Below are 113,867 nucleotides of genomic sequence, written 5' to 3'. Positions count from 1 at the left end.
GCCGCACGCTGGTGTGGAACGGCCCGCTCGGCGCGTTCGAGACGCCGCCGTTCGACGCGGCGACGGTCTCGCTCGCGAAGACCGCAGCTGCGCTGACGCGTGAGGGATCGCTGATCTCCGTCGCGGGCGGTGGCGATACCGTGGCGGCGCTCAACCAGGCGGGCGTGGGCGACGACTTCACCTTCGTCTCGACGGCGGGCGGCGCCTTCCTCGAGTGGATGGAAGGCAAGGAGCTTCCCGGCGTCGCCGCGCTGGCGCGCTGATTATTTCGCCGAAGCGAGTTTCTGCGCCGGGGTCGGCTCGTTGAGGAGAGGCACGAGGATGCGGTTGAGCGCTTCGAGGTTGAACGCGCCCGACTGCGCATAGCGGAGCCGGCCGGCGCGATCGATGACGAAGTTGGTGGGAACGCCGGTCAGGGGCCCATAGGGGCCCTTGATCCGCGAGACCGAGGGCATGTTCATCTTCGCGAACAGCTTGCGCAGCTGGCGGAGCGGCACCGAATCCTGCGTGGTGATCGCGAAGACGCGCAGGCCGTGGGGCTGGTGGATCTTGTAATAGGTGTCGAGCAGCGGCAGCTCGGCGCGGCAGGGCACGCACCAGGTCGCCCAGAAATTGAGCACGACCACCTGGCCGCGCAGCGACTCCAGATCGATCTTCGATCCGTCGACAAGGGTAAGTTCGAACCCCGGCGCGGCTTCTCCGATTTTGGGCGCCTCCGATTCCGCCGCTAGCGCGCCGGTGCCCGCTAACAACAGGCAGGCGCCGATGAAGCTGAAAAACCGCATGATAGTGCTCCCCGCGCCAGAAGTGCTCGGGGCTTCCACGCGCGTCAAGCGCCGATCATCGTTACCGCCGTTGTCGGCGGGCGAGCGCATGGCTATGAGGCGCGCAAATAAAAACGATGACCATATGGGGACCGATATGACGCCGACCGTGAAGGCCATTCTCGACAAATATGAATCCGATAATCCGGGCGTGAAGGCGAATCTCGCCCGCATCCTGATGCAGGGGCGGCTGGGCGGCACCGGCAAGCTCGTCATCCTGCCCGTCGACCAGGGATTCGAGCATGGCCCGGCGCGCAGCTTCGCGGTCAACCCGGCGGCCTATGACCCCCATTACCATTATCAGCTTGCGATCGACGCCGGGCTTTCGGCCTATGCCGCGCCGCTCGGCATGCTCGAGGCGGGGGCCGATACGTTCGCCGGGCAGATCCCGACGATCCTGAAGCTCAACAGCTCGAACAGCTGGGCGACGGCGATCAACCAGGCAGTGACCGGCGGCATCGACGATGCGCTGCGCCTCGGCTGCTCGGCGATCGGCTTCACCATCTATCCGGGCGCCGACGACATCTTCGAGATGATCGAGGAGATCAAGGAACTGCGCGCCGAGGCCGCCTCGGTCGGCATCGCGACGGTGATCTGGTCCTACCCGCGCGGCGGCATGCTGTCGAAGGAAGGCGAACTGGCGCTCGACGTCGGCGCCTATGCCGCGCACATCGCGGCGCTGATCGGCGCGCACATCATCAAGGTGAAGCTGCCGACCGCGCATATCGAGCAGAAGGATGCGCAGAAGGCCTATGAAGGCACCGACTGGTCGAAGCAGTCGGACCGCGTGAAGCATGTCGTGCAGAGCTGCTTCGCGGGTCGCCGCATCGTCGTCTTCTCGGGCGGCGCTGCCAAGGGTGCCGACGCCGTCTATCAGGATGCGCGCGACATTCGCGACGGCGGCGGCAACGGATCGATCATCGGCCGCAACACTTTCCAGCGCCCGCGCGACGAAGCGCTGGCGATGCTCGACAAGATCGTCGCCATCTACAAGGGCGAGGCCTGATCGTGGTGGATCGGGCCTGGGACGCGGTCGACGCCTATATCGTCGACCGGCTGATCGGGCCCGATCCGGCACTTGAGGCGGCGCTTGCCGCCAATGCCGATGCCGGGTTGCCCGCGATCGACGTGTCGCCGGCGCAAGGCAAGCTGCTCGAACTGCTGGCGCGGATGAACGGCGCGCGGCGCGTGCTTGAAGTGGGCACGCTCGGCGGTTATTCGACGATCTGTCTGGCGCGGGCGGTGGGCGAGGGCGGCCGCGTCGTCTCGCTCGAGATCGATCCGCATCACGCAGCCGTGGCGCGTGCCAATCTCGATCATGCGGGCGTCGGCGAGCGCGTCGATATCCGCGTCGGGCCGGCGGTGGACAGCCTGGCGGCGCTGGTCGCGGCTGGGGAGCCTGCTTTCGACTTCGCCTTCATCGACGCCGACAAGCCGAGTAATCCCGTCTATCTGCGCCATGCTCTGGCACTGGCGCGTGTCGGCACGGTCATCGTCTGCGACAATGTCGTGCGCGAGGGGCGCGTGACCGATGCGGCCAGCAAGGACGCCAGCGTCGTCGGCACGCGCGCTCTGTTCGACGCGATCGCCGCCGAGCCGCGCCTTTCGGCGACGGCCATCCAGACAGTTGGCGCGAAGGGTTGGGACGGCTTCGCGATCATGATCGTCGGCGCCTAGCCGGACATGGACTTCGCCTATCATCGCAGCCTTGCCCCGATGATGTGGGTGCTCTTCGCGCTCGCCTGCGTGGAGATGATCGTTCTCCATCTGCTTCTCGCCTTATGGAAGCCATGGGTGGCGGCGATCGTCTCGCTCGTCAGCCTTGCCGGCATCATCTGGATCGTGCTGCTCATCCGCTCCTTTCCGCGCCTGCCGGTGCGGATTGCGGATGGGGTGCTGATCATGCGCGCCGGGCGGTTGCGGTCGGCGACCATACCGTTCGCGCAGATCGACGGGTTGCGCGTCAACTGGGATGCTGCGGCGATCAAGGATCGGTCGGTACTCAATCTGGCGCTGATCGCCTGGCCCAATATCGTCGTCGATCTTGCGGCTCCCATGACGATCGGGCGGCGCAGCGTGGCGGCCGTCGCCCACCGGCTCGATGATCCGGCGGCTTTCGCGGCAGCCATCGAACGGCTAGAGCGCGGACATGATTGACGACGATGATGAACTGGGTCCGCTCGACCCCGATTTCGCGGCGCGCTTCGAGAGCGATGATCGGCGGCCGCCCTGCCAGCTTTACCTGATCTCGCCGCTCGACGTGGACGGCGCCTTTCCGGAGCGGCTGGCGCGCGCGCTCGATGCCGGGCCGATCGCGGCGTTCCAGTTGCGCGTGAAGGATGTCGACCAGCATCAGGCGGCGCGGCTGGCCGCGCCGTTGCAGCGCATCTGCGCCGACCGCGAAGTCGCCTTCATCGTCAATGACAGCGTCGCGCTGGCCAAGCGGCTGGGCGCCGACGGCGTGCATCTGGGGCAGGAGGACGGCGATCCGCGCGATGCGCGTGCCGTGCTCGGCCCATCGGCGCAGATCGGCGTCACCTGCCACGACAGCCGGCACCTGGCGATGGAAGCGGGGGAAGCAGGGGCCGACTATGTCGCGTTCGGCAGCTTCTACCCGACGACGACCAAGGTGGTGAAGCATCACCCCGAGCCGTCGATCCTGTCTTGGTGGACGACGCTGTTCGAGATTCCCTGCGTGGCTATCGGGGGGATCACGCCGTTGAACGCGCGGCCGCTGATCGATGCGGGGGCGGACTTCATCGCGGTTTCGGGAGCGGTGTGGAACGGGCCTGACGGAGAGGCCGCGGCGATCAAGGCGTTCGGGGCGGTGCTTGCCGGAAACGCCGCTGCGCGCTAAGGGCCGCGCCTGCTCTTTTAATCAGCGAGACTCCCATGAAGATCAGCGGCGTGGACATTCGTCCCGGCAACATCATCGAATATGAAGGCGGCCTGTGGCGCGCCGTGAAGATCCAGCACACCCAGCCCGGCAAGGGCGGCGCCTACATGCAGGTCGAGATGAAGAACCTCATCGACGGCCGCAAGACCAACGTCCGCTTCCGTTCAGCCGAGACCGTGGAGCGCGTGCGCCTCGACACCAAGGATTTCCAGTTCCTGTTCCGCGACGGCGATGCGCTGACCTTCATGGACAAGGACACGTACGACCAGATCACGCTGCCCGCCGACATGCTGGGCGACGAAGTCGCTTTCCTGCAGGACGGCATGGAAGTAGTGCTCGAACTCTATGAGGAAAAGCCGATCTCGGTGCAACTGCCCGACCAGATCGAGGCGACCATCGTCGAGGCCGATGCCGTGGTGAAGGGGCAGACCGCCTCGTCCAGCTACAAGCCCGCCGTGCTCGACAATGGCGTGCGCGTGATGGTGCCGCCGCACATTGCGAGCGGGACGCGCATCGTCGTCGACGTCTACGAAAAGACCTACGTCAAGCGCGCCGACTGATCCGACTGCCCTCCCGCACGGAGCGGGAGGGACTGGCGCGGCCCGGGAATCCGTCCCGCTCCGCGCCGACTGCCCACCCCCGTCCCCTCCTGCATGCGGGAGGGGGGAGTTGCTGATATGGTTGCCCATTCTGGCCTTCTGACCGTCATGGAGCGCGCCGCGCGCAAGGCCGCGCCGCGCCTGCGCCGCGATTTCAACGAAGTCGCGCACCTGCAGGTCAGCCGCAAGGGGCCGGCCGACTTCGTCTCGATGGCCGACAAGCGCGCCGAGGAGTCGATCTTCGAGGAACTGCGCAAGGCGCGGCCCGACTGGGGCTTCGTGATGGAAGAGCGCGGCGAGGTCGAAGGCGATCCCACCAAGCCGCGCTGGATCGTCGATCCGCTCGACGGCACCAGCAACTTCCTCCACGGCATCCCGCATTTCGCGATCTCGATCGCGGTCGAGGAGCCGCGCCCGAACGGCCGTGGCGAGATCACCACCGCGCTCGTCTACCAGCCGCTGACCGACGAGAGCTTCTGGGCCGAGAAGGGGCGGGGGGCCTGGCTGCAGGATGCGCGGCTGCGCGTGTCGGCGCGGCGCGATCTGGCCGATTCGCTGATCGCGACGGGCATCCCCTTCATGGGGCACGGCAATTTCGCCCAGTGGTCGCGCATTTTCGGCGCGGTCGCGCCCGAGGTCGCGGGCATCCGCCGGCTCGGCTCGGCGGCGCTCGACCTTGCCTGGGTCGCGGCGGGGCGCTTCGACGGTTTCTGGGAAGCCGATCTCTCGCCGTGGGATGTCGCGGCGGGCCTGCTGCTCGTCCGCGAGGCGGGCGGCTTCGTCACCGATTTCCGCGGCGGCGACCGGGTGATGGAGCGCAACGAGTTCCTCGCCGCGAACGACGCGCTCCATTCGAAGCTGCACAAGCTGGTCGCAGGCGCGTTGCGCAACTGAGGTTGTGATACTAGACAAGTGTCTAGCATTATGATCTGATCGGACCTCCATCGTCATGGGGGTCCGATGCGCGCTCTTTGTCTTCGTCTGCTGACGCTGGCCCTTGCGGGAGCGGCGATGCCCGCCGGAGCGGAGCAGCCGGCTACAGCGCCGGCCTATAACGATCCCGGCGCGCGCGAATGCTTTTTCGATCCGCGCCGTCCGCTCGCCGCCGAGGCGAAGATGACGATCGCCGACGGTTTCACGCTGGCGGTCGCGGGCGACCTGATCATCACGCGTCCGCTCAGCCAGGCGGCGAAGCCCAAGGGCTTCGATGCGCTGATCGGGGTGATCGGCGGCAGCGATGCGGCCTTCGGCAATCTCGAGACGCCGCTGCTCGACATCCGCTATTTCAAGGGCGCGCCATTCCCCTTCGAAGGCGACTGGGCGAATCTGGGCGAGCCGGCCGTGGCTGCGGACCTGAAGGCGATGGGTTTCGACCTTGTCGGCCGCGCCAACAACCATGTGCTCGACTGGGGCGTCGAAGGGATGCGCGAGACGAGCGGGTTGCTCGACGCGCAGGGGCTGGTGTTCGCCGGCGTCGGCGAGGATGCGGCGCTGGCGCGCGCGCCGCGTTACCTGGAGACGCCCAAGGGCCGGGTGGCGCTGGTCTCCTTCGCGACGACATTCCGCCCGACGAGCGAAGCGATGCCGCCGCGCGGGCTGGCGCCCGGCCGGCCGGGGCTGAGTGCGCTGCATCTAACGCGCACCGTCCATGTCACGGCGGCGGCGATGGACGCGCTGGCGCGCGCCGACTGCACGCTCAACAAGCTGAACTGCGAAGGCGCGCCCGATGCGCTGACCTTCGAAGGCATGAGCTATCGCCGCGATACGCGCGCCTATGACGATTATGCGATCGATCCCGAGGACCGCGCCGAGATCGGCCGCGCGATCCGCGAGGCGCGCCAGCATGCCGATCTGGTGATCGTCGCCATCCACGCGCACCAGTGCGCGCGCAATTGCGGCGACACGAGCGCGCCGCAGGTTCCAGCCGAAATCCTCAAGACCATCGCGCATGACACGATCGATGCCGGCGGCGACGTGTTCGCGGCGAGCGGCATCCACAATCTGGGGCCGATCGAAATCTATCGCGAGCGGCCGATCTTCTACGGTCTCGGCAATTTCTTCTGGAGCGATATCATCGAGCCCGTTCCGCACGAGCTGTTCCAGATCAACCGCACGCTGATGGAGCAAGGCTATGCCCATCCCGAACGCGCGACCGACTATGACCTGACCGCGCCGCTCAACGCGACGAGCTTCAACAACGATTTCACTTTCCAGTCGGTGCTGGCGCAACTGCGCTTCGCCGGAGGGCGGCTGGCGGAAATCAGGCTGAACCCGGTCTGGCTGGGCTATGGCGAGACGCTGCGGACGAGCGGGACGCCGCGCCTGGAAACCGATCCGGCGCGGGCGAGGGCGATCTTCGACGCCATTGCGGAGCGCACCCGGGCCTATGGTCTGCCCCCGCTCCGGATGCGGATCGAGAAGGGTATCGCGATCGTCACGCCCTGAGCCGCAGGCGGTGGTTGGCGGCTTTGCGCGGCCGATTGTTTCATCTCTGATAATTGCGATTCATTCTCACTTCTTGCAGCCTTGCTTCGCAGGTGCGGCACGCTTAAAGCCGCCTGCAAGGCCGGGTTGCCGGCATCCAATCGGAGCATGAACATGGCGTCGGTCGCCGCCGGATATCTCCCGATCCTCTTGTTTCTCGCGGTAGCGCTCGCGCTGTCCACAGCCTTCGTCGTCCTGCCGATGATCGCGGCGCGCTTCACCGGGGCGCACAAGCCGAATCCCGAAAAGCTGAGCGAATATGAATGCGGTTTCCCCGCCTTCGAGGATTCGCGCAGCCAGTTCGACGTGCGCTTCTACCTGATCGCGATCCTCTTCATCATCTTCGATCTCGAGGCGGCGTTCCTCTTTCCCTGGGCGGTGTCGCTCAAGGAAATCGGGTGGGCCGGCTGGACCGCGATGATGATCTTCCTTGCCGAACTGGTGCTCGGCTTCATCTATGCCTGGAAGAAGGGAGCTCTCGAATGGGAGTAGAACTCGCGCCGGCCCCGGGCACGCAGCCCGATGCCGCCTTCTTCAACGATCTCAACGCCGAACTGGGCGACAAGGGCTTTCTGGTCACCTCGACCGAAGAGTTGTTCCAGTGGGCGCGGACGGGGTCGCTGTGGTGGATGACCTTCGGCCTCGCCTGCTGCGCGGTCGAGATGATCCATGTGAACATGCCGCGTTACGACATGGAGCGCTTCGGCGCCGCGCCGCGCGCTTCGCCGCGCCAGTCGGACGTGATGATCGTCGCCGGCACGCTGTGCAACAAGATGGCCCCGGCGCTCCGCAAGGTCTACGACCAGATGTCGGAGCCCAAATACGTCATCTCGATGGGCAGCTGCGCCAACGGCGGCGGTTACTATCACTATAGCTACAGCGTCGTGCGCGGGTGCGACCGGATCGTGCCGGTGGACATCTATGTTCCCGGCTGTCCGCCGACCGCCGAGGCGCTGCTCTATGGCATCATGCAGCTGCAGCGGAAGATCCGCCGCGTGGGGACGATCGAACGGTGAGTCTTAGCCCTGCACCCCGTTATGCGCCGAACGACGGCGTGATCGAGGCCGCGCAGGCCGCGATCGGCGATGCGCTGCTCGAAGCCTGGGACAAGGTCGGCGAAGTGACGCTGATCGTCCGCCGCGACGCGATCGTGGCGGCGATGATTGCGCTGCGCGACGATCCCGCTCTGCAATATCAGCAGCTGATGGAAATCGCGGGCGTCGACTATCCCGAGCGGCCCGAGCGTTTCGATGTCGTCTATCATCTGCTGTCGCTGACGCGGAACCACCGCATCCGCGTGACCGTGCGCACCGACGAGGTCGCGCCGGTGCCGAGCGTGACCGCGATCTGGCCGGTCGCCGGCTGGCTCGAGCGCGAAGTTTACGACATGTATGGCGTGCTCTTCGAGGGCAATGCCGACCTGCGCCGCATCCTGACCGACTATGGCTTCCGCGGTCATCCGCAGCGCAAGGACTTCCCGCTGAGCGGCTATGTCGAGCTGCGCTATTCGGAAGAGCATAAGCGCGTCGTCTATGAGCCGGTGAAGCTGGCGCAGGATTTCCGCACCTTCGACTATACCTCGCCGTGGGAAGGCACCGAATATGTGCTGCCCGGCGACGAGAAGGCCGCGCTGCCGGAAGCCAAGGGCGCGCCGACGCCGCTGACCGCCGACAAGATCGTCAAGGCCGATGCCGAGAAGACTCCCGCCGCGCCGCCGCCGGCCACCCCCAAGGTGACCGAGAGCACGGCGCAGACGGGTGCGGGCGAGCCGCATCCGGGCAACAAGGCCGAGAGCAAGCCCAAGCGCAAGGCGCCGGCCAAGAAGGTAGTCGCCCCCGAGGCTGCTGCCGCCGAGGACAAGCCCAAGCGCGCGCCGCGTACGCGCAAGCCCAAGAGTGAGGGCTGACCATGTCTGACTATCTGGAAAAGCTGGAAGGCATCGAAGACGCCGCCGACCCGACCGTCGGCGACATCGCGATCGAGAATTACACGATCAACTTCGGCCCGCAGCATCCGGCGGCGCACGGCGTGCTACGCCTGGTGATGGAGCTGGACGGCGAGATCGTCGAGCGCGTCGATCCGCATATCGGCCTGCTTCACCGCGGCACCGAGAAGCTGATCGAATATAAGACCTATCTGCAGGCGCTGCCCTATTTCGATCGGCTCGACTATTGCTCGCCGCTCGGCATGGAGCACAGCTATGTGCTGGCGGTCGAGAAGCTGCTCGACCTCGAAGTGCCGCTGCGCGCGCAATATCTGCGCGTGCTGTTCGCCGAGCTGACGCGCATCTCGAACCACATGCTGAACCTGGGTTCGCACATCATGGACGTGGGCGCGATGACGCCCAACCTGTGGCTGTTCGAGGTTCGCGAGGACTGTCTCCAGTTCTTCGAGCGCGTTTCGGGCGCGCGCATGCATTCGGCCTGGTTCCGCCCGGGCGGCGTCCATCAGGACGCGCCGCTCAAGCTGCTGACCGACATTGCCGACTGGCTCGACGATCGCATGCCGCGCCTGTTCGAGGATGCGATCAGCCTCGTCGCCGACAACCGCATCTTCAAGCAGCGCAACGTCGATATCGGCACGGTTTCGAAGGAAGACGCGATCAAGTGGGGCTTCTCCGGCCCGATGATCCGCGCCGCCGGCATTCCGTGGGATCTCCGCAAGGCGCAGCCCTACGACGTCTATGACCGGATGCAGTTCGACGTGCCGGTTGGCACCAAGGGCGACTGCTATGACCGCTTCATGGTGCGCGTCGAGGAGGTGCGCCAGTCGATGCGGATCATGAAGCAGTGCCTGGCCGAGATGCCCGAGGGGCCGATCGCCAGTTCCGACCGCAAGGTGGTGCCGCCCAAGCGCGGCGAGATGAAGCGCTCGATGGAAGCGCTCATCCATCACTTCAAGCTCTATACCGAAGGCTTCCACGTTCCGGCGGGTGAAGTCTATGTCGCGACCGAAAGCCCCAAGGGCGAGTTCGGCGTGTATCTGGTGTCCGACGGCACCAACAAGCCCTATCGCTGCAAGATCCGCATCACCGGATTCTCGCACCTGCAGGCGATGGACATGATGATGAAGGGCCACATGCTGGCCGACACCACCGCGATCCTCTCGGCGATCGATATCGTGTTCGGGGAGGTGGATCGGTGAAGGTGAAGACGAATGGCTGACGCACCGCATATTCCCGACGAAGCGGAGACCCGCGCGCGCTGGGGCAATTTCGCCTGGACCAAGGACAACGCGGCCAAGGCGAAGGAGATCATCGCGCGCTATCCGCCAGGCCGGCAGGCTTCGGCGACGCTGCCGCTGCTCGATCTCGCCCAGCGCCAGGTGGGCGCCGAGATCAATACGCAGGGCTGGCTGCCCGTGCCGGTCATCGAATATGTCGCGGCCCAGCTCGACATGCCGTACATCCGCGTGTTCGAGGTCGTGACCTTCTACACCATGTACAATCTGGCGCCGGTGGGCCGTTTCCACGTGCAGGTCTGCGGCACGACGCCGTGCATGCTGCGCGGATCGGACGACGTGATGCGTGCGTGCAGGGAGCGCGGCCTGAAGAAGGGCGCGACGACGGCCGACGGGCTGTTCACGCTGACCGAGGTCGAGTGCATGGGCAATTGCTCGTCGGCGCCGATGGTGCAGATCAACGACGACAATTACGAAGATCTCGATTTCGATCGCACGCTCGCGATCCTCGATGCGCTGGCCAAGGGCGAAAGCCCCAAGACCGGCACGCAGGAGCCGGGCCGCCACACCGTCGAGCCGGTCGGCGGGCCGACGACGCTGACCGCGATGGTCAACGAGAACCACGACTATCGCGGGGAATGGGCATGAGCGCGCTGATCGCCATCATCCTCGGCCTCATCGTCATCGTCCTTCTGCTGAAGACGATGTTCTGGCTGATCGCGGTCGCGATCGGGCTGGTGCTGGCCGTGGCCGCCTATTTCCTCGCCGAAAAGCTGATCGGGAGCGGCCGCTGATGCTTGCCGACAAGGACCGTATCTTCACCAATCTCTACGGCTACCAGCCGTGGAACCTCGACGCCGCGCGCAAGCGGGGCGACTGGGACAATACCAAGGCGCTGATTGCGCGCGGCCAGGATGCGATCATCGAGGAGATGAAGGCATCGGGCCTGCGCGGTCGCGGCGGCGCGGGTTTCCCGACCGGCATGAAGTGGAGCTTCATGCCCAAGGAACCGAAACCCGGCAAACCCAGCTTCCTCGTCATCAACGCCGACGAATCCGAGCCCGGTTCGTGCAAGGACCGCGAGATCATCCGCCACGATCCGCACAAGCTGATCGAAGGCGCGCTGATCGCCGGTTATGCGATGCGCGCGCGGGCGGCCTATATCTATATCCGCGGCGAGTATATCCGCGAGGCCGAGACGCTCTTCGCGGCCGTGAAGGAAGCCTATGACGCCGGGCTGATCGGCAAGAACGCCAGCGGATCGGGCTATGATTTCGACGTCTTCGTCCACCGCGGCGCGGGCGCCTATATCTGCGGCGAAGAGACGGCGATGCTCGAGAGCATCGAGGGCAAGAAGGGCCAGCCGCGTCTGAAGCCGCCCTTCCCGGCGGGCGCCGGCCTTTATGGCTGCCCGACTACGGTGAACAACGTCGAATCGATCGCTGTCGCGCCGACGATCCTGCGTCGCGGCGCGGCGTGGTTCGCGGGTATCGGCAACGAGAATAACCGCGGTACCAAGCTGTTCCAGATCAGCGGGCATGTGAACAAGCCCTGCGTGGTCGAGGAAGCGATGAGCATCCCGTTCCGCGAGTTGATCGAGAAGCATTGCGGCGGCATTCGCGGCGGCTGGGACAATCTGCTCGCGGTGATCCCCGGCGGTTCCTCGGTTCCGCTGGTGCCGGCGGCGCAGATCATGGACGCCCCGATGGACTTCGACGGGCTGCGTGCGCTCGGCTCCGGCCTCGGCACCGCCGCCGTGATCGTGATGGACAAGTCGACCGACATCGTCCGCGCGATCAGCCGGATCAGCTATTTCTACCGCCACGAGAGCTGCGGCCAGTGCACGCCGTGCCGCGAGGGCACGGGCTGGATGTGGCGCGTGATGGAGCGGCTGCGCGAAGGCAATGCCGACATTTCCGAGATCGATACGCTCCAGGAAGTGACCAAGCAGATCGAAGGCCACACCATCTGCGCGCTCGGCGATGCTGCGGCGTGGCCGATCCAGGGCCTCATCCGCCACTTCCGCCCGGAACTCGAACGCCGCATCCACGAGCATAAGGCTCAGACCGTCGCGGTCGCGGCAGAATGAGGGGGCAGGGGATGATGAAAACCGCATTTCTGACCATGCTGTGCCTGGCTGGGGTCGGCGCGCCGGCAATCGCCGCGACGCTGAGCAAGGATGCCGAGGTCGATATCTACAATATCGCCCGCTGCGCGGTTGCGAAGGATCATGACTCGGCCGCCGCCACCGTGCGCCGCCTGCCGCTGACCGGCGACGAAGCGACCGTACAGCCGGGATGGCTCGGCGGCGGCGCGGAGTGCGTCAAGTCGGGTGCGCTGGTCGGCCTGTCGGTGGTGCTGCGCGGCGCGCTGGCGCAGGCGCTCTACTTCCGCGATTTCAAGGAATTCGGCATGCGCCCACGCATGGCGCCGGCGCTGCTCGCCGATATGGGGCTGCCGCCGGTCAATGACGGCGTCGATACCAGCAAGCCCGAAGTCGCGCTGGCGCGCTTCGGCGACTGTCTGGCGCGCAACGTGCCGGAAGACACCGACAAGGTGCTGCAGTCGCCGGTCGACTCGCCGCTGGAGCGCACGGCGATCGCGCGCATCCAGCCCTATTTCGCGGGCTGCTATCCCAAGAACGCCCGTTTCAACGTCAATCGTTCGACATTGCGCGGTTTGCTGGCGCTCAGCGCCTATTCCGCATCGACGCGCTATTGGCGCGGCGAAATCGTCGCCAACGGCACCCGTTAACGCACGACTGGATCGTCATTCGCCATGCCCAAGTTGAAAGTAGACGGCATCGAGGTCGAAGTCCCCCAGGGGGCGACCGTGCTCCAGGCCTGCGAGGCTGCGGGGAAGGAAATCCCGCGCTTCTGCTACCATGAGCGGCTGTCTATCGCCGGCAACTGCCGGATGTGCCTCGTCGAGGTGAAGCCCGGGCCGCCGAAGCCGCAGGCTTCGTGCGCGCTGCCCGCCGCCGACAACCAGGAAGTCTTCACCACCACGCCGATGGTCAAGAAGGCGCGCGAGGGGGTGATGGAGTTCCTGCTCATCAACCACCCGCTCGATTGCCCGATCTGCGATCAGGGCGGCGAATGCGACCTGCAGGACCAGTCGGTCGCTTACGGCAAGGGCCAGTCGCGCTTCCTCGAGAACAAGCGCGCGGTCACCGAGAAATATATGGGTCCCATCGTCAAGACGATGATGACGCGCTGCATCCAGTGCACGCGCTGCGTGCGTTTTGCCGAAGAAGTCGCGGGCGTCGAGGAAATCGGCGCGATCTATCGCGGCGAGGACATGCAGATCACCTCCTACCTCGAAAAGGCGGTGACCAGCGAGCTTTCGGGCAATGTCGTCGATCTTTGCCCGGTCGGCGCGCTGACCAGCAAGCCCTACGCCTTCGAGGCGCGTCCGTGGGAGCTGAAGAAGACTCCGACGATCGACGTGATGGACGCCGTCGGCACCAACATCCGCCTCGACAGCCGCGGTCGTCAGGTGCTGCGCGCGCTGCCGCGCATCAACGAGGATGTCAACGAGGAGTGGGCGAGCGACAAGACCCGCCATGCGGTCGACGGCCTCGTCCGCCGTCGCCTCGATCGTCCGTTCGTCCGCCGCGACGGCAAGCTCGTCGAAGCGACGTGGGAAGAGGCTTTCGCGGCCGTGGCGAGCGTCGCGGCAAAAGCTGGCGATAGCGTCGCCGCGATCGCGGGCGACCTCGTCGACTGCGAGACCATGTATGCCGCCAAGGCGCTGCTGGCTGTTGCGGGATCGTCGCTGCTCGAGGGGCGGCAGACGGGTATGGACTATGACGTGTCGAGCCTGGCTGCGGTCAATTTCAACACCACCATCGCGGGCATCGAGCGCGCGGACGTGATCCTGCTCGTCGGCACCAACCCGCGCTGGGAAGCGCCGCTGATCAACACGCGCATCCGTAAGGCGATCCGCAAGGGCGGGGCGAAGGTCTTCGCGATCGGGCCCGAGACCGACCTGACCTACAAGGTCGAGTGGCTGGGCAACGATCTGGGCCTGCTGGGCAAGCTGCCCAAGGCAGCGGCCGAAGCGTTCGCCAGCGCAGAGCGTCCGGCGATGATCGTCGGCGGGGCAGGGCTTAAGGCGCTGGGCGCCGCGCTCAAGCTCGCCGACACGCTGAAGCTCGTCCGCGAGGGCTGGAACGGCTTCAACGTCCTCCACATGGCGGCATCGCGCATGGGCGGCCTGATGCTGGGCTATGCGCAGAAGGGCGGCATTGCCGACATCGTCGCGGCCGCGCCCAAGCTGGTTTTCTTCCTCGGCGCCGACGAAGTCGATTTCGCCAAGTTCGACAAGAGCTTCAAAGTCTATGTCGGCCATCATGGCGACAAGGGCGCGCATCATGCCGATGTGATCCTGCCGGGTGCGACCTATGCCGAGAAATCGGGAACCTGGGTCAATACCGAGGGCCGCGTCCAGATCGGCGAGCGTGCTGTCTTCGCGCCGGGCGATGCCCGCGAGGACTGGACGATCTTCCGCGCGCTTTCGGCCGTGATCGGCAAGCCGCTGCCCTTCGACACGCTCGGCGCGCTGCGCGGTGCGATGGCTGCCGAGGTGCCCGCGCTGGGCGTCGAGGGTCTGGCCGGCTACGCCTGGTCAGCGCCCAAGCTCGATGCCAGGGCGGCAGGCGAGATCGCCTATCCGATCAAGGATTTCTACCTGACCAACGCCATCTGCCGCGCCTCGCCGACGATGCAGCGTTGCTCGGCCGAACTCATCCACGGCGAAAGCTTTGCGGAGGCCGCGGAATGACCGCCTTCTTCCAATCCTTCCTCGGCTACGGCTTCGGCTGGTTTGTCGCGACGCTGATCTTCATCCTGCTGATCGCGCTGCCGCTGATGCTGGCCGTCGCGATGATCATCTACGCCGATCGCAAGATCTGGGCGGCGATGGCGCTGCGTCGCGGCCCCAACGTCGTCGGCCCCTTCGGCCTGCTGCAGAGCTTCGCCGACGGCCTGAAGGTGTTCCTGCAGGAAACGATCATCCCGTCCGCCGCCAATCGCGGGCTGTTCCTGATCGCGCCGATCATCACCTTCACCGTGGCGCTGATGGCGTGGGCGGTGCTGCCTTTTGCCGATGGCTGGGTGCTCGCCGACATCAATGTCGGCCTGCTCTACATCCTCGCAATCTCGTCGCTGGGCGTTTACGGCGTGATCGTCTCGGGCTGGGCATCCAACTCCAAATATCCCTTCTACTCGGCGTTGCGCGCTTCGGCGCAGATGGTGAGCTACGAAGTCTCGATCGGCTTCGTGCTGATCTCGGTCGTGCTGTGGGCGGGAAGCTTCAACCTCTCGACCATCGTGCTGTCGCAGAAGGCCTATTATGGCTTCCTCAACGGCCATGGCTTCAACCCGCTGCTCTTCCCGATGGCGGTGGTGTTCTTCATCTCGGCGCTGGCGGAGACGGCGCGCGCGCCCTTCGACCTGACGGAGGCGGAGTCGGAACTCGTCGCGGGCTACCAGACCGAATATTCGTCGATGGCCTTCGCGCTCTTCTGGCTCGGCGAATATGCCAACGTCCTCCTGATGTGCGCGCTCAACGCGACGCTCTTCTGGGGCGGGTGGCTGCCGCCGATCGACTGGGCGCCGCTCTATCTGGTGCCGGGCATCATCTGGGTCTTCCTCAAGATCCTCGTCTTCTTCTTCATCTTCTCGTGGGTGAAGGCGACGGTGCCGCGCTATCGCTATGACCAGCTGATGCGGCTGGGCTGGAAGATCTTCCTGCCACTCTCGCTGTTCTGGGTGTTCCTCGTCTCCGGATTCCTCATGCTGACCCGTTACGGAGGCATTCAATGAGCCTCGGCCAATATGTGAAGGCGTTCACCCTCTGGGAGTTCGTCAAGGCGCACTGGTTGACCTTGAAGTATTTCTTCAAGCCCAAGGCGACGATCAACTATCCGTTCGAGAAGGCGCCGCTTTCGCCGCGCTTCCGTGGCGAGCATGCGCTGCGCCGCTACCCGAACGGCGAGGAGCGCTGCATCGCGTGCAAGCTGTGCGAGGCGGTGTGCCCGGCGCAGGCGATCACGATCGAGGCGGAGCCGCGTGACGACGGCAGCCGCCGCACCACGCGCTACGACATCGACATGACCAAGTGCATCTATTGCGGCCTGTGCCAGGAGGCCTGCCCGGTGGATGCGATCGTCGAGGGTCCGAACTTCGAATATGCGACCGAAACGCGCGAGGAACTGATCTACGACAAGTCCAAATTGTTGGCCAACGGAGACAAGTGGGAGCGCGCGATCGCCGCGAACCTTGCCGCCGATGCGCCCTATCGTTAAGGCGGCGACATTGCTTCCGGCCATCCATTTCACGTTCGTGTCGAGCGAAGTCGAGACACGTATCCCGCGAGACAAAACGTCCCTCGACTTCGCTCGGGACGAACGGAGGTTGAACATCTAACGTGATGCAGATCTTCGCCTTCTATCTCTTCGCGACGCTCGTGATAGCCGGTGGGCTGTTCACGATCACTGCGCGCAATCCGGTGCACAGCGTGCTCTGGCTGATCTTCGCCTTCTTCAACGCGGCGGGGCTGATGCTGCTCGTCGGCGCCGAGTTCATCGCGATGCTGCTCGTCATCGTCTATGTCGGCGCGGTCGCGGTGCTGTTCCTCTTCGTCGTCATGATGCTCGATATCGACTTTGCCGAGCTGCGCGCGGGCTTCGTCGAATATCTGCCTTTCGGCGTGCTGCTCGCCCTCGCGCTCGCGGCGGAGATCGTCTTCGGCGTGCTTGCCCGCAAGGGCGGCGCGATCGACATCAGCGCGGCGCGCATCGCGCCGACGCCCGATCCCGCCCAGGTCTCGAACATCGAGGCGATCGGGACGCTGCTCTATTCGCGCTATCTCTACATCTTCGAGGGCGCCGGGCTGGTGCTGCTGGTCGCGATGATCGGCGCCATCGTCCTGACCCACCGCAAGCGCGGCGGGGTGCGTCCGCAGAATGTTTCGCATCAGGTCGCGCGCCGGCCTGAAGAGGCTGTCCGCAACGTCGATCAGCCGGTCGGACAGGGGGTCGAGCTGTGATCGGGCTTTCTCACTATCTTATCGTCAGCGCGATCCTGTTCGTGCTCGGCGTGTTCGGGATCGTGCTCAACCGCAAGAACATCATCATCATCCTGATGGCGATCGAGCTCATCCTGCTTTCGGTGAACATCAACCTCGTCGCCTTCAGCGCCTATCTGGGCGATCTGGTGGGGCAGATCTTCGCGATGTTCGTGCTGACCGTCGCCGCAGGCGAGGCCGCGATCGGCCTGGCCATTCTGATCATCTACTTCCGAGGCCGCGGCACGATCGCGGTCGACGACGCCAACCGGATGAAGGGCTGAACGCGCCGTGATCCAGCTCATCGTCTTCCTGCCGCTGCTCGCTGCGATCGTCGCGGGCCTGGGCAACCGGATGCTCGGCAACACCATCGCCAAGTCGATCACGACGGGCGCGCTGTTCGTCTCGTGCGCGCTCAGCTGGCCGATCTTCATCGGCTTCCTCAAGGGCTCGGCAGTCGCCGGCGTCACCCCGGTGCTCGACTTCATCCACTCGGGCGACCTCAGCGTCGCCTGGGCGCTGCGCGTCGATACGCTGACGGCGGTGATGCTGGTGGTGATCACCAGCGTCTCGGCGCTCGTCCACCTCTATAGCTGGGGCTATATGGCGGAGGATCCGTCGCAGCCCCGCTTCTTCGCCTATCTGTCGCTGTTCACCTTCGCGATGCTGATGCTCGTGACCGCCGACAATCTGGTGCAGATGTTCTTCGGCTGGGAAGGGGTGGGCCTCGCATCCTACCTGCTGATCGGCTTCTGGTACACCAAGCCCTCGGCCAACGCCGCCGCCATCAAGGCCTTCGTGGTCAACCGCGTCGGCGACCTCGGCTTCATGATGGGCATCTTCGCGACCTTCCTGGTCTTCGGCACCATCTCGATCCCCGCGATCCTCGATGCCGCGCCGGGCATGGCCGGCACCACGATCGGCTTCCTCGGCGGCCGGTTCGAGGTGATGACGGTGATCTGCCTGCTGCTGTTCGTCGGCGCGTGCGGCAAGTCAGCGCAGCTTGGCCTCCACACCTGGCTTCCCGACGCGATGGAAGGCCCGACCCCGGTGTCGGCGCTGATCCACGCCGCGACGATGGTCACCGCCGGCGTGTTCATGGTCTGCCGCCTGTCGCCGATGTTCGAGGTGAGCCACACCGCGCTGACCGTCGTCACCTATGTCGGCGCCGCGACGGCGCTGTTCGCCGCGACCGTCGGCACGGTGCAGACCGACATCAAGCGCGTCATCGCCTATTCGACCTGTTCGCAGCTGGGCTACATGTTCTTCGCGGCGGGCGTCGGCGCCTACGGCGCGGCGATGTTCCACCTCTTCACCCACGCCTTCTTCAAGGCGCTGCTGTTCCTCGGTGCCGGTTCGGTGATCCACGCCATGCACCATGAGCAGGACATGCGCTATTATGGCGGCCTGTGGCGGAAGATTCCCTGGACTTTCGCGGCGATGACGGCGGGCACGCTGGCCATTACCGGCGTCGGCATTGCCGGCGTGTTCGGCTTCGCGGGCTTCTATTCGAAGGACGCGATCATCGAGGCGGCCTTCGCCAGCAACACGCAGGCGGGCGGCGTGGCTTTCGCGATCGGCGTGTTCGCGGCGCTGCTCACCAGCTTCTATTCGTGGCGTCTCGTTTTCCTGACCTTCTTCGGCAAGCCGCGCTGGTCGGGCAGCGAGCATATTCAGCATGCCGCGCACGACGCGCATGGGCATGACGATCATGCGCATCACGCGCACGACCATGGCCATGGCCATGGCGATCATGACGACGGCACGGCGGGCTATCACCCGCATGAAAGCCCGCTCAACATGCTGGTGCCGCTCATCCTGCTGAGTGTCGGCGCGATCTTCGCCGGCTTTGCCTTCGCCGGGCACTTCATCGATCCCGAACATGGCGGCGAGTTCTGGAAGGGCAGCCTCGCGTTCAACGAGCATCTGATGCACCACATGCATGAGATCCCCGAATGGGCGAAACTGTCGGCGACGGCGGCGATGCTGATCGGCTTCGTGATCGCCTGGGGCGCCTATATTCGCGCACCCGATTTTCCGGCCAAGTTCGCCGCGCAGTTCCACGCGCTGTACCGCTTCCTGCTCAACAAGTGGTATTTCGACGAGTTGTACAACGCGATCTTCGTCAAACCCGCCTTCGCCATCGGCCGCTTCCTGTGGCAGCGTGGCGACCAGGGCACGATCGACCGCTTCGGGCCTGACGGCGCTTCGGCAGCCGTCGCCTTCGCTAGCCGGCTGAGCGTGCGCCTGCAGAGCGGATACATCTACACCTATGCGCTGGTCATGCTGCTCGGCCTTGCCGGCGTGGCAACCTGGGCGATCGTTGGATAATGGGCATGAGCGGCTTTCCAATCCTGACCGTCATGCTGCTGGTGCCGACGCTCGGCGCCCTGGCATGTCTTTTCTCCTCCGCGCAGAATGCGCGCTGGATCGCGCTGGCGGCGACGCTGGTCGACCTGGTGCTGGGCATCCTGCTCTGGTCGAACTTCGACATCAGCGCCGGCGCGCCGCAGTGGCAGTTCGTCGAAAATCACGACCTGTTCGGTCGCTTCGCCTGGGCGCTGGGCATCGATGGCATCGCACTGATGCTGATCATGCTCTCGGTCTTCCTGATGCCGATCTGCATCGGCGCATCGTGGGAGTCGGTGAAGAAGCGCGTGCCCGAATATATGGCGCTGTTCTTGATCGTCGAAGTGCTGATGATCGGCACTTTCGCGGCGCAGGACCTGTTCCTCTTCTACATCTTCTTCGAAGCCGGCCTGATCCCGATGTATCTGATCATCGGCATCTGGGGCGGCGCACGGCGCATCTACGCGAGCTACAAGTTCTTCCTCTACACGCTGCTCGGATCGGTGCTGATGCTGATCGCGATGCTGTGGATGGCGCGCGAGGCGGGGACGACGTCGATCCCGGTGCTGCTCAACTATGACTTCCCGGTCGGGGCGCAGACCTGGCTGTGGCTGGCCTTCTTCGCGTCCTTCGCGGTCAAGACGCCAATGTGGCCGGTCCACACCTGGCTTCCCGACGCGCACGTCGAGGCGCCGACTGCGGGCTCAGTGATCCTGGCTGGCGTGCTGCTGAAGCTCGGCGGCTACGGCTTCATTCGCTTCTCGGTTCCGATGTTCCCCGAAGCCTCGCAACTGCTCGTCTGGGTCATCCTCGGGCTGTCGATGGTCGCGGTGGTCTACACCTCGCTCGTCGCGCTGGTACAGGCCGACATGAAGAAGCTGATCGCCTATTCGTCGGTCGCGCACATGGCGATCGTGACGATCGGCCTGTTCGCCTTCAACCGCCAGGGCCTCGAAGGCGCGATGATCGTGATGCTGAGCCACGGCGTGGTCTCCGGCGCGCTCTTCCTGTGTGTCGGCATCATCTATGATCGCCTGCACACCCGCGAGATTGCGCGCTACGGCGGGCTGGCGGAGAACATGCCGCGCTATGCGCTGTTCTTCATGCTCTTCACCATGGCCTCGATCGGCTTGCCGGGGACGAGCGGGTTCGTGGGCGAGCTTCTGTCGCTGATGGGCACCTATCAGGTGAGCAGTGTCGCGGCGATCGTCTGCACCACGGGCATCATTCTGGGCGCGGCCTACATGCTCTACCTTTACCGCCGCGTCGTTTTCGGCGCGCTGGTCAACGACGACGTGAAGGCGATGCCCGATCTGTCGGCGCGCGAAATCGCGCTGCTCGTGCCGCTCGCTGCCGCCGTGCTGTGGATGGGTGTCTATCCCGAGAGCTTCCTGAAGCCGATGCGTGGCGATATCGGGACGCTTGTCGCCCGCGTCGAGCGCGCGCGGCCCGAAGGCGATGCGCAGCTCGCCAAATCCGCTACCCAGCCCACTGTACAGGCGCATGAGGGGGCGCACTGATGAACTACGTCACCTCGCTTAGCCTCACCCTGCCCGAACTGATCCTGTCGATCGGTTCGCTGGCGCTGCTGATGGTCGCCGCCTATGCCGGGGATCGCGCCACGCGCGTGATCAACTGGCTTGCCGTCCTGCTTTTCGCCGGTGCCGCAGCCGCGCTGCTCGGCCCCGCCGGCAATGGCGGCGATGCCTTTGGCGGTCTGTACCGCGCGGATGCCTTCGCGGCCTTCGCCAAGCTGCTCATCTATATCGCCGCTGCCGTCTCCATCATCATGTCGCCCGATTTCTTCGCGCGTGACGTGCTGGGTGGGCGCAGCGGCCAATTGCGCGCCGAATATCCGATCCTCATCCTGCTCTCGGGCGTTGGCATGGGGATGATGGTGTCGGCGATCGACACGCTGACGCTTTATGTCGGGCTCGAGCTGCTCAGCCTTGCCTCCTACGTGCTGGCCAGCTTCATGCGGCGCGACGCGCGTTCGGCCGAGGCGGGGCTCAAATATTTCGTGCTCGGTTCGCTGGCGAGCGGCATCCTGCTCTACGGCATCTCGCTGCTCTACGGCTTCACCGCGACGACCTCGTTCGACGGCATCGCGGCGTCGATCGCCGCGCAGTCTGCGGCGGGGGGGATCAGCGGTGGCGTGATCTTCGGTCTCGTCTTCGTGCTCGCGGGCCTGGCCTTCAAGATCTCGGCGGTGCCGTTCCACATGTGGGCGCCCGACGTGTACGAAGGTTCGCCGACGCCGGTGACCGGTTTCTTCGCGACCGCGCCCAAGGTGGCGGCGATGGCGCTGTTCGTCCGCGTCTCGCTCGAGGCGCTCGGGCCGGCGACCGACGCATGGCGCCAGATCATCGTCTTCGTCGCGCTCGCCTCGATCCTGCTCGGCGCGTTCGGCGCGATCGGGCAGGCGAACATCAAGCGCCTGCTCGCCTATTCGTCGATCAACAATGTCGGCTTCGCGCTGGTCGGCCTCGCCGCCGGCACCCCCGAGGGTGCGGCTGCGACGATGACCTATATGGCGATCTACGTCGCGATGACGCTGGGCAGCTTCCTCGTCGTGCTCCAGATGCGCGACGCCGAGGGACGCCCGATCGAGACGATCGCCAGCCTGTCGGGCCTGTCGCAGTCGCGGCCGGGGCTGGCGCTTGCGCTCGCGATCTTCATGTTCTCGCTTGCGGGCATTCCGCCGCTGCTCGGCTTCTATGCCAAGTTCGTGGTGTTCGACGCGGCGGTGGCGGCCGGTTACTGGCCGCTGGCGGCGATCGGTATCGCGGCATCGGTGATCGGCGCCTTCTATTATCTGAAGGTCGTGAAGACGATGTATTTCGACGATGCGGCGGCGCCCTATGCGGCGTCGGAAAGCAAGATCGAATATGCGCTGCTCGCCATCTGCGCGCTCATCGTGTCGCCGCTCGGCTACTTCCTGATCCCGACGCTCGGTGGCGTGTCGCAGCTTGCCGCGAAGGCGCTCTTCTGATCAGCATCCGGACGGTCGCCGAGACCGCTTCGACCAACCAGGACATGATTGCCCTCGCCGCCGATGGGGCCGGCGAGGGCATGTGGCTTCGCGCCGAGCGCCAGACGGCGGGCCGGGGGCGGCTGGGACGCGACTGGGCGTCGCCGCCGGGCAATCTTTACGCCAGCACGCTGGTGCGCCTGCGGCCCGGCGATCCGTCCGCCGCGACGCTGGCCTTCGTGGCAGCGGTGGCGCTGGACGAGGTGGTCTCGGCCTATGCCGATCCCGCTTCGCTCGTGCTCAAATGGCCCAACGACCTGATGCTCGATGGCGCCAAGCTGTCGGGCATATTGCTGGAGCGCAGCGGCGAGGCCGTGGTCATCGGCATCGGTGTCAATCTGGCGACGCACCCGACGCTTGCCGATCGCAAGACCAGCAGCCTGGCGGGTGCCGGTTTCGGCGCGCCCGATCCGGGGCTGTTCCTTGCCGATCTGGCCGAGGCCGTCGAGCGCTGGCTGGCGATCTGGCGGCGCGGGCTGGGCGCCGTGCTGGCACGCTGGCAGGATCGCGCGCATCCGCGCGGCACTGCGCTTACCGTGCGCCTGCCCGGCGGATGCGAACGCGAAGGATTGTTCGACGGGCTTGACGCCGACGGCGCGCTGAGGCTCCGTCTGGCTGGCGGTGAGATCGAGACGGTCCACGCCGGCGACGTTTTCATGGTTTGAGGGGACCGCCGATGCTGCTCGTGATCGACGCAGGGAATACCAACGTCGTCTTCGCGCTTTTCGACGGCGATGCGATCAAGGCGCGCTGGCGCATCGCGACCGACCCGCGCCGCACGGCCGACGAATATGCGGTGTGGCTGCACCAGCTGCTGCTGCTCGAAGGCCTGTCGCGCGACGTGGTGAAGGCGGTGGTGATAGGCACGGTGGTGCCGCGCGCGCTCCACAATCTCGAGGTGCTGGCGAGCAAATATTTCGGCGTCGAGGCCGAGGTGGCGGGGCGCGGCGCGCTCGGCTGGGGGATCAAGCTCGACGTGGTCGAGCCCGACACGGTGGGTGCGGACCGCGTGCTCAATGCGATCTCCGCCCATGCCCAGCACAAGGGCGACCTGATCGTCATCGATTTCGGCACCGCGACGACCTTCGACGTGGTGGATTATGACGGGGCCTACAAGGGCGGGGTGATCGCGCCGGGGCTCAACCTGTCGCTCGACGCGCTGGTTGCCGCCGCCGCGAAGCTGCCGCGCATCGCGATCGAGGCGCCGGCCGACAATTCGGTGATCGGCCGCACCACCGAGGATCAGATGCTGATCGGTATCTACTGGGGCTATGTGGCGATGATGGAAGGCATGACCCAGCGGATCAAGGCCGAGATCGGCCGCCCCGCGAAGGTCGTCGCCACCGGCGGTCTCGCCGTGCTGTTCGACGATCACACCGATCTGTTCGACGCGGTCGACCCCGACCTGACGATCAGGGGGCTGGCGATGCTTTACGCCCGCGCCCATATGAAGGCTTGAATCCGCGCGTCCTGACTAGCGCGCCGCAATATGAAAGTTTGGGATGAAACCCGGTAAAGAACTGATTTTTCTTGCCCTTGGCGGCTCGGGCGAGATTGGCATGAACGTCAATCTCTATGGCTGCGAAGGCAAATGGGTGATGGTCGACTGCGGCCTCACCTTCGCCGACCCCGGCTATCCGGGCGTCGAGCTGATCCTGCCCGATCTGGCCTTCATCGAGGAGCGCGCCGACGATCTGCTCGGCATCGTGCTGACCCACGGCCATGAAGACCATATCGGCGCGCTGCCCTATCTCGCCGCCGACCTCGGCGTGCCGCTCTATGCAACGCCCTTCACCGCGGGGCTGATCCGCGGCAAGCTGGAGGAAGAGGGGATTGCCGACAAGGTGACGCTCAACGTCATCGAGAATGAAGGCAGCTTCGCGCTCGGCCCCTTCGGCTTCCGCTACGTGCCGCTGGCGCACTCGATCCCCGAGGGCAATGCGGTGCTGATCGACACGCCCTATGGTCGCATCTTCCACACCGGCGACTGGAAGCTGGACGAGGAGCCGCTGCTCGGCACCCCCTCGACCGCCGCCGAGCTGGAAGCGATCGGCGACGAAGGCGTGCTCGCGCTGGTCGGCGATTCGACCAACGTGTTCAACGAAGAGGCTTCGGGATCCGAAGCCGCGGTCCGCGAGGGGCTGGACGGGGTGATCGCGGGTGCCAAGGGGCGCGTGCTCGTCACCACCTTCGCGTCGAACGCGGCGCGGCTGCAGACGCTGGGCGAAGTCGCGCGTGACACCGGGCGGCGCATCTGCGTCGCGGGGCGCTCGCTCGACCGCATCCTGCGCGTCGCCAAGAGCGTCGGCTATCTGAAGGATTTTCCGGCGCCCGTCGATTTCGACGAGGCGATGCGCCTGCCGCCGCATGAGGTGATGATCGTCGCGACGGGCGGGCAGGGCGAGGCGCGCGCCGCGCTGTCGCGGATCGCGATGGGCCAGCACCAGATCAAGCTTTCGACCGGCGACCTCGTCGTCTTCTCGTCGAAGCAGATACCGGGCAACGAGATCGCCATCGGGCGCATCCAGAATGCGCTGGCGAGCGCCGGCATCCAGATGATCACCGATCGTCAGGCGCACGTCCACGTCTCCGGCCATCCGGGGCGACCCGAACTGGCGCTGATGTACAGGTGGATCCGGCCGCACATCGTGCTGCCCGTGCATGGCGAGATGCGCCACATGGTCGAACAGGCACGCTTCGCGCTGTCGCAGGGTGTGCCCGAGGCGGTGGTGCAGGAAAACGGCATGATGATCCGCCTCGCGCCCGGCGAGCCCAAGGTGATCGGGCGCGAGCGCGTCGGTCGTCTCGTCCTCGATGGCGACGTGATCCTGCCGGCCGACGGTACGACGATCAACGAGCGGCGGCGCATCTCGGCCTATGGCCAGATCTCGGTCGCGGTTGCGCTCGACGCGAAGGGGCGGCTCGCGGCCGAACCCGAGGTGCGCATTCAGGGCGTGCCGGTGGAGGAAGACCGCGAGGATTTCCTCGACGAGGCACGCGATGCCGCAGGCGAGGCGGCCGGATCGGGCGAGCGCGACGAAGCCCGGCTGCGTGAGGCGATCCGCCTTGCCGTCCGACGCAAGGCGGCCGAATGGACGGGCAAGAAGCCGATCGTCGATGTGCTGCTGCTGAGAGTGAAGTGAACGCCTATTCGATCTTCGCCATCTATGCGCTGTTCTGGACGCTCGCGGCCTTCGTAGTGATGCCCTTCGGCGTCCGCACCTATGACGAGGCGGGCGCCGAGCGCGTGCCGGGGCAGGCGGACAGCGCGCCGCACGATTTCAAATGGGGCCGGATGCTGGCCGCGACGACCCTCCTCGCCGCGATCGCCTTCGGCCTCTTCTACGCCAATTATGTCTATGGCTGGATCGGGGTCGAGGACATCAACCCGTTCAAGTGGAAAGGCTGAACGGCCGATCCGCCTGAGCGGACCGGGCCGGCACCTCAGGTCCGCAGCCGCTCGATCGCCTGCGCGAGTGCGACGTAAAGCTTGCCCATGTCCGACGAGAGGATCGTCACGCCGAGCGGCGAACCCTCGCGCGAATTGAGGACGGTGCGCAGCATCGCCTCGAAATCATGGACGTAGCGGTTCACCTGCTCGCGGAAATCCGGCTCTTCCTCATAATGACGGAGCAGTTCGCGCGCCTCGGCCGCGTCGAGCAGGCGGACCGCGCGGCGCGTGAAGACGCCGCGATCGCCCTTCAGATAGGCGGCCCACGCGCTGTCGGTGACTTCGTTCGACAGCAGCTTGGTCACGTCGATCGCGGTCGAGTTGAGCGATTCGATGAGCAGCGAGACGCGGCGCGCGAAGGTTTCGCGCGTGGCTTCGTCAGCGGCGGTGCGCGCGACTTCGAAATGGCTATCGATCTCGGCGCTGGTCGCCGACATGATCTGCATCTGCTCGGTCAGGCGCTGCGAGGCGTTGCTGGCGGATTCGACGGCCTGCTTCGCTGCGCCGGTGATCGCTGCGATCTGCGCCTCGAGCCGGTTGGTGACGGCGGACTCAAGCGCTTCGGCGCTGGCTTCGGACAGCGCGCGCGTCGAATCGGGGATGATCCGCGTCATCGCCTCGCGTGCCTGCTCGGCCGCCTGCTCGGCGCTTTCGCGGACGCGGCCCATCACCGCGATGAGCTGCGGACCCGAATGATCGCTGAAGCTGCGCGCCTGCGCATCGGCATCGGCGAGGAGCGAGGCGAGCGACTGCGCGCCTTCGCGGCCGGCGGCGAGCTGGCCAGTGGCAGCTTCGGTCAGGAGCGCAATGGCCTGGCGTTGCTGGTCGAGCAGCTTTTCGGCCTGCGCCAGCCGGTCGATTGTCTCGCCGGCTGCGGCTTCGAGCTGGGCAATGCCGGGGGCAATGCCGGCAATGCGATCGCGACTCGAGCCAGTGAGCGCGTCGAGCCGGGCAAGCGCGCCGGGCAGCGTCTCGTCGATCTCGCGCGCGCTGGCGTCGAGCGCAGTGAGCAGCGTCTCGGCGCGCCCGATGAGCGATTCGGCCGAGGTCGCGCCGGTGGACAGCGCGCCCGAAAGCCGGTCGGCATGGCCCGAAAGCGCGGCGATCGCCTCGCCCAGCCGCTCGGTGCGCTGGGCGCTGTCGCTGTCGAGCGCGGCGAGCCGCGCTTCGATGTCGCCGAGCCCGTTGGTAAGCCAGGAGATCATAGCATGGCCGCTATGGTCATGCGCGGTCAGTGCCTTGCCGATCGCATCGACCTCGGCCGTGACCTGCGTGATCCGCTGCGCGAGCGACTGGGCATCCTCGGCATTGGCGCTGGCGATCAGCGCGCGCGTCTGCTCGACCGAGGCGCGCATGGCTTCCGTCTGGACCTCGATCCCGCGCCGCGTCTCTTCAAGCGCGTCGGAGGTGCGGGCGAGTGCGGAATCGACGAGCGTATTCATGCGCGCCGCGCCGTCCTCGAGCTTCTGGCCCGCCGTCGCATGCGTCGTCTCGATCAACCCCAGATGCTCGGCCAGCCGGCGTGCGGCGCCATCGGCGATCGATTGTGCTTCGCGCCCCTGCTCGCCAAGCGCGGCAAGCTGCGCGGCGAGGGCGTCGGCCTGCTCGACAGCGCCGGCGCCGGCTTCCTGCAGCGCGGCGGCCGTCTGGCGTGCCTGAACCTGCGCCTTGGGCAGGTTGGCGAGCAAGGCGGCCATGTCGGCGCGCGCGGCTTCCGCAGACTTGGTCAGCGTTTCGGCGTGGCGGTCAATTGCGGCGGCCTCGTCGCGCATCGCGCCGTTGATCGCGGCAAGGCGTTCGGTTGAGCGTTCGCCGGTCGTCAGCAGATCCTCGGCCTGTCCGGCGAGCGCGGCGCGGCCTTCGGCGAGGCGGGCGTTGAGGTTTGCGACGCGCGCCTCGAGGGCGGCGGCCTCGTTGCGCATCGCGGCAGCGGTGGCGGCGAAGCGCTGCGCTTCGCGCCGGCTGTTGCGCATCGCGAGCAGATAGATGACGCCGATCAGCGCCAAGGGTGCGCTGGCGACGGCGATCGCCAGCCCGATCTGCGGCGCGGCGGGGCGCGCATAGTCGAAGCCGGTCAGCGTCGCCCAGATCGCGAAGCAGACCCAGCTGACCGCAAGCAGCGCACATAAAATCGCGGCGACCGGGCGCTCGGGCTCGGGCGCTTCCGGCTCCTCATAATCCACAAGGCCAGTGTCCGCGAAATCGCTGTCCGCGCGTTCGGCCTGAAAACTTGCCTGGGGCGGAGGGGCATCGCCCCAGAGCCCGACGATCTTCGATCCCCCGGTCATGACGACGATCTTACCAGTTTTTGACAGCATGAGAACGGGGGGTGACAAGACATTGTTAACCCTGTCGCCCTTAAGACACGCTTCATGGCCTATGATCCCGGAGCCCTCGAAACCGCGCTTGCCGCCGCCGTCGGCGACGATCCGGCGCTGATCCTTGAGCTTCGCCGTGCTTTTCTCGAAAGCGCACGCCAGCATCTCGATTCGCTGCGCGGCGCTGCGACGGCGACCGAATGGCAGGAAGCGGCCTATCGTCTGAAGGGGCTTGCCGCGAGCTTCGGCGCGACCACGCTAATGGACGCGGCCGATGCCGCCGCCGAGGAACCCGCCGGCACGCAGGCGGCGCTTCGCCTTGTCGAGCGCGCGTTGGCCCGTTTCGGGCGCTGAGACGCGCTCTTTGCAACTGACACGCTAAGTGCTTAACGCTGCCGCTCCATTGGGGCGGGAGTGTTTCTGAAGTGCTGGCTGGACTGATCGTCGCATGCGCGGAGGCGGAAGGCGAAACGGCCTTGCGCGCCGAACTGCCGATCGCGGGCCAGACGCTGATCGAGCATCAGGCCCGCCTGCTTGCCGCCGCCGGTGCGGCGCACATCATCATTCTTGTCGAAAGGCTGCCCGCGCCGCTGCTGGCCGCGATCGACCGGCTGAAGCGCGATGGGCTGGGCGTCGACATCGCACGCAGCGTTGCTGATGCCGCCGACCGTATCCACCCGGAGGAGCGCCTGCTGCTCGTCGCCGACGGGCTGGTGACGGGGGCGGCGACGCTCGATCATCTGCTGACGCATGAAGGATCGGCGATCCTGACGCTGCCCGATCGGCCCGAGACGGCGGACTGGGAGCTGATCGACGCGCAGACGCGCTGGGGTGGGCTGCTGCTGCTCGACGGCGAACTCATGCGGTCGACGGCGGCGATGCTGGGCGACTGGGACCTGCAATCGACCTTGCTGCGCCGCGCCGTGCAGGCCGGCGCGCGTTTCGTCGAGGCGCCGGGCGGGACGCTCGTCATCCTCGATTCGCGCGCGCTGTCCGAACCGATCCAGGATGCGTTGGGGCGCGAAGCGGCCGAGCAGCCGCGCGGGCTGGTCGATCGCTTCATCTTCGCGCCGCTGGCGCGGCTTGCGGCGCCGCGAGCGATGCGCGCGATGCTGGCGCCGATCTGGTTCGACTGGGCGGCGATCGGGCTGACCGTGCTGGCGGCGATGATTTTCGCGGCGGGCTGGGCCTGGCCGGGGCTGGTCCTGCTCCTGCTCGCCGGGCCGGTCGAGGCGGTCGGGCGTTGGCTGGCGACATTGGCGTGGCGTCACAATGCCCCGGAAAACTGGCGCATCGCCGCGACGGGCGGGGCCTGGCTGACGCTGGGCTGGCGGCTGTTTCGCGACGGGGCGGGCTGGGGGGCGCTGCTGCTCGCCGCGACCGCAATCGCGCTGTGGATCGCGATCCGCGATCATCACCGTTTCGTCGGACGCCCCGCGCGTCCGCCGCTGTGGCTTGCCTCGCTCGACGAGCTGATCTGGTTGCAATTGCCCTTCGCGCTGCTCGGCTTCTGGACCGTCGGGCTGGGGGTTGCGGCGCTCTATCTTTTCGCCACGCTGCTGATGACCCAGCGCCTTACCGCCCGCAAGGGTAACGAACGGCCTTAACGGCCTTTTCACGACAGGGCGGCTAAGGGGGCGTCATGTCTGTTGCGATCAGAGACGGGGGAGCGGAAGCCGCGCCCGGAGCCGGGCGGCTGCTTGCGGCTGCGGCGCGGGCGGCGCTGAGTGCCGCCGATCGCGACGCCAACCTTGCCGTCGACTTCTTCCTACCCGCGGGCGGCCGCCCTTCCGACGCCGCGCGCGCCGGGATGTCGCGGCTGTTCGACCAGCTTGTCGGCGGGATCGAGGCCGACCTGCGCGCGGCGCTGGGCCCGCGAATCGAGGAGCAGTGGCCGGCGGCGGCGGCGGCGCTTGCCAGCCCGCGCGTGCCGATCGCATTGCCGATTCTCGATCGTGCCGGGTTGTTGCGCGACGCAGAACTGATCGCCTTTCTTGCCGGGCGCGCCGCCACGTGCCGGATGGTCGCCGGCCTGCGTCCCGTCGCCGAGATGGGCAATGATCCCGTCGCCGGCACCGGGCAGGCTGCGGACCTGCTTGCGGCTGACCGTGCGCTCATGCTTGCCGAGGCGCGGCGCACCGATGCGGCCTATGAGCCCGCGATCGATCAGCGCGACGTACCTGCGGAGCTTTTCCATCGTCTCGTCTGGCGAATCGCGGCAGCGCTGCGCGACTATCTCGTCCGCCTGCACGATATGCCGGCGGCGCTGGCCGATCGCCTGATTTCCGACATCGGGCGCGCGATCGCCGACGCGCATGACGAAGGCGAGACGATCGATGCCGTTGCCATCCGCCTTGCGCGTGCCTTTGCCGAGGGGGGTGGGATCGACGATCGCCGGCTGCTCGACGCCTGGACGCGCGGGCGAGTCGAACTGGTGGCGGCCTTGCTCGCGCCGCTTGGTGGGATTCCCTACGATCATGCGCTGGCGGCGTTGCGCGATGCCGCGCCCGACCGGCTGGCTTTGCTGTTGAAGGCGTCGGGCGTGGGGCGCGACGTGGCGCTGGCCATTCTCGTCCAGCATGCGGCGATCAACGGGGTCGGCGAGCCCCGCCTCATCGACTGCGTCGACGATTTCTCCGTGCTCGAACCCGCTGCAGCGCGCGAGGCGGTCGAGGCGTGGAGGCTCGACGAGGGCTATCGGCAGGCGCTGGCCGCGCTTGCGGAACGGAGCGCGGCATGACCGGGGCCGATCTGGTGCATGCGCGCGTCGACGCCGACGGGCGGCTGATCGAGGCCGATGCGGCTTTCGCTGCGCTCAACGCCAAGGCCGGGGGCGCCAATGGCGCGCCGATCGCGATCGCATCGGTCGCGGCGCTGGTGCGGCTGGCGCGGCGGCTGGGCATCCTCGTGTCGCGCGCGGTGGTCGTCCCCGATGGCGACCGCGATCTCGACCTGTGGGTGCGCGCCAAGCCCGATGCGGAGGGCGTTGCGCTCGCGATCGCCGGATGGAGCCCTCGACCTGCCGCGCAGCCGGCGCCGGCCTCGCCCGTCGAGCGCCAGCATGACTATATGCGCTCGCGCGCCGACTGGCTGTGGGAGACCGATGCCGCGCTCAACCTGATCCTGCTCCAGCCGGAGGATGCCGGCGTCGAGGTGGCGGCGTTGATCGGCCAGCCTTTGACGCGGCTGTTCAGCGTGCGCGAGGAAAGCGACGGGGCCATGCCGCTGCTGGCGGCGCTCGCGGCGCACCGGCCGTTCAGCGGGCAGCCCGCGCTGCTGCGCCCCACCGGTGCGCAGATTCGCCTGGCGGCCGTACCGCTGATCGACGGCAACGGGCAGTTTGCGGGTTATCGCGGCAGCGCGCTGCTCGATCTCGATCCGCCCGCGCCCCCGGCGGCGACGCCGGTGGACGATGCGTTCGGCGAGCGGCTCGACGCTGCGCTGCGCACCCCGCTGGGCCGGATCGTCGCGAGCGCCGAAGGACTGAGTTCGCGCGCCAGCGGACCGCTGCGCCGCGACTATGCCGAATATGCGCACGACATCGCGAGCGCCGGGCGTCATCTGCTCGCGCTGGTCGACGATCTGGTCGACCTGCAGGCGATCGAGCGCCCCGATTTCCGCCCGATCAGCGAGCCCGTCGATCTCGCCGAGCTGGCGCGCAACGCATCGGGGCTGCTCAACGTCCGCGCGGCGGGGCGCGGTATCCGCATCGATGCGCCGCCGCGCGACGAGACCTTGTGGGCGGTGGGCGATTATCGCCGCGCGCTCCAGATCATGGTCAATCTGATCGGCAATGCAGTGCGCCATTCGCCCGCCGACGCGATGATCTGGGTGCGGTGCGAGCAGGAAGGCGGCCGTGCGGTGGCGATCGTCGCCGATCAGGGGCGTGGCATCGATCCTGCCGACCATGAACGCATTTTCGAGAAGTTCGTCCGCGTCGCGCCCGAGGAAGGCAGCGGCAGCGGGCTGGGGCTCTATATCGCGCGCCGCCTTGCCTGTGCGATGGGCGGCGACATCGTGGTCGACAGCGCGCCGGGGCAAGGCGCGCGCTTTCATTTCAGCCTGCCGCTGGGGGATTGAGGCGGAGGGGCGTTCGGCTTGCCGCCCCATATCGTCATTGCGAGGCCGCAGGCCGAAGCAATCCAGTTTCGCGCCGGGCATCGTCTGGATTGCTTCGCTGCGCTCGCAATGACGATGTAGTCAGCGTGACGATGGTTGCTGTAGGGAATGGCGGAAAATCGCGATTCCGGTCTCTGGAAGTTGACAAAGTTGAGAGGCTGGAGCGCTTTTCTCAACTTCGAATCTCGGGCGATGTCAAAGAACCGGGCGGGCCGCCCGGCCATCGGCATAGCATCGCCGCGGGGCTGTAGGACAGGTTGATCGCAGGAAGCGTCGCCCCGGAACGAGTCCGGGGCAACGCCATGATCGCCCGGGCCCGGCGGGCGCCGGACCTAGTTTCTGAAGCTCGGGTCGATCCGGTCGAGCTTGCGAAGCAGGGCGGGCCAGGCGAGCGCCTGCGCGAGCATGCCGAGGCCCTTGGGATTGGCCTGCCCGGCGACCTTGTCTTCCACGCCCTGCGGCGGATTGTTGAGATTCTCGCGGCCCGCCGAGAGCATCATCACCTGCGCTTCGCACGCGCGCTCGAGGAAATAGAGGCGGACGAAGCAGGAGCCGACCGTTTCGCCGACCGCGAGTGTGCCGTGGTTGCGCAGGATCATCGCGTTCTTGGTGCCGAGATCCTCGACGAGGCGCTCGCGCTCGTCGAGGTCAGTCGCGATGCCTTCATAGTCATGATAGGCGACATCGTGCTGCGCGATCATCGCGGTCTGGGTGTGCGGCAGCAGGCCGAATTCCATTGCCGACACCGCCTGGCCGTGCGGCGTGTGAAGATGCATCACGGCATGGGCGTCGTCGCGCGCCATGTGGATCGCCGAGTGGATGGTGAAGCCCGCCGGGTTCACCGGCGCCGTCGCCTCGCCCACCGGATTGCCGTCGATATCGATCTTGACCAGCGACGATGCGGTGATCTCCTCGAACATCATATTATAGGGGTTGATGAGGAAATGATGCTCCGGCCCCGGCACGCGCGCCGAGAGGTGAGTGAAGATCAGATCGTCCCAGCCGTAAAGCGCGACCAGCCGGTATGCGGCGGCGAGATCGACGCGCGCCTGCCATTCCTCGGCCGAATATTGGGTCTGATTGTCCTTGATCGCCGTCGCCATCGTCTCTCTCCTTTTCAGGCACGATAACATGAGGCGCGGCGCAAGATTGTAAGCATCTTTACAATTGAGGTGTGGAGGCGGATGGTTCCGCCATGGCCGACGCCGATCCCCATGCCGTCCTCGACCGCGACCCCTGGTTCGCGTCGCTCGATCGCGCGATCGCCGAAGCGATGAAGGCGGCGGGGCGCGTGCGCCGGCACGCGGCGGGCGCCGCCGTCTATCATCTGGGCGACGATCCCAACGGGCTGCATCTGGTGATCGCGGGCGAGGTGCGGCTGCTCAGCTATTCGGAAGCGGGCGCGCAGATGGTCGCGCTGGTGGCGCGCGCGGGCGACTGGTTCGGCGAGCTGTCGACGATCGACGGGCGCGAACGGCCGCAGGATGCGATCGCGGCGGGCGAAGTCAGCCTCTTCTCGCTCGACCAGCCGGCGGTCGAGCGCATCGCGGCGGGCCATCCCGCGATCTGGCGCGCGATCGGCGTGCTGTCCTGCCGACATCAGCGGCAGGCGCTGGCCTATATCGATACGCTCGTCTCGCTGCCGCCGCGCGCGCGGATCGCGGCGATGCTGGCGGGGCGGCTGATGCGCGAGAGCGACGGCGCCGTGCTCGTCTCGCAGGAGCAGATCGCGGCAGGGGTGGGGTTGTCGCGGCAGACGGTCAACGCGACGCTGCGCGATTTCGAGCGGCGGGGGCTGGTCAGGCGCGGCTACGGCCGGATCGAGATTGTCGATCCGGCCGCGTTGCGCCGCATCAGGGCCGGTTCAATGAGCGCTCAGGCGGCCGCCTGACGACGCTCCTTGATTTCCTGATTGAGCATTTCGGCCAGCAGGAAAGCGAGTTCGAGCGACTGGCCGGCGTTGAGGCGCGGATCGCAGTGCGTGTGGTAGCGATCGGCCAGGCTCTGCTCGGTCACGTCGACCGCGCCGCCGGTGCATTCGGTGACGTTCTGGCCCGTCATCTCGGCATGGATGCCGCCCGCGAACGTTCCTTCGGCGCGGTGGACGGCGAAGAAGCCGCGCACCTCGGCGAGGATGCGGTCGAAGGGCCGCGTCTTGTAGCCGTTCGCCGCCTTGATGACGTTACCGTGCATCGGATCGCATGACCAGACCACCGGATGCCCCTCGCGCTTCACCGCGCGGACGAGGCGGGGGAGGCCCGATTCGATCTTGTCGTAGCCGTAGCGCGTGATCAGCGTCATGCGGCCCGGCTGGCGGCCGGGGTTGAGCGTGTCGAGCATGCGCAGCAACGCATCGGGCTCGAGGCTCGGCCCGCACTTCATGCCGATCGGATTGCCGATGCCGCGCAGGTATTCGACGTGCGCGCTGCCCTCGAACCGGGTGCGGTCGCCGATCCACAGGAAGTGGGCCGAGGTATCGTACCAGTCGCCGGTCAGCGAATCCTGCCGCGTCATTGCCTGCTCATAGGGGAGCAGCAGCGCTTCGTGGCTGGTGTAGAAGCTGGTGGCCTTGAGCTGAGGCACCGTTTCCGGATTGATCCCGCACGCCGCCATGAAGTCGAGCGCTTCGCTGATCCGGTCCGCCGTCTCGGCATATTTCTTGGCCCAGGGGCTGCGGCCCATGAAATCATGGGTCCAGCGATGGACCTGCAGCAGATTGGCATAGCCGCCCTGCGCGAAGGCGCGCAGCAGATTGAGCGTCGCCGCCGACTGGCTGTAGGCGCGGATCATTCGCTGCGGATCGGGCAGGCGGCCTTCGGGGGTGAAGGCGATGTCGTTGACATTGTCGCCGCGATAGGAGGGCAGGACGACGCCGTTCTGTTCCTCGGTATCGGCCGAGCGCGGCTTGGCGAACTGCCCCGCCATGCGGCCGACCTTCACCGTCGGCAGCTTCGACGCATAGGTCAGCACCACCGCCATCTGGAGGATGACGCGGAACGTGTCGCGGATATTGTTCGGATGGAACTCGGCGAAGCTCTCGGCGCAGTCGCCGCCCTGGAGCAGGAAAGCCTTGCCCTGCGCAACCTCGGCCAGCTCGCTCGTCAGCGCACGCGCCTCGCCCGCAAAGACCAGCGGGGGAAACGAGCCAAGCTCGGTCGTCGCCGCGTCGAGACGCGCCGCATCAGGGTAGGTCGGGAGCTGGCGCGCCTCATGGCGAGTCCAGCTGTCGGGCGTCCACTTCGCCGCCATATTTCGTTCCTTTCGTCGCGCCGCATTGATGGAAACGGGCGCAAATTGCAACGAAGGCGTGATTGGGTGCGCGAAAGCCGACCTGAAGAGCCGGGGTTTCCCGTTCGGGAATGCGGCTTTCGCGCGTGTGCGACGCCGGCCCGCTCTCGCGTCGAGGCGATTCCTAGCCCCGTCGGATCACGAGGTTCCGAATTTCGGTCATGTCCTCCATGGCAAAGCGTATGCCTTCGCGGCCGAGGCCCGATTCCTTCACGCCGCCATAGGGCATGTTGTCGACACGGTAGCTGGGCACGTCGTTGACGACGACGCCGCCGACGTCGAGCCTGTCCCACGCATCCATGATCTTGAAGAAATCGCGGGTGAAGATGCCGGCCTGCAGGCCGAACTTGCTGTCGTTGACGATGGCCAGCGCTTCGTCCCACGTCGTGAACTTCTCGAAGAAGGCGACGGGGCCGAAGGCTTCCTCGCGGTTGAGATTGCTGTCGCGCGGGACATTTTCGAGCAGCGTCGCTTCGAGCAGCGTGCCTGCGCGGTTGCCGCCGCACAGCAAGGTAGCGCCAGCCGCGATCGCTTCCAGTATCCAGCGATCGCAGCGCGCCGCTTCCTTCTCGTCGATCATCGGGCCGACGAAGGTGTTGCGATCCTTGGGGTCGCCGGCGACCAGCTTTTTCGTGGCGGCGACGAGGCGATCGCGAAAATCGTCATAGACGTCGGCATGGACGACGATGCGCTGGACGCCGATGCAGCTCTGGCCCGACTGGTAGAAGGCGCCGAAGATGGTGCGCTGGACGGCATCGTCGAGATTGGCGTCGTGATCGATCACCACCGCCGCGTTGCCGCCCAGTTCGAGGATGACCTTCTTCTTGCCCGCGCGCGCCTTCAGATCCCAGCCGACCGCGGGCGAGCCGGTGAAGCTGAGCAGCTTGAAGCGCTCGTCGATGGTGAACAGGTCTGCGCCGTCGCGGTGTGCGGGCAGGATCGAGAAGGCGCCCTTGGGCAGATCGGTCTCGGCCAGAACCTCGCCCATGATGATTGCGCCCAGCGGCGTGCGGCTGGCGGGCTTCATCACGAAGGGGCAGCCGACCGCGATGGCCGGCGCGACCTTGTGCGCCGCAAGGTTGAGCGGGAAGTTGAAGGGCGCGATGAAGGAGCAGGGGCCGATCGGCACGCGCTTCCATATGCCCTGATAGCCCTTGGCGCGTGGGGAAATGTCGAGCGGCTGGACCTCGCCGTAGAGGCGCACCGATTCCTCGGCGGCGATGCGGAAGGTGTCGATCAGGCGGCCGACCTCGCCCTCGCTGTCCTTGATCGGCTTGCCCGCCTCGACGCACAGCGCATAGGCGAGCTCGTCGAACCGTTCGGTGAAGCGCGCGACGCAGTGCTGGAGCACGGCCTGCCGCTCATAGGACGCCATGCGCGCCATCGGCTCGACCGCCTCGACCGCTGCGGCAATGCCGGCATCGATCGTCGCTGCGTCGGCCTGCGCGACGCGGAAGGCGAGCTTTCCGGTGAACTTGTCGGTCACCTCTAGGTCTGCATTGGGCTGCTGCGCCTCGTTGGCGAGGTAGAGCGGATAGATATCCTTGAGCTGGTTCGTCATAAAGCCTCGCTCAACTCCTTGATTTCGCGATTCAATATGCGGTCGTTCATCGAATAGTCGACGGGGCAGTCGATGAGATGGACGCCGCTTGCGCCGAGGCAGCGGTGGAGCAGATCGGGCAGCATCTCGCTGCTTTCGACGCGGTGGCCGTGCGCGCCGTAGCTTTCGGCATATTTGACGAAATCGGGATTGCCATAGGTCAGCCCGAAATCCTTGAAGCCCATATTGGCCTGCTTCCAGCGGATCATGCCGTAGCTGCCGTCGTTGAGGATCAGCACGGTGAGGTTGAGGCCGAGGCGGACGGCGGTCTCCATTTCCTGGCTGTTCATCATGAAGCCGCCGTCGCCGCATACCGCCAGCACCTTGCGCCTCGGGTGGAGCATCGCCGCCATCATCGCGCTGGGCAGGCCCGCGCCCATCGAGGCGAGCGCATTGTCGAGCAGCACGGTGTTGGGTTTGTGCGCCGGATAGTCGCGCGCGAACCAGATCTTGTACACGCCATTGTCGAGCGCGATGATCCCGTCCTTGGGCATTGCCGCGCGCACGTCGCGGACGAGGCGGCTGGGGGTGACGGGGAAGCGCGCGTCGGCGGCCAGCGCATTGTTGTGCTCGACCTGCGCGGCGCGGGCACGGCGCATCAGCGGGCAGCCCCAATCCTGCCGCGTGATCGCTTCCTTGATCTGCCAGATGGCGTTGGCGATGTCGCCGATCACCTCGATCTGCGGGAAATAAACGGGATCGACCTCGGCCGTCTTGGTCGAGATATGGATCACCTCGGTGCCGCCCTGCGTCATGAAGAAGGGCGGCTTTTCGATCACGTCATGGCCGACATTGATGATGAGGTCCGCCGATCCGATCGCGCGGTGGACGAAATCGCCCGCCGACAGCGCGGCGCAGCCGATGAACTGATCGCTGCCCTCGTCGACCACGCCCTTGCCGAGCTGGGTGGTGACGAAGGCGATGCCGGTCTTGTCGATGAACTCGCCGAGCATCTTGCCCGCAAGCCGGCGGTTGGCGCCACCGCCGAGCACGAGCACCGGGCGCTTCGCAGCCTCGATACGGTCGACCGCAGCGCGCACCGATTTCTCGTCGGCGGTCGGGCGGCGGACGAAGCTGGGCGTGAAGGGCGCCGAATGGGCGTCCTCGTCCGCGACATCCTCGGGAAATTCGAGATGCGATGCGCCGGGCTTCTCCTCCTCGGCGACGCGGAAGGCCTCGCGCACACGGCTGGGGATATTGTCGGCGCTGGCGAGCTGATGGGTGAACTTGGTGATCGGGCGCATCATCTCGACCACGTCGATGATCTGGAAGCGACCCTGCTTGGATCGCTTGATCGGCTTCTGCCCGGTGATCGCGACGATCGGCATCCCGCCGAGCGTGGCATAGGCGGCGGCGGTGACGAGGTTGGTCGCGCCAGGACCGAGCGTGGCGAGGCAGACGCCGGCCTTGCCGGTCAATCGGCCATAGGTCGCCGCCATGAAGCCCGCGCCCTGTTCGTGCCGCGTCAGGATCAGCCGGATCTGCGTGGAGCGCGACAGGCTGTCGAGCAGGTCGAGATTCTCCTCGCCGGGCACGCCGAAGACATGATCGACGCCTTCGGCTTCCAGGCACTGGACGAAGAGATCGGAGGCCTTGGTCATGACGTTCAATATCCCCGTTGCAGGTCGACCTCGTTACGCAGCGCCTCGCCCTTCAGGTAGCGGCCGAGATTTTCGACGAAGAGCGCGGCCGAGCGCATGAACATCCGGGTCTGCGCGCGCCCCGACAGATGCATGGTGAGATAGGTGTTGGGCAGCGACCAGAGCGGGCTATCGGCCAGCAGCGGCTCGGGGGTCACCACGTCGAGGAAGGCCCCGCCGATCTTGCGGCCCCTGAGCGTCTCGATCAGCGCATCCTGATCGACGACGGTGCCGCGCGCGATGTTGATCAGCCAGGCGTCGCGCTTCATCGCCGCCAGCTCTTCCAAACCGAACATCGCCTTGGTCTCGTCGGTCGACGGCATGGCGAGAATGATCCAGTCGAATTCGCCGATCCGCGCCTGCCACTCGTCGGCCCCGACGATGCCGGGCTCGCCATGCGGGCTGCGCTTCACGCCGGTGACCGCGACGCCGAACGCCTTCAGCCGGTCGCCGATCAGCCGGCCGATCGTGCCATAGCCGATCACCAGCGCGCTCGTGCCTTCGAGCTCGGTCTTGCCCGGTGCATCGAACAGCCATTCGCGCCGGCCCTGCGCCTCGACCACCTCGGGATAGCGCTTGGCGGCGACGAGGACGCCCATCACCGCATATTCGGCGACGGCCACGCTATTCACGCCCGCGCCGTTGGTGAGCTTCGCGCCGCGATCGATGAGCAGATCGAGCGGGAAGGCGTCGAGCCCGGCATAGATGGTCGAGACCCATTTGAGCTTGTCGCCGCGCCGGATCGCCTCGCCCGTCGCGCCCGGCTTCTGCATGTCGAGCCAGCCTATCTCCGCCTCAGGAGCGAGCGCATAGGCCTCCTCCTCGGTCATGAACCAGCGGGCATCGATCCCTTCGGGCATGTGCGGCTCGACGAGAGGACGGGCGAGGGCGGGGAGCACCGCGACGATCGACTGAGTCATGGGCTGGGGTTGTAACCCTCTGAACGGAGGGGTCCAGATATCTTGGCATGCCAGATATCTTGGTATGACGGTGCGACCGTAACGCCGCTCGATCGTTCACCTTCCATAACGGTCGAGGAGATACGCCGTGAAAAGACTGTTCGTCGCGATGTGCGTTGCCCTGCCGCTCGCCGGCTGCGCGGGGACCTATGGCTATGGCGGGGGCGTCTATGCGGGCGGGCCTTATGCCTATGACGGCTTCTACGACGGCTATTACGGGCCGATCTATGACGGCTACTGGGGTACTGACGGCGCCTTCTATTTCCGCGGCGGCGGGGGCGACCGCCATTTCCGGCGCGGCGACCCCGGCCATTTCCATCGTGGCGGGCCGCCGCCTTCGTCGAGCTTCCAGCCGATGCGCGGCCAGACGACGCCGAGCCCCGGCGTGCGGATGCCGCGCTTCCCCGACGGGCAGCATGGCGGGCGGCCGGGACGGCATTGAGGCGCGTTCTCCGCCGATCGACTCAGCGAGCGGCGGGCCCTATGTTCGCGACCACGCAAACCTTGGGTCGGAGGTGGACGATGACGCAGCTTCAGCTTGAGAGAGTCACTTCATTTCTGTTCGGCGCGGGCGCCGTGATCGTCATGCTCGGCGCGATCACGGCGATCGTCGGCTGGTCGCATCGTCCCGTCGCGGGGCTGCTGATGGCCTTCATGATCCTGACGGGGCTGTTCGCCGTCGCAGGCGCAGCGTTCGGCCTCATCGCCGGCATGACCGCGAGCGACAGGCGCGCAAAGCCGCTGCGCTAGACGCGGCGCCCGGCGTTAGAGGCGCTTGGCGAAAACGTGCGAGACGGTTTCGAAGCCGTGGCGCTCGAAGAAGGCATGGGCGCGTTCGTTGTCCTTGCCGCTTTCGAGGAAGAACCAGCCCATATCGCGCTGCTTCGCCTCGGCCTCGATCGCGGCGACCATCGCGGCGCCGATGCCGTGCGAACGCGCGGCGGGGTCGACCGACAGATCCTCGATGACCGCATAGCGGATGCGCGGCGTTTCGACCCACAATATGATCGACGCAGCGACCATCGCGCCGTCCGCATCGCGCGCGACGAGCACGCTGCGTTCAGGCCCGATATCCTCCATGTCCTCGACGAGCAGCGCATCGAGATCGCCCGCCCAGGCCTTGCCGTCGGGGCTCAGCCCGCACTGGACCTCGCCATGGCTTATGTAGCGGGGATCGCCTCCGATGGTTCGGGCGAAGAAATGGGCGGCTTCGGCAAGCTCTCCGGCCGATTGAGCCCAATATGGCGCGCCCAACGCTTCATGCGGGCGATCCCCCCCTCCTTGGGTCCCTGATCCGGATATAACTCGCTTTTCCACTTTTTTATTTCCTTGCATCTCATGATCCGGGCAACACCCACATAGAATGCGGCGCGCCGTTCAGTATCGTTAAGTTTGCATTCGCCGTATGCCTTTTCGCCGAAAAGCCCGATGCCGTGATCGAAGATATCCCGAACATCGCGCGTGTAGTTTCGCCTCAGATCGCTCCATTCATGGCGAAAATACCAGTCGTCCAGTGTATCATAAAACCACGCGACCCAGCTTGCGAAAATCTCAGAGTTTATGATTTTCTGTCTGCGAAACCGAGCGCAAACCTCGAAAAGGTTGAGAGTCTGGAAGTATAAATTATAGGTGTGCAATCGATTTTCGGTGAAATCATTTATAATTTCATCCTTATTTGCTGGCGTTTCGGGTTTCCTGAAGGCATCGATCTTCCTAGAGTGCTCGGCTTCATATTTGAATATGGTGCTCGATGCCATTTCAAGGTTGAAATAGGCGTTCGATCGTTCCACGCGCAGACTGCTTCGACGCGTAAGCCAGTTGAAGAAGAGGGTGACGAGGAAGGCCGCGAGGGCGATGAACGGCGCCCAGTTGGATATTTCTACGCCGAAGAGAGCAATGTCTCCATCGGGATGCACCGAGCATATAGGCAGTCTGTCGCAAAGGTCGGCGACGAGCGATTTCAAGGCCATATGAGACATTTGCGTCCTTCCCCCAAAGAACAGGCAGGGAAAGGTCACATGGGCGGCAGCGCCATGGCAATATGATTCGGGATGCGGCGCGCATACTCGCGCAATCGTGGTTCCTGGTCGCGATCAGTCCAGCGTGACCCGCCATTCCCAGCCGAGGGGATCGCCGTCCATGATCTCGATCCCGGCCGCCGTCAGCTCGTCGCGGATGCGATCGGACGTGGCGAAATCCCTGGCGACGCGCGCGGCCTTGCGTTCGGCGAGGCGGGCCTCGACATCGGCCTCGTCGATCAGCGCGTCGAGCGGGCGGACGCGGAGCGAAGCGCGGGTGATCGTCGCGAGCTCGAGCCCGAAAACCTCATCCATGCGCAGCGCGATCGCCATGCGCGCCTCGGGCGCGACCGGCTTGGCGGCAATCGCCTCGTCGAGCAGCGGCAGCGCCTGCGGGATCATGAGATCGGCGCTGATCGCCGCATCGAAGCGATCGAGCAGGGCCTGTGCGGCGGGGGGCAGCGTGTCGACCTGCTTGCCGGCGGCCTGATCGCGCAGCTTTTCCACCGCCATCACCAGCCGCTTGAGCCTGGTGAGCGCCGCCGCCATCGTCTCGACCGAGAATTCCAGCTCGCTGCGATAATGGGCGCTGATGCACAGCAGCCGATAGGCGAGAGGATGGACGCCGCGATCGACGAGCGACTGGAGCGTGGCGAAGCCGCCCTTCGACTTGGACATCTTGCCGCCGCGATCGACGACGAAATTATTGTGCATCCACCAGTTGGCGCCGGTCGCGGAGGTGCAGGTATAGGCTTGGTTCTGCGCGATCTCGTTCACATGATGGATTTCGCGGTGATCGATCCCGCCGGTGTGGATGTCGAACTGCGGCCCCAGATATTTGAGGCTCATCACCGAGCATTCGAGGTGCCAGCCCGGCGCGCCGGGGCCCCAGGGCGAGGGCCATTCCATCTGGCGATGCTCGTCGGGCGCCGAGGTGCGCCAGATCGCGAAGTCCGACGGGTGGCGCTTGCCCTCGACCTCGGCGATGCGGCCTTCGCGATCGTCGGGGCGCGTGCCGGCGAGGCGGCCGTAATCGGGCACCGTCGTCACGTCGAAATAAAGGCCGCTGTCGAGGCGGTAGCAATGCTTGCTCTCGATGCGCTCGGCAAAGGCGATCATGTCGCCGACATGCTCGGTCGCGACCGACCAGCGCGCGGGCTGGCGGATGTTAAGGCGGGCGACGTCGCGCTTGAAGGCGTCGGTATAAAAAGCCGCGATGTCCCAGATCGACTTGTTGTCGCGCTTTGCCGCCGCTTCCATCTTGTCGTCGCCGGCATCGGCGTCGGAGGTCAGGTGGCCGACATCGGTGATGTTGATGACGTGGTCGACCCGGTAGCCCTTCCAGCTCAGCACGCGGCTCAAAGTGTCGGTGAAGACATAGGCACGCAGATTGCCGAGATGCGCGAAGTGATAGACGGTCGGGCCGCAGGAATAGAGGCGCACCTTGCCGGGCTCGATCGGCTGGAAGCTCTCGATCGAGCGGGTAAAGCTGTTGAAGAGCTGGAGATGTGCACCGGTCGTCATGATGCCGGGCGTTTCCACCGCCGCGCCGCGTGCGTCAATGCCGATGTGAGCCGGACGCCGGGAACGGGCCGCGGCCGCACAATGCGGAGGCCCATATTTTCGCGCCGGCGCTAAGCACATCTTAATGTCGAAATGTAAAATGATGCCCATCTTTCCATCAGGGGCAGGCGATGGGCAGCAGGGGCGGGATGGATGTCGAGGGGCTGCGCCGGCAGCACGACGATATCGCGGCGATCGCGGCGGATCTTATGCGGCTGGTGGAGACGGCGGACGAACCGCGCCCGGTCGCCGCGCTGCGCTGGGGGCTGACACGGGCCCTGCTGACGCATCTGGCGGTCGAGGATCGCTATCTCTACCCCGGCATGATCGCGCAGGGCGGCACGCAGGGCGCGCTCGTCGCCTCGCGCTTCCAGACCGAGATGGGCGATCTCGCCGAGCGCTTCACCGCCTATATGACCGAATGGAAGGATGACCGGATCGCGCAGGACTGGGCGGGGTTCCGCGCCGCGACCCGGCTGATCCTCGGTGCGCTCTCGCGGCGCATCGCGCACGAGAATGAAACGCTCTATCCGCTGGCGCGCGGGATGCACCTGCCTGTCGCGCCGATGCCGGAGAGGATGGCGATTCGCGGTTGACAGCCCGCTTCGCGTTGCGCACATGCGCTGGCCTTCCGGCCCGATGGCGGAGTGGTTACGCAGAGGACTGCAAATCCTTGCACGCCGGTTCGATTCCGGCTCGGGCCTCCATCCTTCCTTTCCCGGCGCTACCAGCGGTTGCGCACTTCCTCGGCAAAGCCGGGCAGGTCGCGGATCGCGAGCACCGTCCCGTCGTCGAGGCGGACTTCGCCCGAGAAGAGCCCGAACAGCTGATCCTGCGCCGTCCTGAACAGGCCGAGATTGGTTATGTGGTGGCGATTGACGATCGGCTGCATCGTCATGGTGAAGCGGCCGTCATTGCTCGAAAAATGCCAGGCGCCCGAATCCGGCGCGCCGGGCGGCATGTGGAAGGTCACGCGATCGAGCTTGTGCGCGATGCCGTCGACGAACAACATATTCTCGGTCGCCGCCGACGTGTCGCCAAAGCCATAGCCGATGTTGAAGCCGACGCGGTGGCCATCGACGAGGCCCGAGGCCGAGCCCCAGTACCAGCTGTTGCGATAGGTCCAGACCCCGCGCCCCCAATCGAGTACCCCGAACGCGCTGTCGGGATCGAAGCGGACATTCCGGTCCCCGATTCGGATTTCGCCCGAGGCGGCGAGGCAGTTGATCTTCTGGTTATAGTAGAAGGCCTTCGGCGCGCCCGCGAAGGGCGTCGCGATGACCATGCGGTCCATCGGCGGCTGATCGAGCCATAGTTCGCCCGAAAGCCCACCGCGAAAGCGCGGTGCGTCGATGGTCAGCCTGCGGCCGCCCGCTTCGTGGCGAAAGGCCAGCGACAGTCCGTCACGGCTTTGCACGATATCGCCGCTGTCGGCGCTTTCCGGCATCGCCATGCGTCCCATCGGCCATGGGATCACGGCGCCGCCATTGCTGGCCTTGCGCTGGCGGAAATCCATCCAGGAAATGCCGAGAAAACCCAGATAGCCGTTATCGGCGACGGTCAGCGCGATGCCGTGATCGGGGGTGAGGATGCAGTAATAGTCCCACTCCTTGATGCGCAGTGGGTGCGCTGCGATCGCCGAGCGATCATATTGGCGTATTTCGGATTTCGCCCAGCCGGGCTCGACCAGCCGGCCGCGGCTGTCCAGCAGGGCGCCCGGCCCCATTTCGCGCTGCACCGTTCTTTTCCTCCCCCGTTCGAGGCGCGCGCCTTGGTTCAGGGATGCGTGCTGCCCGGCAGCCTTTTTGTGGCGGCGGACCCGGCCTGTCCAGCGCGACGGGCGGGGGCAGGGCGGCAACGCTTCTGCAAGCGGCTTTCCTCCTTCGACGAACCGCGCTTGGCGTGGCGCTAATGACTGGATAGAAGCGGGTTTCGACAATAGTGTATTGCATAGCTAAGACAGTTGTGCGACGAGGGGTTCGTGATGACCGAGCAAAACTTTGAAACAATGCGCCGCGCGATGGTCGCCAGCCAGCTTCGGACCAATGCGGTCAGCGACCAGCGAGTCGTTGTCGCGATGAACGAAGTGGCGCGCGAGACCTTCGTGCCGTCGGATCGCGCCTCGATCGCCTATGTCGATACGCCGCAGCCGCTGGGCCAGGGCCGGGCGCTCAACGCGCCGATGGTCGTCGGCCGCCTGCTGAGCGAAGCCGAGGTCGTGCCGACCGATAAGGTGCTGCTGATTGGCGCCGCCACGGGCTACACCGCCGCGCTGCTCGCGCGCCTTGCCGGCCATGTCGTCGCTGTCGAGGCCGATGCGGCGCTCGCCGCGCAGGCCAAGGCCGCGCTGTCGGACCTGAGCAATGTCGAAGTGATCGAGGGCGCCTTCGCCGACGGCCATGCCGCTAGCGCGCCCTACGACCTGATCTTTATCGACGGTGCCGTCGAACAGATCCCCGAGTCGCTGACCGGGCAGCTTGCCGGTGGTGGTCGCATCGTCGGCGCGATCGCCGACAATGGCGTGACCCGGCTGGTGATCGGCCGGCGCGCGGGCGCCGTGCTGGGGCTCGATGCCTTCGCCGACATCGAAGTGACGGCGCTGCCGGGCTTCGAGCGGCCGAAGCCGTTCATATTCTGAAAAGGGGCGAAATGATCCGTTGCGTTTCCCTGGCCGCCGCGATGTCGAGCGCGGCGATGGCGTTGCTCGCCCAGCCGGCTTCGGCCGAGACGCTGCGCGATGCGCTCGCCAAGGCCTACAACAAGAACCCGACGCTCACCGCCGCGCGCGCCGGACAGCGCGCGAACGACGAGAATGTGCCGCTCGCCAAGGCGAACGGGCTGCCCAACGCCAATCTTCAGGGATCGTACCAGGAATATAAGGTACGCCCGTCCAACGACTTCACCTCGCCGCGCCGGTCGGTCGGCGGGCAGCTGAACCTCAACGTGCCCATCTATCAGGGCGGTTCGGTGCGCAACGCGGTGAAGGCCGCCGAGACGCGCGTCGCGGCAGGCGTCGAGACGCTGCGCGATACCGAGCAGACCGTCTTCAGCCAGACCGTCGCCGCCTATATGGACGTGATCCGCGACGAGGCGATCGTCCGCCTCAACCGCGAGAATGTGAACGTGCTGGAGGTCAACCTCCAGGCCACCAAGGACCGCTTCGAGGTCGGCGACCTGACACGCACCGACGTGGCGCAGTCCGAAGCGCGACTGGCCGGTGCGCGGGGCGACCTGCAGACCGCCGAAGCCAATCTGACGGGCAGCCGCGAGACCTATATCCAGCTGGTCGGCGACGTGCCGGTCAATCTGGAAGTGCCGCCCGAACTGCCCGGCCTGCCCGGCGACCCCGATTCGGCGGTCGATATCGCGGTGAAGGACAATCCCGACCTGCGCGCCGCCGCCAAGCAGCGCGAAGCTGCGAAGCAGGATGTCGCCGCCGCCTATGGCGCGCGCCTGCCGACGCTCTCGCTGGGCGCGACCGGCGGCTATCAGAACTTCCTCAACACGCTGGGCAGCGGCGTGCCCGGGGTTTCGGTCTCGCAGACCAACAAATCGGTGACGCTCGGCGTGTCGGCGACGTTGCCGCTCTATCAGGGCGGCATGTCCAGTGCGCGCGTCCGCCAGGCGCAGGCGCAATCGGGGCAGGCGATCGAGAATGAAATTGCCGCCGAGCGCAGCGTCGTCGCGCAGACCAGGGCTGCCTTCGCCAGCTGGCGCTCCTCGCTCGAGGTGATCGATTCGGCGAAGGTCGCGGTTCAGGCCAATACGCTGTCGCTCGAAGGCGTCCGCGCCGAGAACAGTGTGGGCAACCGCACGATCCTCGACATCCTCAACGCCGAGCAGGAACTGCTCAATTCGCAGGTCGAGCTCGTCTCGGCGCAGCGCAACGCCTATGTCGCTGGTTTCACGCTGCTTGCGGCAATGGGCCATGCCGGCGCGCAGGAGCTGAGCCTCGATACCGGCGGGCCGCTCTACGACCCGTCGATCAACTACAAGCGCGTGCGCAGCCATATCTGGGACTGGGGAGACAGCCCTCGGCCACAGCCTGTCGCCACGCGCACCGTTGACACGTCTTCGCAAAATCCGGCAACAAGCGCGACACCTGCAAAATAGGGTAAACGCGCGGATGGGGCACATCAGCCACGAGCCTTCGATGGAGGAGATACTTTCCTCGATCAAGCGCATCATTGCCGAGGATGATGCGCCGCCTGCGCGCGCCAGGAAGGCGTCGGCGAAGGCGGCGAAGCTCGTCCAGCCCTCGCCCGAGCCAGAGATTCTCGAACTCACCGAAACCGTCGAGCCGGCACCCGCAGAGGAAGCGCCGGCCGAAACCGCGTCCGCCAAGCCCGAAGCCACCCCCACTGCAGAGGTGCCGCCGATGATCGTGCCCGACGACGAGATACTGTCGATCGCGACCGCCACGGCGACGCGCAGCGCGCTGTCGACACTATCGCGGCTCAAGGTGCGGCCCGAGGACGGCGCGCCCGAGAACAGCCTCGAAGGGCTGGTGCGAGAGATGCTGCGCCCGATGCTCAAGGAATGGCTCGACGCCAACCTGCCCGCCATCGTCGAATCGATGGTGGCGAAGGAAATCCAGCGCATTTCGGGCGGGGCGCTTTAGGTTCGGTGTGGAAGCGTTGACGGCGCATTTCGGTTCCCACTTGTATCCTGACTGATTGCGCGCGGCGGCGGCGCTGATAGAAATGCCGTTCATGAAGAGCATCGCCTTCGCGGCCCTGATCGGGCTCGCCTCCACCTCGACCGTCGCCATTGCCCGGCCGATGACCCCCACCGATCTTGCCACGCTCAGCCGCGTGAGCGCGCCGACCGTCTCGCCCGACGGGCGCTGGCTGGTCTGGCAGCAGCGCGAGACCGATCTGGCCGCCAACAAGGGGCATCTGAGCCTGTGGCTGCTCGATCTTTCCACCAAGGGCGCGAAGCCTGCGAAGATCGCGACGCCGGCGGGCAAGGAGGCGCATGACCCGGCTTTTTCGGCCGACGGCAAGAGCGTCTATTTCATCAGCGATGCTTCGGGGAGCGACCAGATCTGGCGGATCGCGCCTGCCGGCGGCGCGGCCGAGCAGGTGACGCGCTATGATTTCGATCTCTCCGGCTTCCTGCTGTCGCCCAAGGACGACAAGGTCGCGATCTGGGCGGACTTGCCGACCGATTGCGACAGCCTGCCTTGCGCCCCCGCGGCGAAGACGGCCGCCGGCAGCGCGCGCACCTATGACCAGCTGTTCGTGCGCCATTGGGATACATGGGCGACGCCGGGCGTGCGATCGCGCGTCTATGTGCTGCCGCTGGTCGCGGGCGGTGTCGCGAAGTCGGTCGAGGGGCCGCTGATCGGCGATACGCCGTCCAAGCCCGACGGCGGGGTCGAGCAGCTCGCGTGGAGCGCCGACGGCAAGACCCTGTTCTTCACGCTGCGCGAAGCGGGGCGGATCGAGCCACTGTCGACCAACCTCGACATCTTCGCCGCGCCGGCCGACGGCAGCGGCGGGCCGGTCGACTTGACCAAGGCCAATCAGGCGATGGACAATCTGCCCGCGGTTTCGCCCGACGGTCAGTGGCTGGCCTATGCCGCCATGGAGAGGCCGACCTATGAAGCGGATCGCATGGCGCTCCACCTGCGCAACCTGCAGACGGGCGAGACCAAGGCGCTGGCCCCGGCATGGGACGTATCAGTCGATTCGATCGTCTGGGCGGCGGATGGCAAGAGCCTGCTGGTCACCGGACTCGATCATCTCGACGCGCCGCTGTTCCGCGTCGCCGTCGCCGACGGCAAGGTGACGCGGCTGACGCAGCGCGGGCATGTGTCGAGCGTCGTGCCGTTGCCCGATGGCGGTGCGATCGCGACGATCGACACGATCACCGCGCCTGCCGATTTCTACCGTATTTCGCCCAGGGGCGTGGCGACGCGGCTGACCTCGGTCAATGCCGAGCGGCTTGCCGGGGTCGATCTGCCCAGCGTCGAGCGTTTCACCTTCGCAGGCGCGGACAATGATCCGGTGAGCGGCTGGGTGGTCGCGCCGGTGGGCGCCAAGGCCAAGCTGCCGACGCTGATGCTCGTCCATGGCGGGCCGCAGAGCAGCTTTTCCGACAGCTGGTCCTATCGCTGGAACCCGATGCTCTTCTCCGCGCCCGGCTATGCGGTGGTGAGCGTCGATTTCCATGGATCAATGGGTTATGGGCAGAAGTTCACCGACAGCATCAACAAGGACTGGGGCGGCAAGCCGTTGAAGGACCTGCAGCTGGGCCTTGCAGCTGCGGCGGCGAAGTTCCCCTTTATCGATCCCGGCAATGCCTGCGCGGCGGGCGGGTCCTATGGTGGCTATATGATGAACTGGATCGCGGGCAACTGGCCCGACCAGTTCAAGTGCCTCGTCGTCCATGCCGGCGTCTTCGACGCGCGCGCCATGGCCTATGAGACCGAGGAGCTGTGGTTCGACGAATGGGAACATGGCGGACCTTATTATGAGAAGGCCGCCGACTATGAGCGCGGCAACCCGGTCAACCACGTCACCGCGTGGAAGACGCCGATGCTCGTCATCCATGGCGAGAAGGATTTCCGTATCCCCTATACGCAGGGGATCGCTGCCTTCACCGCCGCGCAGCGCCGCGACGTGCCTTCGCGACTGGTGATCTTCCCCGACGAGAATCACTGGATCCTGAAGCCCAAGAACAGCATCCAGTGGTATGGCGAGGCCTTCGACTGGTTCGGCAAGTGGTTGAAACCCGCCCGATAACACCGCTCCGTTCGGGCCGAGCCTGTCGAAGCCGTTCCTGCCTTTGCGCAGAAGGAGAAGAAAGGGCTTCGACAGGCTCAGCCCGAACGGGTTGTGAGGGATGTATGTCTGTAAGGGACGGCTCGCTTCGCTCGCACCCACCCCAACCCCTCGCTTGAAAGGGAGGGGCTCGGTCTGCCGAACCATTGTCATGACGGCCTGCCTTGCTATGAGCGGGCCGTCATGACCGAACTGCCCAAGACCTTCGATCCCGCTGCCATCGAGGCGCGCTGGTATGCCCGCTGGGAGAGCGAAGGGCTGTTCCGCCTCGATCGCCCCGATGCCGAGCCGTTCACGATCGTGAACCCGCCGCCCAACGTGACGGGCAGCCTGCATATTGGCCATGCGCTCGACAACACGCTGCAGGACATTCTTGTCCGCCACGCGCGCCTGCAGGGCAAGGACGCGCAATGGGTGGTCGGCACCGATCATGCCGGCATCGCGACGCAGATGGTCGTCGAGCGCCAGCTGAACGCCAAGCAGCAGAAGCGCACCGATTTCACGCGCGAAGAGTTCGTCGCGAAGGTGTGGGAGTGGAAGGAAGAGAGCGGGGGCGAGATTACCCAGCAGCTCCGCCGCCTCGGTTGCTCGATGGACTGGGGCAACGAGCGCTTCACGATGGACGAGGGCTTTTCGAAGGCCGTCCTCAAGGTATTCGTCGACCTGCACAGGCAGGGGCTGATCTACCGCGACAAGCGGCTGGTGAACTGGGATCCGGGCCTGGGCACCGCGATCAGCGACCTTGAGGTCGAGACGCGCGAAGTGAAGGGCAGCTTCTGGCACCTGCGCTATCCGCTGGAGGATGGATCGGGCTTCATCCAGGTCGCGACGACGCGGCCGGAAACGATGCTTGCCGACATGGCCGTTGCGGTGAACCCGGCCGACGAACGCTATGCCGCACTGGTCGGCAAGAAGCTGCGCCTGCCGATCACCGGCCGCCTGATCCCGATCATCACCGACGAACATGCGGATCCCGAGCTGGGATCGGGCGCGGTCAAGATCACGCCGGGGCATGACTTCAACGATTTCGAGGTCGGCCGCCGCGCGGGGATCGAGGCGCGCGACATGCTCAACATGCTCGACGCGAAGGCGCAGATCACCCAGACCGCCGACGGGCTGATCCCCGCCGACCTCATCGGGCTCGATCGCTTCGAGGCGCGCAAGATCATCGTCCAACGGCTGAAGGACGAGGGTTTCCTCGTCCCCCATGTCGACAAGGACGGCAATGAGCATGATGCCGAGCCGCGCACCATCCAGACGCCCTATGGCGATCGTTCGGGCGTCGTGATCGAGCCCTGGCTGACCGATCAATGGTATGTCGACGCCGCCACGCTGGCCAAGCCCGCGATCGAGGCCGTCCGCACGGGCGCGACGAAGATCGTGCCGAAAAGCTGGGAAAAGACCTATTTCAACTGGATGGAGAATATCCAGCCCTGGTGCGTGAGCCGCCAGCTATGGTGGGGGCACCAGATTCCGGCGTGGTTTGGTCTTTCGAAGGAGTATTTCGAGAGGAACGCCGATCGCACCTACGCTGACATCGGCCGCGATATTTTTAAGGGCGGAGAGCAGGCGGATCAGATATCGTTCGTCGCGGAGACCGAGGCGGAGGCCTTAGAGGCTGCCAAGGCCTATTATGGTCCGGCCTTTGTCGTGGCGACGGAAGAAGCGTTGGCTCAGGGGGGCGTTGAGCTGGACGGCAAGACTCTTTCGGTTCTTGCTCGCGATCCTGACGTTCTCGACACCTGGTTCTCCTCGGCGCTGTGGCCGTTCGCGACGATGGGGTGGCCCGACGCCGATGTGCGCGCGATGGGGCGTTATCCCAACGACGTGCTGATCTCGGGCTTCGACATCCTGTTCTTCTGGGATGCGCGCATGATGATGCAGGGCATCCACTTCATGGGCGAGAACGGCAAGCTGCCGCTTCAGGAGAGCGTGCCGTTCAGAACCCTTTACCTGCATGGCCTTGTCCGCGCGGCCGACGGGCAGAAGATGTCCAAGTCCAAGGGCAATGTCGTCAATCCGCTGGGCCTGATCGACCAATATGGCGCCGATGCGCTGCGCTTCTTCATGGCGGCGATGGAAAGCCAGGGGCGCGACATCAAGCTCGATGAGAAACGCGTCGAGGGCTATCGCAACTTCGCGACCAAGCTGTGGAACGCGACGCGCTTCGCCATGTCCAACGGCATCGGCGCATCGGCGACGATCGAGCCCCCAGCGGCGACTCTGACGGTCAATCGCTGGATCATCGCCGAGACGATCCAGACGGTGCAGAAGCTGGACCTGGCGCTTGCCGACCTGCGTTATGACGAGGCGGCGAACACGATCTACCAGTTCGCGTGGAACCGTTTCTGCGACTGGTATCTGGAACTGATCAAGCCTGCCGCGAGCGGCGACGAGCGGGGCGCGATCGACGACGAGACCAGAGCGGTCGCCGGCTGGGTACTCGACCAGATCCTCGTCATGCTCCACCCGTTCATGCCCTTCGTGACCGAAGAACTGTGGAACGCGCTGGGGACGCGCGCCTATCCGATCATTGTTGCCAAATGGCCGATGGCCGATGCGCGCGCGATCGATCCCGCAGCGGCGCAGGAGATCGACTGGCTGATCCGGCTGGTGAGCGACGTGCGCGCGGCGCGCAGCGAGCTGGGCGTTCCGCCGGGCGCGCGGCTGCCCATCCACGTCCGCGATGCGGCCGCGGTGACGAGCGAGCGGCTCGATCGCCAGACGGCGGCGATCGCGCGGCTGGCGCGCGTCGATCTGGCGGCGGGCGAACCCGGTGCGGGCGGCGCATTGCAGGTCGTGGTCGACGAAGCCACGTTCGTGCTGCCGCTGGGCGATGTGATCGATCTCGACGCCGAGCGTGCGCGCCTCGCCAAGGCGCGCGAGGCGGCGATCAAGGAGCGCGATTCGCTCGCCGGGCGGCTGGGCAATCCCAGCTTCGTCGAGCGCGCCAAGCCCGAAGCGGTCGAGAAGGCACGCGCCGATCATGCTGAGAAGGCCGCCGAGGCCGAGCGGCTGGAAGCGGCGCTCGCGCGGTTGGGCTGAAAACCGTCATTGCGAGGGGCGCAGCCCCGCGGCAATCCAGCCGGGCGCATGAGCCGCTGGATTGCCGCGCTTCGCTCGCAATGACGGCGCGGACAGGGCTGGGCTGAGGCTCCGTCGTGTTGCGGCGAAAGCCGGAGCTCAACAGTCGTGCACGCCGCGTTTCGTCACCCCCTGGGCTCCGGCTTTCGCCGGAGCACAATCGCGGCTGTCCGCTCTTCCCTTTTGCCGCTTCGCGCGCGAAGGAGGGATGGGGGCATGATGGCCGGAATCGGCGCGGGACAATTGGGGACATAGCGAAATGGCCGAACAGGAAGCGCCCAAGGCGCCGGCGCGCCCGCATGGCGGCATGGATCTCACCAAGGGGCCGATCGCCAAGACGCTGCTGCTCTTTTCGCTGCCGACGCTGGGATCGAGCATCCTCCAGTCGCTGAACGCATCGATCAACGCGGTGTGGATCGGCCAGTTTCTGGGCGAGAAGGCACTGGCGGCGACGACCAACGCCAACCTCGTCATGTTCCTGCTCATTGCCGCGGTCTTCGGCTTCGGCATGGCGGCGACGATCCTGATCGGCCAGAATATGGGCCGGCGCGACATCGACATGGTGCGCCGCGTTCTGGGCAGCGCCTTCGGCCTGTTCGCCGCGATCTCGGTGGTGACGGTGATCGTCGGGCTGATCGCGGCGCCCGCGCTGCTCCGCCTGCTGTCGACGCCTGCGGAAGTGACGCCGCTGGCGCTCGCCTATATCCGCCCGATCTTCATCGCGATGTTGCCCGGCTTCCTGTCGGTGCTGCTGACGATGGCGCTGCGCGGCACGGGCGATTCGATGACCCCGCTCAAGTTCATGGCGCTGGGATCGCTGTTCGACGTGATCCTCAATCCCGTCTTCATCCTCGGCCTTGCCGGGATGCCGAGGCTGGGGATCGAGGGATCGGCGGTGGCGACGCTGATCGCCAACAGCATCGCGCTCGCCTCGCTCATCACCTACATCTACGCCCGCGACCTGACGATCCGGCTGCGCGGACCCGAGCTTCGCTACCTGATCCCGCGCGGCGACCTCGTGCGGCTGATTGTCGGCAAGGGTTTCCCGATGGGGCTGCAGATGCTGGTCGTCTCGATCTCCGCGCTGGCGATGATCGGGCTGGTCAACCGTCACGGCACGAGCACGACGGCGGGCTTCGGCGCGGCGAACCAGCTCTGGACCTATATCCAGATGCCCGCCATGTCGGTAGGCGCGGGCGTCAGCGCCATGGTCGCGCAGAATATCGGCGCGGGACAGTGGGGGCGCGTCGACCGCATCACTTGGGCCGGGATCGTGATGAACTGCGTGCTGACCGGCGCGCTGCTGCTGATCCTGACGCTGCTCGATCGCCATGTGCTGTGGCTGTTCCTCGGTTCGCATGACGAGGCCATCGAGATCGCGGTGCGGATGAACCTGATCGCCGGGTGGAGCTTCATCATGTTCGGCGCGTCGATCGTGCTGGCCGCGACGGTGCGGGCGAATGGCGCAGTGCTGGGGCCGCTCATTATCCTTGCGGTCGCGCTGATTCCGGTCAGGATCGGATTGGCGGCCACTTTCGATCCGCTCTGGGGCGCGGATGCGATCTGGTGGAGCTTCCCGGCGGGCTCGCTCGCTTCGCTGGTTATGACGATCGCCTTCTATCTGCACGGCGGGTGGCGCAAGCTGCATCTCGTTCCGGCCAAGTCGGAGATCGAGGTGGAGGAAGAGACGCTGGCCGATTGCGATGCGACGGGGAAGGCGGCGCCGATCGGTTAGCCCGTCCGGGGAGCGGCGACTTCGATCACGCTTCTCGCGACCCTTGCGGTCACCGGGGTATGGGCCAGCACCTCGCCGTCGATCGAGATGGGCAGGGGGGGATCGGTCGTGATGCGGAGCGCGGTGCCGCGAAATTCGCGCAGCGTCTGTTTGCGCCAGCGCAGCTTCATCAGGCTCGCCGCCCAGCTGGTGACGAGGCGGTGTTTCGCATTGCCGATCACCGCCTGAACCACGATCTCGCCGCTGTCGGGCTCGGCGCTTTCGACGAGCTCGGTGCCGCCATGATAGCCGCCATTGGCGATGCGCAGCTCGACGGCGTCGATCGTCTCGGCCGTATCGCCTTCGCCGATCGTGACGCGGAAGGGGCGGAAGCCGAGGAATTTCCACGCCGCCCAGCCGAGATAGCCGGCACGGCCGCCGACACGCTTGAGGCCGTGGGGCACCGTTTCGGCGATCATCGGCGACAGGCCGATCGCCGCGCAATTGGCGAAATAATCGCCGTCGATCATGCCGAGATCGATGCGCCGCCGCTCGCCGTCCGCGATCACCGCGATCGCGCCGTCGAGATCGAGGGGGATGTTCATCGTGCGCGCGAAGCTGTTGGCGGTGCCGAGCGGGAGCAGTGCGAAGACCGCGTCCTTGCCGACGAACTCGTCGACGCTCATCGACAGCGATCCGTCGCCGCCGCCGACGATGACCATCGGCGCGCGCGCCGCCAGCGCCTCGCGCACCGTGGGGACGAGTTTGCGCGGATCCTTCAGCCCGTGCGCGGCGATCAGATCGACGCCAGCGGCGGCCAGCTTCGCCTTCGCTTCCTCGAACAGATCGCGACCCTTGCGCGACATGGCGTTGACGATGAGGACGGCCTGGTGGGGTAAATCTTTGCTCATGCCCGACAAACGCGCGTCCTTCGTTACGGATGCATAAGATTCTTGTGTCATGGCGGGACGGAATGAAATCCTCTAGTGCCCGGTCATGACCTACGCATCCTTCCCCGCTCTTCGCCTCCGCCGCACGCGCTACACGGCGTGGAGCCGCGCGCTCCATGCCGAGACGCGGATTGCGCCGAGCGATTTCATCTGGCCGCTCTTCGTGGTCGAGGGGAAGGGCGTGGAGGAACCGATATCGACGCTGCCCGGCGTGTCGCGCTGGTCGGTCGACCTGATCGTCGAGCGCGGGCGCGAGGCGGCGCGGCTGGGCATACCGTGCGTCGCGCTGTTCCCCTATACCCAGCCCGAGCGGCGCAGCGAGGACGGGCGCGAGGCGCTCAACCCCGACAATCTGATGTGCCAGGCGATCCGCGCCCTGAAGGATGCCGTGCCCGAGGTGGGCGTGCTGACCGATGTCGCGCTCGATCCCTATACCAGCCATGGGCAGGACGGGCTGATCGACGCGGCGGGCAATGTCCTCAACGACGAGACGATGGACGTGCTCGTCGGTCAGGCGCTGGTGCAGGCCGAGGCGGGGGCGGACATCATCGCGCCGTCTGACATGATGGACGGGCGCGTCGGGGCGATCCGCACCGCGCTCGAGGCAGGCAATCACCGCGAAGTCCAGATCATGGCCTATTCGGCGAAATATGCGTCGGCCTTCTACGGCCCCTTCCGGGACGCGGTGGGATCGCGCGGGCTGCTCAAGGGTAACAAGCGCGGCTACCAGATGGACCATGCCAATAGCGACGAGGCGCTGCGCGAAGTGGCGCTGGACCTTGCCGAAGGCGCGGACAGCGTGATGGTGAAGCCGGGGCTGCCCTATCTGGATATCATCCGTCGCGTGAAGGACGAGTTCCAGGTGCCTGTGTTCGCATATCAGGTTTCAGGGGAATATGCGATGATCGAAGCGGCGGCAGCTGCGGGCGCGGGCGACCGCGACGCGCTGGTGCTCGAGACGCTGACCGCGTTCAAGCGCGCGGGCTGCTCGGGCGTTCTCACTTATCATGCCGCGCATGCGGCGCGCCTGCTGGGGGCCTGATGGGAATCGCCGCCACCGCCGACGTTGCGCCGATCGATACAGACGACGCGCACTGGCGCGGCTGGCTGTTCGTGCTGACGATCTTCGTCGGCAGCTTCCTGCTTTTCCTCGTTCAGCCGATGATCGCGCGCATGGCGCTGCCCCGGCTGGGCGGTGCGCCGGCGGTGTGGAACAGCGCGATGCTGGTCTATCAGGCGCTGCTGCTCGGGGGCTATGCCTATGCGCATGTGCTGGGGCGGCTGAGCGTCAGTCGGCAGGCGGTCGTCCACCTCGTGCTGCTCGCGGCGGCGGCGCTGTGGCTGCCGATCGGGCTGGCGGCGATCTATCCCTCGCCGACGGCCAATCCGGCGCTGTGGGTTCCCTATCTGCTCGCGCTGTCGATCGGGCCGCTTTTCTTCGCGGTTTCGGCGCAAGCGCCGCTGATCCAGCGCTGGTACAGCGTCGCGAGCGGGGGGCGTGATCCCTATGCGCTTTATGCCGCGTCCAACCTCGGCAGCTTTGGCGGGCTGATCGCTTATCCGCTGATCGTAGAGCCGCGACTGGCGCTGGCGGACCAGAGCTATTTGTGGAGCTGCCTTTACGCCATCCTCGGGCTGCTGGTGCTGGCATGCGCCTTCATGCTGCCGCGTGGGCGCGCGGCGCGCGTCGAGACGCTTCCGCTTTCCGAACCTGCGCCGATGCGCCGCAAGCTGATGTGGGTGCTGCTGGCCTTCGTGCCCTCCGGTCTGATGCTGTCGACGACGACCTACATCACCACCGACATTGTCGCGATGCCACTGCTGTGGGTGCTGCCGCTCGGCCTCTATCTGCTCAGCTTCTCGGTCGCTTTCGCGAGCCGGCGCGGGCTTTCCGACGCGATCGGACGGCTGTCGCCCTTCGTCCTGCTCGTGATGGGCGTGCTGTCGGTCCGCAACGACCCCTCTCTTCCGCTATTCTCGATGGGGGCGGGGCTGCTGCTGCTGTTCGTCGTCGCGGTGGCGCTGCACGGGCGTATGTACCGGCTGCGGCCGGCGCCCGACCGGCTGACCGGATTCTACCTCGCCATGTCGCTGGGCGGCGTGCTGGGCGGGATATTCGCGGGGCTGATCGCGCCGCTGCTCTTCGACTGGACCTATGAGCATCCGATCCTGGTCCTGATGGCCGGCGCGCTTGTGCCGATGGCCTCGCCTTTCGCGGTGCAGGACCGGCTGTGGCGCGACCCCCGGATCGCGCGGATGGCGGGTATCGCGATCATCGTCATCGTCTTCGCGGCTGCCTGGTTCGCCATTGCGACCGAGCCCACCGCACATCCCCATTCGGCGGAGACGGCGTTGCTGATCGTCATCCTCGGCAGCATCGCGGTAGGGCGCCGCGCGCCCTTCGTCGCCGCGCTCGCCGCCGTGCTGCTGGTCATCGGCCTTTGGCAGTCCTTCGTGCTGAGCGCGACGCCGGGCGCGCGGACGCGCAGCTATTTCGGCATCTACACGGTGCGCGATGTCCCTGCCGCCGGCATCCGGATCCTGTCGCACGGCACGACCAGCCACGGGCTGGAGATCATGGAGCCCGGACGGGAGCGCGATGCGACCAGCTATTACGGGCCGCATTCGGGCGTGGGGCAATCGCTCCTCGCGCTCGACGCTTCGCCGGCGGGCGGGAACGCCCGGGTCGGCGTCGTCGGGCTGGGGACGGGGACGCTCGCCTGCTATGCGCGGCCGGGGCAGCGCTGGAGCTATTTCGAGATCGATCCGGCGGTGGTCCGGATCGCGCGCGACTCAGGCAAGTTCCACTTCCTGCGCGATTGCCTGCCCGATGTTCCGATCGAGATCGGCGATGCGCGATTGACGATCGCGGCGCATGCATCGGCATCGCTCGACATGCTCGTGCTCGACGCCTTTTCCTCGGACACGGTGCCGATGCACCTGCTGACGCGCGAGGCCTTCGCCATCTATGGCCGCGTGCTGGCGCCGAAAGGACTGCTGCTCGTCCACATCTCCAACCGCTTCCTCGATCTCAGACCCGTCGTCGCGGCGGCTGCCGAAGAGGGCGGGTGGGGCGCAATCCTCCTTGTCGACGAGATCGACGGCAAGTCGCCCGAGGGGCGCTATCTGAGCAGCTCGACCTGGGTGGCGATGTCGCGCGATCCGAAGATGCTGGCGATGATCATCGCGAGCGCGCCCAAGGGGCACAAGAACTGGGTCCGGCTGTCGCCGCGCCCCGACTTCGTCGAATGGACCGATGATTTCTCCAGCATCCTCCCGCTCGTCAAGGCGTGGACGCCTGCGGGCGAAGGGCGGGGGCGGTGAGCGTCATCGTCGAGACCGAGCGGCTGTTGCTGCGCGGCTGGCGTGACGAGGATGGCGATGCGTTTGTCGCCGCGACCAATACACCCGCAGTGATGGAGCATCTGGGCGGGATCGAGGATCCCGAACGCCTGAAGATCTCGGTCGCCCGCCAGCAGGCGCTACAGGCCGAGCATGGATATTGTTTCTGGATCGTCGAGCGGCGCTCCGATGGCGCGCTGCTGGGCTTCTGCGGCCTCAAGCCCGGCAATGTCGGCAGCATCGATGGCGAGATCGAGATTGGCTGGCGGCTGCGCGCCGACGCCTGGGGGCATGGCTATGCGCGCGAGGCGGCGGCGGCGAGCCTGGCCTGGGGCTGGGCCAATCTGGCGGCGCCGCGGATCGCGGCGATCACCGTTGCCGCCAACGTCCGCAGTTGGGGGCTGATGAAGCGGCTGGGCATGGAGCGGAGGCCCGACATGGATTTCGCGCATCCGGCCTTTGCCGCCGACCATCCGCTGAGCGCGCATATCTGTTATGTGATCGACCGGCCCTGAAGGCCGGCGTTTCCGGGGAGAGACAATGGACGGCGTCAGCATCATCAGCTTCAACGGCAAGACGCCGGTCATCCATCCGACCGCCTTCGTGGCGCCGGGTTGCCGCCTGATCGGCGACATCGAGATCGGCCCCGATTCGAGCATCTGGTACAATTGCGTGCTGCGCGCGGATGTGAATTTCATCCGCATCGGCGCGCGCACCAACATCCAGGACGGCACGGTGATCCACGTCGATTCGCCGCGCCTGCCGGGCGATGCGGGGCAGCCGACGATCATCGGCGATGATGTGCTGATCGGGCATATGGCAATGGTGCATGGCTGCGTGCTCGAGGATCGCGCATTTGTCGGCCTCGGCGCGATCGTGATGGACGGCGGCCATATCGAAAGCGAGGGCATGCTGGCCGCCGGCGCGATGATGACGCCTGGCAGGCGCATCGGCGCGGGTGAGCTGTGGGCGGGGCGGCCGGCCAAGCTGCTACGGATGCTGAGCGATGTCGAGCGTGCGGGCAACCAACTGGGCGTCGCTCATTATGTAGAGAATGCCCGGATGCACCGGGCGGCGAACGGCGGCTGAATCAGATCGCGAGATCGAGCTGGCTGCTACCCTCGGCTTTGTCCTCGGCGAGCGACGACAAGGTGAGGCCGAGCAGGCGGACGCTGGACGGGAAGGGCGCGAGCGCATCGAGCAGTTCGTGGCCGGCGGCGAGGATCGGCGCGCGATCGCCGACCGGGGCTCCGAAGCTGCGGGCACGCGTGATCGTGCGGAAATCGGCATAGCGCAGCTTGAGCGTGACGGTGCGGCCGCGCGCTTCGGCGCGCTCGATCCGTTCCCACAGTGCGTCCATGATCGCATCGAGCGCGTCGTGCATCGCCTCACGCGTCGTCAGATCGGGGAAATAGGTGCGTTCCGCGCCCACCGACTTGCGGATGCGATCGGCGCTGACCGGACGATCGTCGATCCCCCGCGCGGCGCGATAATAATATCGTGCCGAACGCCCGAACTCGCGCTCGAGGAAGTCGAGGCTCTTGGCGTGGAGATCGGCGCCGGTGACGATCCCCAGCCGCTCCATCTTCGCCGCCGTCACCGGGCCGACGCCGTGGAAGCGCTTGACGGGGAGGGTGGCGACGAACGCCGGCCCCTTGTCGGGCGTGATGACGCAAAGGCCGTCGGGCTTGTTCTGGTCCGACGCCAGCTTGGCGAGAAACTTGTTGTAGGAGACGCCGGCTGACGCGGTGAGCCCGGTCACGTCGCGGATGCGCGCGCGGATCGCCCTGGCGATGGCTGTCGCGGAGGGCGCGCCGGTGACATCGAGATAGGCCTCGTCGAGCGACAGCGGCTCGATGATCTCCGTATGCTCGGCGAAGATCGCGCGGATCTGGCGCGAGACGGTGGAATAGACGTCGAAGCGCGGCCTGACGAAGATCAGCTCTGGGCAGCGCCGCCGCGCCTCCGCCGAGGGCATGGCCGAACGTACGCCGAATACGCGCGCCTCGTAGCTGGCGGCGGCGACCACGCCGCGCTCGCGCGCGCCGCCGACCGCGACGGGCTTGCCGCGCAGCTCGGGATTGTCGCGCTGTTCCACCGACGCGAAGAAGGCATCCATATCGACATGGATGATCTTGCGGAGCGGGGGATCCTCATCCTGTTCCACCGGGCGTGGAATAGGCGCATCCGCCTCAGCGGACCAGCAGGCCGATCGATTCGCGCCGCGCCCAGCGCCAGGTCATCAGGACGGCGACGGTCGCGAGGCCGCTCGCCAAGCCGATCCAGATGCCGACACCGCCCATATGGCCGGGGAAGGCCAGCCCGGCGCCGATTCCGATCCCGACCACCCAATAGCCGAACATCGCGAACAGCATCGGCATGCGCGTGTCGTGCAGCCCGCGCAGCATCCCCGCCGAGACGACCTGCGCGCCGTCGACGATCTGGAACAGCGCGGCGATCAGCAGGAAGGAGACGGCGAGGTTCGCGACCCGGGCGTTGTCAGGATCGGCGAGATCGAGGAACAATCCCACGAGTTCACGCGGCATTGCGACGATGACAAGCGCGGTGAGGCACATGAAGCCCGTGCCCATCGCGAAGGCGGTCCAGCCGGCGCGACCGACGCCATCTACATCGCGGCGGCCGAAGGCGAGGCCCACGCGCACCGTCGAAGCCTGACCGATGCCGAGCGGGACCATGAAGCAGAGCGTCGCGAGCTGGATCGCGATCGCGTGCGCGGCGATCTCGGCCTTGCCGAGCAGTCCCATCAGGAACAACGCGGCGTTGAACACCGTGACCTCGAGGCCCAACGTGATCGCGATGGGCAGACCGAGGCGCCAGACCTCGGCGAAGCGCTGCCAGTCGGGGCGCCAGAAGCGGCCGAACAGGCGGTATCGACGGAAGCGCGGGTGGACGAGCGCCACCGTCGCGAGCGCCGCGAAGGCCAGCGCGTTGGTGATCGAACTGCCGAGCCCGGCGCCGACCACGCCCATCTGAGGCAGGCCGAACCGGCCGAAGATCAGCCCATAGTTGAGCAGCGCGTTGACCGGCACCGCCGCGCAGCCGATCGCCAGCGACCAGCCCGGCCGCTCCAGCGCGATCATGAAGGAGCGGAGCACGAGGAACAGGAAATAGGGCAGCATCCCCCACATCACCGCGTGAACGAAGCCGGCGGCGTCGCCGACCAGCGAGGCCGGCTGATCGAGCAGGCGGAAGATCGGCCCGGCGAAGATCAGGACGAGCCAGAAGATCGCGGCGAGCGCGGCCGCGCTCCACATGCCCTGCCGTACTGTGCGCCGCACGTCGCGCACCGAACTGCTGCGGCGGCCGACCTCGCGCGCGATCATCGGGGCGGCGGCGGTGACGAGGCCGGTGCCGCTGAACAGGAAGGCGTTGTAGAGATTGACGCCGAGTGCGCCCGCCGCGAGCGAATCGGCGCCCGCCCTGCCGAGCAGCAGCACGTCGGTCGCGCCGATCAGCGCCTGCGCGATATTGGCGAGGACCAGCGGCAGGGCAAGCGCGAGCGTCGCTCGGGCTTCGGCGCGCCAGGGCCGCGAGGGCCTGTCTAAGGAAGGCGCGCTGCTCATCAGCACGCCCCTAGTCGGTTCCGGTCCCGATTTGAACCGGCATCGATGTCATCAAAGAGTCATCGAAACGTAATGCGATCATCATCGACGCGACATCAAAGCATCATTCGTCACCCCTAGAGCCGCCGTCGAGCCCGGCCGACGGTCGGCCTTGGGCAATGATTTTCTCAAACCTTTACGGGGGTCCCGATGTCTCGGATTCGACTGCTTCTCATGATCGGCGCCGCGCTTCCGCTGGCTGCCTGCGGCGCCGACGATGTGGCGTCGCCGGGCGAAGGCGGCATCATTCTCCCGACGCCGACCCCCACGCCGACTCCGGCCCCGACCCCGACGCCCACCCCGACGACGGTCACGCCCGGCACCTGCCCGGGCGGCGTCTTTACCGATGCCGGCACGATCGACGGCCCGACCGGCACCTGGCGCGTCTGCAATTTCCCGGCGCGTTTCACCGCGGACACGCAGGTGCCCAAGGTGAAGGGCGTGCTTTACGCGCTCCCTGGCCGCGTCGATGTCGGCACCGACCAGGGCGCCGCGAGCACCAACACCGCCGTCACGCTGACGATCGACCCCGGCGTCATCATCTTCGGCGCGACCGGCGTTTCCTATCTCGCGGTCAACCGCGGCAACCGCATCAACGCGGTCGGCACCGCGAGCCAGCCCATCATCTTCACCGGTCGCGGCAACGTCACCGGTACGGTGGACGACCAGTCGTCGCAGATGTGGGGCGGCGTCGTCCTGCTCGGCCGCGCGCCGATCACTGACTGCCTCGCGCCGGGCGCCGCCGAAGGCACTGTGGCCTGCGAACGCGATACCGAAGGCACTTCGAATGCGCTTTATGGTGGCGCGCAGCCGGCCGACAACAGCGGCCGCATGAGCTATGTCCAGATCCGCTATTCGGGCTACATCCTGTCGGCCGACAAGGAACTTCAGGGCCTGACCCCGTCGGGCGTCGGCTCGGGCACCCAGCTCGATCACATCCAGATCCACAACAGCTCGGATGACGGCATCGAGGTGTTCGGCGGTCGTCCGAACATGCGCTACCTGGTCCTGACCGGGAACGAAGACGACAACCTCGATACCGATGTCGGCTACAAGGGCTTCATCCAGTTCGTGATCGCCGTGCAGCGCGCCGGCGGCACGCTGGGTGACTCGATGATCGAGGCCGACTCGAACGGCAACGAAGACGCGAAGCCGCGCCAGAATGTCCGTCTGTCGAACTTCACCTTCGTCAGCCGCGTGGTCGGCAACTCCAATGCTGCGGCGATCCTGCTGCGCGGCGGCACCGATTATACGATGGTCAACGGCATCATGGTGACGCCGGCGGGCCAGACCTGCCTGCGCATGAACGGCGCCGCCGTGATCCAGGCCGCCGACTCGACCAAGGACGAGGCTGGCCCGCCGAAGTTCAACTCGGTGGTGTTCAGCGGCTGCACCACGCCGTTCAGCGGCACCAGCGGTGCGACGACGGCTGACGTGCAGACGATCTTCAACGCCGGCACAAACAATAATGCGGCACTCGCTTCGACGCTGGCCAGCATCTACGTCAACGGCGTGAACGAAACGGCAGTGCCGGCGTTCGACCAGACCACGCTGAATGACTCGACGGCCTTCTTCGTGAAGACGAGCTATATCGGCGCGGTCAAGGATGCCGCCGACACCTGGTATGCCGGCTGGACCTGCAACTCCGCGACCGCGAATTTCGGCGCGCTGAGCGGTGCCTGCACCAGCCTGCCGACCAACTGACCTTTGATGCGGTGAGGCGGCGGGACCCCCGTCGCCTCACCTTTTTCCGTTTTCCCGGGGGGACCATCCATGTCGAAGCCGCTTTCTCTGGCGAGCTTGCTCCTGATTTCCACCGCCTGGCCGGCTGCCGCGATCGCGCAGTCCGCCGAGCCGGCCCCCCAGAGCGCGCCGACCGCCGCGCCGGGTGCGCAGGCGCAGGCCGACGAACAGCCCGTCGACGTCTCGATCCCCGGCGGTGACGCCGACATCGTCGTCCAGGGTCGTGCGATCACCAACGTCGTCCAGTCCGCGCCGCAGGTCGTGTCGGTGCTGTCGACCGCCGACATTGCGCGTACGGGTGAAGGCGACATCGCCGGCGCACTGCAGCGCGTGACCGGCCTCAGCGTTGTCGGCAACGGCTTCGTCTATGTCCGCGGCCTTGGCGACCGCTATTCGCTCGCGCTGCTCAACGGTTCGCCGCTGCCCAGCCCCGAACCGCTGAAGCGCGTCGTTCCGCTCGACATCTTTCCGACCGAGGTCATTGCCTCATCGCTCGTCCAGAAGAGTTATTCGGTCAACTTTCCCGGCGAGTTCGGCGGCGGCGTGATCAACCTCACCACGATCGCCATCCCGCGCGAGGGCTTCTTCAACATCGGTGCCAGCATCAGCGGCGACACCGAGACCACCGGCCGCCTGGGCTACACCTATTATGGTGGCGACTATGACTGGTCGGGCTTCGACGACGGCACGCGCAAAAAGCCCGGCCTGTTCAAGGATGCGCTCGACAGCGGCAAGCCGATCCTCGAGGGCGCGGACTTCACGCGCCAGCAACTCGGACTGATCGCGTCGAGCCTCGTCAATGCGCCGACCACGCTGCTCCAGAAGAATAACGACATACCCGTCAATTTCTCGGGCAATTTCAGCGCAGGCACGTCGTTCGACACGGGTGGCGCGACGATCGGCGTCATCGCGACGGCGGGCATCGACAACAAGTGGCGCACGCGCCAGACGCTTCAGCAGCTTTCGCTGAACGCCGACCTGTCGGGGCCGCCGCAGACCAGCTACACCAGCGTCATCACCAACAATCGCGTCGTGGTGAACGGCCTGTTGGGCTTCGGCGCCGAGTTCGGCGACCACAAGTTGCGCTGGACTAACCTCTATATTCGCGACACGCTCAAGCAGGCGAGCCTGGCCGTCGGTACCGACGAGAACCAGCAAGGCCGCGACATCATGAAGCAGACCACGGCCTGGTACGAGCGCCAGCTGATCGACACCCAGCTGGTCGGCGAGTTCAAGTTCGATGATCTGAGCGTCGACGTGCGCGGCGGCTATGCCAATTCGAAGCGCAACGCGCCTTATGAACGCGGCTTCACCTATGTCCGCACCAACCAGCCCGCCGATCCCACCGGCAGCCGTTACGTCAACGACCTGGGCGGCAACCGCGGCGACGCGACGATCGCGTTCAGCAACCTGAACGAGGATCTGTGGTCGGGCGGCATCGACCTAGGCTACAAGGTCAATCAGGACATCAAGCTGGGCGTCGGCTACGCCTATTCGGACACCAAGCGTACCTCGGTCCGCCGCGCCTTCCAGTATCGCGGCACCAACCTGCCGCTTTCGGTGATCCAGCTTCGCCCGGACTATCTGCTGTCGGACTACACGATCCAGACCTACGGCATCGTGCTGCAGGAAACCTCGGCGAACGACGGCACTGCGGCCTTCGACGCCGGCCTGACCGTCAACGCCGGCTACGGCCAGATCATCGCGCAGGTGATCCCGCAGGTGAACGTGACGGCGGGCGTCCGCTTCGAGCATGGCCTGCAGACGGTCAACGCAGTCGACATCTTCCACACCGGCCTCAGCCCCGACTTCAATACGCGGCTGAAAAAGGATTACTGGCTACCGGCGATCACTGCGACGATCGACGTCGCACCTGACATGCAGGTCCGCCTCAACGGTTCGCGCACGCTGGCCCGTCCGCAGTTCCGTGAGCTGATCCGTCAGGTCTACATCGATACCGATTCCAACCGTACCTATCAGGGCAACCCCTCGCTTGTGGACAGCAAGCTGTGGAACGCCGAGGCGCGCTACGAATGGTTCTTCGCTAAGGACCAGCGCATCACGGCGGCCGGCTTCTTCAAGAGCATCGACAAGCCGATCGAAGCCTATTCGTCGGTGTTCAGTTCTGAAATCACCACCAGCTATGCCAATGCGCCGAAGGCGACGCTGTGGGGCTTCGAGGTCGAGGCGCAGAAATATATCGATCTGTCGGGCTGGTCGGACTCGACCTTCTTCTCGACGCGGCGCGCGGTGTTGATCGGCAACTATACCTTCACGCAGTCGAAGCTGAAGGTCGGCGCCGGCGACACGACCGTGATCAACGGCGTGTCGCATCCGGCGAACGAATATTTCCGCAACGGATCGCCGCTCACCGGCCAGTCGGACCATCTGGTCAACCTGCAGGTTGGCCTCGAGGATACCGACAGGCTGTCGCAGCAGACGCTGCTGTTCACCTATGCCAGCCCGCGCGTCACCACGCGCGGTCCTTCGGGCCAGCCCGACGTGAAGGAGCATCCGGGCATCCGCATCGACTTCGTCGCGCGGCAGGGCATCAAGCTGTTCGGCATCGAGAGCGAGCTGAAGTTCGAGGCGCGCAACCTGACGCAGCAGAAGTACAGCGAATATCAGCAGTCGGGCACCAACCGCATCTACTATAACCTCTACGACGTCGGCACGTCCTTCTCGCTCGGGCTCAACCTGAAGTTCTGAAGCGCGAGGCAGTCAAAAAGGAAGGGCCGCTCTCCAGCGAGAGCGGCCCTTTCCGTTTGAGCTTGCCGGAACCGGCGCTCAGCCCCAGGGGCGTTCGCGGAACCATTTGGTGATCACATATTTGGTCCCCGCGCGCACCTTCATCCCGTGATGGAGCGTGGAGGGGTTGGGCGTCAGGTTCGGCCGGCGATTGTTCCAGGCAAGCAGCTTGCCGGTCTCGGGCTGGACGGTCTTGTCGATCGCCTTGAAGCGCGTCGCGCCGCCCGCCTCGGGTTCGTTCAGATAGATCATCACCGTCCAGGTGCGGTTGCCCGCGACCGAGCAATAGGTGGCGAAATCGGCGCCCTGCGGCTCGAAATAGTCGGTATGCGCCTTGAACTCCTGGCCGATGGCGTAACGCTGGCCCTGCATAGGCTCGCCGTGCGCCAGATCGAGGCCCGTGAAGGCGATGATCCGTGCATCGATCGCCGCGACGAGCGGATCGGCGGAATCGAGATCGCAGGTCTCGCTCGTCCGGAAGGCGTCGTCGCCATTATAGTCGGATATGGTCGAGGGGCGCCGACGGTCGTCGATCTGGGCGCAGATGTCCGCGCATTCCTCCGCCGACATGAAGCTGCGCGCCATGAACAGGGTCAGCTTGGGGGAGGGAACACGCTGGACCCCGGCATTGGCGCCGATGGTCGCTGCGATCTCGTTATCGTCGCGGAGCATGGGATTCCTTCGATGAGCCTGCGCGTGGTTGCCAACTAACTTGTCAGGGTCAAGTCGCTTCGCTTGACCTTTAGGGGGCCTGCACCTTATGTGCGCCCGCGCGGCCGTTCCGGTCGCCATGGCGATCGTAGTTCAATTGGTTAGAGCGCCGGCTTGTGATGCCGGAAGTTGCGGGTTCAAGTCCCGTCGATCGCCCCATTTTCCTCCCCAAATGGCAGGGATATTGGCGTGGCCTGGGATTTCCCCGATTTCGACGATCATGAGGGCGTTCACCTTTTCCGCGATTCGAAGTCCGGTCTTGACGCGGTGATTGCGATTCACTCGACGACGCTTGGCCCGGCGGCCGGCGGCGCTCGTTTCTGGCATTATCCGCGCACCAACGACGCCATTACGGATGCGCTGCGCCTGTCGCGCGGCATGAGCTACAAGAATGCGATGGCGGGGCTGCCGCTGGGCGGCGGCAAGGCCGTGCTGCTGGCGAATGCCGAGCGCACCAAGACGCCGGCGATGCTCGCCGCCTTCGGCCGCGCGGTCGATTCGCTTGGCGGCCGCTACGTCACGGCCGAGGATGTCGGCATTTCGGCGACTGACATGGTCTCGATCTCCAAGCAGACGCGCTATGTCTCGGGCCTGCCGGTCGAGAAGGGCAATGCGGGCGGCGATCCCGGCCCGTTCACGGCCATGGGCGTCTATCTGGGCGTCAAGGCTGCGGCGAAGCGCGCGCTGGGCAAGGCCGACATGGCCGGCGTCCATGTCGCGATCCAGGGCGTCGGCAGCGTCGGCGGCGGGCTCGCCCGGCTGCTGGCCAAGGATGGCGCCAGGCTGACCATCGCCGATTTCGAGGGCGCGAAGGCCAAGGCATTGGCCGAGGAGCTGGGCGCGACCGCGATCGACAAGGATGCGATCATGACGGTCGAGGCCGACATCCTCAGCCCCTGCGCGCTGGGTGCCGTGCTGACCGCTGACTCGATCGCGGCGCTGCGCGTCCCCGTCGTCGCGGGCGGCGCGAACAACCAGCTCGCCACCAACGAGGATGGCCAGCGCATCCACGATCGCGGCATCCTGTTCGCGCCCGATTATGTGATCAACGCGGGCGGCATCATCAACGTCGCGCTCGAATATATCGGCCAGGGCGACCAGGCCGAGGTCGAGGCGCGGATCGCGAAGATCCCCGAGCGGCTCGATCAGGTGTGGCAGGAAAGCGCCGAAACCGGCGATCCCGCCGCAATGGTCGCCGATCGCATCGCGCAGCGGCTGATCGGACGCTTCTGACGAAGGCGCGGCTGGGGCGGAACGCCCCGGCCGTTCTTGTCATTGCGAGCGCAGCGAAGCAATCCAGAGGGATGCCGGACACATCGCACTGGATTGCTTCGCTGCGCTCGCAATGACGGAATCGATTTCTGCGCCGTCGCCTGTTCCACCCGGCCGGAAATCGCTCTAGAGCTTGGCGTTCGATGCACGCCTTCGCCAACCCGCAGCGCTTTCTGTTGATCGCCCGCCCGCTGACGCCGTGGCTTGGCGCGATCGGCGTCGCGCTGATCGCCTATGGGCTGTTCGAGGGGCTGTTCCGGTCGCCGCCCGACTATCTTCAGGGCGAGACGGTGCGCATCCTCTACGTCCATGTGCCGGCTGCGTGGCTGGGCATGGGGGGCTGGACCAGCCTTGCGGTCGCCAGCCTCGTTCAGCTCGTCTGGCGGCATCCGCTGGCCGGCGTCGCGGCGCGCGCCATTGCCGTGCCGGGCGCGCTGTTCACCGCGCTTTGCCTCGCGACCGGATCGATCTGGGGCCACAAGGCCTGGGGGACGTGGTGGCAGTGGGACGGCCGGATGACCTCGATGCTCGTCCTGCTCTTCCTCTATTTCGGCTATATCGCGCTGGCGGGCGCGAGCGACGAGCGTACCGGCGTGAGCCGCGCGACCGCGATCTTCGGGCTGGTCGGCGCGGTCAACCTGCCGATCATCAACCTGTCGGTCGTCTGGTGGCGCACGCTGCACCAGAAGCCGAGCATCACGCTCAGCGGATCGACGATCGATCCGGCGATCCTCTACCCGCTCGTCTTCACCACGCTGGGCTTCAGCTTCCTGTTCGGCGCGATCGTGCTGATGCGGATGCGCGCGATCCTGGCGGGCGCGAAGGTCGAGGCGCGGCTGAAGCGGATGGCCGCCGCATGAGCCAGTGGGATGCAGTGATCATCGTCTATGCGCTGACCATCGGCGCGACGGCGGGAACGGCGATCTGGGCCTGGGCGACGATGCGCGCGGCCGAGAAGGCGGCCGCCGAGCTTCGCCGCCGCGACTGAGATGGCGTTGAAGCCCAAGCATCAGCGGCTCGTGCTCGTGCTGCTCGCGCTCGGCGCGGTGATCGGCGCGGGGCTGCTCGCCATGTCGGCGCTGAGCGATCAGGCCGCCTATTTCTATTCGCCGGCGGACATCCGGAGGCTGGGCGGCCCGCCGGTGGGCAAGCCGATCCGGCTGGGCGGGATGGTCGTCGACAAGTCGATCGTCCACGAGCCCGACGGCGTGACCATCCGTTTCCGCGTCGCCGACGGCGATGCGACGGTGCCGGTGCGCTTCCGCGGCATCGTGCCCGATCTGTTCAAGGAGAAATCGGGCGTGGTGGCCGAAGGACGCTTCCAGCCCGACGGGCTGTTCGTCGCCGACAACATCCTTGCCAAGCATGACGAGCGCTACATGCCGCCGCAGATGGCGGGCGCCGAGCATAAGAGCGAGACGATCGCGCGATGATCGCCGAGATGGGCCTGGCAGCGCTTTGGCTGGCGGCGGCGCTTGCCGCGCTGCAGCTGGTGCTGGGCGCGCTGGCGCTGAAGGGCGGCGAGGGAGAGGTGCTGGGCGTCGCGGTGCGCCCCGTGGCGGTGGTGCAGGGGCTGCTTGCGCTGACCGCCTTCGCCTGCCTCATCACCGTCTTCGCTCAGTCCGACATGTCGGTGAAGCTGGTTGCCGAGAACAGCCATTCGATGAAGCCGATGATCTACAAGGTCGCCGGCGCGTGGGGGAACCACGAGGGATCGATGCTGATGTGGGTGACGATCCTGGCCTTTGCGGGCGGGCTCGTCGGCTTCGTCGAGCGGCGGATCGGCGAGCGCACGCTGATCGCCACGCTGGCCGCGCAGGCGGCGATCGGGCTCGGTTTCTACGCGTTTCTGCTGTTCGCCTCCAATCCCTTCGCGCGGCAGAATCCGGCGGCGGCCGACGGGCTGGGGCTCAACCCGCTGTTGCAGGATCCCGGCCTCGCCTTCCATCCGCCGACGCTTTACATCGGTTATGTCGGCCTTTCGGTCGCCTTCTCCTTCGCGGTCGGTGCGCTGGTGACGCGCGATGTCGGCGCGGAGTTCGCGCGTGCGATGCGGCCCTGGGTGCTGATCGCCTGGGTCTTCCTGACGATCGGGATCACGGCGGGAAGCTACTGGGCCTATTATGAGCTGGGCTGGGGCGGCTGGTGGTTCTGGGATCCGGTCGAGAATGCGTCGCTCATGCCCTGGCTGGCGGCGACGGCGCTGCTCCATTCGGTGACGGTGCTGGCGACGCGGGAGGGACTGCGCGCCTGGACGGTGATGCTGGCCGTCGTCGCATTCTCCATGTCGATGATCGGCACCTTCCTTGTCCGGTCCGGGATATTGACCAGCGTCCATGCCTTTGCGGTCGATCCGCGGCGCGGGGCGTTCATCCTCGTGCTGCTCGCGCTTTATATCGGCGGCGCGCTGACGCTGTTCGCTTTGCGTGCGGCGACGGTGAAGGAGGGTGCGCGCTTCGATTTCGTCAGCCGCGAAGGCGCGCTGGTCGCCAACAACCTGCTGCTGACGGTGATCCTCGGCGTCGTACTGATCGGCACGCTCTATCCGATCGCCGCCGAGGCGATGGGCCATTCGCTGTCGATCGGGCCGCCCTATTTCAATCTCGCCGCCGGCGTGCCTGCGCTGATCCTTGTCGCGCTGATGGCGGCAGGGCCGCTGATGCGCTGGCGTCGCGACGATGCCGTGGCGGTGCTGCGGCGGCTGGCGGTGCCCGGCGCGCTGTCGCTGATCGTGCTGCCTTGCGTTGCGATCCTCGCGCCGGTGGGCGTGATGACGATGCTGGGCCTCGCCCTGTCGGTCGGCGTCGGCGTGGCGAGCCTTGCCCCGCTGTGGAAGCGCAACCTGCGCCGCACGCCGCTGTTCGTCTGGGGGATGGTGGCCGCGCATCTGGGCATCGCGGTCAGCCTGTTCGGCATGGCGTGCGACAGCGCCTTCACCGTCGAGCGGCTGGTCGCCGCGCGGCCGGGCGAGACGGTGAGCGTCGGCCCGTTCAACGTGCGCTTTGCGGGGATCGATCCGGTCGCGGGGCCGAACTGGACCGCGCTGGAGGCGACGATGATCGCGACGCGCGGCGCGGCCGCGCCGATCACGCTGCATCCGCAGGCGCGCTACTTCCCTGATCCGCCGACCGAGACGAGCGAGTCCGCGATCGCGACGCGGATCGACGGACAGCTTTATGTCGTTCTCGGCAAGGCGGGGAGCGACGGGCGCTGGCAGCTGCGCATGTGGTGGAAGCCGTTCGTCACCTGCATCTGGGCCGGAGGCGGCCTGATCGCTCTTGGCGGGCTGCTGACGCTGCTGGGCCGGCTGCGGCGCGAGCGCGCGGCGCGCGACCGGAGGGCCTACGCATGAGGAAGGTCGCGCTGTGGGCGCCGCTTGCCGTCTTCGCGCTGCTCGTGCTGCTCGTGGCCTTCGGGCTGCTGAGGCCCAGCGGGCATGTCATCGCGTCGAAGATGGTCGGCAAGCCCGCGCCCGTCTTCGCGCTGCCGCCGGCCCTGCCGGGCAAGCCCGGGCTGGACAGCGCCGCGCTGACCGGCGGCGGGCCGCGCCTCGTCAACATCTTCGCGAGCTGGTGCGTGCCCTGCGCCGCCGAGGCGCCGATATTGGGCGAGCTGAAGAAGCGCGGCGTGGTGGTGGAAGGCATCGCGATCCGCGACCGGCCCGAGGATCTCGCCGCCTTCCTTGCGCGCTGGGGCGATCCTTTCGAGCGGATCGGCGCCGATCGGGATTCGCGCGTGCAGATGGCCTTCGGCTCGTCGGGCGTGCCGGAGAGCTTCGTCGTCGATGCCAGGGGCGTGATCCGCCACCAGCATATCGGCGCGATCAATCCAGAGGATGTGCCCGAGATCATGGCGGCGATCGAGGCGGCGCGATGAGGGGGGCTGAGCTCCGGTCGTCCCGAGCGGCGTCGAGAGACGTATGCCATCGTGCGCGCGTGTCTCGACTTTGCTCGACACGAACGGGCTTTGGGATCGGACTCGCGATGCTTTTGTCGCTCGGCGCGCCGCTGCTCGCCGATTCGCGCATGGACGGTGCGGCCTATGCCAATACGCAGCTTCCCGATCCCGTGCAGGAGGCCAAAGCGAGCGCGCTGATGCGCACGATCCGCTGTCTGGTCTGCCAGGGGCAGTCGATCGCCGACAGCGACGCCGAGATGGCCGGCGACATGCGCGCGATGATCCGCCGGCGCGTGGCGGCGGGTGAGGATACGGAGTCGATCCGGCGCTGGCTGATCGCGCGCTATGGCGACTGGGTGAGCTATGCGCCGACCGCAGCGCCGGTGACCTGGCCGCTATGGGCTGCGCCCGTGTTGCTGATCGCGGCGGGGGCGTGGGTGGCGCGCGGGCGTTTCAGGAAGCGGGGGCGCTGATGGGCTGGATCGCCGCCATTGCCCTTGCCGTGATCGCAGGCGCGCTGCTCTGGCGTTTCGGCGGGCTGCCGCGGCTGGCGCGCGAGCCGGTGCTGGCGGCGCTCGCGCTGGGGCTGGCGGGCTATGCGCTGCAGGGTAGCCCCTATCTGCCCGATCATCCGGTCCGGCCGCGCGCCGCCGCGCCCAAGGTCGACGAGGACGCGCTGGACAAGGCGCGCGACATGGGGCCTCGCTTCGGCGGGGACGTGGCCTGGCTGGTCACGTCCGAAGGGCTGATGCGCGCCGGGGCGACCGAGGCGTCGGTCGGCATCGTCAGGCGCGGGCTGCGCGACTATCCGAAAAGCCCCGATCTGTGGGTGGGGCTGGGCAACGCGCTGGTCGCGCATGCCGAGGGGCAGATCTCGCCCGCCGCCATCTTTGCCTACCAGCGCGCGGCCGCGCTTTCGCCGCAATCGCCCGCGCCGCCTTTCTTCATGGGGCTGGCGCTCGCACAATCGGGGCGGTTCGATGAAGCGCGCGCGAGCTGGGCGGGGCTGCTGGCGCGATCGCCCAGGGATGCGCCCTGGCGCGCCGATGTCGAGCAGCGGCTGAATGCGCTCGACCTGTATATGAAGTCGCGCTGACCGCCCCCGGCTAACCGGGGACGGCCGGCGTCGATCTTTACGCTTACGCTACGAACGGAAGGTCGAGGGCCTCGGCGACGGCCCGATGGCGGATATGGCCGCCCGACACGTTGAGGCCGGCCGCGAGGTGCGGATCGGCGGCCATCGCGGCTTCGGCGCCGAGATTGGCGAGCTTCACCGCGAAGGGCAGGGTGGCGTTGTTGAGCGCGAAGGCCGATGTGCGCGCAACCGCGCCGGGCATGTTGGCGACGCAATAATGGATCACGCCTTCGACCTCGAACACCGGATCCTGGTGCGTGGTCGCATGGCTCGTCTCGAAACAGCCGCCCTGATCGATCGCGATGTCGACGAGCACCGAGCCGCGCTTCATCGTCTTGAGCATCTCGCGCGTGACCAGCTTGGGCGCGGCGGCGCCGGGGATCAGCACCGCGCCGATCACCAGATGCGCGCGCTGGACGGCCGCGGCGATCGCGGCCTGGCTGGCATAGGCGGTCTTGATCTGCGAACCGAAAAACATGTCGAGCTCGGCGAGGCGAGCATTGGAGATGTCGTAGACGGTCACGTCGGCGCGCATGCCGACCGCCATCTGCGCCGCGTTGACGCCGGCGACCCCGCCGCCGAGGATCGCGACACGGGCAGGGGCCACGCCCGGCACGCCGCCGAGCAGTACGCCGCGGCCGCCCTGTTCCTTCTCCAGATAATGCGCGCCGACCTGGATCGACATGCGGCCCGCGACTTCGGACATCGGCTTGAGCAGCGGCAGCGATCCGTCGCGCGCCGTCACCGTCTCATAGGCGATGCAGGTGGCGCCGGACTTCATCAGTCCTTCGGCCTGCGGCTTGTCCGCAGCGAGGTGGAGATAGGTGAAGAGCAGATGGCGCGGCTCGAGCAGCGCGATCTCGCCCGGCTGCGGCTCCTTGACCTTCACGATCATGTCGCTCTGCGCGAAAACCTCGGCGGGCGTGGCGACGATGCGTGCGCCGACCTCGACATAATCCTGATCGCTGAAGTCGATGCCAGCGCCGGCATTGGTCTCGACGATCACTTCGTGGCCGTGACGCACCAGCTCGGCAACCGACGGCGGCGTGAGGCCGACGCGATATTCGTGATTCTTGATTTCCTTCGGCACCCCGACGCGCATTGGCGGCACTCCTGCGATTGGCTTTGCGCCATTTTAGCGCGGATCTGGCGGGAAGGGCTCGCAAAGATGTTGCGGATGACACGAGAATATAGGTGATAATCTTTTAATTATCACAATTATCGCATAAATATCCCGCATGGATCAGATCGATCGCAAGATCGTCGCGCAGCTTGCGACCGACTCGGCGCTGACTAGCGAACAGCTCGGCGCGCGCGTCGGCCTGTCGCCCTCGGCGGCGCATCGGCGCGTGAAGGCGCTGGAGGAAAGCGGCGTCATTTTGGGCTATCGCGCGCGGCTGTCGGCTGCGGCGCGGGGCAATCCATCTACCGTCTTCGTCTCGGTGACGCTGGTCGACCAGCGCCAGGCGACGATGATGGCGTTCGAGGATGCGCTGCGCGAAACCGCGCAGATCAGCGAGGCGCATCTGATGAGCGGCGAATCCGACTATCTGATCAAGGTGCTCATCCGGTCCGACGACAGCTACGAACGCGTCCACCGCGAAATCCTGTCGGCGCTGCCCGGCGTCCACCGCCTCGTCACCCAGTTCACGATCAGGACGCTGGCGGCGGGGGACTGAGCAGGCGCCTTCCCCGTCATTGCGAGCGAAGCGAAGCAATCCAGCCAATGTCGGTATCATACTGGGTTGCCGCGTCGGCTTCGCCTCCTCGCAATGACGGGAGCAGCGGAGTCGCGAGGTTGCCGCACGCGTCAGGGGGTGCTACGTCGCCGCCCGACGCCACAGGGGGCGCCGGGGCAATCCTTGCCATGCGCGTATCGCAACCAATGTATCATTCATGACCGAATCAATTGCGGATCAGTCCGCCGCCGGCGCAACCGCGCATGACAGCGGCGAAGGATCGCATCATCACCCGCGCGGGCCGTTCGCGCTCATGGCGCTTGGTGCGATCGGCGTCGTCTATGGCGACATCGGCACCAGCCCGCTCTACGCGCTGAAGGAAACCTTCATCGGCCATCACCGGCTGGCGGTGGACCAGCTCCATATCTTCGGCGTGCTCAGCCTGATCTTCTGGTCGCTGACGCTGATCGTGACCTTCAAATATGTGTTCCTGATCATGCGCGCCGACAACAAGGGCGAAGGCGGCAGCCTGGCGCTGCTCGCGCTCATCACGCGCAAGATCGGGGGCGGGCGATGGACGGCGAGCCTCGTCATCCTCGGCGTGCTCGCGACGGCGCTGTTCTTCGCCGATTCGATGATCACGCCGGCCATCTCGGTGCTGTCGGCGGTCGAGGGGCTCACGATCGTGCAGAGCGGCTTCAAGCCGCTGGTGCTGCCGATCGCGGTCGCCATCCTCGTCGGCCTCTTCTGGCTGCAGGCGGCGGGGACCGAAAAGGTCGGCCGGCTGTTCGGCCCGATCATGGTCGTCTATTTCGCGACCATAGCGGTGCTGGGCATAGTCCACATCGTCGATCAGCCGCAGATATTGCAGGCGCTCGACCCGCGCTGGGGCTTCCGCTTCTTCAGCGACAATCCCCGGCTCGCTTTCCTCGCGCTCGGCTCGGTGGTGCTGGCGGTGACGGGCGCCGAGGCGCTTTACGCCGACATGGGGCATTTCGGGCGCAAGCCGATCAACATCGCCTGGCTCTACATCGTCTTCCCCGCGCTGATGCTCAACTATCTGGGCCAGTCGGCGCTGATCCTCGCCAACCCGGCGGCGGTCGAGAATCCCTTCTTCCTGATGGCGCCGGAAAATCTCCGCCTGCCGCTGGTCATCCTCGCGACGCTTGCGACGATCATCGCCAGCCAGGCGGTCATCACGGGCGCTTTCTCGGTCGTGCAGCAGGCCGTCCAGCTCGGGCTGATGCCGCGCCTCAAGATCGAGCATACCAGCGCATCGGCCGCTGGGCAGATCTATATCCCCGTCATCAACTGGGCGCTGATGGTGATGGTGCTGCTGCTGATTCTGATCTTCGGCGAATCCTCGAACCTCGCCGCCGCTTATGGCATCGCGGTGACGGGCACGATGTTCATCAGCACCTTCATGCTGGGCGTGCTGGCGTTCCGTGTGTGGAACTGGCCCGCGCCGCTCGCCGCGCTGCTGCTGGTGCTGTTCCTGACGGTCGATGGACTTTATTTCTCGTCCAACCTGACCAAGGTGACGGATGGCGGCTGGTTCCCGCTGTTCATCGGTGCGGTGGTCTTCACCTTGCTCACCACCTGGGCCAAGGGGCGCAAGCTGATGATCGACCGGATGCGCGAAAGCGCCATGCCGATCTCGATCTTCATCGAATCGGCCGCCAATTCGGCGACGCGCGTGCCGGGCACGGCGGTGTTCATGACCTCGACCCCGGACGGCGTGCCGCACGCGCTGCTTCACAACCTGAAGCACAACAAGGTGCTTCACGAGCGCGTCATCCTGCTGACCGTGAAGATCGCCGACGTGCCCTATGTCGATCTCGAGACGCGCTGTGCGCTCGAGGATCTGGGGCGGGGTTTCCACCGCCTCGTCGTCAAATACGGCTTCATGCAGGAACCCGACGTGCCCGCGGCGCTCCAGCGGCTGACCGGCTGCGGCCCCGACATCAAGATGATGGATACCAGCTTCTTCCTCGCGCGGCAGACCTTGCTGCCGTCGTCGCGGCCGGGCATGGCGATCTGGCGCGAAAAGCTGTTCGCCTGGATGCTGCGCAACGCGGAAAGCGCGATGGAGTTCTTCCGCCTGCCCACCAACCGCGTGGTCGAGCTGGGCAGTCAGGTCGAGATCTAGGGCGGCCATTACAGTTTCGTTCGGGCTGAGCCTGTCGAAGCCCCTTGCTTCCTTTCCAAGGAAGAAGGGGAGGGCTTCGACAGGCTCAGCCCGAACGGGGGGCTTCGATACTCAGATCAGGATCGACCGCGCCGACTGGATCTGCTTTTCGCGACCTTCATCGGTGGTGTCGCCGCGCGGCGGGACCTGCAACGCGCGCTCGACGGCGGGGCGCACCCTGATCCGGTCATGCCATTCGGTGAGGCGCGGATAGTCGTCGAGGCTGAGGCCGGGCCAGTTGTGGATCGCTACCCAGGGCCAACTCGCCATATCGGCGATGCTATACTCGTCGCCCGCCAGCCAGGGCGCCTGCCCCAGCCGCGTCTCGAGCACGCCGAACAGGCGATAGCTTTCGCGGCGGTAGCGATCGATCGCCGCCGGGATATGTTCGGGGAAATAGCGGCTGAACACGTTGAGCTGGCCCATCATCGGGCCGAGGCCGCCCATCTGCCACATCAGCCACTGGATCGCGACGCTGCGCGCCTTGGGGTCGGCGGAGAGGAACTGGCCGCTCTTTTCGGCAAGATGGATCAGGATCGCGCCCGATTCGAAGATCGGGAAGCCGTCGTCGACGATCGCGGGGATGCGGCCGTTGGGATTGATGGCGAGGAATTCGGGGGTCTTCTGGTCGTTCGCGGCGAGGCTGAGGAAATGGGGCGTATAGGGGATGCCGGCCTCTTCCAGCATGATCGCGACCTTGTAGCCGTTGGGCGTCGCCGCGGTGTAGAAATCGATCATCCCATCCTCCTCGCCTGAGCGCGCTATCTGGGGAGGGGGAGGTGGCCTTGCCAGATCGGGAGCGTGTTTTTTGAGTAGGGCCGCGCCGATCATTCTCACTGCGCTGCTGGGCGATGCGGATTTCGCCTGGGCGGATGCGCTGCGCCGCGCGCACTTTCCCGCCGAACGCAATCTGGTGCCGGCGCATGTCACGCTGTTCCACCATCTGCCGCCATCGGCGCTGGGCGAGGTGAACGCGCTGGCGCGGGAAGCCGTGCAGTCCGCTGCGCCGCGCGCGCGGCTGGCGGGGCCGATGCGGTTTGGCGGCGGCGTGGCCTATCGCATCGATTCGCCCGAGCTGGAGGCGCTGCGCGACGGCATGGCCGATGCGCTGCACGGGCTGCTGATGCCACAGGATCAGGCGGCGTGGCGGCCACATCTGACGATCCAGAACAAGACCGATCCCCGGCAAGCGGCGGTGCTTCACGAGCGGCTGTCGCAGGACTTCAACCCCCGCCCGATCGCCATCGCCGGGCTGGCGCTGTGGCGCTATCGCGGCGGCCCGTGGGAAGCGATCGCGCGGCAAATGTTCAGGGGCCGCCGACCCGGTTGACCGGCGCGGACACTCTGCCTATAGGCCGCCCACCGCGTGACATCGCGCGCCTCGAACGGGGCGGAGTAGCTCAGCTGGTTAGAGCAGCGGAATCATAATCCGCGTGTCGGGGGTTCAAGTCCCTCCTCCGCTACCATTTCCCGGTAAACCATCTTGTCACGGCCGGCGCGGTTGACAGCGATAGGTCGGCGCGCCTTGATCGCGGCGATGACTTCACGACCTGCGTCCTTCAGCCCGTTCGACAACGCCATGGCATCCGGCATCGCGCATCTGCGCGCGCGCCGCCTGACCGAGGCTTCGGCGGCATTCATCTCGGCGACGCGGCTGATGCCTGGGAACGGCTTTGCCTGGCGCGCGCTTGCCGATACGCGCCACGCAATGGGCGACGCGAAGGGCGGGGGCGCCGCGCATATGATGGCGCTCCAGACCGCGGCGAACGATCCGCAGTCGATCGCGATCGCCAACGCCCTGCTCGGCAACCAGCTTGCCGAAACCGAGAAGCTGGTACGCGAACGGCTGAAGGTGGCGCCGACCGATATCGGCGCGATCCGCGTCCTGGGCGACATCGCGACGCGGACCGGCAAATATCGCGATGCGCTGCGCATGTTCGGCCGCGCGCTCGAACTCGCGCCCGATTATGAGCCGGCGCGCCAGAACAAGGCGATCGTCCATTATCGGCTCGACGATCTCGGCGAGGCGCTGGGCGAGGTCGAGCGCCTGCTCGTCGTCAATCCGAAGCATCCGGGCTATCGTAACCTGAAGGCGTCGATCCTCGACCGCACCGGTGACTATGAGGGTGCAATCGCCATGTACCGGGCGATGATCGCCGACGATGCGCGCGATCCGCATGTGTGGATGACGCTGGGCCATGCGCTCAAGACGCAGGGCGACATACCGGGATGCATCGAGGCCTATCGCCAGGCGATCGCGCTGCGGCCGACACTCGGCGAGCCTTATTGGAACCTCGCCAATCTCAAGACTTTCCGCTTTTCCGGGGAGGAGCTGGCGGCGATGCGTGCGCTGCTCGACCGTAAGGACATCGGACTCGACGACCGCTTCCATATCGGCTTCGCGCTGGGCAAGGCGGCCGAGGATGCGCGGGACTATGAAGCGTCCTTCACCCATTATGCCGAGAGCAACCGGCTGCGCCGCGCCAGCATCCACCATGAGCGCGCGGAGCTTACGCGCCAGCTGGAACGCGCCGAGCGCGTATTCACGCCGCAATTTCTGGCCGAGCGGGTGGGGCAGGGGTGCCCCGCACCCGATCCGATCTTCATCGTTGGCATGCCGCGTTCGGGATCGACCCTCGTCGAGCAGATCCTCTCCAGCCATCCGCTGATCGAAGGCACGATGGAGCTGACCGACATGCAACGGATCATCCGTGAGCTTGGCGGCGGCAAGATGCGTGCGGACCGATCATCCTATCCCGAGATATTGCTCGACCTGCCGCCCGAAAAGCTCGCGGCCCTGGGGCGGGACTATATCGATCGCACGCGCGTGCAGCGCAAAACGGACAGGCCTTATTTCATCGACAAGCTGCCTTTCAATTTCCTCGCGACGGGCTTGATCCGGCTGATCCTGCCCAATGCGAAGGTGATCGACGTGCGCCGCCATCCGCTCTCCTGCGGCTTCTCGCTGTTCAAACAGCATTTCGCGCGCGGACAGAGCTATGCCTATGATCTGGGCGACATCGGCGCCTTCTATGGCGACTATGTGCGGATGATGGCGCTGTGGGATCGGCTGATGCCCGGTTTCGTCCACCGCATGATCTACGAGCGGCTGGTCGACGATCTGGAAGGTGAGACGCGCGCGCTGCTCGACTATCTCGGGGTGCCGTTCGACGAGGCCTGCCTGCGTTTTCACGAGAACCGGCGCAGCGTGAGGACGCCGAGCGCCGAGCAGGTGCGCCAGCCCATCTTCCGTGACGGCACCGAGCAGTGGAAGAACTATGCCGGCTGGCTTGGTCCGCTCGAGGAGGCGCTGGGCGAGGTGCTGACCAGCTACCCCGCCGCGCCCGCCGCCTGAGCTATTCGTCCAGCACGCCGCGCACCGCCACCGCCCAGCCTTCGAGACGCCTGAGCCTTTGTTCGCCGTCCAGCGCAGGTTCGAACGCCTGGGTCGCGCCGCGCATCGCCGCCGCCTCTTCGAGCGAGGCGAACCAGCCGATGCCGACGCCCGCGAGCATCGCCGCGCCCATTGCCGTCGTCTCGACGAAGGCTGGGCGCTCGACCGGGATGGCAAGCATATCGGCCAGATCCTGCGCGATCCAGTCGTTCGCTGCCATGCCGCCGTCGATGCGCAACCGCGCCCAGTCCGCACCGTCGGCGGCGAAGGCGGTCTTCAGATCGTGCGTCTGGTGCGCCATCGCTTCGAGCGCGGCGCGGACGATATGGTCGCGCCTCGTGGCGAAGCTCATCCCCGTCAGGCTCGCGCGCGCCTCGGGCCGCCACCAGGGCGCGCCGAGGCCCGAGAGCGCGGGGACGAGATAGACGCCGCCGCTGTCTGGCACGCCGCGCGTGATCGCCTCGGTCTCCGCCGCGCTGCCGATCAGGCCGATATCGTCGCGCAGCCATTTGATCAGGCTGCCCGCGACGAATACCGATCCCTCCAGCGCATAATGGCGCCGGCCCGCGATCTGATGGGCGACGGTGGCGAGAAGGCGGTTGTGCGACGTCGGCAGGCGGGCGCCGGTCGCCGTCAGCACGAAGGCGCCGGTGCCGTAGGTCGCCTTGGTGTCGCCGGGCGACAGGCAGGCCTGGCCGATCGTCGCGGCCTGCTGGTCGCCGGCTATGCCGCAGATCGGAATGGGCGCGCCGAACAGATCGGGCAACGTCTCGCCGAAGCGTCCTGCGCAATCGACGATCTCGGGCAGGATCGCGCGCGGCACGCCGAACAGGTCGCACAGCCCGTCGTCCCAGCCGCCGCTGCCGATCGCCATCAGCGCGGTGCGCGAGGCGTTGGTCGCGTCGCTGACGTGCAGGCCGCCGGTCATTTTCCAGATCAGCCAGGATTCGACGGTGCCGACAGCGAGGCGATCTCCAGCCGCGCGCAACTGCGGCCAGTTCTCCAGCGCCCAGCCGATCTTCGAGCCCGAGAAATAGGGATCGAGAAGCAGCCCGGTGCGCGCCTGCACCGAGGTTTCATACCCTTCGGCGCGCAGTTCTGCGCAGCGCGCGGCGGTGCGCCGATCCTGCCAGACGATGGCGGGGGCCAGCGGCTCGCCCGTCACCTTGTCCCAGAAGACGATGGTTTCGCGCTGGTTGGTGATGCCGATCGCGGCGATCCGGCCCACGCCGCCTGCCTCGGCGATCGCGGCGCGGGCGGAACCGATGCTCTTGTCCCAGATTTCGGCGGGATCATGCTCGACGAGGCCGGGGGCAGGGTAGTGCTGGGTCAGTTCGCAGCCATGCGTCGCGACCGGCTTGCCGCTGGAGTCGAAGATCATCGCGCGGGTCGATGTCGTGCCTTCGTCGATGACGAGAATCAGGTCGCTCATGTCTCTCCCTTGGGCCGCCGCGCTGTCCGCGCTGCTTGTTGCCGAACCGTGCGCCAATCCCTACATCCAAGTCCAATTCTTCTTCATCCGACGGACAGGCAATGACCAAGATTCACACCACCCGCATGCTGGTTCTGGGCTCCGGGCCGGCAGGGCTCACCGCCGCCATCTATGGCGCGCGCGCGGGGCTGGAGCCGATCGTCGTGCAGGGCATCCAGCCCGGCGGGCAGCTGACGACGACCACCGACGTCGAGAATTATCCCGGTTTCCGCGATGTCATCCAGGGGCCCTGGCTGATGCAGGAGATGCAGGCGCAGGCCGAGCATGTCGGCACGCGTATGATGTGGGACCAGATCGTCTCGGTCGATCTGTCGAAGCGGCCTTTCCGCCTGATCGGCGACAGCGGCGACGTCTATGAAGGCGAGACGCTGGTGATCGCGACGGGCGCTCAGGCCAAGTGGCTGGGGCTGGAGAGCGAGGAACTGTTGCGCGGCAAGGGCGTCAGCGCCTGCGCGACCTGCGACGGATTCTTCTATCGCGGCAAGAAGGTCGTGGTCATCGGCGGCGGCAACACCGCGGTCGAAGAAGCGCTCTACCTCACCAATCACAGCGACGACGTGACGATCATCCACCGCCGCGATCATTTCCGCGCCGAACGCATCCTGCAGGAGCGGCTGTTCGCCAATCCCAAGATCAAGGTCCTGTGGAACAAGACGGTCGACCGCTTCGTCGCGGGCGGCGATCCCGAAGGGCTTGTCGGCCTCGACCTCAAGGACATGGTGACCGGCGAGATCAGTCATATCGAGACCGATGGCGGCTTCGTCGCGATCGGCCACCAGCCGGCCACGGATCTGTTCAAGGGCCATCTGCCGCTTGACGCCGACGGTTATCTGGCTGTCGAGCCCGGCAGCTCGCGCACCGCCGTCCCCGGCGTTTTCGCGTGCGGCGACGTGATGGACAAGATCTATCGCCAGGCGGTGACGGCGGCCGGCACCGGCTGCATGGCCGCGCTCGATGCCGAGCGCTTTCTGGCAGCTGCCGAGTTCGAGGCCAAGCAGCGCGAGGCCGTCGCGGCCTGAGGGCTGCTCAGGCGAGATACTTCGTCATTGCGAGCGTAGCGAAGCAATCCAGTCCGATGTCGGGTATCGCCTGGATTGCGTCGTCGGCTTCGCCTCCTCGCAATGACGGTGAGGTCAGCTTTTCGGCTTGAGCGCTTCGGCAAGAGAAGCCGTGGCGCTGCCGCGCCGCGCGGGCTTTGGCTGCGAGGCGTCAGGCGACCAGCCTGAAAGATAGATCAGCTCGAACGTCTCGGCGATGCGGCCGTCGTCGTCGGCAGCTTCGCCGAAGGTTTCGAAGGCGCGGAACAGCGCCTCGCGGCCGATCGGCGGGCCGCGATCGACCAGGGCCGAGGTCGCCCCCATGCCGCGCAGATCGTTCAGCAGGCCCTCGAGCGACCGGTAGCGGACGTTGAGGCGGTCGCCGTCCGCCACGGGCATGGTGAAGCCGGTACGAACGAGCAGGTCGCCGGCGGACCGCACGTCGATCTGCGGATGGAGGCGCGGCGCGGCGCGATCGCCGTCGGCCGCGCTCATCGCCGCGCGCAGGCGCGGCAGGCTGCCGGCGCCGACGAATCCGCCGAGGAACAGACCATCGGGGCGCAGCGCCCGCCGGATCAACGCAAGCGCGCCGGGCAGGTCATTGACGCTGTCGAGCAGGCCGATCGAGATGATAAGGTCGAAGCTGGCATCGGCGAAGGGCAGGCGATCCTCGTCACACTGCACGCCGCCGGCGGCGCGCGCGAAGGCGAAGCCCGGATCGGCGGCGACCACCTTCATCCCGCGCCCGCACAGGCGATCGATCATGTGCGCGTCGCTTGCCCCCAGCACCAGCGCATGGCCGAAGTCGCGCGTGACCATCGCGAGCCGATCGACCAGTTCCTCGGCCATGTGATGGATCAGGAAGGCGTGTTCGGCGAAATGGGGCGTGGCACGGTCGCGGCGCAGGCGGCGCAGGCGGCGATCGAAAAGTTCGGGCGCGCTCATCGCGCGGCTTGTGCAGAAAGGCGTCGGCATCGACAAGAGCCAATATTGGGGGGGCCATGGGGCTTTTGCTTTCGCCGATCAGGGCCGCGATCGATTTCGCGTTGCCGCCGCGCTGCCCCGGTTGCGGAGTCGTGGTGGAGGCGGACCACCGCTTCTGCCCCGATTGCTGGCGCGCGCTCGATTTTCTGGGAAGCGAGGGCTGCGCCGCCTGCAACGTTCCGCTCGCCTTGCCCGCGCCGGGCGCGCTCTGCGCCGAATGCATGGCGGAGCCGCCGGCGCATGACGGCGTGCGTGCGGTCGTCGCCTATGGCGAGATCGCACGCGCGCTGGTGCTGAAGCTCAAGCATGGCCGCAAGCCCGGCCCCGCCGTGCTGATTGCCGAACATCTCGCGCGGCGGATCGATGCCGGCGACGGCGCGCTGCTGATCCCCGTGCCGCTGCATCGCCGCCGCCTCTGGTCGCGCGGCTTCAACCAGTCGGCGCTGATCGGGCGGGCGCTGGCGCGCCGCACGGGGCACGCGCTTGCGGTTGATCTGCTGCGGCGGACGCGCGCGACGCCGATGCTCGGCGGGCTGGGCCGCGACCGGCGCGCGCGGGCGGTGCGCGGCGCTTTTGCCGTCGCGCGCGACAAGCGCGAGGCGGTCCGAGGCCGCGCCGTCTATCTGATCGACGATGTCTATACGACGGGCGCCACCGCCAATGCCTGCGCGAAGGCGTTGAAGCGCGCGGGGGCGGCGCGTGTCGTCATTCTCTGCTGGGCGCGGGTGATCCGCGACGAAGCGGCCGGCGGATATTGACGCGGCCCCTGGCAGTGCCGAGATAGAGGCCATGGCCAAGGTTGAAATCTACACCAAATTTGCTTGCGGTTACTGCACGCGGGCAATCGCGCTCCTCAAGCAGAAGGGCGTGGCGTTCGAGGAATATGACGTGACGATGGGCGGCCCCAAGCGCGCCGAGATGATCGAGCGCGCGGGCGGACGCAGCACGACGCCGCAGATCTTCGTCGACGATCAGCATATCGGCGGGTGCGACGACATGATGGCGCTCGATCGCGCCGGCAAGCTCGATCCTCTGCTCGCCGCCTGATCCGATGCGCATCGCGATCTTTCAGATGACCAGCGGGATCGATCCCGCCGCCAATGCCGAGGCGCTGGCCAGGGCCGTTGCCGAAGCGAAGGCGGGCGGGGCGGATATGCTGTTCACGCCCGAGATGTCCGGGCTGGTCGACGGCAATCGCGAGCGCTCCGCACCGCATATCCGCCGCGAAGCCGACGATCCGGCACTGGCGCGCGTGCGCGCTGCGGCGGCCGAGGCGGGTATCTGGGTGCATCTTGGCTCGGTCGCGCTGGCCGAAGGCGAGGGCGGCCGCCGCGCCAACCGTGCTTTCGTGATCGACGATCGCGGGCATGTCCGCGTCCGATACGACAAGATCCATCTGTTCGACGTCGATCTGGCGACGGGTGAAAGCTGGCGCGAATCCTCGGTCTATGCGCCGGGCGGCCATGCTGCGACGGCGGCGACGCCGTGGGGCGTGCTCGGGCTCGGCATCTGCTATGACCTGCGCTTTCCCGATCTGTTTCGCGCGCTCACCAATGCCGGGGCGACGATGCTCGCCGTTCCCGCCGCCTTCACCGTGCCGACGGGCGAGGCGCACTGGCATGTGATGCTGCGCGCCCGCGCGATCGAATCCGCCGCCTTCGTCATCGCCGCCGCGCAGGTCGGCGAGCATGAGGACGGCCGGCGCACCTATGGCCATTCGCTGGTCATCGATCCGTGGGGCAAGGTACTGCTCGACATGGGCGAGACGCAGGGACTGGGCTTCGTCGACATCGACCCGGCCGAGGTCGATGCGGTGCGCGCGCGCATCCCGGTGATCGCGCATCGCCGCCCGATCGGTCCCGTCGTCAACGCATGATCGTCTTCGACCTGCAATGCGCGGGCGGCCATGTCTTCGAGGCGTGGTTCGGCAGCACGGCGGATTATGAGGGGCAGCGCGAGCGCGGGCTCGTCTCCTGCCCGGTCTGCGAGGATCGCGCGATCGAAAAGGCGGTGATGGCCCCGCGCCTGACCCCGGCCCCGATCGAGGCGGCGAACCCGCAGGAGCGGATCAAGGCATTGATGGCCGATCTTGCGCGCGCCCAGTCCCGGGTGCTCGAGGGATCGGAATGGGTCGGCAAGGGCTTTGCCGACGAAGCCCGCGCCATCCATCACGGCGAGCGCGAGCAGCGATCGATCCACGGTCAGGCCAGTGCGGAGGATGCATCCTCGCTGCTTGCCGAAGGCATCGCCGTCACGCCGCTGCCTTTCCCCGTGACGCCCCCCGAAGAGCGCAACTGAGGCGCCTCGCTCGCTGTCGCACCCGCTTGCTCCGGGCGTCCCCGCCCCGTATGTGAACGGCGGCGCGCCCGTAGCTCAGCAGGATAGAGCATCAGATTCCTAATCTGGGGGCCACTGGTTCGAATCCAGTCGGGCGCACCATTTCGCTTTTACATCAAGCTCGGGCGGCCGGTCGGCCCTGGGAACCCTGCTGGGTCCGAGGGCATGACCGGCGCGCACGCCATTTCCTTACTCGTTGCCGCCCTGTCCCGCAGGCTTCGGCGCGGGGGTGCCGACGCTCAGATGATCCCAGTTGAGGATCGCGTTGAAGCCGAGGAAGTAGCTGCCCTGCGTCTGCCAGCGCCAGAAGGGGCGCAGCGCGAACAGGACCATATGGCCCTTGCCGTCGGGCACATCGACGACGAGCGCCTTGTTGCTGAGCGCCTGACCGCCGTTGAGCATGCCGCTGAGCAGGATGTCGTCCGACTTGGTCGGGAACTGCATCACGACGCGCGGGAACTGGGTCGGCTCCGCGCCGCCGGTCCGCGAGGTGGGGAGCGCCGAGCCGAAGGGCGAGGCCGAGACTTCGGCCGGCGCCTTCTTGTCCTCGCCGCCCTCGTCGCCGGTCCAGGGCGAGATCTTCACCGGCACGGCGTTGGGCGTGACATTCTGGCTGAGGCGCGCGCCCGGGCCGTTGGGGTCGAAATAGCCGCCTATGCCCGAACCGCCCCGGCTGATCGTCAGCACCGGCGCTTCGGAGAAGTAGACGGGCATTTCCTTGCCGCGATAGCCGTAGGTGAGCGGGCTCGCCTTGTCGGTGATCACGCCGCGCATCAGCGCGCCCTTGGTGAAGAGCTCCGCCGGACGCGACGAGGTCACGCCTTCGGCGATGCCGTAGCTCGCGAGCATCTCGACCGTCGATCCGTCGGCGATCAGCGTGCCGCCTTCCTCGACGAACTTCTTGAGCTCGGCAAGGCCGTCGACCCCCAGGCCTCCGCGGATGTCGTCGGCCGAATCGAGCGCGCCGAGATTGGGGGTGAGGTCGCTCTTCTTGTAGGGGATGGGCACGTTGCCGTTCATCGCGACGCCCGTGACCTGCTCCTTCGCGCCGACGCCGACATTCGGGTAGATGATCACGTCATATTTGGCGCGCAGGCCGCCTTCGCGCGCCTTGATGTCGGCGAAATAGGTGTAGGGGACGCCATAATGGTCGAGCGCGGCGCGCCACCAGCCCTCGTCCTGCGTGCGCAGCCAGCTGTGCAGATAGCCGATGCGCGGCGCGGTGATGGCGTGCGACTTGACCGACGGCGCCTTCGCCACGGCTTCGCCCGACACGCCCAGTTCGGCCGCGACCTGCGCCACCGCGGCGCGATCGGCATCCGCGATGATGAAGCTGCCCGCCGCATATTGCCGGCCGCCGATCGCGAAACCTTCCTCTGCGACCGACATCTTCGCGCCCTTGAGGCGGAAGCGCAGCGCGACCAGCGCATTGTCGCCGGTATGATCGAAGACGATCGTCGTGCCCGAACCCGTCACGCCGCCCGCCGGGCGGATGTCGTCGGTGATCAGCGTCATCGGCTTGTCGAGGATCGTCGGGTCCTTGATCGTCTTCAGGTCGATGTTGCGCATGAACTGCATCGTCCAGCCCGTGTCGTCATAGGGACGCGGGTTGGCGGCCGGGTAGTTCTGGATGCTCGTGTACATGTCGACGAGCGTCCGATAGGGCTGGTCGCCACGGATCACGAAGTCGCCTGCCGCGACGGCGACGCCGCCGGCGGAGAACGCCGTATTGGCGCGGCTGACTTCGACCCCCTGATGGCGCAGATCGTTGAGCATGTCGGCAAGGTTGAGCTTGGCGATCTGCTTGGCCGGGATCACCCAGGCGTTGATGTCGCCGGTCTTGCCCGCGTTGATTGCGGCCTTCGACTTGACCCAATAATTGTCGAGATAGAGCTCATGATCGGTCGCCACGCGGTTGAGCGCGAAGAGCAGCGCCGATTCCTGCAGGTTGGTGTTGTTGCGGGGACCCCAGTCGATCGACGGCAGCGGCGGATTGGGGCGGTACCATTCCTTGCTGGTCACGGTCGGGGCGAGCTTCAGCCCCTTCTGGATATCGGGGCCATAGCTCTGCACTTCGTAGAAGCGGCCGAAGCTGTTGTGCGTCTGCGCGATCCAGAAGAGATAGTTGGGCACCCAGCCGTCGTAGAAGCCGTAGGTCCACACGCCCGGCACGTTGCGCTTGGTCATTTCCATGACCTCGGTCTCGGCGAGCAGCCACCACTCGTTCGACTGGATCGGGTTGAGCTGGGGATTGTAGGGGCCGGTGCCGGTCGAGACGTAGAGGTAGGACTGCGCCTCGTGCAGATCGTGCAGCACCGTCGGGTGCCATTCGAGGACATTCTCGGTGATCGCCTGCGTCAGCTTCAGATACTGGCCCATGCCGTCGCGGTTGTTGTCGTGCGCGACATATTTGCCCCAGTAGATCATCGGCGGGCGCGGATTGCCGGTCTTCTTCCCGTAATAATAGGTGTCGACCATCTTCTCGCGGCCGTCGACCTCCAGCACCGGGGTGATGAAGGTGATCATGTTGTTGCGGATCTTCTGGATGAAGGGCGTTTCCTCCACCGCGAGGCGATAGGCGAGCTCGATCAGCATCTCGGGGCCGCCGGTTTCGGGCGAGTGGATGCCGCTGGTCACCCAGTAGATGGGCTTGCTGGTCTTGATGATGCTCTGGGCCTGCGCCTCGCTGGTCTTGCGCGGGTCGCCGAGCGCGGCGAGATCGGCCTTGTATTTGTCGAGATTCTTGAGCGTCTCCTCGTCGGCGATCGCGATGACGACGATGTCGCGGCCTTCCTCGGTCTTGCCCAGCGTCCAGAACTTCACGCGCGGCGAGGTCTTGGCCAGCTCCTGATAATAGCGTTCGATATCCTTGGCGTAGGTCAGTTCGCTCGGCGTGCCGGGGATGCGGCCGAAGAATTTGAGCGGGGTGGGGACGGTGTCCGACGCCGGCAGGTGATCGACCAGCTCGGTGGTGAAGCGCTTGTCGACCAGATGCTGGTTGATCAGCTTGCCATATTCGGCGTCCTGGGGCTGGACCGGCGCATCGGCCGCCGAAGCCGCGCTGGCGAGAATCGCGGTCGCCAACGCCAGAGTACATACCGCCGGAAAATGCCTGTTCATAACCGTCCTCGCAGAGCAGAAGCCAAAGCTATGAGGAAGCGGCGGGGAACGGCTGCGCACAACCGGACCTTGCCCCCCCGGAACCTTCCCCCCGTGCCGACTATCAGACACGAAAGAGCAAGGTTGCAAGGGGTTGGCGCGAGCCGATGACGCACGGCGCGAACCGCGATGGGCTTCGTCGTAGTCCATTCGGACTATAATGTGTAAGATTCAATCGTTTACGAGAATAAAATTACAAATAATTCGGATTCTGTAGGTCAAAATAACCTATTTTCCCGCTCACTAAAGATCGATTGCGCTGATTGCGCCATTTGCACGCAGGGCGCGCGCGGCATGGCGATCTGCAGTCGCCGCCTACCTTGCCCGAATGCCCTGCGCGTGGCAGGAGGCGCTTCCCGATAGGGGCGCTTAGCTCAGTTGGTAGAGCATCTCGTTTACACCGAGAGGGTCGGCGGTTCGAGCCCGTCAGCGCCCACCATTTATCGATCACTCGAACCCATGCCAAGCGCGCGCCTTCTTGCAGCGTTGATCGGCGATGGTGCGTCGCGCATTCTGCTGTGCGGGCAATGAGGTGAGGTTCGATGACGATCAGGATGCTGATGCTGACGACGATCGCGGCGGCGGCCGGTGCGCCGGCGGAAGCAGGGCAGCGCGCGCGGGAGGCGGGTGTCGTCACCGGCATTCTTCAGCCGGGGCCGCTCAACGCGATTACCGATGTCGCGGGCGTTTCGGTCGGGCAGGTGACGATCGACAAAGGCCCGGATATCCACACCGGCGTCACCGCCGTGCTGCCGCATGGCGGCAACCTGTTCCAGCAAAAGGTGCCGGCGGGCTTCGTTGCCGCCAATGCGTTCGGCAAGTTCGCCGGATCGACGCAGGTGGCCGAGCTGGGCGAGATCGAGACGCCGATCCTGCTGACCAATACGCTGAATGTCGCCGAGGGTGTCGCGGCGACAATCGAATGGACGCTCGCGCAGCCAGGAAACGAACAGGTCCGGTCGGTCAACGCCGTCGTCGGCGAAACCAATGACGGCGAGCTCAACGACATTCGCGGTCGCCATGTCAGCATCGCCGACGCGCGGCGAGCGATCGAGACGGCGAAGCCCGGGCCGGTCGCGGAGGGCGTGGTGGGCGCGGGCACCGGGACGGTCGCCTTCGGCTATAAAGGCGGGATCGGCACGTCGTCGCGCCTGCTTCCCGCCAGCCTTGGCGGCTGGACCGTGGGCGTGCTGGTGCAAAGCAATTATGGCGGCGTGCTCACGATCGCCGGCGTGCCCGTGGGCGTGAAGCTCGGCCAATATGAGTTCAGGCGCGAGATCGAGCAGAAGCGCGGCGACGGATCGGTGGTGATCGTGATCGCGACCGATGCGCCGCTGTCTGACCGCAACCTGCGCCGGCTTGCCGAGCGCGCCTTTGCCGGTATCGCGCGCACCGGATCGAGCTTCACCAACGGGTCGGGCGACTACGCCGTCGCCTTCTCGACCAGCGCGGCGGTGCGACGCACGGTGGAACGGCGGGCAGGCGCGGCGAGCATGACCGATCTGCCCAATGACCTGATGTCGCCGCTTTTCCAGGCGGCGGCGGAGGCGACCGAGGAAGCTGTGCTCAATTCGCTGTTCGCGGCGCACCGCGTCGTCGGGCGGAACAGGACGGTGGAGGCGCTGCCGCTCGACCGCGTGCTGCCGATGCTCGGTCTACCGGCAGCCGTTCAGAAATAGCGCGGGATCGGGCCCCATTGCGGGGTCTGGTCGGGCAGGTCGATCTCGATATCGTCGACATAGCACCAGCCCCACCCCTCGGGCGGATCATAGCCTTCGATGATCGGGTGGCGCGTGGCGTTGAAATGCGCGCGCGCATGGCGATGCGGCGACTGGTCGCAGCAGCCGACATGGCCGCAGCTGCGGCAGATGCGCAGATGCACCCAGCGGCTGCCGGTCTTCAGGCATTCCTCGCAGCCGCGCGCGCTCGGCGTCACTTCGTTGATCGTGATGCTGTGGGGGCAATCGGTCATGCAGGCTCCTCCTGGGTGCGCTCGGCGAGCACGGCGTGAATCTGGGCAATGACGGCGGCACCTTCGCCGACCGCAGCGGCGACGCGCTTGACCGATCCGGCGCGCACATCGCCGATCGCGAAGACGCCGGCCCGATCGGTCTCCAGTGCGCGCGGGCCGTGGCCGGTGATGACGAAGCCCTTGGCGTCGGTCTTCACGCATTCGGCGAGCCAGTCCGCATTGGGATCGGCGCCGATGAACAGGAAGAGATGGCGGATCGGCACCTGCCGCACCACGCCCTGCCGGTTGCGGACCGAGGCTACGGCGGGGCCATGGGCATGATCGCCCTCGATTCCCACGATTTCGCAGCCGACATTGACCTCGACATTGGGAAGCGCGGCGATGCGGTCGATCAGGTAGCGCGACATCGTCTCGGAAAGGTCGCGGCGGACGAACAGGTGCAGCCGCTTCACATGCGGCGCGAGGAAGACGACCGCCTGCCCCGCCGAATTGCCGCCGCCGATCAGCGCCACGTCGCAGTCCGCGCACAACCGCGCCTCGATCGGCGATGCCCAGTAAGAGACGCCCGCACCGTCGAAATTGGAAAGACCTTCTATCTCCGGCCGGCGATAGCGCGCCCCCGATGCGACGACGACGGTCCTGGCGCGCACGGTGCGATCGCCGGCAAGCTCCAGCGCCAGCCGATCGCCCTCGCAGTCGAGCCGCTCGACCTGCACGGGGGCAGCGATCTCCGCGCCGAACTTGAGCGCCTGATTGAAGGCACGGCCGGCAAGCGCGATGCCCGAAATGCCGGTGGGGAAGCCCAGATAATTCTCGATCCGCGCCGAGGCGCCGGCCTGGCCGCCCATTGCGCGCTCGTCGAGCACGATCACCGACAGGCCTTCGGACGCGCCATAGACGGCGGCGGCCAGCCCTGCAGGACCGGCGCCGACGATCGCGACGTCGTAGATACGGTCGGGATCGATCTCGGGCGTCATGCCCAGGCAGTGGGCAAGCTCGACCTCGTTGGGGCGCTTGAGCATCTTGCCGCTTGGGCAGACGACGAGGGGCAGTTCTTCGGCGCGGAGCGCGAGGCGCTCGACCAGCGCGTGGCCTTCCTCGTCGGTCGCCGCGTCGAGCACGAGGTTGGGGAAGCCGCTGCGCGTCAGGAAGCTCTGCAGGCGCACTATGTCAGGGCTACCCGGCGTGCCGATGATGATCGTGCCCGCGCCGCCCTCCTCGATCAGCGCGACGCGGCGGAGGATGAGTGCGCGCATCACGAATTCGCCGATCTCGGCCGATCCGATCATCAGCGCGCGCAGATGCGGGGCGTCGAAGGGCAGGGCGGTGCAGCCGTCGGGGCCGGCGCGGCTGGTCGCGATGGCGGCGCGGCCGGCAAGCTGGTTGACCTCGCCGGTGAACTGGCCGGGGCCGAGCGTCGTGATCGGCGTTTCGTGGCTGAGCCCATCGCGCCGGGACGAGATCAACGAGCCGTCGAGCACAAGCCAGGCGGGAGCGCCCTGATCGCCAATGGCATAGACGGTTTCGCCGGGTGCGAAACTCTGCGGAGGTCCGCTGGCGAAGACGCGCGCGGCCTCGATCTGCGCCGCACTGAGCACCGGAAACATCTGATGATGGCGCGTCTGGATAGTGTTCATGGCCCGCCGATTCCGTCCTGTGGGAGGAATTGCAGAGTAGCGGGACGAAGGGCGGTGCGAAAGCGGCCAGAGCGGGCGCTAAACCTATGTATGGCGGTGCGTGGCGGCCGGTCCCTCCATGCCACTACCGCGCCGCCCACGCGCTTCCTACATGGCGCGGGCGTCGGGTGGGGCGCAGCCCGGAGCCGAACGATGACGATGACCGCCGAGACGATTGAGCAGAACCCGACCGTGCTGGGACGCGGCCTGACCTTTGCGATGGCGGCGGCGGCCGGCGTCGGCGTCGCCAACATCTATTATAACCAGCCGATGCTGGGGCTGATCGAACGCGACCTGCCGGGCGCGCTGACCGGTTTCGTGCCGACGGTGACGCAGATGGGCTATGCGGCCGGGCTGTTCCTGCTGGTCCCGCTTGGCGACGTGGTCGAACGGCGGCGGCTGATCGTCATCCAGTTTCTCGTGCTCGCCGTCGCGCTCGTCGCGGCGGCCTGGTCGCCGGGCGCGGGGATGCTGCTGGTGGCGTCGCTTCTCGTCGGCTTCGTCTCGACCGTCGCGCAGCAGATCGTGCCCTTCGCCGCGCACCTCGCGCCGCCCGAGCGTCGCGGCGCCGTCGTCGGCACCGTCATGTCGGGGCTGTTGTGCGGCATCCTGCTCAGCCGCACGCTCGCCGGCGTCGTCGCGACGCATGGCGGCTGGCGCGAGATGTTTCTGCTCGGCGCGCCGATCGCGTTGGTCGCGGGCGGGGTGATGGCGCTGCGCCTGCCGCGTTCGGAGCCGAGCGCGGGGCTGACCTATGCGCGGCTGATGCATTCGCTGGGCGGGCTGTGGCGCAATTACGGCGAATTGCGGCTGGCGGCGGCGACGCAGGCCCTGCTGTTCGCCGCGCTGATCGCCTTCTGGACCGTGCTGGCCTTCCATCTCGAGGAACCTCGCTACCGGCTCGGCGCGGACGTCGCCGGGCTGTTCGGCGTGATCGGTGCGGTCGGTATCCTCGCCGCACCCATTGCGGGGCGCATCGCCGATCGCAGCGGACCGCACCGGATGATCGCGCTCGGCGCGTTGCTGACGCTCGCGTCGTGGGGCATCTTCGCCTTCTGGCAATCGATCGCGGGGCTGGTCGTGGGCGTCATCCTGCTCGATCTCGCGGTGCAGAGCGCGCTTGTCTCCAACCAGCATATCGTCTTCGCGCTCCAGCCCGACGCGCGGGCGCGGCTCAACACCATCTTCATGGGGACGATGTTCATTGGCGGCACCGCCGGATCGGCCGGGGCGACCTTCGCCTGGAACGAGGGCGGGTGGAACGCGGTCGCGCTGTTCGGCGTCGCGCTCGCGGGGCTGGCCGTATTGTTGCAGATGGGCAGCCTCCGCCGGCGCCGATAGCCTCTGGTCCTTCGGGCACGCGGGTGGCAGAGCCGCAGCGACCGGGAGACAGATGATTCAGGACTATAGTCGCAGGGATGTGTTGCGCGGCGTAGCGCTGGCCGGGGGCGGGATGGCGCTGGCGCCCTGGCTGCCGGGCTGGGCGCAGCCGGTGTCGGCGGGGATCGTGACGCCGGACATGCCGGCGCTTTCGGGCGAGGAAATCCGCCTGAAGATCGCGCGGCAGACGCTGGTGGTCGACGGGCGGCCGACGCGGGCGATCGGGATCAACGGCACGGTGCCCGGCCCGCTGATCCGCCTGCGCGAAGGGCAGGACGTACGGCTGATCGTCGAGAACGGGCTGGACGAGGACAGTTCGATCCACTGGCACGGGCTGATCCTGCCCGCACAGTTCGACGGCGTGCCCGGCGTGTCCTTTCCCGGCATCGCCCCGCGATCGAGCTTCACCTATCAATTCCCGATCCGCCAGTCCGGCACTTACTGGTATCACAGCCATTCGGGGCTGCAGGAGCAGGCGGGTCATTATGGCCCGATCGTCATCGATCCCGCCGGCGCCGATCCGATCGCAGCCGATCGCGAGCATGTCGTCGTCCTGTCCGATCACAGCCGCATGTCGCCCGAGGCGATCTTCCGCAAGCTCAAGGCGCAGCCGGGCTATTTCAACTATCAGCGCCAGACGCTCGCCGGGCTGATCGGCGGGCGCGACCAGAAGGCCGGCGAGCGCATCGACTGGGGCGCGATGCGGATGGACCCGGCCGACGTCTCGGACGTGACGGGATCGACCTACACCTATCTCGTCAACGGCCATGGCCCGAAGGACAACTGGACCGCGCTGTTCGCGCCCGGCGAACGCGTGCGGCTGCGCTTCATCAACGCATCGTCAATGACCAGCTTCAACGTCCGCATCCCCGGCCTCGTGCTGACGGTGGTGCAGGCCGACGGGCAGAATATCCGCCCCGTCGAGACCGACGAGTTCCAGATCGCCGTTGCGGAAACTTACGACGTGATCGTCACGCCGGCGGCGGACCGCGCCTATACGATCGTCGGCGAGGCGATCGACCGGTCCGGCATGGCGCGCGCGACGCTTGCCCCGCGCGCGGGCATGACGGCCGAGGTGCCGCCGCTTCGCCCCCGTCCGCTCGCGACCATGAAGGATATGGGCATGGGGGCCATGGATCATGGCGCGATGGGGCACGGATCCATGCAGATGGATATGGGCGGGGGATCGATGCGGATGCGCGACTTCGCCAACGCCCCGCAGGTCGAGCGGACGCCGGGCGTGCAGACGATCTCGCCCATGCCGATGGACCGCACGGGTGAGCCGGGGCAGGGGCTCGCGGGTGTCGGCCACCGCGTGCTCGTCTATCGCGATCTGGTGGCGCTCGAAGCCAATCCCGATACGCGACCGCCCGGCCGCCGGATCGACATTCACCTGACGGGCAATATGGAGCGCTTCATGTGGTCGTTCGACGGCGTGAAGATGTCGGACCATATGGAGCCCATCCCCTTCACGCTCGGCGAGCGCGTCCGGATCAACCTGATCAATGACAGCATGATGGGGCATCCCATCCACCTGCACGGCCATTTCTTCGAGCTTGCGACAGGGCATGGCGATCACGCGCCGCGCAAGCATACGGTGATGGTCCATCCGGGGGGCAAGGTAAGCTGGGACTTCACCGCGGACGCGGTGGGCGACTGGGCCTTCCACTGCCACCTTCTCTACCACATGCATGCCGGCATGATGCGCGTGGTGAGCGTGCGCCCGAAGGGCGAGGGCGCATGAGCCGGCTGATCGCGATCCTGGCGCTGGCGAGCGCAACTCCGGCGCTGGCCCAACAGGCTCCGGCCGCCGATCCGCAGGCCGAACCTGCCGCGATGGACCATTCGGCGATGTCCGGCATGGATCATGGCGAGATGGACCACGCGGCGATGGGGCATGGCCCTGCACCGGCGGCGGCGGGCGATGCGCCGGCGCCCGCCGTGCCGGGCGATCATTATGCCGATCGCTTCTTCGATCCCGCGGTCATGGCGCACGCCCGCAACCAGATGATGCGCGAGGGCGGGGGCGGGACGTTCCACCAGATATTCTTCAACCTCGCCGAATATCAGGCGCGCAAGGGCGAGGATGGCTATCGCTGGGATGGCGAGGGCTGGTTCGGCGGAGACGTCAACCGGCTGACCGTCAAGACCGAAGGCGAGGGCGGCCGGCGATCGGGCGTCGACGCGGCTGAAGTGCAGGCGCTCTACAGCCGCGCGGTCGGCGCCTATTTCAACCTGCAGGCCGGCGTGCGGCAGGATCTGGGGCGTGGCCCCGATCGCACCTATGCGACGATCGGGTTCGAGGGGCTCGCGCCTTATATGTTCGAGGTCGAAGGCGCCTTGTTCCTGTCGAACAAGGGCGATCTGCTCGCGCGGGCGGAAGGCTGGTATGACCAGCGCGTCACCCAGCGGCTGATCCTCCAGCCGCGCGTCGAGCTCAACTTCGCGGCGCAGGACGTGCCCGAGCAGCGGATCGGATCGGGGCTTGTCGATGCCGAGCTGGGCTTGCGCCTGCGATACGAGATCGCGCGCGAATTCGCGCCCTATGTCGGCGTTTCGTGGGAAGGCCGGGCCGGCCGCAGCGCAGATTATGCGCGGCTGGCGGGCGATGGTCCGACGAGCACGAGCTTCGTCGCCGGCATTCGCTTCTGGTTCTGACCGGCGCTTCTGGTTCTGACCGGGGTCGGCGAGGGGCGGCTTGCAGCTATAAATAGTCCGACTAATATCGCCTGCGATAACAGGAGAGTTTGGTGTCGGGCGAGCAAGCGAAGGAATGCGCCGGTCATGGCGCGGGGCGTCGATATGATGGGCGCGGTGGACCGACACGACGGACTTTCCTGATTTCATCCAGCCTGCTGGCGCTTGCCGGACCGACCTGGGCGCGGACGCTGGTCGTCGATCACGCGACGCGCGCCGAGCCGGTGCCGGCGCGTTTCGTCCGGCTCAAAGCCTCTCCCTTCGCCGATGCGATCGCGGCGGACAGGCGCTATCTCCTGTCGCTCGATCCAAAACGATTGCTCCATAATTTCTATCTTTCGGCGGGCCTGCCGACGAAGGGCGGCTGCTATGGCGGCTGGGAGGCCATGGGGATTGCCGGCCATTCGCTTGGTCATTGGATGTCGGCTTGCGCGCTGATCGTCGCCAATGGCGGCGATGCCGAAGTGGCGGCGCGGATCGATGAAGCGCTGGTCGAGATGGCGGCGATCCAGAACGCACAGGGCGACGGCTATCTCTGCGGGACGACGGTCGAACGCGACGGCAAGAGCGTCGACGGCAAGATCGTGTTCGAGGAAGTGAGGCGCGGCGAGATCCATAATCGCGGCTGGGATCTGAACGGCGGCTGGGTGCCCGTCTATACGCTGCACAAGATCGTCGCGGGGCTGCTCGATGCGCATAATCTGGCGGGCAATCCGCGTGCGATGCCCATCGCGCTGGGCGTCGCCGGTTATTTTGGCACAATCGTCGAAGGGCTGAGCGACGCTCAGGTCCAGCAACTCCTCCACACCGAGCATGGCGGGATCGCGGAAAGCTATGCCGAGCTTTACGCGCTGACCGGCGATGCGCGCTGGCTGACCATCGCCAGGCGCTTGCGCCATCATGCCGTGATCGATCCGCTGGCCGCCGGGCGTGACCAACTGGAGGGACTGCACGCCAATACCCAGATACCGAAGCTGATCGGCATGGCCCGGCTATATGAGGTGGCGGGCGATCCGGCCGATGCCAAGGCGGCGCGCTTCTTCCACGATCGCGTCACGCATCATCACAGCTATGTCATCGGAGGAAATTCGGAGCGCGAGCATTTCGGCGCGCCGGACAAGCTGGCGGGGCGGCTGAGCAACGCCACGTGCGAGTCCTGCAACAGCTATAATATGCTGAAGCTGACCCGGCATCTCTATGGCTGGGAGCCGCGCGGCGAATGGTTCGACTATTATGAGCGCGTGCAGTTCAACCACATGCTTGCGCATCAGCGGCCCGACAGCGGCATGTTCGCCTATTTCATCCCGATGGAGACGGGCGCGCGGCGCGACTGGTCGACGCCCGAGGACAGTTTCTGGTGCTGCGTCGGATCGGGCATGGAAAGCCACGCCAAACACGCCGATTCAATCTACTGGCAGGGTGGTCGGACGCTGTTCGTCAACCTGTTCATTCCCTCGACGCTCGACTGGACCGACAAGGGGCTTAAGCTCGATCTCGACACTGCTTATCCGATGGACGGCGATATCGCGCTGGCCGTGGCCCGGGCGCCGCGCCGGGCGATGACGATCGCGCTGCGCATCCCGGCATGGTCCCCCGATGCGCGGCTGCGCCTGAACGGCGAAGCCGTCGTCGCCGAAAGGCGTGACGGCTATGCCTTCATCACGCGGCGATGGCAGGCGGGCGACAAGCTCAAATTGTCGCTTGACATGCCGCTCCGCGCCGAGCCGATCGCCGGCGATCCCACGACATTGGCCTTTGTCAGCGGGCCGCTGGTGCTGGCTGCCGATCTCGGGCCCGCTGACCGGCCGTTCGACGATACGCCGCCCGCCTTGCTTGCCGAAGGCGATCCCGCCGCGGTGCTGGCACCCATCTCGGGCAAGCCGCACCATTTCCGCCTGACGCCGGTGATGGGCGCGCCCGTCGAGATGAAGCCCTTCTTCCCGCTCTACGACCGGCGGACGGCCGTCTATTTCCGCACTTTCACGCCGCAGAGTTGGGCGACGGGCAAGACGCAATATCTGGCTGACGAAGCGGCGCGTGCCGACCTTGTCAGACGCACCGTCGATATATTCCACATCGGCGAGATGCAGCCAGAGCGCGATCACGGTTTTGAATCGACGCGCAGCGAGCCGGGCCAATTCTATGCCCGAAGCTCGCGCAGGCTGCCGGCGGGGGAGACGATGCGCTTCCGGCTCGCGCGACGGCCGGGGGCAGCGCTACTGCGCGTCACCTATTGGGGCAACGACATCGACCGCATCGCCGAGATTTCAGTCGACGGCGTGTCGGTCGCGACGGAGCGGCGGCCCGGACCGGTCAAGGATTATTGGGTGGTCGTCGACTATCCGCTGCCGCCCACCGCTGCCGCCAGCTCGATGGTCGCCTTCGCCGCGAAGCAAGGCGACACGGTGATCTACGAAGCGCGGGTCATCCAGCCCGAAGGCGGATCGACCTAGGGTGCAAGGTCCTGGCTTTTCAGGACAATCCAGGAAGCCGGAAATACGAATGCCCGGATCGTTTCCGACCCGGGCACCCGCGTGACGAATGCTCGTCAGCCCCCTTTGCTTCCACTCAACGCACCGACGCCCCCTCAAGCTACGGCACGGAGCGAAAGCCTCCCAGAACCAAGGCTTTGCCTGCGTTAAGGTGAGCGAAAGCTACGAGAGGCTTTGGAGGCTGTCATCACGATTCGCACGATGCTGACACGATTGACAGCAGCCTGTGTTCTATCGGCAACAGCCGCGCTTCCGGTTGCAAGCGGAAGCGCCTAACCCTAAGGGCCGGACAGCCAATGCCACACCCCGGAAACCCTGCATGATCCTGTCGCGCTACGAGCGGATGATCGCCAAGCGTTATCTGCTCCCCGGCCGCGGCGAGGCCTTCATCTTCATGGTCGCGACGATCAGCCTGGTCGCGGTGATGCTGGGCGTCGCCGCGCTGGTGATCGTGATGAGCGTGATGAACGGCTTCCGTGCCGAACTGTTCGACAAGGTGGTGGGGCTGAACGGCCATGCCGTGATCCAGGGTTATGACGGGCGCCTGCCTGACTGGCGCGATGTGATCCGGCAGGCGAAGGCGACGCCGGGCGTGACCGAGGCGACGCCGCTGATCGAGCAGCCGCTGATGGCGAGCTTCAACGGGCGCGTCGAGGCGGTGCTGGCGCGCGGGATGCGCGTCGAGGACATCCGGGGCAACGCCACGATCAAGAGCAAGGTGCTCGACGGCAGCCTGCTCGCGCTGACGCCGGGCAGCGGCAATGTCGCGATCGGCGCGCGGCTTGCCGATGCCCTTGGCGCGCAGGTGGGTAGCGAGATCAGCCTGATCAGCCCGCAAGGGCAGACCACGCCGTTCGGCACAGTGCCGCGCATCGTCAGCTACCGCGTGGCGGCGATCTTCGAGGTCGGCGTCTATGATTACGACAAGGCATTCGTGATCATGCCGATCGAGGACGCGCAGACCTTGCTGCTGATGGGCGATGCGGTGGGCATGGTCGAGGTCAAGACGGTCGATCCCGACCGCGTGGCGACGATCCTTCAGCCGCTGGCCAGGCAGGTACAGAGCAAAGGCGTCGTCACCGACTGGCGGCAGATGAACGCGACCTTGTTCGAGGCGCTGGCGGTCGAGCGCGTCGCGATGTTCGTCGTGCTGTCGATCATCGTGCTCGTCGCGGTGTTCAATATCCTGTCGTCGCTGATCATGCTGGTGCGCGCCAAGACGCGCGACATCGCGATCCTGCGGACGATGGGGGCGAGCCGCAGCAGCATGATGAAGATCTTCATGACGGTGGGCGTGACGATCGGCGTGCTCGGCATCATCGCAGGGCTGATCGTCGGCGCGGTCTTCCTGTTCTACCGGCAGGCCGTGGTCAATTTCGTCCAGTTCGTGACGGGCCAGAATCTGTGGGACCCGTCGATCCGCTTCCTGACCGAACTGCCCTCTCGCACCGACCCGGTCGAGGTGATCGGGATCGTGGTGATGGCGCTGATCTTCTCGATCCTCGCGACGCTCTATCCGGCCTACAAGGCCGCGAGCACCGATCCGGTGCAGGTGCTGCGCTATGAGTGAGCCGATGGCCGGCGAAGTGCTGGGCGTCACTGCCCTGAAGCGCAGCTTCACGCAGGGCGGCGAGACGATCGACGTGCTGCGCGGCGTCGACCTTGCCGTCGCGCCGGGGGAGATCGTCGCACTGCTGGGGCCGAGCGGCTCAGGCAAATCGACGCTGCTTCAGGCGGTCGGGCTGCTCGAGGGCGGCTTTGGCGGCTCGATCCGGATCAAGGGCGAGGAAGCAGCGAAGCTCGATGCCGATGGGCGCACGCGGGTAAGGCGCGACGCGCTTGGCTTCGTCTATCAGTTTCATCACCTGCTGCCCGATTTCGACGCGAGCGAGAATGTCGTCCTGCCCCAGCTCATCCACGGTTCCGAGCCTGTTGCCGCGCGCGATCGGGCGGCGACGCTGCTCGGCGCGCTCGGGCTCGGCCACCGCCTGTCGCACCGGCCGTCGCAGCTTTCGGGCGGCGAGCAGCAGCGCGTCGCGGTCGCCCGCGCGCTTGCCAACCGGCCCGCGCTGGTGCTGGCCGACGAGCCGACGGGCAATCTCGACGAGGCGACCGCCGATATCGTGCTGGCGCAGTTTCTGGCTTTGGTGCGCGAAGAAGGGTCCGCCGCGCTGGTCGCGACGCACAATGAACGGCTCGCCGCGCGAATGGACCGCATCGTGCGTTTGCATGACGGCCTGCTTGAAAGCTAGATCAGTGCCGGCTTTGAACAAGAACAGCGATTATTGCCGCGCCCCCCGGCGGCGATCAGGGAGAAAATGATGGTTCGTCTCGGTAGTTCAGCGTCGCGCTATGTCATTGCGACAATGGGTGCGCTCGCGCTTGCGGCCTGCGGCGGCGGATCGCCGACGCCCACGCCGACCCCGACGCCTACGCCGACTCCCACGTCGAGCACGCCGGTCTTCACGTCGCCCACGACCTGGTCGGTCGATTCGGGCAGTACGGGCGTCTTCTATATCGCTACGGCCACCGGACCGGCCGGCAAGACACTGAGCTTCTCGATCACCGGGGGCGACGATCAGAGCTTCTTCAACATCACGAGCAGCGGCGGCCTGTCGTTCAAGACGCCGCCCGACGTCAACAATCCGCTCGATGCGAACAAGGACAATGTCTACGTCGTCCAGCTGACGGTCACTGACGGCACGACCCCGGTCAACCAGACGGTCTATGTCACGGTGATCAAGCCCGATGCGGACGTGCGGGTACGCCGCGTGGGCACCGGCTTCAACCAGCCCGTCTATGTCTTCCCGGTCACCGACGACACGGGTCGGGTCTACGTTGTCGAGCGGACGGGGCGGATCAAGATCCTCGACCCCAAGGCGACCAACCCGGCGGCGACGACGACTTTCCTCGACGTGAGCGCGGAAATCTCGACCGACGGCGAGCGCGGCTTGCTGGGCTTCACGCTGTCGCCGACCTTCGCGACCGACAAGACCTTCTACGTCCTGCTGAGCAACGCCACCGGCGCGATCGAGGTCCGGAAGTACAAGACTCTGGCCAGCAACAACGATCAGGCCGACACGTCGACTGCCGACGTGATCATGCAGATTCCGCACCCGCTCAATTCGCACTATGGCGGCTGGATCGGCTTCGGTGCCGACAATTATCTGTACATCACCACCGGCGACGGCGGCAGCCCGAGCGATTCGGATGGCAACGCGCAGAACAAGAACAGCCTGCTCGGCAAGGTGCTGCGCATCGATCCGGCGACCGATTCCTATCCGAACGATCCCAACAAGGATTATGCGATTCCCACCGGCAATCCCTACGCCACCAGCGGCGGGGCGCCCGAGGTGATCGCCTACGGCTTCCGCAATCCCAAGCGGGCTTCGTTCGAGTTCGCGACCGGATTGTTCATCGGCGACCAGGGCCAGAATAGCTGGGAGGAGGCGGATCTTCTGCTCGCGTCAGATTTCGCGACCGCCGGCACCGCGCCCAATTTCGGCTGGCCGATCCTTGAAGGCACGCACACCTTCCTTGGCGGCGATACGACGGGGCTCGTTCCGCCGATCCTCGAATATGCTCATGGCACCGGTGCTCAGCAGGGCAGCGCGATCATCGGCGGCTATGTCTATCGCGGTGCGGTCACCAGCCTGCAGCTCAACTATTATTTCGGCGATGCCGCGACGGGCAATGTGTGGAGCGTCCCGACGGCCTCGATCGTGCGGGGCAGCACCATCCAGTCGGAGAATTTCCGCCTGCGCAATGGCGGCTTCACGCCTGACGTCGGCACGATCAACAATGTCGTGAGCTTCGGGCAGGACAAGAACGCGAACCTCTATATCGTCGATGCCGATGGCGATATCTTCATCGTGGAGAAGAAGCCGACGAGCTGAGGAGGGGAAGCATGGCGACGATTGCCGATTTCGAGGTGAAGCTGCCTGACGGCGCGACCGAAAAAATGGCCGCGCATCTGGGCAAGGTGCTGCTGATCGTCAACGTCGCCAGCAAGTGCGGCTTCACCCCGCAATATGCGGGGCTGGAGGCGCTCTACCGCAAGTATAAGGATCGCGATCTCGAGGTGCTGGCCTTTCCCTGCAACCAGTTCGGTGCGCAGGAACCGGGCAATGCCGAGGAGATCGCGACCTTCTGCTCGCTCACCTACGACGTGACCTTCCCGCTCTTCGCGAAGATCGACGTCAACGGCGCCAACGCCGATCCGCTGTGGGAGCATCTGAAGGCGATGAGGCCCGGGCTGCTGGGGCGCGGGATCAAGTGGAACTTCACCAAGTTCCTCGTCGATCGCAGCGGCACTGTCGTCCAGCGCTATGCGCCGACGACGACGCCCGCCCAGATCGAGGCGGATGTGGAGAAGCTGCTTTAGGCGGTCGGTCGCGGCAGAGCTGTCCTACAGCCATATCGGGATGTTAGATCGGTGATCGGCGCACGCTGCCCGGCTCTTTGACATTGCGTTCTCTCGCACGTTGAGAATGGCGCTCCAGCGTCTCAACTTTGTCAACTTCCAAGGACAGGAATCACGATTTTCCGCCATTCCCTACCGCAAGCATCGTCACGCTGCCTCTTCTCGTCATTGCATCGTCGGCCTCGGGGCCGGGGCCTGGAACATCGCCTGGCCGACGATCCTCAGCCCCTGCTCATGATCGCCGAGATAGAGGCGGCCGAGCATCCCCAGCCCGGTGCCGAGATTGCCGCCGAACTGCCAGCCGGCGATACGCTCGAACACGCAGCCGACCAGGCTGACCGGGCCGCCGTCATAGGCGAGCACCGCGCCGTCGAACACGCAATTGGTGAAACTGTTGCCGTCGAGCCTGACGGTGCCGCCCGCGAAGCGTGACCCCTGATACTCCATGCCATCCCCCCGGATATGCCGTTAACCAGAAATCCGGGAAACGAAGGGAGCTTGTCAATAAAGCGGATCAGTTCCCGCCCGGCCGTGGCCAATAATCCACAGCTTATGAGGGCGGGCGGTTTTCAGAATCGATCCGAGACCCCATAGTCTTGCGATGCCGCACGCTGCCTTCGTTCCGCTTCGGATCTTCTCCGCCTACACGATGCTGGATGGCGCGATCGATCCCAAGGCGATCGCGTCGCGCGCGCGTGAGCTTGGCTTCCCCGCGGCGGCGATCAGCGATCGCAACGGCCTCTATGGCGCGATGGCCTTTTCCGAAGCGACGATGAAGGCGGGTGTCCAGCCGATCATCGGCACGATGCTGTGCGTGCTGCGCCCCGACATGCCCGATGGCGTGCCGCCGGCTTATGACTGGCTTGCGCTCTACGCGCAGGATCAGCGCGGATATGAGAATCTGTGTGCGCTCGTTTCCATCGCGCATCTCGATCGTCCGATCGAGGAGCAGGCGCATGTCGAGTTCGGCGCGCTGGAAGGGCGCACCGACGGGCTGATCGCCCTGACTGCCGGCGGCGAGGGTGCGCTCGCGCGGCTCTATGCCGAAGAACAGATGCGCGATGCCGAGGATTATGCCGACCGGCTGGAAGCGCTGTTTTCCGGACGGCTCTATATCGAGATCGTCCGCCGGCTCGACGAAGTCGAAGGCAAGGCCGAGCCGCATCTGCTGAACCTGGCCTATGGCCGCAACCTGCCGCTGGTCGCGACCAATCCCTGCTGCTTCGCCGACGAGGATTTTCACGCGGCGCACGATGCGATGCTGTGCATCGCATCCTCATCCTATGTCGAAAGCGAGGATCGCAAGCGCAGCTCGCCCGACGCGTGGATGAAGCCCGCGAAGGAGATGAAGGCGCTGTTCGAGGATCTGCCCGAGGCGATCGCGAACACGCTGGTCGTCGCGCAGCGCTGCGCGGTGGCGGCGCCCAAGCGCGGGCCGATCCTGCCCAGCCTCGCCGGCGACCGCGAAGGCGAGGCGGTGAAACTGCGCGAGGACGCGAAGGCGGGCCTCGAGGCGCGGCTGGAGAAGCTGCCTGCCGATACCGACCGGCAGGCCTATTTCGATCGGCTCGATTTCGAGCTGAACATCATCATCCAGATGGGCTTTCCCGGCTATTTCCTGATCGTCGCCGACTTCATCAAATGGGCGAAGGCGCATGACATTCCGGTGGGGCCCGGGCGCGGATCGGGCGCGGGATCGGTCGTCGCCTGGGCGCTGACCATCACCGATCTCGATCCGATCAAACTGGGCCTGCTGTTCGAGCGCTTCCTCAATCCCGAGCGCGTGTCGATGCCCGACTTCGACATCGACTTCTGCGAAACGCGGCGCGAGGAAGTGATCCGCTACGTCCAGCAGAAATATGGCCGCGACCATGTCGCCCAGATCATCACCTTCGGGCGACTGAAGGCGCGCGCGGTGCTCAAGGACACCGGCCGCGTTCTCCAGATGAGTTACGGCCATGTCGATCGATTAGCCAAGCTGGTTCCAAACCATCCGACCGATCCCTGGACGCTCGATCGTGCGCTCAATGGCGTTTCGGAGCTGGCCGGGGAATATAAGACCGACGGGCAGGTGAAGCAGCTCTTCGATCTGGCGCGCAAGCTCGAGGGGCTTCCCCGCCACAGCTCGACCCACGCGGCGGGCGTGGTGATCGGCGATCGCCCGCTCAGCCAGCTCGTCCCGCTCTACCGCGATCCGCGATCGGATATGCCGGTCACGCAGTTCGACATGAAATATGTCGAAGGCGCGGGGCTGGTGAAGTTCGACTTCCTCGGCCTCAAGACGCTGTCGGTGCTGAAGAAGGCCGTCGAGATGCTCGCCAGGCGAGACATCTCGATCGATCTCGATGCGCTCGAATGGGACGATCCCGAGGTTTACGCACTCCTCCAGCGCGGCGACACGGTGGGCGTGTTCCAGCTGGAATCGGAAGGCATGCGCCGCACGCTGGCGGCCGTGCGCCCGACCAATTTCGGCGACATTATCGCGCTCGTCTCGCTCTATCGGCCGGGGCCGATGGACAATATCCCCATGTTCGGCGCGCGAAAGAACGGACGCGAGCCGATCGCCTATCCGCATCCGCTGCTCGAAGACATTCTTGCCGAAACCTACGGCATCTTCGTTTATCAGGAACAGGTGATGCAGGCCGCGCAGGTGCTGGCCGGCTATAGCCTTGGCGAGGCGGATCTGCTGCGTCGCGCGATGGGCAAGAAGATCAAGGCCGAGATGGACGCGCAGCGCCAGCGCTTCGTCGACGGCTGCGCGGCGCGCGAGATCGATGCCGAGAAGGCCAATGAGCTGTTCGACTTGATCGACAAGTTCGCGGGCTATGGCTTCAACAAGAGCCACGCTGCCGCCTATGCGTTGCTTGCCTATCAGACCGCCTGGCTGAAGGCGCATCACCCGCACGAATTCTACGCGGCATCGATGTGCTACGACATGGCGCTGACCGACAAGCTCGCCATCTTCGTCGACGACATGCGGCGCATGGGGCTCAGCTGTCTCGCTCCCGATATCAATCGCAGCGAGGCCGAGTTCGGGGTCGAGCAGGACGGCGAGGGACTGGCGGTGCGCTATGCGCTCGCCGCACTCAAAGGCGTCGGCGAAAAGGCGATGGAGCAGCTGATCGCCGAGCGCGACGCGAGCGGTCCCTTCGCCTCGCTCGATGATTTCGCGGGGCGCGTCGATCCCAAGCTGCTTAACAAGCGTCAGCTTGAAAGCCTGATCGCCGGGGGGGCGTTCGACGGCCTGTCGCCCGATCGCGCTACGACCTATGCCGTGGCCGAGACCGTGCTGGCCGTGGCTGCGCAGGCCGCCGACGCGCGGACGAGCGGGCAGGGCGGCCTGTTCGGCGCCGGGCCGGCCTCGGTCGCCGCGATCCGCATGCCGCGTGACGTGCACTGGTCGCTCGCCGACAGCATGGCGCAGGAGAAGGAGGCGTTCGGCTTCTACTTCTCGGCCCATCCGGTCGATCGCTACCGCCACCTTGCCGATGCCAATGGCGCACGCAGCTATGGCGCGATCTGCGATCAGCCGCCGGTGGTCGAGGCGAGCCGGTCGGCCGCGACGATGGCTGGGCTGGTCGAGGAGGCGCGCTGGCGGACCTCGGCGCGCGGGCGGCGCTACATGCTGTGCATGCTGTCCGATTCGTCGGGGCAATATATGGCGAGCTGCTTCGACGATGAGGTGTCGAAGGAACTGGAGGAGGCTGCGCGCGCCGGGCATTGCGGCCTGCTGACTGTCGAGCTCGATCGCAAGCCGGGCGAGGAAAGCCCGCGCGTGACGATCAAGCGGATTCAGGCGTTCGACACGCTGACCAGCGCGGCGCGGCTGGAGCTTCACCTGTCGACGAATGACGCTACGGCCGTCGCGTATCTCGCCGATCTCGTCTCGCCGTTGCGCGGCGGGCGGGGGACGCTGGTTCTCCACGTCGTGCTTGATCATGGGGCGTCGGCCAACCTCTGCCTCGGCCGCGATTTCCTGCTCGATGCCGAGCTTGCGGCGCGGATCGAGCGCCTTCCCGGGCTGTCTGACGTGGAGCTTCGTTCGGCCGAACCGCGGCGGCTCGCCCTGGTTTCTTGACAGCAAGGCCATGCTCGAACGACCTTGTTCCCAAAGAACGGGGACGAGGAGAGTAAGATGCTTGGCGGAATGCAGGATTATGCGCTGCGAGTGCCGCGGCTGATCGATCACGCCGCGCGCGAGCATGGCACGCGTGAGATCGTGTCGCGCTGGGCCGACGGCCATGAGACGCGGACCAACTGGGCGGGCATCCATCGCGACGCGCGGCGGCTGGCGCAGGCGCTCGAACGGCTCGGCATGAAACCCGGCGACCGGATCGCGACGCTGGCGATGAACCATGGCCGGCATCTCGCCGCCTGGTATGGCGTGATCGGCATGGGCGGGGTGATCCACACGATCAATCCGCGCCTGTTCGACGAGCAGATCGTCTATATCGCCAATCATGCCGACGATCGCGTGCTGTTCTATGATCGCGCTTTCGCGCCGCTGGTCGAACGGCTGAAGCCTCAGTTCACGTCGATCGAGCATTATGTCTGCTTCGATCCGGCGCCAGGCGAACCGGGTTTCGAAAGCCTGATCGCCACCGAGGACGGCCATTATCGCTGGGTGGAGGGCGGCGAGCGCGATCCGTGCATGCTCTGCTATACCAGCGGTACAACGGGCAATCCCAAGGGCGTGCTCTACGAACATCGATCGACGATGATCCATGCGATGGCCGAGGTCGCGCCCTGGGTCTTCGATCTGTCCAACCGTGCGGTCGTGATGCCGATCGTACCGATGTTCCACGCGGCGGCATGGGGGCTGCCTTTCGCGGCGGCGCTTTCGGGCTGCAAGCTCGTCTATTCTGCGGTGAACGACGCCAAAGTGCTGTGCGACCTGATGAACGGCGAGCAGGTGACGCATTCGGCGGGCGTGCCCACGGTCTGGCTCGCCATGTTCAAGCATATCGACGAAACGGGGGAGAGCCCCGAGCATCTGAGGCTGGTGACGATCGGCGGATCGGCCGCACCGCGCGCGATGCTCAGCCGATTGATGGATATGGGCGTGCGGGTCGCGCACCTCTGGGGCATGACCGAGACTTCGCCGATCGGGACGGCCGGCGCGCCGCCCGTGAACTGGGAGGAGATGGACCGCGAGGAACAGCTCGATCTGGCCTGCAAGCAGGGGCGGATTCCCTTCGGCGTCGAGCTGCGCATCGTCGATGACGAGGATGTCGAGCAGCCGCGCGACGGGGTGAGCTCGGGGCGCCTGCAGATCCGCGGGCCCTGGGTCGTCAAACGCTACTTCAAGGCCGATGCCGATGCAGTCGACGCGGACAGCTGGTTCGATACGGGCGACGTGGCCGTGCTTCACCCTGACGGGACGATGCAGATCACCGATCGTTCGAAGGACGTGATCAAGTCGGGCGGTGAATGGATCAGCTCGGTCGAACTCGAAAATGCCGCGATGGGCTGCCCGGGCGTGGCCGAGGCGGCGGCGATCGGCGTCTACCATCCCAAATGGGACGAACGGCCGCTGCTCCTCGTCGTGCGCAAGCCGGGATCGCATGTCGGCGCGGCGGAGATCACCGCCTATCTGGCGGACAAGGTCGCCAAATGGTGGCTACCCGACGACGTGCATTTCGTCGACGAGCTGCCGCACACGGCGACGGGCAAGCTGCTCAAGACGGCGCTGCGCACGCAGTATAAGGATTATCGCCTGCCGACGGCGGCCTGAGCCTTTCAGAACAGGCGGAGCTGGTCGCCCTCGGGCGGGCGGAACAGGTCCGATCGCAAGTCCCAGCGCTCGCGGTTGAGGCCGTGGCGCTGGACCGCGATGCGGAAGCGGGTGCGCAGCAGCGCCGCCCACGGGCCTTCGCCGCGCATACGCGAGAAGAAGCCGGGATCATTGTCGCGCCCGCCGCGGATCGAGCGGATCACCGACATGACCTTGGCCGCGCGATCGGGGAAATGCGTATCGAGCCAGGCGCGGAACAGCGGCGCGACTTCGTGGGGCAGGCGCACGGGGATGAAGGAGACGCCGCGCGCGCCGGCCTCCGCCGCGCGGGCGACGATGCGCTCGATTTCCTGCTCGGTTATCAGGGGGATAACGGGGGCTATCGAGACGTAAGTGGGGATTCCAGCCGAACTCAATGACTTGACGGCGGCAAGCCGACGCTCGGGATACGGCGCGCGCGGTTCGAGCGTGCGGGCGATCTTCGGGTCGAGCGAGGTGACAGAAAGCGCCACCGCGACCAGCCCATATTCGGCCGCGCGCGCCAGCAGATCGAGGTCGCGAACGACGCGGTTCGACTTGGTGGTGATGCTGAAGGGATGTCGCGTCTCGACCAGTATCTCGATGATCGAGCGCGTGATTTTCCACTCGCCCTCGATCGGCTGATAGGGATCGGTATTGGTGCCCATCGCGATCGGCGCGGGTCGATAGCCGGGCCGCGACAGCTCCTGCCGGAGCAGCATCGCGGCGTCGGGCTTGGCGAACAGTTTCGTCTCGAAATCGAGCCCCGGCGAGAGATCGTGAAAGGCATGCGTCGGGCGCGCGAAGCAGTAGATGCAGCCATGCTCGCAGCCCCGATATGCATTGATCGAGCGATCGAAGGGAATGTCGGGCGAGGCATTGCGGTTGATGATCGACCTGGGCTTTTCGACCGTCACGCTGGTGCGCAGCGGGGGCGGCGTGCCGTCGATATCGGCCTGTGCATCGAGCCAGTCGCCATCGGCCGTGCGCTCGGGAAGGTTGAAGCGCCGGCTGGTCGCGTTGAGCGTCGCGCCGCGCGCGGGGGGCTTCGGCTTTTCCATTGACAAATGATGCGCCATGCGTCAGAACAAATCAAGAACATCAGGGGCGGCATATGGCGCGTTTCAATTATCTCGAACTGCCGTCGAGCGACGTCGCGGTGACCAAGGCCTTCTATGCGCGCGCGTTCGGCTGGAGCTTTACCGATTTCGGGCCGACCTACGCCGCGACGACGAGCGGCGACACCGATATCGGCGTGCAGGGCGACGCGGCGGAGAAGACGGCGGCGCTGCTGCCGGTGATCGAGGTCGACAATCTCGAGGCGGCGGAAGAGGCGGTCTGGGCTGCGGGCGGCGAGATCAGCCTGCCGATCTTCGCCTTTCCCGGTGGACGGCGCTTTCACTTTCGCGATCCTGACGGGCATGAGCTGGCGGTGATGCAGCCTGCGGTCGAGGGGTAGGCGCGGTCTGGCGGGCGGCGGCCGCGCCGGCGAGGGAATGGCGCGATTGTCCCGCAGCACAGGCGCGGGCTATGGTCGGTCGTCGTTTTTGCTTTGCGGGGACTGTGATGGACTTTGGTGCGCGCATGGGGAGGCTGGCGCTGGGTGGCGCGGCGATGATCGCGGTGCCGGCGCTGGCGCAGGACAAGGCGCCCGAACGGATACTCGATCTGACGCGACCCGATATCGTCACCGATGCGGTGCGTGAGGCCGGATACAAGGCCGAGCTCAAGCGCAATGGCAAGGGCGACCCCTATATCGTGAGCGCGGCGAATGGCGCGGCCTTCACGATCGAGTTTTACGGCTGCAAGCCCGACAGCGGCTGTTCGTCGTTGCAATTCTATACCTGGTTCAAGAAGCAGCCGGGCTTCACCCCGGCGCTTGCCAACGAATGGAACGCCAACAAGCGCTTCGTGAAAATCTATGTCGACAAGGATGGCGACCTCGGCACGTCGATGGACGTGACGACGGTCGGCAAGATGACCTATGCCAATTTCGCCGACGTGATCGACTGGTGGTCGGTGATGACCGCCGATCTCGACACGTTCATCGACAAGCATGAGGGCAGCGAGGCGAAGTAGGCTGTAGCTAGAACAGGTGGCCGGCGAGGGCTTTGGCCGTAGTGTGCGAATCCGGGGACGGCGGCATCCCGCGATCCTGTGCGGGACGCCGCTTCCGACAGGCCGTCAGGGTCGGATCAAAACCTTGAGTGCTTCGCGGCCGTTCATCGCGAGATAGCCATCGGGTACGCCGTCGAGATCGATGGTGCGATCGAAGACGCGGCCGGGCTTGATCCGCCCTTCCATGATATCCGGCAGCAATTCGTCGATATAGGCGCGGACGGGCGCAGGGCCGCCCGAGACCGTGACATTCGTGTAGAACATCGGCCGCGCTCCGGGGACGGCGTCATAGTGAGGCACGCCGACGCGCCCGACCGCGCCGCCGGGGCGGACGATCCCCATGGATGTGGCGATCGCCTGTTCGGTGCCGACGCATTCGAGGACCGACTGGACGCCGAGGCCACCGGTGAGCGCGCGGACGCGCTCGATCGCTTCCTCGCCACGCTCGCTCACCACATCGGTGGCGCCGAAGCTGTTGGCCAGCGCGATACGATCGGCATGACGACCCAGCACGATGATCTGCTCTGCGCCGAGGCGTTTTGCCGCGAGGATGCCGCAGAGCCCGACCGCGCCGTCGCCGACCACTGCCACGGTGTGGCCGGACGCCACGCGCGCCGTGACCGCGGCGTGATGCCCGGTGCCCATCACGTCGGACAGTGTGAGCAGCGACGGCATCAGCGCATCGTCCTC

Annotated in this window: 103 protein-coding genes and 5 tRNA genes (2 of these 108 running past the window's edge); 83 read left to right on the top strand and 25 right to left on the bottom strand. The window is 66.4% G+C overall.

All coding sequences use genetic code 11. The annotated features are described in order from the left end of the window. Positions 1-263 carry the 3' end of a phosphoglycerate kinase gene (locus tag AC3WT0_RS07875; protein WP_492752867.1) on the top strand. 922 nt of this gene lie to the left of the window's left edge, so 263 of the gene's 1,185 nt are visible here — the last part of the coding sequence; the start codon falls outside the window, past its left edge; the stop codon is at positions 261-263. Here AC3WT0_RS07875 and AC3WT0_RS07870 read toward each other — a convergent pair whose 3' ends face one another. Next, the gene (locus AC3WT0_RS07870) at positions 264-785 is read right to left on the bottom strand and encodes a TlpA family protein disulfide reductase (RefSeq protein ID WP_492752865.1); all 522 of its coding nucleotides are present in this window, start codon (positions 783-785) and stop codon (positions 264-266) included. Between the two features lie 136 nt (positions 786-921). Between AC3WT0_RS07870 and AC3WT0_RS07865 the strand changes: the two genes are divergently transcribed. The 27 genes from AC3WT0_RS07865 (at position 922) to AC3WT0_RS07735 (ending at position 25,843) form a co-directional block, all read left to right on the top strand. After that, a complete protein-coding gene (locus AC3WT0_RS07865; RefSeq protein ID WP_492752864.1) occupies positions 922-1,830 on the top strand; it encodes a class I fructose-bisphosphate aldolase in 909 nt (302 codons plus the stop codon). Positions 1,831-1,832: 2 nt separating this feature from the next. Next, positions 1,833-2,501 carry an O-methyltransferase gene (locus AC3WT0_RS07860; RefSeq protein ID WP_492752862.1) on the top strand — a complete coding sequence of 223 codons (669 nt, stop codon included), beginning with the start codon at positions 1,833-1,835 and terminating at the stop codon, positions 2,499-2,501. A gap of 6 nt (positions 2,502-2,507) precedes the next feature. Beyond that, positions 2,508-2,981: a hypothetical protein gene (locus AC3WT0_RS07855; protein WP_492752861.1), complete on the top strand. Its 474-nt coding sequence runs from the start codon at positions 2,508-2,510 to the stop codon at positions 2,979-2,981. Continuing rightward, positions 2,974-3,681, top strand: a complete 708-nt coding sequence (gene thiE, locus AC3WT0_RS07850; protein WP_492752860.1) for a thiamine phosphate synthase — start codon at positions 2,974-2,976, stop codon at positions 3,679-3,681. The genes AC3WT0_RS07855 and thiE overlap by 8 nt, the downstream gene beginning before the upstream one ends. 35 nt (positions 3,682-3,716) lie before the next feature. After that, the gene (efp, locus tag AC3WT0_RS07845; protein WP_492752858.1) at positions 3,717-4,280 is read left to right on the top strand and encodes an elongation factor P; all 564 of its coding nucleotides are present in this window, start codon (positions 3,717-3,719) and stop codon (positions 4,278-4,280) included. Positions 4,281-4,397: 117 nt separating this feature from the next. Continuing rightward, positions 4,398-5,213: an inositol monophosphatase family protein gene (locus AC3WT0_RS07840; RefSeq protein WP_492752856.1), complete on the top strand. Its 816-nt coding sequence runs from the start codon at positions 4,398-4,400 to the stop codon at positions 5,211-5,213. 66 nt (positions 5,214-5,279) lie between these two features. Then, positions 5,280-6,764, top strand: coding sequence for a CapA family protein (locus AC3WT0_RS07835; protein WP_492752854.1), 1,485 nt, complete (start codon positions 5,280-5,282; stop codon positions 6,762-6,764). 153 nt (positions 6,765-6,917) lie between these two features. Further along, positions 6,918-7,295: an NADH-quinone oxidoreductase subunit A gene (gene ndhC, locus AC3WT0_RS07830; RefSeq protein WP_492752853.1), complete on the top strand. Its 378-nt coding sequence runs from the start codon at positions 6,918-6,920 to the stop codon at positions 7,293-7,295. Beyond that, positions 7,286-7,819 (top strand): NuoB/complex I 20 kDa subunit family protein, encoded by a 534-nt coding sequence (locus AC3WT0_RS07825; protein WP_492752852.1) that lies wholly within the window; start codon positions 7,286-7,288, stop codon positions 7,817-7,819. The genes ndhC and AC3WT0_RS07825 overlap by 10 nt, the downstream gene beginning before the upstream one ends. After that, a complete protein-coding gene (locus AC3WT0_RS07820; protein WP_492752849.1) occupies positions 7,816-8,709 on the top strand; it encodes an NADH-quinone oxidoreductase subunit C in 894 nt (297 codons plus the stop codon). The genes AC3WT0_RS07825 and AC3WT0_RS07820 overlap by 4 nt, the downstream gene beginning before the upstream one ends. 2 nt (positions 8,710-8,711) lie before the next feature. Continuing rightward, positions 8,712-9,947, top strand: coding sequence for an NADH-quinone oxidoreductase subunit D (locus AC3WT0_RS07815; protein WP_492752848.1), 1,236 nt, complete (start codon positions 8,712-8,714; stop codon positions 9,945-9,947). A gap of 12 nt (positions 9,948-9,959) precedes the next feature. Next, positions 9,960-10,631 (top strand): complex I 24 kDa subunit family protein, encoded by a 672-nt coding sequence (locus AC3WT0_RS07810; protein ID WP_492752846.1) that lies wholly within the window; start codon positions 9,960-9,962, stop codon positions 10,629-10,631. Beyond that, on the top strand, positions 10,628-10,777 hold the full coding sequence (locus tag AC3WT0_RS07805; protein ID WP_492752843.1) for a hypothetical protein: 150 nt from the start codon (positions 10,628-10,630) through the stop codon (positions 10,775-10,777). Before AC3WT0_RS07810 ends, AC3WT0_RS07805 begins: the two co-directional genes overlap by 4 nt. Then, positions 10,777-12,072 (top strand): NADH-quinone oxidoreductase subunit NuoF, encoded by a 1,296-nt coding sequence (gene nuoF / locus AC3WT0_RS07800; protein ID WP_492752841.1) that lies wholly within the window; start codon positions 10,777-10,779, stop codon positions 12,070-12,072. Before AC3WT0_RS07805 ends, nuoF begins: the two co-directional genes overlap by 1 nt. Positions 12,073-12,086: 14 nt before the next feature. Next, positions 12,087-12,737 (top strand): hypothetical protein, encoded by a 651-nt coding sequence (locus AC3WT0_RS07795; protein WP_492752839.1) that lies wholly within the window; start codon positions 12,087-12,089, stop codon positions 12,735-12,737. Between the two features lie 24 nt (positions 12,738-12,761). After that, the gene (gene nuoG / locus AC3WT0_RS07790; RefSeq protein WP_492752835.1) at positions 12,762-14,768 is read left to right on the top strand and encodes an NADH-quinone oxidoreductase subunit NuoG; all 2,007 of its coding nucleotides are present in this window, start codon (positions 12,762-12,764) and stop codon (positions 14,766-14,768) included. After that, positions 14,765-15,811 (top strand): NADH-quinone oxidoreductase subunit NuoH, encoded by a 1,047-nt coding sequence (gene nuoH / locus AC3WT0_RS07785; RefSeq protein ID WP_492752833.1) that lies wholly within the window; start codon positions 14,765-14,767, stop codon positions 15,809-15,811. Before nuoG ends, nuoH begins: the two co-directional genes overlap by 4 nt. Next, positions 15,808-16,293, top strand: a complete 486-nt coding sequence (gene nuoI / locus AC3WT0_RS07780; protein WP_492752830.1) for an NADH-quinone oxidoreductase subunit NuoI — start codon at positions 15,808-15,810, stop codon at positions 16,291-16,293. Before nuoH ends, nuoI begins: the two co-directional genes overlap by 4 nt. A gap of 125 nt (positions 16,294-16,418) precedes the next feature. Next, the gene (locus AC3WT0_RS07775) at positions 16,419-17,036 is read left to right on the top strand and encodes an NADH-quinone oxidoreductase subunit J (protein ID WP_492752827.1); all 618 of its coding nucleotides are present in this window, start codon (positions 16,419-16,421) and stop codon (positions 17,034-17,036) included. Next, on the top strand, positions 17,033-17,338 hold the full coding sequence (gene nuoK / locus AC3WT0_RS07770; RefSeq protein ID WP_492752824.1) for an NADH-quinone oxidoreductase subunit NuoK: 306 nt from the start codon (positions 17,033-17,035) through the stop codon (positions 17,336-17,338). The genes AC3WT0_RS07775 and nuoK overlap by 4 nt, the downstream gene beginning before the upstream one ends. Positions 17,339-17,345: 7 nt before the next feature. Beyond that, on the top strand, positions 17,346-19,385 hold the full coding sequence (gene nuoL / locus AC3WT0_RS07765) for an NADH-quinone oxidoreductase subunit L (RefSeq protein ID WP_492752823.1): 2,040 nt from the start codon (positions 17,346-17,348) through the stop codon (positions 19,383-19,385). 5 nt (positions 19,386-19,390) lie between these two features. Beyond that, positions 19,391-20,923: an NADH-quinone oxidoreductase subunit M gene (locus AC3WT0_RS07760; RefSeq protein WP_492752821.1), complete on the top strand. Its 1,533-nt coding sequence runs from the start codon at positions 19,391-19,393 to the stop codon at positions 20,921-20,923. Next, a complete protein-coding gene (gene nuoN, locus AC3WT0_RS07755) occupies positions 20,923-22,395 on the top strand; it encodes an NADH-quinone oxidoreductase subunit NuoN (protein ID WP_492752818.1) in 1,473 nt (490 codons plus the stop codon). The genes AC3WT0_RS07760 and nuoN overlap by 1 nt, the downstream gene beginning before the upstream one ends. After that, complete coding sequence (locus tag AC3WT0_RS07750) at positions 22,395-23,099, top strand: biotin--[acetyl-CoA-carboxylase] ligase (protein ID WP_492752926.1); 705 nt, start codon at positions 22,395-22,397, stop codon at positions 23,097-23,099. The genes nuoN and AC3WT0_RS07750 overlap by 1 nt, the downstream gene beginning before the upstream one ends. 11 nt (positions 23,100-23,110) lie before the next feature. Then, positions 23,111-23,893, top strand: coding sequence for a type III pantothenate kinase (locus tag AC3WT0_RS07745; RefSeq protein WP_492752815.1), 783 nt, complete (start codon positions 23,111-23,113; stop codon positions 23,891-23,893). A 43-nt stretch (positions 23,894-23,936) separates the two neighbouring features. Then, entirely contained in the window at positions 23,937-25,577 is a 1,641-nt protein-coding gene (locus AC3WT0_RS07740) for a ribonuclease J (protein WP_492752811.1), read from the top strand. Further along, on the top strand, positions 25,574-25,843 hold the full coding sequence (locus tag AC3WT0_RS07735; RefSeq protein WP_492752810.1) for a DUF1467 family protein: 270 nt from the start codon (positions 25,574-25,576) through the stop codon (positions 25,841-25,843). Before AC3WT0_RS07740 ends, AC3WT0_RS07735 begins: the two co-directional genes overlap by 4 nt. Before the next feature lie 35 nt (positions 25,844-25,878). On the opposite strand, the gene AC3WT0_RS07730 is transcribed toward AC3WT0_RS07735, so the two are convergent. Beyond that, entirely contained in the window at positions 25,879-28,173 is a 2,295-nt protein-coding gene (locus tag AC3WT0_RS07730) for a coiled-coil domain-containing protein (RefSeq protein ID WP_492752808.1), read from the bottom strand. An 84-nt stretch (positions 28,174-28,257) separates the two neighbouring features. Between AC3WT0_RS07730 and AC3WT0_RS07725 the strand changes: the two genes are divergently transcribed. The 4 genes from AC3WT0_RS07725 to AC3WT0_RS07710 all read left to right on the top strand — a co-directional run bounded on the left by AC3WT0_RS07725 (position 28,258) and on the right by AC3WT0_RS07710 (position 32,283). Further along, on the top strand, positions 28,258-28,557 hold the full coding sequence (locus AC3WT0_RS07725) for an Hpt domain-containing protein (protein ID WP_492752805.1): 300 nt from the start codon (positions 28,258-28,260) through the stop codon (positions 28,555-28,557). Between the two features lie 71 nt (positions 28,558-28,628). Beyond that, complete coding sequence (locus tag AC3WT0_RS07720) at positions 28,629-29,810, top strand: hypothetical protein (protein WP_492752802.1); 1,182 nt, start codon at positions 28,629-28,631, stop codon at positions 29,808-29,810. Positions 29,811-29,845: 35 nt separating this feature from the next. Continuing rightward, a complete protein-coding gene (locus AC3WT0_RS07715; protein ID WP_492752800.1) occupies positions 29,846-30,943 on the top strand; it encodes a DUF2336 domain-containing protein in 1,098 nt (365 codons plus the stop codon). Further along, positions 30,940-32,283, top strand: coding sequence for a sensor histidine kinase (locus tag AC3WT0_RS07710; RefSeq protein ID WP_492752799.1), 1,344 nt, complete (start codon positions 30,940-30,942; stop codon positions 32,281-32,283). Before AC3WT0_RS07715 ends, AC3WT0_RS07710 begins: the two co-directional genes overlap by 4 nt. Before the next feature lie 371 nt (positions 32,284-32,654). Here AC3WT0_RS07710 and AC3WT0_RS07705 read toward each other — a convergent pair whose 3' ends face one another. Beyond that, positions 32,655-33,425, bottom strand: coding sequence for a class II aldolase/adducin family protein (locus AC3WT0_RS07705; RefSeq protein WP_492752798.1), 771 nt, complete (start codon positions 33,423-33,425; stop codon positions 32,655-32,657). 92 nt (positions 33,426-33,517) lie between these two features. On the opposite strand from AC3WT0_RS07705, the gene AC3WT0_RS07700 reads away from it, so the two are divergent. Continuing rightward, positions 33,518-34,213: a Crp/Fnr family transcriptional regulator gene (locus tag AC3WT0_RS07700; protein ID WP_492752796.1), complete on the top strand. Its 696-nt coding sequence runs from the start codon at positions 33,518-33,520 to the stop codon at positions 34,211-34,213. Here AC3WT0_RS07700 and AC3WT0_RS07695 read toward each other — a convergent pair. From AC3WT0_RS07695 to AC3WT0_RS07680, 4 genes are all read right to left on the bottom strand, one after another. Next, positions 34,198-35,571: a class II 3-deoxy-7-phosphoheptulonate synthase gene (locus tag AC3WT0_RS07695; protein ID WP_492752794.1), complete on the bottom strand. Its 1,374-nt coding sequence runs from the start codon at positions 35,569-35,571 to the stop codon at positions 34,198-34,200. The genes AC3WT0_RS07700 and AC3WT0_RS07695 overlap by 16 nt on opposite strands. Positions 35,572-35,734: 163 nt before the next feature. Further along, entirely contained in the window at positions 35,735-37,171 is a 1,437-nt protein-coding gene (locus AC3WT0_RS07690; RefSeq protein WP_492752793.1) for an aldehyde dehydrogenase family protein, read from the bottom strand. Continuing rightward, positions 37,168-38,811 carry an acetolactate synthase large subunit gene (locus AC3WT0_RS07685; protein WP_492752791.1) on the bottom strand — a complete coding sequence of 548 codons (1,644 nt, stop codon included), beginning with the start codon at positions 38,809-38,811 and terminating at the stop codon, positions 37,168-37,170. Before AC3WT0_RS07685 ends, AC3WT0_RS07690 begins: the two co-directional genes overlap by 4 nt. 5 nt (positions 38,812-38,816) lie before the next feature. After that, entirely contained in the window at positions 38,817-39,770 is a 954-nt protein-coding gene (locus AC3WT0_RS07680; RefSeq protein ID WP_492752789.1) for a D-2-hydroxyacid dehydrogenase, read from the bottom strand. A 127-nt stretch (positions 39,771-39,897) separates the two neighbouring features. On the opposite strand from AC3WT0_RS07680, the gene AC3WT0_RS07675 reads away from it, so the two are divergent. Together AC3WT0_RS07675 and AC3WT0_RS07670 are read left to right on the top strand one after the other, a co-directional pair. After that, complete coding sequence (locus tag AC3WT0_RS07675) at positions 39,898-40,251, top strand: hypothetical protein (RefSeq protein ID WP_492752788.1); 354 nt, start codon at positions 39,898-39,900, stop codon at positions 40,249-40,251. Positions 40,252-40,331: 80 nt separating this feature from the next. Beyond that, positions 40,332-40,559, top strand: a complete 228-nt coding sequence (locus AC3WT0_RS07670) for a hypothetical protein (RefSeq protein ID WP_492752785.1) — start codon at positions 40,332-40,334, stop codon at positions 40,557-40,559. A gap of 15 nt (positions 40,560-40,574) precedes the next feature. Here AC3WT0_RS07670 and AC3WT0_RS07665 read toward each other — a convergent pair whose 3' ends face one another. From AC3WT0_RS07665 to cysS, 3 genes are all read right to left on the bottom strand, one after another. Then, a complete protein-coding gene (locus AC3WT0_RS07665; protein ID WP_492752782.1) occupies positions 40,575-41,063 on the bottom strand; it encodes a GNAT family N-acetyltransferase in 489 nt (162 codons plus the stop codon). After that, complete coding sequence (locus tag AC3WT0_RS07660) at positions 40,970-41,788, bottom strand: hypothetical protein (protein WP_492752780.1); 819 nt, start codon at positions 41,786-41,788, stop codon at positions 40,970-40,972. Before AC3WT0_RS07660 ends, AC3WT0_RS07665 begins: the two co-directional genes overlap by 94 nt. Before the next feature lie 114 nt (positions 41,789-41,902). Continuing rightward, positions 41,903-43,351, bottom strand: coding sequence for a cysteine--tRNA ligase (gene cysS / locus AC3WT0_RS07655; RefSeq protein WP_492752777.1), 1,449 nt, complete (start codon positions 43,349-43,351; stop codon positions 41,903-41,905). A gap of 170 nt (positions 43,352-43,521) precedes the next feature. Here cysS and AC3WT0_RS07650 point away from each other — a divergent pair, with 170 nt between their 5' ends. Together AC3WT0_RS07650 and AC3WT0_RS07645 are read left to right on the top strand one after the other, a co-directional pair. Then, a complete protein-coding gene (locus AC3WT0_RS07650) occupies positions 43,522-43,986 on the top strand; it encodes a hemerythrin domain-containing protein (protein ID WP_492752775.1) in 465 nt (154 codons plus the stop codon). A 37-nt stretch (positions 43,987-44,023) separates the two neighbouring features. Further along, positions 44,024-44,097, top strand: a tRNA-Cys gene (locus AC3WT0_RS07645). Between the two features lie 17 nt (positions 44,098-44,114). Here AC3WT0_RS07645 and AC3WT0_RS07640 read toward each other — a convergent pair. Further along, entirely contained in the window at positions 44,115-45,128 is a 1,014-nt protein-coding gene (locus AC3WT0_RS07640) for a DUF2804 domain-containing protein (RefSeq protein WP_492752773.1), read from the bottom strand. A gap of 246 nt (positions 45,129-45,374) precedes the next feature. Between AC3WT0_RS07640 and AC3WT0_RS07635 the strand changes: the two genes are divergently transcribed. The 6 genes from AC3WT0_RS07635 to AC3WT0_RS07610 all read left to right on the top strand — a co-directional run bounded on the left by AC3WT0_RS07635 (position 45,375) and on the right by AC3WT0_RS07610 (position 54,997). Beyond that, on the top strand, positions 45,375-46,028 hold the full coding sequence (locus tag AC3WT0_RS07635; protein ID WP_492752771.1) for a protein-L-isoaspartate O-methyltransferase family protein: 654 nt from the start codon (positions 45,375-45,377) through the stop codon (positions 46,026-46,028). An 11-nt stretch (positions 46,029-46,039) separates the two neighbouring features. Further along, complete coding sequence (locus tag AC3WT0_RS07630) at positions 46,040-47,503, top strand: TolC family outer membrane protein (RefSeq protein ID WP_492752769.1); 1,464 nt, start codon at positions 46,040-46,042, stop codon at positions 47,501-47,503. Positions 47,504-47,516: 13 nt separating this feature from the next. Beyond that, on the top strand, positions 47,517-48,011 hold the full coding sequence (locus AC3WT0_RS07625; protein WP_492752767.1) for a DUF2497 domain-containing protein: 495 nt from the start codon (positions 47,517-47,519) through the stop codon (positions 48,009-48,011). Positions 48,012-48,102: 91 nt separating this feature from the next. Next, a complete protein-coding gene (locus AC3WT0_RS07620; protein WP_492752764.1) occupies positions 48,103-50,139 on the top strand; it encodes a S9 family peptidase in 2,037 nt (678 codons plus the stop codon). A gap of 222 nt (positions 50,140-50,361) precedes the next feature. Further along, the gene (locus tag AC3WT0_RS07615; protein WP_492752762.1) at positions 50,362-53,223 is read left to right on the top strand and encodes a valine--tRNA ligase; all 2,862 of its coding nucleotides are present in this window, start codon (positions 50,362-50,364) and stop codon (positions 53,221-53,223) included. Between the two features lie 298 nt (positions 53,224-53,521). Then, the gene (locus AC3WT0_RS07610; RefSeq protein ID WP_492752759.1) at positions 53,522-54,997 is read left to right on the top strand and encodes an MATE family efflux transporter; all 1,476 of its coding nucleotides are present in this window, start codon (positions 53,522-53,524) and stop codon (positions 54,995-54,997) included. Here the strand turns inward: AC3WT0_RS07610 and AC3WT0_RS07605 are convergent. Next, positions 54,994-55,887, bottom strand: coding sequence for a diacylglycerol kinase family protein (locus AC3WT0_RS07605; RefSeq protein WP_492752757.1), 894 nt, complete (start codon positions 55,885-55,887; stop codon positions 54,994-54,996). The genes AC3WT0_RS07610 and AC3WT0_RS07605 overlap by 4 nt on opposite strands. An 85-nt stretch (positions 55,888-55,972) precedes the next feature. Here AC3WT0_RS07605 and hemB point away from each other — a divergent pair, with 85 nt between their 5' ends. The 4 genes from hemB to AC3WT0_RS07585 are packed head-to-tail and all read left to right on the top strand — an operon-like array spanning position 55,973 to position 60,357. Beyond that, a complete protein-coding gene (hemB, locus tag AC3WT0_RS07600) occupies positions 55,973-56,968 on the top strand; it encodes a porphobilinogen synthase (RefSeq protein ID WP_492752755.1) in 996 nt (331 codons plus the stop codon). Then, positions 56,968-59,250, top strand: coding sequence for a fused MFS/spermidine synthase (locus tag AC3WT0_RS07595; protein ID WP_492752753.1), 2,283 nt, complete (start codon positions 56,968-56,970; stop codon positions 59,248-59,250). Before hemB ends, AC3WT0_RS07595 begins: the two co-directional genes overlap by 1 nt. Then, positions 59,247-59,783 (top strand): GNAT family N-acetyltransferase, encoded by a 537-nt coding sequence (locus AC3WT0_RS07590; RefSeq protein ID WP_492752751.1) that lies wholly within the window; start codon positions 59,247-59,249, stop codon positions 59,781-59,783. Before AC3WT0_RS07595 ends, AC3WT0_RS07590 begins: the two co-directional genes overlap by 4 nt. A gap of 25 nt (positions 59,784-59,808) precedes the next feature. Next, positions 59,809-60,357, top strand: coding sequence for a gamma carbonic anhydrase family protein (locus AC3WT0_RS07585; protein ID WP_492752750.1), 549 nt, complete (start codon positions 59,809-59,811; stop codon positions 60,355-60,357). Between the two features lies 1 nt (position 60,358). Here AC3WT0_RS07585 and dinB read toward each other — a convergent pair whose 3' ends face one another. Both dinB and AC3WT0_RS07575 read right to left on the bottom strand, forming a co-directional pair. Next, positions 60,359-61,435 (bottom strand): DNA polymerase IV, encoded by a 1,077-nt coding sequence (gene dinB, locus AC3WT0_RS07580; RefSeq protein ID WP_492752748.1) that lies wholly within the window; start codon positions 61,433-61,435, stop codon positions 60,359-60,361. Positions 61,436-61,460: 25 nt separating this feature from the next. Further along, complete coding sequence (locus tag AC3WT0_RS07575) at positions 61,461-62,852, bottom strand: MATE family efflux transporter (RefSeq protein WP_492752746.1); 1,392 nt, start codon at positions 62,850-62,852, stop codon at positions 61,461-61,463. 189 nt (positions 62,853-63,041) lie between these two features. Between AC3WT0_RS07575 and AC3WT0_RS07570 the strand changes: the two genes are divergently transcribed. Then, positions 63,042-64,595 (top strand): beta-helix domain-containing protein, encoded by a 1,554-nt coding sequence (locus tag AC3WT0_RS07570; RefSeq protein ID WP_492752745.1) that lies wholly within the window; start codon positions 63,042-63,044, stop codon positions 64,593-64,595. A gap of 69 nt (positions 64,596-64,664) precedes the next feature. Beyond that, positions 64,665-67,343, top strand: coding sequence for a TonB-dependent receptor plug domain-containing protein (locus AC3WT0_RS07565; RefSeq protein ID WP_492752743.1), 2,679 nt, complete (start codon positions 64,665-64,667; stop codon positions 67,341-67,343). A 78-nt stretch (positions 67,344-67,421) separates the two neighbouring features. On the opposite strand, the gene AC3WT0_RS07560 is transcribed toward AC3WT0_RS07565, so the two are convergent. Then, positions 67,422-68,054 carry a prolyl hydroxylase family protein gene (locus AC3WT0_RS07560; RefSeq protein WP_492752742.1) on the bottom strand — a complete coding sequence of 211 codons (633 nt, stop codon included), beginning with the start codon at positions 68,052-68,054 and terminating at the stop codon, positions 67,422-67,424. Between the two features lie 121 nt (positions 68,055-68,175). Between AC3WT0_RS07560 and AC3WT0_RS07555 the strand changes: the two genes are divergently transcribed. The 9 genes from AC3WT0_RS07555 to AC3WT0_RS07515 all read left to right on the top strand — a co-directional run bounded on the left by AC3WT0_RS07555 (position 68,176) and on the right by AC3WT0_RS07515 (position 74,358). After that, positions 68,176-68,252, top strand: a tRNA-His gene (locus tag AC3WT0_RS07555). Between the two features lie 24 nt (positions 68,253-68,276). After that, on the top strand, positions 68,277-69,326 hold the full coding sequence (locus tag AC3WT0_RS07550) for a Glu/Leu/Phe/Val family dehydrogenase (protein WP_492752924.1): 1,050 nt from the start codon (positions 68,277-68,279) through the stop codon (positions 69,324-69,326). Positions 69,327-69,508: 182 nt separating this feature from the next. Next, positions 69,509-70,225 (top strand): heme ABC transporter permease CcmC, encoded by a 717-nt coding sequence (gene ccmC / locus AC3WT0_RS07545; RefSeq protein ID WP_492752740.1) that lies wholly within the window; start codon positions 69,509-69,511, stop codon positions 70,223-70,225. Next, positions 70,222-70,353, top strand: coding sequence for a hypothetical protein (locus AC3WT0_RS07540; RefSeq protein ID WP_492752737.1), 132 nt, complete (start codon positions 70,222-70,224; stop codon positions 70,351-70,353). Before ccmC ends, AC3WT0_RS07540 begins: the two co-directional genes overlap by 4 nt. A gap of 7 nt (positions 70,354-70,360) precedes the next feature. Beyond that, complete coding sequence (gene ccmE / locus AC3WT0_RS07535) at positions 70,361-70,798, top strand: cytochrome c maturation protein CcmE (protein WP_492752734.1); 438 nt, start codon at positions 70,361-70,363, stop codon at positions 70,796-70,798. Beyond that, a complete protein-coding gene (locus tag AC3WT0_RS07530) occupies positions 70,795-72,717 on the top strand; it encodes a heme lyase CcmF/NrfE family subunit (RefSeq protein ID WP_492752732.1) in 1,923 nt (640 codons plus the stop codon). Before ccmE ends, AC3WT0_RS07530 begins: the two co-directional genes overlap by 4 nt. After that, entirely contained in the window at positions 72,714-73,241 is a 528-nt protein-coding gene (locus AC3WT0_RS07525; protein WP_492752730.1) for a DsbE family thiol:disulfide interchange protein, read from the top strand. The genes AC3WT0_RS07530 and AC3WT0_RS07525 overlap by 4 nt, the downstream gene beginning before the upstream one ends. Before the next feature lie 107 nt (positions 73,242-73,348). Continuing rightward, complete coding sequence (locus AC3WT0_RS07520; protein ID WP_492752728.1) at positions 73,349-73,735, top strand: cytochrome c-type biogenesis protein; 387 nt, start codon at positions 73,349-73,351, stop codon at positions 73,733-73,735. Continuing rightward, positions 73,735-74,358: a tetratricopeptide repeat protein gene (locus AC3WT0_RS07515; RefSeq protein ID WP_492752726.1), complete on the top strand. Its 624-nt coding sequence runs from the start codon at positions 73,735-73,737 to the stop codon at positions 74,356-74,358. The genes AC3WT0_RS07520 and AC3WT0_RS07515 overlap by 1 nt, the downstream gene beginning before the upstream one ends. 43 nt (positions 74,359-74,401) lie before the next feature. On the opposite strand, the gene ald is transcribed toward AC3WT0_RS07515, so the two are convergent. Next, a complete protein-coding gene (gene ald / locus AC3WT0_RS07510) occupies positions 74,402-75,499 on the bottom strand; it encodes an alanine dehydrogenase (RefSeq protein WP_492752724.1) in 1,098 nt (365 codons plus the stop codon). 136 nt (positions 75,500-75,635) lie between these two features. Between ald and AC3WT0_RS07505 the strand changes: the two genes are divergently transcribed. Continuing rightward, a complete protein-coding gene (locus AC3WT0_RS07505) occupies positions 75,636-76,076 on the top strand; it encodes an Lrp/AsnC family transcriptional regulator (protein WP_492752721.1) in 441 nt (146 codons plus the stop codon). Between the two features lie 229 nt (positions 76,077-76,305). Then, entirely contained in the window at positions 76,306-78,225 is a 1,920-nt protein-coding gene (locus tag AC3WT0_RS07500) for a potassium transporter Kup (RefSeq protein ID WP_492752923.1), read from the top strand. A 111-nt stretch (positions 78,226-78,336) separates the two neighbouring features. Here the strand turns inward: AC3WT0_RS07500 and AC3WT0_RS07495 are convergent, their stop codons facing one another. Beyond that, positions 78,337-79,002 carry a glutathione S-transferase family protein gene (locus AC3WT0_RS07495; protein WP_492752720.1) on the bottom strand — a complete coding sequence of 222 codons (666 nt, stop codon included), beginning with the start codon at positions 79,000-79,002 and terminating at the stop codon, positions 78,337-78,339. Positions 79,003-79,072: 70 nt separating this feature from the next. Between AC3WT0_RS07495 and AC3WT0_RS07490 the strand changes: the two genes are divergently transcribed. The 3 genes from AC3WT0_RS07490 (at position 79,073) to AC3WT0_RS07480 (ending at position 81,619) form a co-directional block, all read left to right on the top strand. Further along, on the top strand, positions 79,073-79,594 hold the full coding sequence (locus AC3WT0_RS07490) for a 2'-5' RNA ligase family protein (protein ID WP_492752719.1): 522 nt from the start codon (positions 79,073-79,075) through the stop codon (positions 79,592-79,594). Between the two features lie 59 nt (positions 79,595-79,653). Next, positions 79,654-79,730, top strand: a tRNA-Met gene (locus tag AC3WT0_RS07485). 71 nt (positions 79,731-79,801) lie between these two features. Next, on the top strand, positions 79,802-81,619 hold the full coding sequence (locus AC3WT0_RS07480) for a tetratricopeptide repeat-containing sulfotransferase family protein (RefSeq protein WP_492752718.1): 1,818 nt from the start codon (positions 79,802-79,804) through the stop codon (positions 81,617-81,619). 1 nt (position 81,620) lies between these two features. On the opposite strand, the gene glpK is transcribed toward AC3WT0_RS07480, so the two are convergent. Further along, on the bottom strand, positions 81,621-83,090 hold the full coding sequence (glpK, locus tag AC3WT0_RS07475; RefSeq protein ID WP_492752715.1) for a glycerol kinase GlpK: 1,470 nt from the start codon (positions 83,088-83,090) through the stop codon (positions 81,621-81,623). A 101-nt stretch (positions 83,091-83,191) separates the two neighbouring features. On the opposite strand from glpK, the gene trxB reads away from it, so the two are divergent. After that, entirely contained in the window at positions 83,192-84,169 is a 978-nt protein-coding gene (trxB, locus tag AC3WT0_RS07470; protein ID WP_492752713.1) for a thioredoxin-disulfide reductase, read from the top strand. A 114-nt stretch (positions 84,170-84,283) separates the two neighbouring features. Here trxB and AC3WT0_RS07465 read toward each other — a convergent pair whose 3' ends face one another. After that, positions 84,284-85,132, bottom strand: coding sequence for a class I SAM-dependent methyltransferase (locus AC3WT0_RS07465; RefSeq protein ID WP_492752710.1), 849 nt, complete (start codon positions 85,130-85,132; stop codon positions 84,284-84,286). 56 nt (positions 85,133-85,188) lie between these two features. Here AC3WT0_RS07465 and AC3WT0_RS07460 point away from each other — a divergent pair, with 56 nt between their 5' ends. The 5 genes from AC3WT0_RS07460 (at position 85,189) to AC3WT0_RS07440 (ending at position 87,610) form a co-directional block, all read left to right on the top strand. Then, positions 85,189-85,929, top strand: a complete 741-nt coding sequence (locus AC3WT0_RS07460) for a double zinc ribbon domain-containing protein (RefSeq protein ID WP_492752708.1) — start codon at positions 85,189-85,191, stop codon at positions 85,927-85,929. A 31-nt stretch (positions 85,930-85,960) separates the two neighbouring features. Then, entirely contained in the window at positions 85,961-86,218 is a 258-nt protein-coding gene (gene grxC / locus AC3WT0_RS07455) for a glutaredoxin 3 (RefSeq protein ID WP_492752707.1), read from the top strand. Positions 86,219-86,222: 4 nt separating this feature from the next. Then, the gene (locus AC3WT0_RS07450) at positions 86,223-87,047 is read left to right on the top strand and encodes a carbon-nitrogen hydrolase family protein (protein WP_492752706.1); all 825 of its coding nucleotides are present in this window, start codon (positions 86,223-86,225) and stop codon (positions 87,045-87,047) included. Then, positions 87,044-87,469 (top strand): DUF1178 family protein, encoded by a 426-nt coding sequence (locus AC3WT0_RS07445; protein ID WP_492752704.1) that lies wholly within the window; start codon positions 87,044-87,046, stop codon positions 87,467-87,469. The genes AC3WT0_RS07450 and AC3WT0_RS07445 overlap by 4 nt, the downstream gene beginning before the upstream one ends. Before the next feature lie 64 nt (positions 87,470-87,533). After that, positions 87,534-87,610: transfer RNA gene (locus AC3WT0_RS07440), tRNA-Arg, on the top strand. A gap of 87 nt (positions 87,611-87,697) precedes the next feature. On the opposite strand, the gene AC3WT0_RS07435 is transcribed toward AC3WT0_RS07440, so the two are convergent. Then, the gene (locus tag AC3WT0_RS07435; RefSeq protein ID WP_492752701.1) at positions 87,698-90,628 is read right to left on the bottom strand and encodes a M14 family zinc carboxypeptidase; all 2,931 of its coding nucleotides are present in this window, start codon (positions 90,626-90,628) and stop codon (positions 87,698-87,700) included. Positions 90,629-91,030: 402 nt separating this feature from the next. Here AC3WT0_RS07435 and AC3WT0_RS07430 point away from each other — a divergent pair. Both AC3WT0_RS07430 and AC3WT0_RS07425 read left to right on the top strand, forming a co-directional pair. Continuing rightward, positions 91,031-91,106, top strand: a tRNA-Val gene (locus AC3WT0_RS07430). Between the two features lie 103 nt (positions 91,107-91,209). Next, positions 91,210-92,346, top strand: a complete 1,137-nt coding sequence (locus AC3WT0_RS07425) for a DmpA family aminopeptidase (RefSeq protein WP_492752699.1) — start codon at positions 91,210-91,212, stop codon at positions 92,344-92,346. Here AC3WT0_RS07425 and AC3WT0_RS07420 read toward each other — a convergent pair. Both AC3WT0_RS07420 and AC3WT0_RS07415 read right to left on the bottom strand, forming a co-directional pair. After that, entirely contained in the window at positions 92,337-92,639 is a 303-nt protein-coding gene (locus tag AC3WT0_RS07420) for a UBP-type zinc finger domain-containing protein (protein WP_492752696.1), read from the bottom strand. The two genes, AC3WT0_RS07425 and AC3WT0_RS07420, sit on opposite strands and share 10 nt — an antisense overlap. Beyond that, a complete protein-coding gene (locus AC3WT0_RS07415; protein WP_492752695.1) occupies positions 92,636-94,276 on the bottom strand; it encodes an FAD-dependent oxidoreductase in 1,641 nt (546 codons plus the stop codon). The genes AC3WT0_RS07420 and AC3WT0_RS07415 overlap by 4 nt, the downstream gene beginning before the upstream one ends. Positions 94,277-94,474: 198 nt before the next feature. Here AC3WT0_RS07415 and AC3WT0_RS07410 point away from each other — a divergent pair, with 198 nt between their 5' ends. From AC3WT0_RS07410 to AC3WT0_RS07375, 8 genes are all read left to right on the top strand, one after another. Next, positions 94,475-95,656: an MFS transporter gene (locus tag AC3WT0_RS07410; protein WP_492752921.1), complete on the top strand. Its 1,182-nt coding sequence runs from the start codon at positions 94,475-94,477 to the stop codon at positions 95,654-95,656. A gap of 52 nt (positions 95,657-95,708) precedes the next feature. Then, positions 95,709-97,439 carry a copper resistance system multicopper oxidase gene (locus AC3WT0_RS07405; protein WP_492752694.1) on the top strand — a complete coding sequence of 577 codons (1,731 nt, stop codon included), beginning with the start codon at positions 95,709-95,711 and terminating at the stop codon, positions 97,437-97,439. Beyond that, a complete protein-coding gene (locus AC3WT0_RS07400; protein WP_492752691.1) occupies positions 97,436-98,353 on the top strand; it encodes a copper resistance protein B in 918 nt (305 codons plus the stop codon). Before AC3WT0_RS07405 ends, AC3WT0_RS07400 begins: the two co-directional genes overlap by 4 nt. 92 nt (positions 98,354-98,445) lie before the next feature. Beyond that, positions 98,446-100,845: a beta-L-arabinofuranosidase domain-containing protein gene (locus AC3WT0_RS07395; protein ID WP_492752690.1), complete on the top strand. Its 2,400-nt coding sequence runs from the start codon at positions 98,446-98,448 to the stop codon at positions 100,843-100,845. 358 nt (positions 100,846-101,203) lie between these two features. Next, on the top strand, positions 101,204-102,454 hold the full coding sequence (locus tag AC3WT0_RS07390) for a lipoprotein-releasing ABC transporter permease subunit (RefSeq protein WP_492752689.1): 1,251 nt from the start codon (positions 101,204-101,206) through the stop codon (positions 102,452-102,454). Continuing rightward, the gene (locus tag AC3WT0_RS07385) at positions 102,447-103,136 is read left to right on the top strand and encodes an ABC transporter ATP-binding protein (protein WP_492752687.1); all 690 of its coding nucleotides are present in this window, start codon (positions 102,447-102,449) and stop codon (positions 103,134-103,136) included. The genes AC3WT0_RS07390 and AC3WT0_RS07385 overlap by 8 nt, the downstream gene beginning before the upstream one ends. Positions 103,137-103,205: 69 nt before the next feature. After that, positions 103,206-104,780 carry a PQQ-dependent sugar dehydrogenase gene (locus AC3WT0_RS07380; protein ID WP_492752684.1) on the top strand — a complete coding sequence of 525 codons (1,575 nt, stop codon included), beginning with the start codon at positions 103,206-103,208 and terminating at the stop codon, positions 104,778-104,780. Between the two features lie 11 nt (positions 104,781-104,791). Continuing rightward, positions 104,792-105,268, top strand: a complete 477-nt coding sequence (locus AC3WT0_RS07375) for a glutathione peroxidase (RefSeq protein WP_492752683.1) — start codon at positions 104,792-104,794, stop codon at positions 105,266-105,268. Positions 105,269-105,472: 204 nt separating this feature from the next. Here AC3WT0_RS07375 and AC3WT0_RS07370 read toward each other — a convergent pair whose 3' ends face one another. Further along, positions 105,473-105,754, bottom strand: coding sequence for a hypothetical protein (locus AC3WT0_RS07370; protein WP_492752682.1), 282 nt, complete (start codon positions 105,752-105,754; stop codon positions 105,473-105,475). 154 nt (positions 105,755-105,908) lie between these two features. On the opposite strand from AC3WT0_RS07370, the gene dnaE reads away from it, so the two are divergent. Further along, entirely contained in the window at positions 105,909-109,385 is a 3,477-nt protein-coding gene (gene dnaE / locus AC3WT0_RS07365; RefSeq protein WP_492752680.1) for a DNA polymerase III subunit alpha, read from the top strand. A gap of 57 nt (positions 109,386-109,442) precedes the next feature. Next, entirely contained in the window at positions 109,443-111,041 is a 1,599-nt protein-coding gene (locus tag AC3WT0_RS07360) for a long-chain fatty acid--CoA ligase (RefSeq protein WP_492752678.1), read from the top strand. Between the two features lie 5 nt (positions 111,042-111,046). Here the strand turns inward: AC3WT0_RS07360 and AC3WT0_RS07355 are convergent, their stop codons facing one another. Beyond that, on the bottom strand, positions 111,047-112,120 hold the full coding sequence (locus tag AC3WT0_RS07355) for a PA0069 family radical SAM protein (protein WP_492752677.1): 1,074 nt from the start codon (positions 112,118-112,120) through the stop codon (positions 111,047-111,049). 53 nt (positions 112,121-112,173) lie between these two features. Here AC3WT0_RS07355 and AC3WT0_RS07350 point away from each other — a divergent pair, with 53 nt between their 5' ends. After that, on the top strand, positions 112,174-112,518 hold the full coding sequence (locus tag AC3WT0_RS07350) for a VOC family protein (RefSeq protein ID WP_492752675.1): 345 nt from the start codon (positions 112,174-112,176) through the stop codon (positions 112,516-112,518). Positions 112,519-112,625: 107 nt separating this feature from the next. Next, the gene (locus AC3WT0_RS07345; RefSeq protein ID WP_492752673.1) at positions 112,626-113,138 is read left to right on the top strand and encodes a YbjN domain-containing protein; all 513 of its coding nucleotides are present in this window, start codon (positions 112,626-112,628) and stop codon (positions 113,136-113,138) included. A 105-nt stretch (positions 113,139-113,243) separates the two neighbouring features. Here AC3WT0_RS07345 and AC3WT0_RS07340 read toward each other — a convergent pair whose 3' ends face one another. Continuing rightward, positions 113,244-113,867 carry the 3' portion of a zinc-binding dehydrogenase gene (locus tag AC3WT0_RS07340; protein WP_492752672.1) on the bottom strand. It continues 411 nt past the right edge of the window, so the window shows 624 of its 1,035 coding nt (coding positions 412-1,035); its start codon lies off the right edge, out of view — the gene reads right to left on this strand; the stop codon is at positions 113,244-113,246.

It is taken from the genome of Sphingomonas sp. EU05-FHT14C10 (assembly GCF_058790595.1).
Note: the sequence above shows the minus strand (reverse complement) of the source record. Positions and strands in the feature narration are given on the sequence as shown.

Coding starts and splice junctions, on each gene's coding strand:
- ald (WP_492752724.1), bottom strand. CDS start 75,499: ATGCGCGTCGGGGTGCCGAAGGAAATCAAGAATCACGAATATCGCGTC.
- AC3WT0_RS07465 (WP_492752710.1), bottom strand. CDS start 85,132: ATGAGCGCGCCCGAACTTTTCGATCGCCGCCTGCGCCGCCTGCGCCGC.
- AC3WT0_RS07360 (WP_492752678.1), top strand. CDS start 109,443: ATGCTTGGCGGAATGCAGGATTATGCGCTGCGAGTGCCGCGGCTGATC.
- AC3WT0_RS07585 (WP_492752750.1), top strand. CDS start 59,809: ATGGACGGCGTCAGCATCATCAGCTTCAACGGCAAGACGCCGGTCATC.
- AC3WT0_RS07760 (WP_492752821.1), top strand. CDS start 19,391: ATGAGCGGCTTTCCAATCCTGACCGTCATGCTGCTGGTGCCGACGCTC.
- AC3WT0_RS07625 (WP_492752767.1), top strand. CDS start 47,517: ATGGGGCACATCAGCCACGAGCCTTCGATGGAGGAGATACTTTCCTCG.
- AC3WT0_RS07725 (WP_492752805.1), top strand. CDS start 28,258: ATGGCCTATGATCCCGGAGCCCTCGAAACCGCGCTTGCCGCCGCCGTC.
- AC3WT0_RS07460 (WP_492752708.1), top strand. CDS start 85,189: ATGGGGCTTTTGCTTTCGCCGATCAGGGCCGCGATCGATTTCGCGTTG.
- AC3WT0_RS07680 (WP_492752789.1), bottom strand. CDS start 39,770: ATGACTCAGTCGATCGTCGCGGTGCTCCCCGCCCTCGCCCGTCCTCTC.
- AC3WT0_RS07835 (WP_492752854.1), top strand. CDS start 5,280: ATGCGCGCTCTTTGTCTTCGTCTGCTGACGCTGGCCCTTGCGGGAGCG.
- AC3WT0_RS07670 (WP_492752785.1), top strand. CDS start 40,332: ATGACGCAGCTTCAGCTTGAGAGAGTCACTTCATTTCTGTTCGGCGCG.
- AC3WT0_RS07690 (WP_492752793.1), bottom strand. CDS start 37,171: ATGACGAACCAGCTCAAGGATATCTATCCGCTCTACCTCGCCAACGAG.
- AC3WT0_RS07620 (WP_492752764.1), top strand. CDS start 48,103: ATGAAGAGCATCGCCTTCGCGGCCCTGATCGGGCTCGCCTCCACCTCG.
- AC3WT0_RS07745 (WP_492752815.1), top strand. CDS start 23,111: ATGCTGCTCGTGATCGACGCAGGGAATACCAACGTCGTCTTCGCGCTT.
- AC3WT0_RS07515 (WP_492752726.1), top strand. CDS start 73,735: ATGGGCTGGATCGCCGCCATTGCCCTTGCCGTGATCGCAGGCGCGCTG.
- glpK (WP_492752715.1), bottom strand. CDS start 83,090: ATGAGCGACCTGATTCTCGTCATCGACGAAGGCACGACATCGACCCGC.
- trxB (WP_492752713.1), top strand. CDS start 83,192: ATGACCAAGATTCACACCACCCGCATGCTGGTTCTGGGCTCCGGGCCG.
- AC3WT0_RS07595 (WP_492752753.1), top strand. CDS start 56,968: ATGGGAATCGCCGCCACCGCCGACGTTGCGCCGATCGATACAGACGAC.
- AC3WT0_RS07865 (WP_492752864.1), top strand. CDS start 922: ATGACGCCGACCGTGAAGGCCATTCTCGACAAATATGAATCCGATAAT.
- AC3WT0_RS07565 (WP_492752743.1), top strand. CDS start 64,665: ATGTCGAAGCCGCTTTCTCTGGCGAGCTTGCTCCTGATTTCCACCGCC.
- nuoN (WP_492752818.1), top strand. CDS start 20,923: ATGAACTACGTCACCTCGCTTAGCCTCACCCTGCCCGAACTGATCCTG.
- AC3WT0_RS07480 (WP_492752718.1), top strand. CDS start 79,802: ATGACTTCACGACCTGCGTCCTTCAGCCCGTTCGACAACGCCATGGCA.
- AC3WT0_RS07445 (WP_492752704.1), top strand. CDS start 87,044: ATGATCGTCTTCGACCTGCAATGCGCGGGCGGCCATGTCTTCGAGGCG.
- AC3WT0_RS07840 (WP_492752856.1), top strand. CDS start 4,398: ATGGTTGCCCATTCTGGCCTTCTGACCGTCATGGAGCGCGCCGCGCGC.
- AC3WT0_RS07610 (WP_492752759.1), top strand. CDS start 53,522: ATGGCCGAACAGGAAGCGCCCAAGGCGCCGGCGCGCCCGCATGGCGGC.
- AC3WT0_RS07630 (WP_492752769.1), top strand. CDS start 46,040: ATGATCCGTTGCGTTTCCCTGGCCGCCGCGATGTCGAGCGCGGCGATG.
- AC3WT0_RS07705 (WP_492752798.1), bottom strand. CDS start 33,425: ATGGCGACGGCGATCAAGGACAATCAGACCCAATATTCGGCCGAGGAA.
- AC3WT0_RS07410 (WP_492752921.1), top strand. CDS start 94,475: ATGACCGCCGAGACGATTGAGCAGAACCCGACCGTGCTGGGACGCGGC.
- nuoI (WP_492752830.1), top strand. CDS start 15,808: ATGAGCCTCGGCCAATATGTGAAGGCGTTCACCCTCTGGGAGTTCGTC.
- AC3WT0_RS07425 (WP_492752699.1), top strand. CDS start 91,210: ATGACGATCAGGATGCTGATGCTGACGACGATCGCGGCGGCGGCCGGT.
- ccmC (WP_492752740.1), top strand. CDS start 69,509: ATGCACGCCTTCGCCAACCCGCAGCGCTTTCTGTTGATCGCCCGCCCG.
- AC3WT0_RS07730 (WP_492752808.1), bottom strand. CDS start 28,173: ATGACCGGGGGATCGAAGATCGTCGGGCTCTGGGGCGATGCCCCTCCG.
- AC3WT0_RS07350 (WP_492752675.1), top strand. CDS start 112,174: ATGGCGCGTTTCAATTATCTCGAACTGCCGTCGAGCGACGTCGCGGTG.
- nuoG (WP_492752835.1), top strand. CDS start 12,762: ATGCCCAAGTTGAAAGTAGACGGCATCGAGGTCGAAGTCCCCCAGGGG.
- AC3WT0_RS07530 (WP_492752732.1), top strand. CDS start 70,795: ATGATCGCCGAGATGGGCCTGGCAGCGCTTTGGCTGGCGGCGGCGCTT.
- AC3WT0_RS07815 (WP_492752848.1), top strand. CDS start 8,712: ATGTCTGACTATCTGGAAAAGCTGGAAGGCATCGAAGACGCCGCCGAC.
- AC3WT0_RS07345 (WP_492752673.1), top strand. CDS start 112,626: ATGGACTTTGGTGCGCGCATGGGGAGGCTGGCGCTGGGTGGCGCGGCG.
- AC3WT0_RS07605 (WP_492752757.1), bottom strand. CDS start 55,887: ATGAGCAAAGATTTACCCCACCAGGCCGTCCTCATCGTCAACGCCATG.
- AC3WT0_RS07715 (WP_492752800.1), top strand. CDS start 29,846: ATGTCTGTTGCGATCAGAGACGGGGGAGCGGAAGCCGCGCCCGGAGCC.
- AC3WT0_RS07825 (WP_492752852.1), top strand. CDS start 7,286: ATGGGAGTAGAACTCGCGCCGGCCCCGGGCACGCAGCCCGATGCCGCC.
- AC3WT0_RS07570 (WP_492752745.1), top strand. CDS start 63,042: ATGTCTCGGATTCGACTGCTTCTCATGATCGGCGCCGCGCTTCCGCTG.
- AC3WT0_RS07380 (WP_492752684.1), top strand. CDS start 103,206: ATGGTTCGTCTCGGTAGTTCAGCGTCGCGCTATGTCATTGCGACAATG.
- AC3WT0_RS07525 (WP_492752730.1), top strand. CDS start 72,714: ATGAGGAAGGTCGCGCTGTGGGCGCCGCTTGCCGTCTTCGCGCTGCTC.
- AC3WT0_RS07390 (WP_492752689.1), top strand. CDS start 101,204: ATGATCCTGTCGCGCTACGAGCGGATGATCGCCAAGCGTTATCTGCTC.
- AC3WT0_RS07575 (WP_492752746.1), bottom strand. CDS start 62,852: ATGAGCAGCGCGCCTTCCTTAGACAGGCCCTCGCGGCCCTGGCGCGCC.
- AC3WT0_RS07540 (WP_492752737.1), top strand. CDS start 70,222: ATGAGCCAGTGGGATGCAGTGATCATCGTCTATGCGCTGACCATCGGC.
- AC3WT0_RS07385 (WP_492752687.1), top strand. CDS start 102,447: ATGAGTGAGCCGATGGCCGGCGAAGTGCTGGGCGTCACTGCCCTGAAG.
- AC3WT0_RS07695 (WP_492752794.1), bottom strand. CDS start 35,571: ATGGCGGCGAAGTGGACGCCCGACAGCTGGACTCGCCATGAGGCGCGC.
- AC3WT0_RS07415 (WP_492752695.1), bottom strand. CDS start 94,276: ATGAACACTATCCAGACGCGCCATCATCAGATGTTTCCGGTGCTCAGT.
- thiE (WP_492752860.1), top strand. CDS start 2,974: ATGATTGACGACGATGATGAACTGGGTCCGCTCGACCCCGATTTCGCG.
- hemB (WP_492752755.1), top strand. CDS start 55,973: ATGACCTACGCATCCTTCCCCGCTCTTCGCCTCCGCCGCACGCGCTAC.
- AC3WT0_RS07435 (WP_492752701.1), bottom strand. CDS start 90,628: ATGAACAGGCATTTTCCGGCGGTATGTACTCTGGCGTTGGCGACCGCG.
- AC3WT0_RS07710 (WP_492752799.1), top strand. CDS start 30,940: ATGACCGGGGCCGATCTGGTGCATGCGCGCGTCGACGCCGACGGGCGG.
- AC3WT0_RS07355 (WP_492752677.1), bottom strand. CDS start 112,120: ATGGAAAAGCCGAAGCCCCCCGCGCGCGGCGCGACGCTCAACGCGACC.
- cysS (WP_492752777.1), bottom strand. CDS start 43,351: ATGACGACCGGTGCACATCTCCAGCTCTTCAACAGCTTTACCCGCTCG.
- AC3WT0_RS07375 (WP_492752683.1), top strand. CDS start 104,792: ATGGCGACGATTGCCGATTTCGAGGTGAAGCTGCCTGACGGCGCGACC.
- AC3WT0_RS07560 (WP_492752742.1), bottom strand. CDS start 68,054: ATGCTCCGCGACGATAACGAGATCGCAGCGACCATCGGCGCCAATGCC.
- AC3WT0_RS07495 (WP_492752720.1), bottom strand. CDS start 79,002: ATGATCGATTTCTACACCGCGGCGACGCCCAACGGCTACAAGGTCGCG.
- dnaE (WP_492752680.1), top strand. CDS start 105,909: ATGCCGCACGCTGCCTTCGTTCCGCTTCGGATCTTCTCCGCCTACACG.
- AC3WT0_RS07450 (WP_492752706.1), top strand. CDS start 86,223: ATGCGCATCGCGATCTTTCAGATGACCAGCGGGATCGATCCCGCCGCC.
- AC3WT0_RS07650 (WP_492752775.1), top strand. CDS start 43,522: ATGGGCAGCAGGGGCGGGATGGATGTCGAGGGGCTGCGCCGGCAGCAC.
- AC3WT0_RS07870 (WP_492752865.1), bottom strand. CDS start 785: ATGCGGTTTTTCAGCTTCATCGGCGCCTGCCTGTTGTTAGCGGGCACC.
- AC3WT0_RS07635 (WP_492752771.1), top strand. CDS start 45,375: ATGACCGAGCAAAACTTTGAAACAATGCGCCGCGCGATGGTCGCCAGC.
- AC3WT0_RS07660 (WP_492752780.1), bottom strand. CDS start 41,788: ATGTCTCATATGGCCTTGAAATCGCTCGTCGCCGACCTTTGCGACAGA.
- AC3WT0_RS07420 (WP_492752696.1), bottom strand. CDS start 92,639: ATGACCGATTGCCCCCACAGCATCACGATCAACGAAGTGACGCCGAGC.
- nuoH (WP_492752833.1), top strand. CDS start 14,765: ATGACCGCCTTCTTCCAATCCTTCCTCGGCTACGGCTTCGGCTGGTTT.
- AC3WT0_RS07615 (WP_492752762.1), top strand. CDS start 50,362: ATGACCGAACTGCCCAAGACCTTCGATCCCGCTGCCATCGAGGCGCGC.
- AC3WT0_RS07685 (WP_492752791.1), bottom strand. CDS start 38,811: ATGACCAAGGCCTCCGATCTCTTCGTCCAGTGCCTGGAAGCCGAAGGC.
- AC3WT0_RS07775 (WP_492752827.1), top strand. CDS start 16,419: ATGCAGATCTTCGCCTTCTATCTCTTCGCGACGCTCGTGATAGCCGGT.
- AC3WT0_RS07405 (WP_492752694.1), top strand. CDS start 95,709: ATGATTCAGGACTATAGTCGCAGGGATGTGTTGCGCGGCGTAGCGCTG.
- efp (WP_492752858.1), top strand. CDS start 3,717: ATGAAGATCAGCGGCGTGGACATTCGTCCCGGCAACATCATCGAATAT.
- AC3WT0_RS07700 (WP_492752796.1), top strand. CDS start 33,518: ATGGCCGACGCCGATCCCCATGCCGTCCTCGACCGCGACCCCTGGTTC.
- AC3WT0_RS07855 (WP_492752861.1), top strand. CDS start 2,508: ATGGACTTCGCCTATCATCGCAGCCTTGCCCCGATGATGTGGGTGCTC.
- AC3WT0_RS07740 (WP_492752811.1), top strand. CDS start 23,937: ATGAAACCCGGTAAAGAACTGATTTTTCTTGCCCTTGGCGGCTCGGGC.
- AC3WT0_RS07400 (WP_492752691.1), top strand. CDS start 97,436: ATGAGCCGGCTGATCGCGATCCTGGCGCTGGCGAGCGCAACTCCGGCG.
- AC3WT0_RS07520 (WP_492752728.1), top strand. CDS start 73,349: ATGCTTTTGTCGCTCGGCGCGCCGCTGCTCGCCGATTCGCGCATGGAC.
- nuoF (WP_492752841.1), top strand. CDS start 10,777: ATGCTTGCCGACAAGGACCGTATCTTCACCAATCTCTACGGCTACCAG.
- ndhC (WP_492752853.1), top strand. CDS start 6,918: ATGGCGTCGGTCGCCGCCGGATATCTCCCGATCCTCTTGTTTCTCGCG.
- AC3WT0_RS07505 (WP_492752721.1), top strand. CDS start 75,636: ATGGATCAGATCGATCGCAAGATCGTCGCGCAGCTTGCGACCGACTCG.
- grxC (WP_492752707.1), top strand. CDS start 85,961: ATGGCCAAGGTTGAAATCTACACCAAATTTGCTTGCGGTTACTGCACG.
- AC3WT0_RS07370 (WP_492752682.1), bottom strand. CDS start 105,754: ATGGAGTATCAGGGGTCACGCTTCGCGGGCGGCACCGTCAGGCTCGAC.
- AC3WT0_RS07810 (WP_492752846.1), top strand. CDS start 9,960: ATGGCTGACGCACCGCATATTCCCGACGAAGCGGAGACCCGCGCGCGC.
- AC3WT0_RS07795 (WP_492752839.1), top strand. CDS start 12,087: ATGAAAACCGCATTTCTGACCATGCTGTGCCTGGCTGGGGTCGGCGCG.
- AC3WT0_RS07805 (WP_492752843.1), top strand. CDS start 10,628: ATGAGCGCGCTGATCGCCATCATCCTCGGCCTCATCGTCATCGTCCTT.